The organism is Streptococcus sp. CF8_St5-11 (genome assembly GCF_024295625.1).
GTDB lineage: Bacteria > Bacillota > Bacilli > Lactobacillales > Streptococcaceae > Streptococcus.
Genome location: NZ_JANCOJ010000001.1, coordinates 749727 through 835267 on the forward strand (window position 1 = coordinate 749727; position 85541 = coordinate 835267).

68 protein-coding genes, 1 tRNA gene, 1 other RNA gene and 1 pseudogene (1 of these 71 only partly in view) are annotated in these 85541 nt (G+C 44.0%); 10 read left to right on the forward strand and 61 right to left on the reverse strand.

Annotated features, from left to right (window positions below):
• The 3 genes from NMM13_RS03345 to NMM13_RS03355 all read right to left on the reverse strand — a co-directional run.
• Positions 1-154 carry the start of an Ig-like domain-containing protein gene (locus tag NMM13_RS03345; protein WP_254734692.1) on the reverse strand. It extends 1880 nt beyond the left edge of the window, so 154 of the gene's 2034 nt are visible here — the first part of the coding sequence; it begins with the start codon at positions 152-154; the stop codon falls past the left edge of the window.
• Between the two features lie 163 nt (positions 155-317).
• Positions 318-2339 carry a DUF2079 domain-containing protein gene (locus tag NMM13_RS03350; RefSeq protein ID WP_254728600.1) on the reverse strand — a complete coding sequence of 674 codons (2022 nt, stop codon included), beginning with the start codon at positions 2337-2339 and terminating at the stop codon, positions 318-320.
• 114 nt (positions 2340-2453) lie between these two features.
• Complete coding sequence (locus NMM13_RS03355) at positions 2454-3143, reverse strand: gamma-glutamyl-gamma-aminobutyrate hydrolase family protein (RefSeq protein WP_003002057.1); 690 nt, start codon at positions 3141-3143, stop codon at positions 2454-2456.
• Positions 3144-3416: 273 nt separating this feature from the next.
• On the opposite strand from NMM13_RS03355, the gene NMM13_RS03360 reads away from it, so the two are divergent.
• Positions 3417-4433, forward strand: coding sequence for an NAD(P)H-dependent glycerol-3-phosphate dehydrogenase (locus tag NMM13_RS03360; RefSeq protein ID WP_254728604.1), 1017 nt, complete (start codon positions 3417-3419; stop codon positions 4431-4433).
• 45 nt (positions 4434-4478) lie between these two features.
• Complete coding sequence (galU, locus tag NMM13_RS03365) at positions 4479-5387, forward strand: UTP--glucose-1-phosphate uridylyltransferase GalU (protein WP_118396341.1); 909 nt, start codon at positions 4479-4481, stop codon at positions 5385-5387.
• A gap of 161 nt (positions 5388-5548) precedes the next feature.
• On the opposite strand, the gene NMM13_RS03370 is transcribed toward galU, so the two are convergent.
• From NMM13_RS03370 to NMM13_RS03445, 16 genes and pseudogenes are all read right to left on the reverse strand, one after another.
• Positions 5549-7585, reverse strand: coding sequence for a C69 family dipeptidase (locus NMM13_RS03370; RefSeq protein WP_254728606.1), 2037 nt, complete (start codon positions 7583-7585; stop codon positions 5549-5551).
• Positions 7586-8034: 449 nt separating this feature from the next.
• Complete coding sequence (locus NMM13_RS03375) at positions 8035-8712, reverse strand: rhomboid family intramembrane serine protease (RefSeq protein WP_195529719.1); 678 nt, start codon at positions 8710-8712, stop codon at positions 8035-8037.
• On the reverse strand, positions 8696-9235 hold the full coding sequence (locus NMM13_RS03380) for a 5-formyltetrahydrofolate cyclo-ligase (RefSeq protein ID WP_195529720.1): 540 nt from the start codon (positions 9233-9235) through the stop codon (positions 8696-8698). The genes NMM13_RS03375 and NMM13_RS03380 overlap by 17 nt, the downstream gene beginning before the upstream one ends.
• Positions 9236-9344: 109 nt before the next feature.
• On the reverse strand, positions 9345-10478 hold the full coding sequence (locus NMM13_RS03385; RefSeq protein WP_155124568.1) for an N-acetyldiaminopimelate deacetylase: 1134 nt from the start codon (positions 10476-10478) through the stop codon (positions 9345-9347).
• A 336-nt stretch (positions 10479-10814) separates the two neighbouring features.
• Positions 10815-11513 carry a 2,3,4,5-tetrahydropyridine-2,6-dicarboxylate N-acetyltransferase gene (dapD, locus tag NMM13_RS03390; RefSeq protein ID WP_003016885.1) on the reverse strand — a complete coding sequence of 233 codons (699 nt, stop codon included), beginning with the start codon at positions 11511-11513 and terminating at the stop codon, positions 10815-10817.
• Positions 11514-11578: 65 nt separating this feature from the next.
• Positions 11579-12493 carry a hypothetical protein gene (locus NMM13_RS03395; protein ID WP_254728608.1) on the reverse strand — a complete coding sequence of 305 codons (915 nt, stop codon included), beginning with the start codon at positions 12491-12493 and terminating at the stop codon, positions 11579-11581.
• 14 nt (positions 12494-12507) lie between these two features.
• Positions 12508-13185, reverse strand: a complete 678-nt coding sequence (locus NMM13_RS03400) for a hypothetical protein (protein ID WP_229101042.1) — start codon at positions 13183-13185, stop codon at positions 12508-12510.
• 17 nt (positions 13186-13202) lie between these two features.
• A complete protein-coding gene (locus NMM13_RS03405) occupies positions 13203-13910 on the reverse strand; it encodes a hypothetical protein (protein WP_049471945.1) in 708 nt (235 codons plus the stop codon).
• A 107-nt stretch (positions 13911-14017) separates the two neighbouring features.
• A complete protein-coding gene (locus tag NMM13_RS03410; protein WP_195529722.1) occupies positions 14018-15109 on the reverse strand; it encodes a hypothetical protein in 1092 nt (363 codons plus the stop codon).
• Positions 15110-15374: 265 nt separating this feature from the next.
• Entirely contained in the window at positions 15375-16724 is a 1350-nt protein-coding gene (locus tag NMM13_RS03415) for a glucose-6-phosphate isomerase (protein WP_195529723.1), read from the reverse strand.
• A 677-nt stretch (positions 16725-17401) separates the two neighbouring features.
• An RNA gene (gene ffs / locus NMM13_RS03420) (signal recognition particle sRNA small type) lies at positions 17402-17497 on the reverse strand.
• 38 nt (positions 17498-17535) lie between these two features.
• Positions 17536-18045: a tRNA adenosine(34) deaminase TadA gene (gene tadA / locus NMM13_RS03425; RefSeq protein WP_195529724.1), complete on the reverse strand. Its 510-nt coding sequence runs from the start codon at positions 18043-18045 to the stop codon at positions 17536-17538.
• Between the two features lie 302 nt (positions 18046-18347).
• Positions 18348-19924, reverse strand: a pseudogene (locus NMM13_RS03430) (ATP-binding cassette domain-containing protein).
• Between the two features lie 144 nt (positions 19925-20068).
• The gene (locus NMM13_RS03435) at positions 20069-20347 is read right to left on the reverse strand and encodes a hypothetical protein (protein ID WP_003009004.1); all 279 of its coding nucleotides are present in this window, start codon (positions 20345-20347) and stop codon (positions 20069-20071) included.
• Positions 20348-20465: 118 nt separating this feature from the next.
• Entirely contained in the window at positions 20466-21110 is a 645-nt protein-coding gene (locus NMM13_RS03440) for an HAD family hydrolase (RefSeq protein ID WP_003002091.1), read from the reverse strand.
• A 209-nt stretch (positions 21111-21319) separates the two neighbouring features.
• The gene (locus NMM13_RS03445) at positions 21320-22612 is read right to left on the reverse strand and encodes an adenylosuccinate synthase (RefSeq protein ID WP_021154044.1); all 1293 of its coding nucleotides are present in this window, start codon (positions 22610-22612) and stop codon (positions 21320-21322) included.
• A 319-nt stretch (positions 22613-22931) separates the two neighbouring features.
• Here NMM13_RS03445 and hslO point away from each other — a divergent pair, with 319 nt between their 5' ends.
• Both hslO and dusB read left to right on the forward strand, forming a co-directional pair.
• Positions 22932-23804 carry an Hsp33 family molecular chaperone HslO gene (gene hslO / locus NMM13_RS03450; protein WP_254728610.1) on the forward strand — a complete coding sequence of 291 codons (873 nt, stop codon included), beginning with the start codon at positions 22932-22934 and terminating at the stop codon, positions 23802-23804.
• Entirely contained in the window at positions 23791-24768 is a 978-nt protein-coding gene (dusB, locus tag NMM13_RS03455; RefSeq protein ID WP_003012894.1) for a tRNA dihydrouridine synthase DusB, read from the forward strand. Before hslO ends, dusB begins: the two co-directional genes overlap by 14 nt.
• A 192-nt stretch (positions 24769-24960) precedes the next feature.
• Here the strand turns inward: dusB and NMM13_RS03460 are convergent, their stop codons facing one another.
• The 12 genes from NMM13_RS03460 to NMM13_RS03515 form a co-directional block, all read right to left on the reverse strand.
• Positions 24961-25647, reverse strand: coding sequence for a YoaK family protein (locus tag NMM13_RS03460; RefSeq protein ID WP_195423757.1), 687 nt, complete (start codon positions 25645-25647; stop codon positions 24961-24963).
• A 129-nt stretch (positions 25648-25776) separates the two neighbouring features.
• The gene (locus NMM13_RS03465) at positions 25777-26553 is read right to left on the reverse strand and encodes an NUDIX hydrolase (RefSeq protein WP_254728613.1); all 777 of its coding nucleotides are present in this window, start codon (positions 26551-26553) and stop codon (positions 25777-25779) included.
• Positions 26554-27336 (reverse strand): nicotinamide riboside transporter PnuC, encoded by a 783-nt coding sequence (gene pnuC / locus NMM13_RS03470; protein ID WP_254728615.1) that lies wholly within the window; start codon positions 27334-27336, stop codon positions 26554-26556. It abuts the gene before it with no gap.
• Between the two features lie 10 nt (positions 27337-27346).
• Complete coding sequence (locus NMM13_RS03475; RefSeq protein ID WP_023919820.1) at positions 27347-28408, reverse strand: AAA family ATPase; 1062 nt, start codon at positions 28406-28408, stop codon at positions 27347-27349.
• 164 nt (positions 28409-28572) lie between these two features.
• Positions 28573-29298: a hypothetical protein gene (locus NMM13_RS03480; RefSeq protein ID WP_023919822.1), complete on the reverse strand. Its 726-nt coding sequence runs from the start codon at positions 29296-29298 to the stop codon at positions 28573-28575.
• Positions 29299-29617: 319 nt separating this feature from the next.
• On the reverse strand, positions 29618-30025 hold the full coding sequence (locus tag NMM13_RS03485) for a DUF4430 domain-containing protein (protein ID WP_254728617.1): 408 nt from the start codon (positions 30023-30025) through the stop codon (positions 29618-29620).
• Complete coding sequence (locus NMM13_RS03490) at positions 30003-30491, reverse strand: hypothetical protein (protein WP_003002175.1); 489 nt, start codon at positions 30489-30491, stop codon at positions 30003-30005. Before NMM13_RS03490 ends, NMM13_RS03485 begins: the two co-directional genes overlap by 23 nt.
• 9 nt (positions 30492-30500) lie before the next feature.
• On the reverse strand, positions 30501-32930 hold the full coding sequence (locus tag NMM13_RS03495) for an ATP-dependent Clp protease ATP-binding subunit (protein WP_254728619.1): 2430 nt from the start codon (positions 32928-32930) through the stop codon (positions 30501-30503).
• Entirely contained in the window at positions 32931-33395 is a 465-nt protein-coding gene (locus tag NMM13_RS03500; RefSeq protein WP_021154058.1) for a CtsR family transcriptional regulator, read from the reverse strand.
• 216 nt (positions 33396-33611) lie between these two features.
• Entirely contained in the window at positions 33612-37322 is a 3711-nt protein-coding gene (locus NMM13_RS03505; RefSeq protein ID WP_254728621.1) for an alpha-L-fucosidase, read from the reverse strand.
• A gap of 104 nt (positions 37323-37426) precedes the next feature.
• A complete protein-coding gene (locus tag NMM13_RS03510; protein WP_254728623.1) occupies positions 37427-44281 on the reverse strand; it encodes an Ig-like domain-containing protein in 6855 nt (2284 codons plus the stop codon).
• A gap of 242 nt (positions 44282-44523) precedes the next feature.
• Positions 44524-45045 (reverse strand): DNA starvation/stationary phase protection protein, encoded by a 522-nt coding sequence (locus NMM13_RS03515; RefSeq protein WP_254728625.1) that lies wholly within the window; start codon positions 45043-45045, stop codon positions 44524-44526.
• 168 nt (positions 45046-45213) lie between these two features.
• Between NMM13_RS03515 and NMM13_RS03520 the strand changes: the two genes are divergently transcribed.
• Complete coding sequence (locus tag NMM13_RS03520) at positions 45214-45684, forward strand: small multi-drug export protein (RefSeq protein WP_254728662.1); 471 nt, start codon at positions 45214-45216, stop codon at positions 45682-45684.
• A gap of 76 nt (positions 45685-45760) precedes the next feature.
• Here NMM13_RS03520 and tsf read toward each other — a convergent pair whose 3' ends face one another.
• Positions 45761-46801 (reverse strand): translation elongation factor Ts, encoded by a 1041-nt coding sequence (tsf, locus tag NMM13_RS03525; protein ID WP_003001949.1) that lies wholly within the window; start codon positions 46799-46801, stop codon positions 45761-45763.
• A gap of 82 nt (positions 46802-46883) precedes the next feature.
• Positions 46884-47666 carry a 30S ribosomal protein S2 gene (rpsB, locus tag NMM13_RS03530; protein ID WP_003002189.1) on the reverse strand — a complete coding sequence of 261 codons (783 nt, stop codon included), beginning with the start codon at positions 47664-47666 and terminating at the stop codon, positions 46884-46886.
• 264 nt (positions 47667-47930) lie between these two features.
• On the opposite strand from rpsB, the gene NMM13_RS03535 reads away from it, so the two are divergent.
• The 3 genes from NMM13_RS03535 to NMM13_RS03545 all read left to right on the forward strand — a co-directional run bounded on the left by NMM13_RS03535 (position 47931) and on the right by NMM13_RS03545 (position 48904).
• A tRNA-Cys gene (locus NMM13_RS03535) sits at positions 47931-48001 on the forward strand.
• Positions 48002-48144: 143 nt separating this feature from the next.
• Positions 48145-48291: a hypothetical protein gene (locus NMM13_RS03540; protein ID WP_254728627.1), complete on the forward strand. Its 147-nt coding sequence runs from the start codon at positions 48145-48147 to the stop codon at positions 48289-48291.
• A 61-nt stretch (positions 48292-48352) separates the two neighbouring features.
• On the forward strand, positions 48353-48904 hold the full coding sequence (locus NMM13_RS03545; protein ID WP_254728629.1) for a hypothetical protein: 552 nt from the start codon (positions 48353-48355) through the stop codon (positions 48902-48904).
• Between the two features lie 251 nt (positions 48905-49155).
• Here NMM13_RS03545 and nusG read toward each other — a convergent pair whose 3' ends face one another.
• The 3 genes from nusG to rpmG form a co-directional block, all read right to left on the reverse strand.
• Positions 49156-49692 (reverse strand): transcription termination/antitermination protein NusG, encoded by a 537-nt coding sequence (gene nusG / locus NMM13_RS03550; RefSeq protein ID WP_003002077.1) that lies wholly within the window; start codon positions 49690-49692, stop codon positions 49156-49158.
• Between the two features lie 187 nt (positions 49693-49879).
• The gene (secE, locus tag NMM13_RS03555) at positions 49880-50056 is read right to left on the reverse strand and encodes a preprotein translocase subunit SecE (RefSeq protein WP_003002261.1); all 177 of its coding nucleotides are present in this window, start codon (positions 50054-50056) and stop codon (positions 49880-49882) included.
• A 9-nt stretch (positions 50057-50065) separates the two neighbouring features.
• A complete protein-coding gene (gene rpmG, locus NMM13_RS03560; protein ID WP_003009043.1) occupies positions 50066-50218 on the reverse strand; it encodes a 50S ribosomal protein L33 in 153 nt (50 codons plus the stop codon).
• 144 nt (positions 50219-50362) lie between these two features.
• Between rpmG and NMM13_RS03565 the strand changes: the two genes are divergently transcribed.
• Positions 50363-51277, forward strand: a complete 915-nt coding sequence (locus tag NMM13_RS03565; protein WP_003009045.1) for a neutral zinc metallopeptidase — start codon at positions 50363-50365, stop codon at positions 51275-51277.
• Between the two features lie 493 nt (positions 51278-51770).
• On the opposite strand, the gene pbp2a is transcribed toward NMM13_RS03565, so the two are convergent.
• The gene (gene pbp2a, locus NMM13_RS03570; protein ID WP_023919836.1) at positions 51771-54005 is read right to left on the reverse strand and encodes a penicillin-binding protein PBP2A; all 2235 of its coding nucleotides are present in this window, start codon (positions 54003-54005) and stop codon (positions 51771-51773) included.
• 103 nt (positions 54006-54108) lie between these two features.
• On the opposite strand from pbp2a, the gene NMM13_RS03575 reads away from it, so the two are divergent.
• Positions 54109-54972 (forward strand): RluA family pseudouridine synthase, encoded by an 864-nt coding sequence (locus NMM13_RS03575; RefSeq protein ID WP_070665038.1) that lies wholly within the window; start codon positions 54109-54111, stop codon positions 54970-54972.
• Positions 54973-55419: 447 nt separating this feature from the next.
• On the opposite strand, the gene NMM13_RS03580 is transcribed toward NMM13_RS03575, so the two are convergent.
• The 24 genes from NMM13_RS03580 to cls all read right to left on the reverse strand — a co-directional run bounded on the left by NMM13_RS03580 (position 55420) and on the right by cls (position 85442).
• Positions 55420-57873, reverse strand: a complete 2454-nt coding sequence (locus NMM13_RS03580) for a GBS Bsp-like repeat-containing protein (protein WP_254728631.1) — start codon at positions 57871-57873, stop codon at positions 55420-55422.
• Between the two features lie 138 nt (positions 57874-58011).
• Complete coding sequence (locus NMM13_RS03585) at positions 58012-61485, reverse strand: GBS Bsp-like repeat-containing protein (RefSeq protein WP_254728634.1); 3474 nt, start codon at positions 61483-61485, stop codon at positions 58012-58014.
• A 145-nt stretch (positions 61486-61630) separates the two neighbouring features.
• On the reverse strand, positions 61631-62683 hold the full coding sequence (locus NMM13_RS03590) for a galactofuranosyltransferase (protein WP_254728637.1): 1053 nt from the start codon (positions 62681-62683) through the stop codon (positions 61631-61633).
• A 15-nt stretch (positions 62684-62698) separates the two neighbouring features.
• Positions 62699-63796 (reverse strand): UDP-galactopyranose mutase, encoded by a 1098-nt coding sequence (gene glf / locus NMM13_RS03595; RefSeq protein WP_254728639.1) that lies wholly within the window; start codon positions 63794-63796, stop codon positions 62699-62701.
• Between the two features lie 82 nt (positions 63797-63878).
• Positions 63879-65036, reverse strand: a complete 1158-nt coding sequence (locus NMM13_RS03600) for a polysaccharide polymerase (RefSeq protein WP_254728642.1) — start codon at positions 65034-65036, stop codon at positions 63879-63881.
• A 139-nt stretch (positions 65037-65175) separates the two neighbouring features.
• Positions 65176-66594, reverse strand: a complete 1419-nt coding sequence (locus tag NMM13_RS03605; RefSeq protein WP_254728644.1) for a flippase — start codon at positions 66592-66594, stop codon at positions 65176-65178.
• A 6-nt stretch (positions 66595-66600) separates the two neighbouring features.
• Positions 66601-67626 (reverse strand): zinc-binding dehydrogenase, encoded by a 1026-nt coding sequence (locus tag NMM13_RS03610; protein ID WP_049492589.1) that lies wholly within the window; start codon positions 67624-67626, stop codon positions 66601-66603.
• Position 67627: 1 nt separating this feature from the next.
• Positions 67628-68335, reverse strand: a complete 708-nt coding sequence (locus tag NMM13_RS03615; protein ID WP_070661582.1) for a 2-C-methyl-D-erythritol 4-phosphate cytidylyltransferase — start codon at positions 68333-68335, stop codon at positions 67628-67630.
• Between the two features lie 56 nt (positions 68336-68391).
• The gene (locus NMM13_RS03620) at positions 68392-69357 is read right to left on the reverse strand and encodes a glycosyltransferase family 2 protein (protein WP_254728646.1); all 966 of its coding nucleotides are present in this window, start codon (positions 69355-69357) and stop codon (positions 68392-68394) included.
• On the reverse strand, positions 69357-70451 hold the full coding sequence (gene wecB, locus NMM13_RS03625; protein WP_201037434.1) for a non-hydrolyzing UDP-N-acetylglucosamine 2-epimerase: 1095 nt from the start codon (positions 70449-70451) through the stop codon (positions 69357-69359). The genes NMM13_RS03620 and wecB overlap by 1 nt, the downstream gene beginning before the upstream one ends.
• Positions 70448-71533, reverse strand: a complete 1086-nt coding sequence (locus NMM13_RS03630) for a glycosyltransferase family 4 protein (RefSeq protein WP_254728648.1) — start codon at positions 71531-71533, stop codon at positions 70448-70450. The genes wecB and NMM13_RS03630 overlap by 4 nt, the downstream gene beginning before the upstream one ends.
• Positions 71508-72230: a WecB/TagA/CpsF family glycosyltransferase gene (locus NMM13_RS03635; protein ID WP_176745555.1), complete on the reverse strand. Its 723-nt coding sequence runs from the start codon at positions 72228-72230 to the stop codon at positions 71508-71510. Before NMM13_RS03635 ends, NMM13_RS03630 begins: the two co-directional genes overlap by 26 nt.
• A 20-nt stretch (positions 72231-72250) precedes the next feature.
• Positions 72251-73036: a LicD family protein gene (locus tag NMM13_RS03640; RefSeq protein WP_254728650.1), complete on the reverse strand. Its 786-nt coding sequence runs from the start codon at positions 73034-73036 to the stop codon at positions 72251-72253.
• Between the two features lie 3 nt (positions 73037-73039).
• Complete coding sequence (locus tag NMM13_RS03645; protein ID WP_254728652.1) at positions 73040-74416, reverse strand: sugar transferase; 1377 nt, start codon at positions 74414-74416, stop codon at positions 73040-73042.
• Between the two features lie 19 nt (positions 74417-74435).
• Positions 74436-75128, reverse strand: a complete 693-nt coding sequence (locus NMM13_RS03650; RefSeq protein WP_021154082.1) for a tyrosine-protein kinase — start codon at positions 75126-75128, stop codon at positions 74436-74438.
• 12 nt (positions 75129-75140) lie between these two features.
• Positions 75141-75836: a Wzz/FepE/Etk N-terminal domain-containing protein gene (locus NMM13_RS03655; RefSeq protein WP_023919869.1), complete on the reverse strand. Its 696-nt coding sequence runs from the start codon at positions 75834-75836 to the stop codon at positions 75141-75143.
• 44 nt (positions 75837-75880) lie between these two features.
• A complete protein-coding gene (gene cps4B, locus NMM13_RS03660; RefSeq protein ID WP_045760016.1) occupies positions 75881-76612 on the reverse strand; it encodes a capsular polysaccharide biosynthesis protein Cps4B in 732 nt (243 codons plus the stop codon).
• Positions 76609-78078: an LCP family protein gene (locus NMM13_RS03665; protein ID WP_254728654.1), complete on the reverse strand. Its 1470-nt coding sequence runs from the start codon at positions 78076-78078 to the stop codon at positions 76609-76611. The genes cps4B and NMM13_RS03665 overlap by 4 nt, the downstream gene beginning before the upstream one ends.
• Positions 78079-78265: 187 nt before the next feature.
• Complete coding sequence (gene nrdG, locus NMM13_RS03670) at positions 78266-78871, reverse strand: anaerobic ribonucleoside-triphosphate reductase activating protein (protein ID WP_254728656.1); 606 nt, start codon at positions 78869-78871, stop codon at positions 78266-78268.
• A 4-nt stretch (positions 78872-78875) separates the two neighbouring features.
• On the reverse strand, positions 78876-79376 hold the full coding sequence (locus NMM13_RS03675) for a GNAT family N-acetyltransferase (protein ID WP_254728658.1): 501 nt from the start codon (positions 79374-79376) through the stop codon (positions 78876-78878).
• Between the two features lie 38 nt (positions 79377-79414).
• Positions 79415-79555 carry a hypothetical protein gene (locus tag NMM13_RS03680; protein WP_003002079.1) on the reverse strand — a complete coding sequence of 47 codons (141 nt, stop codon included), beginning with the start codon at positions 79553-79555 and terminating at the stop codon, positions 79415-79417.
• 11 nt (positions 79556-79566) lie between these two features.
• Positions 79567-81777: an anaerobic ribonucleoside-triphosphate reductase gene (gene nrdD / locus NMM13_RS03685; protein WP_031574358.1), complete on the reverse strand. Its 2211-nt coding sequence runs from the start codon at positions 81775-81777 to the stop codon at positions 79567-79569.
• Positions 81778-81899: 122 nt separating this feature from the next.
• The gene (locus NMM13_RS03690) at positions 81900-83738 is read right to left on the reverse strand and encodes an MFS transporter (protein WP_254728660.1); all 1839 of its coding nucleotides are present in this window, start codon (positions 83736-83738) and stop codon (positions 81900-81902) included.
• 168 nt (positions 83739-83906) lie between these two features.
• On the reverse strand, positions 83907-85442 hold the full coding sequence (gene cls / locus NMM13_RS03695; RefSeq protein ID WP_023919883.1) for a cardiolipin synthase: 1536 nt from the start codon (positions 85440-85442) through the stop codon (positions 83907-83909).
• Positions 85443-85541: the final 99 nt, after the last annotated feature.

Here is an 85541-nt window from a genome sequence, read left to right on the forward strand (position 1 = left end):
TTGCTAATTCTTCACCTTTGCTATTTTGGATCTTGATCTCCGTGATGACATCGACTTTTTTAGACGTTTCCGCCTGTACAGTTTTAGAAAAAAGTGTCAATGACACAATCAATAGCGAACAAACTATTGACAAATAAACTGCTAACTTTTTCATTTTTTCTCCCTTTCTAGGCTGATTTTTTATAAATCAACGCATATAATATAGCAAAACATAGTGAGAAAGTCAAGATTATTGAACAAAAAATCCATCTTTTGTATATTTAAGGTCTATTTAGCTTGTGAATTTTTTTCTAAATAAACCTCCCTCTTTCAAACAGTTATTTTTCCAGAATCAGCACATCTTTTGTAGATAAGTTGCTCTCTTTATACCCTGATTCTTTATAGAGGTTTAGAGTGGCTGTTTCAGAATAGCCATTTTTTTCCTCTTGCATTTCCCTTGGAACTACCACTATGTCAATCTTAGAATCAAGCTTTTTGTCATTATGGTAGAAAATATCATACAATTTTTCATGGCTGCGAAGACTCGGCGTATAGCCACCTGCTGCTAAGACCGCTTTATCTTTAGGGACAGCCTGCAGGGTCTTTTCGAGCCCATCAAAATAGTCTTTGCGTGTTTGATAGTATTGGATTTCAAAACTCCAATTATGCGTGAAACTATATAGAATGGCGCTTGAAAAAATGATGGAAGAAGCTAGTAGAGCCACCAATACATTATCTGATGCCGACTGGTTCTTGCTTAATTGATCGATAGACAATAAAGCCATCAAAAATAGAAGCGTGACCGAACCATAGCTATACTGAAAACCAATATCATATTGGTAAGGCCAATCCATCAATAAATTAATGAGAAAAAGAGGCAACATCAGAAAATAGGTAGACCAACGTCGCTGAATCAGTGGTAAAAAGCTAAAAGGAAATAGGACCAAAAAGAGGTAACCAAGTCGTTTCGCTGTAAATAAACTTCCCAAAACATAAAGCGGATTTAGGACTACATTTTTCACAACCATCAGGAGGCCGTTTTCGCCACTTAATAATAGATTATTGTATCGAGAAACCATAGCTCCCTCGCCATATCTTGCTAAGAGGAACATGGCAAATGCAAAATAAAGTATCGGTAAGGCAAACAGGCTGAGATACAACCACTTTTTAAACTTGGCCTCGAAGATAAAACGATGTTGAAACGCAAAATAAAGTCCTAAGGACAGCACGTAGACAAAGGCATCCTCTTTCACAAAAAGGAGCAACAAGGTGAACAAGATAGTTCTTCCACGCCACTGAGAAATCAGGCTGTAGAACAACCAAAGTATCAATGGAGGCAAAAAACAATTTTCATGCAAATGGAATCCACCACTCGTTGTCATGACCGGAGTCACAAAAAAGAGGGCAAGCACGAGCGGCGTCATGACTTTTGGCAATTGTATTTTCTTTAGAATCAAACAAAGCGGGATAACTGCTGAAAATACAATCACTGTTTGAGCGATATCTAACGTTTCCACATAAGGAAATAGCATATAGAAGGGCAAGATCAAATAATAAATAGGAGAAATATGGACTCCAAAATGTGATAATGCCCTATCTCTTTCGAGGGTGGTAACTTGCGAAAAATCATGTCTCATTCTCTCAAACATCTGTGAAAAGATTCCAATATCAAAAGAAGAGACCGCATTGGCTTTAATCTTATAATAGGCAACAATCGATAGATAGAGCACATAGAAAATACCACCTATAATTGTCACCACTGTGAGTCTTCGAACCCAGGTTTCATTAACTTTAGCCAAAGAAATCTTGGAGAGAAGAAAACCGATCAGGACGGCAACGATAACGGCTACTAATACTGGCCAAATCAACGTAGGCAACTTCGATTCAGAAATCGTAAACGTAAAGATTCCCAGTTCCTTATCTTGAAGATTGGCACTGGTTTGTAGCAACAATTTCGGAAAAGACAAGACATCTACCGCTAAGAAGATATAAGCGATTTTTTCTTTTCCTAAATAAAAATATAGAAACAAGACCAGTGAGAGCAACACTAGGCCCAATGACATAAAGAGACTCGGACTTTTCAAAATAGAAATAAATAGGATACCTGCCGCGAACCAAAGATTCAATTTTTGTATGCAGATATACTTCTTGCTCTCCGTCAAAAACCAAAGAATAGGATAACTAATGAACAAAGCAAGGACCGTATGGGTCCATCCTACTTTACCAAGTTCTAGAAATAATTCCTTTGTTGAAAAACTCAATAGATTGACCATCATGGCCACAAAATAAGAACCTAGAAGCAACCATAAATAGTTAAGGTTCATTGTCTTAGCAAGGTTCATTGTCTTAGCAAGTTTCATTTCTATCAATACCTCCCAATTGTAGTTCCTATTCTAGCACAAAACCCTTACTATTTCTAGATAGTAATAACCATACCAAAAGAGAGGCTGATACCAATTCAACCTCTCTTTTTCTTATAATTCCTGTAATAAATAACGGAAGAGTTCTAAATTCCCTTTTTCTTCATTGACCAAATATTCTGGATGCCATTGCAAGCCCATAATCCGATGGCCGTCTACTGCTTCAATCGCTTCGATGGTGTGATCGCGCGGATCAAAGGCGGTCGCACGGAAATTTGGTGCAAGATCCTTGATACTTTGACGGTGAACGGAATTGATCCGACTGGCCTGACCAAAGAGTTGCTCCACCACACTACCTTTTTTAGTCTCGATAGAATGGGAAGTCCCAAATGGAAGACCTTGCCAATGCCCTTCAATCTCTTGATTGAGTGTTCCTCCAAAAGCTACATTGATCAACTGAACCCCGCGGCAGATTCCTAGAACCGGTTTGTTTTGGCGAACTGCTTCCTTCAGTAGGGCAAGCTCAAATTGATCGCGTTCGATATTGTAATCATCGCTTTCGATGGTTTTTTCTTCGCCATAGAGACTAGGATCGACATTTTGACCTCCACTTAGGATCAACTTGTCAATCGTTTCAACATAATCCTTAACTAAGGAAGGATCTCCCATCGGGATGACCATTGGAAGTCCACCTGCTTGACGGATCCCTTCCGCAAATTGACTAGACACGGAGGAATGAAGGTTTTTCCCTTCCGGGTCAACCGGACAGAGATTAGCGGATACTCCAACAATTGTTCTGCACATATTCATTCCTCCTTCATTTTAACTACTACTTATCTTACCACCCATTAGTGATAGTGTCTAATATGTATTTTTTAAAACCGTGATAGATTTTATTTATCACCCTCACCTTCCTCACAAAACAATTGATGATCATACAAGTTTTTTTACCTATATTATGTTAAAATAGAGAGGAAAATAGAATCGTCCTTCAAGGCACACATTAGGCCGTTTCGAAGGTGCAAGCGCTAGATTCCTAGCCTTGTTGAAAAAATAGACATAGAAATGGAAGATACAATGGAAAAACAAACCGTTGCAGTATTGGGTCCTGGTTCATGGGGAACAGCCCTTTCACAAGTCCTCAATGATAACGGCCATGAAGTCCGTCTCTGGGGAAATATCCAAGAACAAATCGATGAAATCAATACCGCTCATACCAATCAACGCTATTTTAAAGACATCGTTATTAGCGAAGAGATTACTGCTACGACCGATCTGAAAGCAGCTTTGGACGGTGTGGATGCTATCCTTTTTGTCGTTCCTACCAAGGTGACCCGCTTGGTCGCTAAACAAGTCGCTGAAACACTGGATCACCCTGTCACAGTCATGCACGCTTCTAAAGGGCTAGAACCTGGTACACACGATCGGATTTCTCAAATCCTTGAAGAAGAAATTCCTGCTTCTCTTCGCAGTGAAGTAGTGGTCGTTTCTGGACCGAGTCATGCAGAGGAGACCATCGTACGGGACATCACCCTTATTACAGCAGCCTCAAAAGATTTAGAAGCGGCACGCTATGTTCAGGAACTCTTTAGCAATTACTACTTCCGCCTCTATACCAATACAGATGTTATCGGAGTGGAAACTGCTGGAGCCTTGAAAAATATCATCGCGGTCGGAGCTGGGGCCCTGCACGGTCTTGGTTATGGTGACAATGCCAAAGCAGCCATCATCACGCGCGGTCTCGCTGAAATCACGCGACTTGGCGTTAAGCTCGGAGCTAGCCCATTGACTTATAGTGGTTTGTCTGGGGTCGGTGACTTGATCGTTACCGGAACTTCTGTCCACTCTCGCAACTGGCGAGCTGGGGATGCTCTCGGACGTGGCGAAAAATTGGAAGATATCGAAGCCAACATGGGCATGATCATTGAAGGGATCTCTACGACCAAAGTCGCCCACGAGCTGGCCCAAGAACTGGATGTCTACATGCCGATTACACAAGCCATTTACCAAGTCATTTATGAAGGGAAAGATATCCGCGAAGCCATCCACCACATGATGAGCAATGAATTTAAAGAAGAAAATGAGTGGAAATAAGTCAACCACCCTAACATCAATCCTACCTTTTAGAAAGGAAACTATATGACTAAAGTTAGAAAAGCAGTCATTCCTGCGGCTGGTTTGGGGACGCGCTTCCTCCCAGCTACCAAAGCTTTGGCAAAGGAAATGTTGCCAATCGTTGACAAACCGACGATCCAATTCATCGTAGAAGAGGCTCTGAAATCTGGGATCGAGGAAATCCTTGTCGTAACAGGGAAGGCCAAACGTTCGATCGAAGACCATTTCGATTCTAACTTCGAATTGGAATACAATCTCGAGCAAAAAGGCAAGACTGACTTACTCAAGTTGGTCAATGATACAACAGCGATCAATCTTCATTTCATCCGCCAAAGTCACCCTCGAGGTTTAGGGGACGCTGTTCTTCAGGCAAAAGCCTTTGTTGGAAACGAGCCTTTTGTCGTTATGTTGGGAGATGACCTGATGGACATCACTAATGATGATGCCTTGCCATTGACCAAACAATTGATGAACGACTACGATGAAACCCATGCGTCCACTATCGCTGTGATGGAAGTCCCTCACGAAGAGGTTTCTTCTTATGGTGTGATCGCACCTCAAGGAGAAGGTATTAACGGTCTTTATAGCGTTGAAACGTTTGTCGAAAAACCAAACCCAGAGGACGCTCCAAGTGATCTCGCTATTATCGGACGCTACCTCTTGACTCCTGAAATCTTTGATATTCTTGCAAATCAAGAACCAGGTGCTGGCAATGAAATTCAATTGACAGATGCAATCGATACCCTCAATAAGACCCAACGAGTCTTTGCCCGTGAATTTAAAGGCCAACGCTACGATGTGGGTGATAAATTCGGCTTCATGAAAACTTCGATCGACTATGCCTTGAAACACCCTCAAGTCAAAGATGATCTTAAACAATATATTATCGACCTTGGAAAAAAATTAGAAGCAACTGAACAAACTTCAGACTAATCATTCATAAATCAAAAGAATACAAAAGAGACTGGCCATATCATGTAAGAGCTTTACTGCCTTACAATGGTCAGTCTTTTTTTATAAAAAAGAGGCTGGATAAAAATCCGGCCTCTTTCGTTTCATTGGACTTGGTCCAATTTACTTTTTATTCTTATTGTTTAAGGATGAACATTGTAAGAATAATTTGTATTTGGGAAAGTTTCAACAGTTGCTTTCGCAAAAGATGAACCAAAACGATTGTTCTCATTGCCGCCATTACCAGCTGAAACTGCTTCGGATGGATCTTGAGCTTTTGCTTCTGGTTTCACAAATGTTTCAACTTTAGTAGAAACATAAGATTCTTTATCTTTTGTAGCTGCATAACCGAAGCGGTTATTTGGATTGCCTTCTTCATTGACTTTGGTTTGAATTGGCTGAGTTTTTTCTGGCTGTACTGGTTTTTCAGGTTGAACTGGTTTCTCAGGTTGAACCGGTTTTTCAGGTTCTACTGGTTTTTCAGGTTGAACCGGTTTTTCAGGTTCTACTGGTTTCTCAGGTTGAACTGGTTTTTCAGGTTCTACTGGTTTCTCAGGTTGAACCGGTTTTTCAGGTTGAACTGGTTTTTCAGGTTCTGGATCTTTGTAATCATCTGGCTTAGAGGCACGATATGGATCATCCTTACGACCTAGCTCAATCAAATGTGCATGCATATCTGCTTCATAAGATTTGAAGTGTTCAAATAGTTTTTTAGATAGCGCAAGAGCATTTGCTGTAACTTCGTCTTCTACTGCTTTAGCAGCTTCCGGATTATCTTTCAAAGCTTTATATTTCGCATCACTAGCTTCTTGTTCGATGATCAATTGTTTTTCAAGAGCTTTCCAGTGATCTTGGACTGATTTTCCAAAGACATCTTGGTTATTGATGGCCATCTGGTCAATGTGCCATACTGTCCAATACCATGAATTTGGATCATAAGTTGCTGTTTGAGGTTTGAAGGCTTCGTAAGTATCTTTTAGATTACCATAGAATGGAACATAAGGAGTGTTCCGAGATGGTCCCATACCAAGCCATAACGTACCACCAAATGATTTTGGAAGGTTTGGATTAATTTGGTAGACATGGGCATCGATAACGTTTTCGTTTCCTAAAGCATACTTGTATTGGTCTTTACGAACAGCATCATTGCTACCATTATCCCCTTGTTTCTTGACACCAATTTGATCGTCTGGAACAAACCGACCATTCAAATGTTCAAAACGGTTGCGTTGGAGAGCAAAGGCATCTTCCAAAGTAAATTTCTTGTTTGGATCTGTTGGTGAGCGGAAGAGTTCGTATTCATCATCTTCATAAGTCACTTTTGATTTTGGATCCAAAAGAGTGATTCCTGCGTAAGTACGTGAACGGTCTCCTTCAGCATATTTTTCTGGTCCATAAGATTTAGCGATATGGAAGTTACCATCTTTGTCTGTCTTGTAGTTACCAGATTCTTTGGCTACTTTTTCGACATCTTTCGAAGCGATCACATTTTCCTTGTCATTCAAATCCACATGACCAAGGTAGTAGGTATTTGCAAAGACTGCATATTTGTCTTCTGGGACTTTTACCGCTACATATTGGTGACCAGAAAGAATTTCCATATACCAAGTTTCTTTTTGGTCTGCAAAAACGACAACATTCCCTTCTGCTGATCCTTTTTCTTCAATGACTTTAGCTAGGAATTCAACCCCTTCACGAGCAGACTTAACGCGTGGTAAAACCACGTCCAACATAGCAGCTTCTGGAATTCCCTTTTCTGTCAATGGGTCAGTCTTCAAGACTTTTTTGTTTGGAATTGCTGTAACAGTTGAGGTCATAGAGACGCCGGCTTCGTTAAATCCGTGTTCACCAAAGGCACCGTTACTACCATCTCCACGAGCAGAGTCATAAGTCGCTGTGTATTTCATTTCACTGGCAGCATGTGGATAGGTAAAACCATTAGATTCGTCTTCCAGTTGATCCCCTTCCTTATAGTTCTTCGCATCAACAACTACAAAGTTTTTGTTGTGCTTTCCACCATTTGGATAGTAAGGGTAGTCTTCTGTCCGACCAAAGAGAGTGGTCCCATCCTTGGTCAATTGGCGACCAATGATAAAACCGCAACAGGCTTGAACAGCTTGAATCGGTAGGAGTAAGAGTGTCATCGCTACCAACGAGAGTTTTAACAACCATTTTTTCATGGCAAATCTCCTTTGTTTTTGCACTACTTTTGACAAAATAGCACTATTTTTGATTTTTATACCTCCAGTTTACACCTTTCTAAACCCTTTTGCAAGCGCTTTCTATTTTGCATTTTTATACCTTTTTACCCATGATTACCTTCTCTATGGACCTACCAATAGTGGGTTCACTCGGCTCCTGCAAGTATATTATGATAAATATATACAATTCTTTGCATTTCAAACAATTTTCTGTTAGTTTACGATTGCACTACATTTTTTAGGAAAAAAAGAGAGTGGGACAGAAATCGGTAATTCGTTAGAATTCGATTTCGTCGTCCCACCTCCGCACAGTTGAGTAGGGCTGTAAAAGCTGATGAAATCAGCGTAGTAGAGCCCACTCAACCACTGCGTCTTGCTCGACAATCCAAAAACAATTAAGAGGCTAGGACTTTTGTCCTAGCCTCTTCTTAAAATAGATTCAAGATTTTACCTAAGAAATAAAGCAAAAGCAAGAGATAAGATAGAGCTGCACTAATCTGATAGGTTCGGTTCATAAAGCGAGCTTCCCCTCTTACTGGAAAGACATAAGCCAACATGACCCCAGCTACTAAGCCACCGATGTGCCCCGCCATACTGATCCCTGGCATGAAGCTAAAGATCAAATTGACCACAATCAAGCTGGTATAGGACTGACTCAAATGGCGAATATAGGGACTTTGGACAATAAAGCGCAAAGCACCAATAGTCCCAAACAGTCCAAAGAGGGCTGTAGAAGCTCCTGCTGCAATCACATCTGGCGTAAAAATAGCTACAAAGACATTACCCATCATGCCTGATAAGAGATAAAGAGCTAAGAAAGCCTTCGATCCAAAGAGATCTTCTGCCAAACGTCCTAAGTAATAGAGGGTGATCATATTGAGCACAAAATGTTCTAGGCCGATATGAACAAATGTAGCTGTCACTACTCGCCATAACTGGCTAGGATCGACTTTCACAACCTCTCCAATAATACCACCGCTATAGTAAATAGCAGCACCTGTTTGGTAGTCGCCTCCAAATCGGATAAACATGGAAAGAAAGACTGCCGTTGTGACGAGCAACAAGAGGCTGGTCACAGGATAACGACGATCAAAGAGTAACTTCATAGACTAGCACCTCCTGAACTGCCTGATCAAAAGTATCTGGCTGGAAATCCCCTTGCTGGATGGAATAAATCGTACTAACCGTTTTTCCAGTAAAATCTTCCAAATAACGATCATAATAGCCACCACCATAGCCAATTCGGTAGCCTTTTGACTGGAAGACCACGCCTGGTACATGGATCAGATCAATCTCTGACTGATCCACAAGCTTTCCTTTTTCATTGGGCTCCAGCAAACCAAAGCGTGTCTTTTCCAAAATATTAGGATCGTATTCCACAAATTCCATTCGCCCTTGTGGATAGGTACGGGGAACACAGACGCGTTTTCCAAGTTGAAGAGCTGCTTGGATCAAGCCAGCTGTGGAAACTTCATGGCCAAAAGACAGATAGGTCGCAAGGGTCTTTGCCTCCTGAAAAGCTGGTAGCTCCAAGAGGCGCTGAGTCAGCTCTTCATCTGCTTGAGTTTTTACGGATTCTGGCAACTGTTTCATAGCTGCAATGGTTTCTTTTCGTAGTATTTTCTTCATTCCCTACTCCTTTTGTATAGCTTTAATTGTATCATTTTTTATGAAACATCCGAACAGTTTGCACACGAGAAAATAAAAATCCAACTCCAGACGGAGTTGAATCAATCCCTTATTGGTTAGCTTTCATTTTCAAAAATTTACCAATGTTTTCCACAGCAAAGGGAAGGGCAGCCTCATTTGGGCTCATCTTCGGATGGTGCAGGGCATAAGGGGTATCAATCCCCAGCCAGAACATGACACCAGGGACCTTGCTCAAGAGAAAGCCGAAGTCTTCTCCTGTCATCGCTGGCAGGATATCAATCAGGTTTACGTCTTCCTCAGCTGTGAAAAAGTCCATGAGCTCTTTGGCCAATTCTGGTTGGTTTTCCACAGGCAGGTAGCCTCCTTGCTTGAGTTCCAGGTCCAATTTCACATCAAAGGCTGTTGCAACTCCTTCTGCAATGGCTTTGACCCGTTTTTGAGTCAAAAGATTCATCTCCATGGTCAAGGTCCGAATGGTCCCATGAAGGAAGGCTGTCTCAGCAATCACATTATTGGTTGTTCCTGCATGCATGGAACCAAAGGTCACCACAGCCCCTTCAATCGGATCGACATTTCGACTCACGACCGATTGGACTTGGGTAATAAAGTAAGAGGCTGCTACAAGAGCGTCATTGGCCTCATGTGGAAAGGCGGCATGCCCTCCCTTTCCTGTAAAGGTGATCTTGACTTCACAGGTCCCTGCAAAAAGAGTACCCGTATTGGTCGCAATGTCCCCCACCTTCAAATCAGGGCGTACATGCAGACCATAAAATTCATCAGGGAGCCAGTCGCCAAAAGCATTGTCCTTATACATGAGCATTCCACCAGCCTCATTTTCTTCAGCTGGTTGGAATAAAAAGAGAAGGTTATTTTTGGGTTGTACTTGAACCAGTTGGTCCAAAAGCCCAAGAGCTGTCGTCATGTGCATATCATGACCACAAGCATGCATCCGTCCTTCGTGCTTGGAGGCAAAATCAAGGCCCGTTTGTTCCACAATCGGTAAGCCATCGATATCTGTCCGCCAGCCGATCGTTTTTTCAGGCGCAGATCCATGGAGATAAACCAGGATCCCGGTCCGCCAAGTCCGTTGCTCAACAAAGTCCTTGCCCGCTGTGATCTCTGCGATTCGCTCTAAGAGGTAGGCTTGGGTTTCAAATTCTTCCAACCCAATTTCAGGGATTTGGTGCAAATCCCGTCTGATTTTGATTAAATCCAATGTCATAGTTGTCTTCTTTCTATTAGAATAGAGGCCTTGCGGCCTCTTAGATTAAATACCAAATTTTCTTTCGAGACTTTCCTTAGGTGAGTACGGACGTCAGCGAACTTCTAAGAAGTTCCATGACTAATTTTTGAGCCTACAGTCTCAAAAATTCCGAACGCCTGAAGCTACTCAGCTGCAGGCGTTTTTATCACAGCGGAAAGTCTCCTTTTTACGCTCAATTGGCTCGTAAAACATGCAATTATTTCAATGTTGTTTCTAAGATTATTCGGTTATCACGCAGTAAAAAATAGTTCACTTAAATGATTAGAAGTCCGGTTTTTATCTATTTATTCCTTATTACAAATTACGCAAGGCGTCTTCCAACGCTGTTTTTTGTTGTGTTTTTTCATCGATTTCCTTGATGATGCGAGCTGGGACACCAGCTACAACCACATTTTCAGGGACATCTTGAGTAACGATAGCGCCAGCGGCAACGACTGAACCGTTCCCTACTTGAACCCCTTCAATCACAACTGCATTGGCACCGACCAAGACATTGTCACCAATCCGAACCGGCTCAGCAGAAGCTGGCTCAATGACACCCGCAAGAACGGCACCTGCACCGATGTGGCTGTTTTTACCAACTGTTGCACGGCCACCAAGGATAGCCCCCATATCAATCATAGTTCCTGCACCGATTTCAGCACCAATATTGATGACAGCACCCATCATCACGACAGCATTGTCTTCGATGGTCACTTGGTCACGGATAATAGCACCTGGTTCGATACGCGCATTTAGATAGCGCTTATCCAGCAGGGGAACAGCTGAATTCCGGCCATCTTGTTCCACCACATAATCCTTGTTCTCTGTCAAGTTGGCAAGAAGGGGCTCGATATCTTTCCAGTCACCGAACAACACATTGCCAAGTTTCGTAACAGAAGCAGGAACAGCTGTTGCCAATTCCCCTTCAAAGGTTACTTTCACATTTGTTTTCTTTTCTGCATTTCCAATAAAAGCGATAATTTCTTGAGCAGACATTTTTTGTGCAGTCATGAGATTCTCCATTCATTTCAATTAAAGGTATCCATATTATACCACAATCCCAAAGAGATGAACACCTAAGGCGACGTGCTTGTAGCCGAATCCTTCAGGCCTGTCATTTCACTAATGGTGCGATTGCTTCCAAAGTGAATCGTAACTAAATGCGCATCAGAAAGTTTGTAGTAAAAGATTAAGAAGGACTCTGAACTCATCATACTCGACCAAGAAACACGGTTAGGAATTCCTACGGTATTCACAAGATCTGAATAGCTGGTTCCTATTTTAATATTGGCAAAATCCTCTCTGTTCAAACTGCCATTTTTATTGGCTAATCGCTCACTGTTTAGGTTCTCAAAATCAAGAGAAGATAAACGGTCACCAACAATATTTGAAAGTAAAACTGTTACGGAAGAAGGAGAGCCTTCCGACTGATAATCCAATTGTGTCATAAAAGGACTGACACCACCTTCTTGGTAGGTTTCTTCCCCACCACTAGCCTTCCCCAGTACAGCTACCACATCCTGCGGAGACAGATAAGTTGAAGAGGTACGGCCTTGATCCTCCTCACTTAAACCAGGAATCAGGGAAATCGCCTTCTCATAGGTCACTTGAAACTGAAATTCACCTTCCGGTGCAATCAAGGTACTCGTACCACTCTTCAAAGTTTCCTTTCTGGTTCCATAAGACTGGCCAGGACTTCCGTATTCACTAGTAGTAGAAGAAGGAGCTTCCTTACTATGGATACCTCCTGAAGCTAGATAGGCAAATAATCCCAGCATGGCCAATAATCCAAAAAAGGCTGCCAGCGAAGACCCTCCACTATTAGAGGAAGGAGAGTAGGTTTTCGCCCTATCCGATTGGGAGTCTAGTACCGTTTGTCTTGGTTCTGAATGCCTGCCTCCCCCTATTGAAGCCAGATCAGCTTCTGAAATCAAGCGGCTCCCACCCTGGTGAGAGGAAGCTGCCTTGATGTCTGTCCGTTGATCGTCCAATGATGTCTCCTTTCTTATACCAACACTAATTTCTTGGCTTTTTTCTTGAATTCCATCACCACTTCTGGCTGCCCTGGTAGCTGGTAAGTCGCGCGATAGCCCATTCCGCCATCTGGCATTTCCCCCCAGACCAAGCGTTGAGGATTTCCTAGTTGCTTAATGAGCTGGGCGAATTCTGTACCTTTTTTCTCTTTTTCAGTAGTGATTTCTTTCTCACTGCTTGTCTTCTCTTTTGCGTCCAACAAATTCGTCGCATCCACTGTCGTCAAGCGATACCCCTGGTCTTTTTCCTGTTCAAACCACAAGGTTACACTTTTCTTGCCCTGATCGGTTTGCTTAGCTGCATAAGTCAAGACAAGAACGGTTTGTTCTCCTTGAGCTGTCTTTGTATACTTAACTTTTTGGGCTTTTCCCCATTCCGTCACAACTGTTTCCAAGCGGGTTCCTGGTTGCTGACTCTGCTTGAGACGAACTTTCAAATTCGCCACAGCTTCGATGGTCCATTTAAACTGCTTGATTTCTTGTTCCTTGCTGACCAAATTCTTGTAATCCTTTGGCTGGAAATAAGTCAGTGTTTGGTCCTCCTTGGTATCGGTTCCTTGCTCTTGCACCTGGATGCTTGCAATCGCAAGTAAAAATCCTAAAACAAAACACAAAAACGGCAGCAAGAGCTCTTTTCGATTCTTTTTCATACACTCGATCATCTGCTTCACCCCTTCTTCGTCAAACGATACTGACCACTATGGTCACGTTCAAAGGTTAAAGAGACCAGTCCATCTGTCACCTGATAAGACAGGGCTAGGACTTGCTTGTCCTTTTCAGAGGTCAAACTAAGAGAATTGGGAAGACCTGATTTTTTCAAGACATCTTCTACTGCTGTCCCCTTTTCCTTTTTTCCATCTAGTGTCTGATAGCCTGTAAAATCTGCCAGTTTTAAGTTCTTTTTGCTCTGATAGTGAGCCGACTTGGGCGCAAAGCCTTGAATCGAGCTCAAATAAAAGGTATCATCCTGCTTTTGAAATTCTATGGTATAAGGATGAATCCCCTGCACAGGAGTCCCATAGCCTAGCTGGACTTGCGTTCCAAAAGTCGTATCTTCTTGTGTAAAACTCGCTGCTTTTCCAATTTTTTTGACGAATGCAGATAAAGTCACCCAATTTTTTTGTGTCTTTCCTTCTCCCCTTGCAAGGTCCAATGACAACAAGTCTTCTAAAGCCGGCTCTTTGGAAGAAGACGCAACAAATTGCTGGCTGTCTTCTTGCATGCGAGACAAACTCAACAAGCGATCTTTGGGCAAGGTTTTCACTGGATGAATCATAAACACCAAGCAAACACCAACCATAAAAGCCAGCAAAGCACTTGCAGCTTTTTGGAGGATCCGCTTATGATGTTCTATCCACTCTTTCATTTCTTCCATCCTTCATGCTCTTTCTATTCAAACTCTTTCTATTGTATAGAAAATTAGCGTATTTGTCTCGTCTTATCCCAAAAAAGAGGCGCTTGCCTCTTTCTTGTCTGATCCTTTTAGTAGCTGTCTTTACTGCTCAAGAGAAAATCTCCATTTTCTTGGCGAATAAAGGTCAAATCCACGTAGTCCCCATTTTTCTTTTGGAAGTCCATGACCAATTCTATCTCGTCTGAATCATCAGATGAACTCACCGTCAGATTGACTGCATCACCGTATTTTTCTAAAAGCTCTTTGTAAGAGGTCCCTCCAGCACCGGTTTCACTATCTCCAACCTTGAACCCATCTGCAAAGTTATCCTCAACCGTAAGATTTTTCCCAAATTGATTAAATTCAAATTTGACAAGCTGGAATGCTTTCCCTTTCTTAGAGTATGTCGCTTTGACCTCTTTATTATAAGAGTTATCATCCCAAAATAATTTCAATTCTCCACTTTCAAATTGAACGGAGCTAGCTTTCCCATAAGCTTCAATCATTTCCTCAGGAGTCTCCCCAGCATCACTTCCTGTTAAAAACTGAAGTTGCTCGATATCAGACTGTTTCCAGCTAAAATCAACTTCCGAGTCTTCTGCGGTCAATTGATCCAAATCGATATTGGAAGACGAACCAGAATGGTCGCTTGACCAGGTAGAAGCATGTTTTTTTGAGGGACTAGTGCTCGGGCTGGCATGACCAATCAAATAGCCACTGACTCCTCCGATAAGAAGACCCACTAAAATCCCAAGGGCAAAACGAATCGCCTTCTTGTCTGCAGTATCCATCGGTTTTCTGACAGGGGGGATAGGTGCTTGTGAAATATTTGTTCCAGGAAGAGGGGCTATTTGCGGACTAACTGGTTGAGCTGCTATGTTTTGAGGAGCTTCAGGCGCAGGCTGGAATGGAGGAGTCGGTTGGGGAGGTGCAACTACATCCGGATGTTCTCCAACAGTTGCTTCATCCACCTTTGGAGGCTCCACTGTTTCTGAAACAGCTGGCTCGTCTGCCTCTTCTTTCATTGCTTTCGACTCCGTCACTGAAAGGCCACTAGCTTCTGGAGCCACCAAATCTTCGGCTTCTTCTTTTGGGACAAAAGCTGGCGCAGCCACATCAAATTGAGGCGCACCCTCTACGGGAGTATGTTTCATAAATTGTTCTTGATCTTTCTCGGACATTTCGAATTCTCCTTTTTATTCTTCTCTTCTACTATAACATAAAACCAAGCAAGGACCAACTCCTGTCTGTTTAGACTGAAAAAGATCGGACCTTTTAGAAACTTCTATTAAAATTTCTTTCGAAGGGTGACAATCGCAATCAGATTACCATATGATCGAGAAACATAACTAGATCGTGTTTTTATAATTAATTCCAGGGGACAAAAATATGAGTTTGTTTAGCAAATAAAAAAACGATCTTTTTCAAGATCGTTTTGTCTATTGATTAAAGACGAGCGTTGAGTTCTGCTCCAAGCTCTTCAAATCCTGGTTTACCAAGAAGGGCAAACATATTTTTCTTGTAGGCTTCAACACCTGGTTGGTCAAATGGGTTGATAGCATTCAAGTAACCTGAAAGGGCGATGGCCAATTCGAAGAAGTAGATAGTGTAACCAAGAGTGAAGGCATCTTGCTCAGGAAGAGTTACGTACATGTTTGGCACGTCACCATCTGTGTGGGCAAGAAGAACACCGTCAGTTGCTTTTTTATTAACGAAGTCAACGTCTTTTCCTTGAAGGTATCCAAGTCCGTCAAGGTCTTCTTCCAAAGTAGGGATGATCACGTTCTTACGTGGTTTGTCCACACGGACAACTGTTTCAAACATGATGCGAGTTCCTTCTTGGATAAATTGACCCAATGAGTGCAAGTCTGTTGAGAAGTTAGCTGAAGTTGGGTAAATACCTTTTTGGTCTTTCCCTTCTGACTCACCAGCCAATTGTTTCCACCATTCTGAGAAGTATTGAAGGGATGGCTCGTAGTTGACCAAGATTTCAGTAGCATAACCTTTACGGTAAAGGATGTTACGAACAGCTGCGTATTGGTAAGCTTCGTTTTCAGCAATCTTGTCTGAAGTGTAGTCTTTACGAGCTGCGTTCGCACCTTCCATAAGGGCTTTGATGTCTGCACCTGATGCAGCGATTGGAAGCAATCCAACTGCTGTCAATACTGAGAAGCGTCCACCGATATCATCTGGAACCACAAATGTTTCCCAACCGTTCGCATCTGCTTCAACCTTAACAGCACCTTTTTGGCGGTCAGTTGTTGCATAGATCCGTTTGTTAGCTTCTTCTTGACCATATTTCTTCACCAAGAGTTCTTTGAAGACACGGAAAGCGATCGCTGGTTCAGTTGTTGTACCTGATTTAGAAATCACGTTGACTGAGAAATCTTTATCTGAAACATACTCTACCAAGTCAGCAAGGTAAGTAGATGAGATGGAGTTTCCAGCATAAAGGATTTGTGGAGCTTTGCGTTCTTCTTTTGTTTGCAAGTTTGCAAAGTGGTGGTTCAAGAAGTCGATAGCTGCTTTGGCACCAAGGTAAGATCCACCGATACCGATCACGACCAAAACATCGCTGTCTGCTTTGATTTGTTCAGCAGCTTTCAAGATGCGGTCAAATTCCTCACGGTCATAATTTTCAGGAAGGTCCAACCAACCTAGGAAGTCACTACCAGCACCTGTTCCTTTACGGATCAATTCATCAGCTGCAGTCACTTGTGGTTGCATATATTCCACTTCATGTGGGGCAACAAATTTACCCAAAACTTTTGAGTAGTCAAATTTAATATGAGACATGTTATTCCTCCAATATTTCTTCTCCTCTATGATATCGCTTTACAGGGATTTAATCAAGGAAAACCATCCTATAAAACGTTTTCATTTGCTAATTTTTTTATTTTCACAAATCAAGCAACGACGCAATAGCAATCGTTTGCATATTTGTACTATTTTTGACTAGAAAATCAAAAAAAAGAGGCTTCTTCCGAAGCTCTATTTTCACGCTATTATTCTTTGAATCCGCTAATGAATTTCAAGATGACTCTAGTGAGTGATAGCCCTCACGTCGCTTCACTCCTCAGGATCAATATCTCTAGGTTCGGTTGCGCCTTACAGGCTAATTTCATGTTACGCTATAGCCCTCACGTCGCTTTGCTCCTCAGGATCAATATCTCTATGTTCGGTTGCGCCTTACAGGCTTACCTCACTAAGAGCATTCATAGGTTTACAGCTTTTTCCCTAACGGGAAAAACTGCATCCATTGCTCTAAGATTCGTCTGCGTCTTACTGGCTAATTTCATTTCACGCTATAGCCCTCACGTTGCTTCACTCCTCAGGATCAATATCTCTAAGTTCAGTTGCGACTTACAGGCTTGATTCGTTAAGAGCTTTTATCGGTTTACAGCTTTTTCCCTAACGGGAAAAACTGCATCCATTGCTCTAAGATTCATCTGCGTCCCTTGGACTTGATTCATCAAGAGCAATAGAAAAGAGCACACAGTTCACTTCGCTTAGGGCTGCTGGATTCCTCCCCTGACCCGCTTCACGCAGAACTGTTGCTCCGATAGGTATTATATCATAATTTGTTCGATTTGCAAAGGTCCGGTTTTTATTCTTGTGTTTCGGCCTTGGCTGCGAGTTTGGCTTGTTTTTTTCGTTCTCGACCTTGGCGGAAGAAGGTCTGCATGATGGCTGCACATTCTGCTTCCAAGATTCCTGTTTCTACTTCGACTCGGTGATTGAGGCGTTCATCTGCCAAAATGTCGTAGAGACTACCTGCTCCACCGAACTTCTGATTGGTCGCCCCGTAAATCACCTTGGGAATGCGAGCCAGACCGATGGCGCCACTGCACATGACACAGGGCTCAATCGTGACAAAAAGCGTCGTATCCAGCAGGCGCCAGCTATTTTCACGCTGATTGGCCTCCTCGATCGCCATGATTTCCGCATGCATGACCGCCCGCTGCAGCTCCTCACGCGCATTATGTCCACGCCCGATAATCTGACCATCCTTGACCAAGACACAGCCAATCGGTATTTCATCATTGGCGAGGGCAATCTCCGCCTCCTTCAGGGCTTCCCTCATAAACATCGCTTTTTCCTCTATCGTGTAGTCCATCTCTTCCTTCTTCCTTTTAGTTTCTTTGTTCATTATACCATAGGCAGCTTACGACTCACAAAAAAAGCCGCCGATTGGGCGACTCTTATGGGAGATTATTATGAAAAAGTTTAGGAGGTTTAAACAAAGTTAGGAGGTCTTTGTTTATGCTTCTAGTATAGCTGGCCTATCTTAAATAAAGCTTAAGTTCTCTGAGTATTGATGATTTTGGAAATATCACCACTTAGAATCTCAAAAATATCTGACAAATTGCTGGCTTACTACTATCCGCTTTGTCGCAGAACCAACTATTGTGGCATCGCTCATCCTTTACGTAACTCAAGGATTTGGTCATAGCGCTCTTCTTCATCAATATGATGGGCTATTTCTAGTACCGTGATCGGCAAAGAAAAGATTAGGTCTCTAACCAGACGACTATTTTTTCGTCCAAAGCTGATGTCACTTCGTCCGCTAATAAAATATCCTTCTCGCGTAAGAGAAAACGAGCCAACTCTAATCTGACACGCTGACCTCCTGAAATGTTTTCACCATTATTATGAATTTCTACATTCAAAATATCCTGAAATTCATCTATTAAGCCAACTCGGTCCAATACCTCCAATAATTCATGGTCCTGAAAAGGCTGACCAAAAGTTAGATTATAGCGGATAGTATCGTTAAACAGGAAGGGATGCTGGCTAATTAAACCGATATTCCCTTGGAAATGACTCGTTATTTGATTTCCATCATACTGAACGAAAATGTCACCCTCATCACATACTTCTTCTCCTAAAATCAAGCGAAAAAGAGTCGTCTTTCCAGACCCGCTCGGTCCTTTGATTAAGACCTTCTGACCTACTGAAATCGTCGCCGTCAAATCAGAAAAAAGCTGACGTTCAGCAAAACTTTTTGAAATATGATTTAAGCGCAACGATTCGAGATTTTCAACAAATTGATCCTTTGTCTCTTCGAAATCAGGTTCTTCCTCGATAATCTTAAACAGGCGGTTCGCAGTCGGCAAGGCACCTTGGAGATTGGCTGCACTGTACATCAGAGTTTGGATCGGTTCTACCAGCATCCCCGCAGCAACATACATAGAGATGAGGCTTGTAATAGAAATAGAATTTCCCTGTAAACTCAAATAAAAGCCTAAAGCAAGAGGAACAACCTGACTAAAAAAGACCATAAATCCATTAAAGAAAAAAATAATATTATGTGTGAAACAAAATCTTTGGATGGCTTTTTGATATTCTCCGTTTAAATCATTCACGCGCTCTTCATTCAGCCTCATGGCCTGATTAATCCGTAAGGTTTGGCTGCCTTGCATACTATCCGAGACAAGCCCATGTAATTTCGTTCTAAGCTTGGACCAGCTGTCTCCCGAATCTTGTAAACGACGATTCATGATGAACTGAGGAATAGGTCTCATAATCGTAAAAATGACAAAAATAAGTCCTAAGAGAAAATTTTGTGAAACAATATAAATGGCTGTAACAAGGGCGACAAATCCCCAACTCACCATAACATTTATATTTTCCAAATAATTATCGCCCACATATTCCATATCTTGAGTTAGCAGACTAACTTTTTCATCATTGGAAAATTTAGGATTCAATATGACTTTCTTAAATAAAAGGGCACGGACACTTTTGTTGATTTCTCTTCGGAATATATTGTGCGAATGGTTTGAAAACAGCATCAGACTATAAATAACAAGATAGACAGACAAACCAAATAAAACAAAATTGAGAATTTTTCCATAAGAAAGGCCGTCTTGATCTAACTTCAAGGCCTTCGTTAAAATCAGAGGTTGCGCCAACACCAAACCACTATTCACAATACGCCCTAAAAAAATAGGAAAAAGATACTTCTTATCAATGTACTTATAAATATTTCTCATAATTATCATCCATCAAAATAGAGGGCTAGCACAACCCTCTTCTCTAATTTATTTAAAATCGTGATTATTTACAATCACAATTATAGTTAAATACTCTAGGTTTAGCATTCATTTTGTCATCGAATTTGTTATTCACTTTAACCTTCACCGAAAATTACAATCTCCATGTGTCAAAATTGTTAGTTCCAATAATTCAGCATCTGTATCGCTTATTTTAGATAGATACTTTTCGACCTCATACTCACCCTCACTTAAATATTTATTTTTATCAAGATAAGCATGAAACTCTTTCCTAATCACATCATTGCTGTCGACTACTCTATTCAATTCATTCGTAAGAAAAAATGAATGATTGGTTTTAGTATTAAAATACAACGTACCATCATCAGTACTATATTTTAATATATATCGTGACAAATTCATATTATCACCTCTTAATCTGTGTGACTTAACCTACAGTAAGTGTACGCCGATAGAAATATTAAATCAAGCAATATTCAGCAGATTAGAAAAGTTCCAACTTTTAATATTTTGGAAAAGGTTATCCTATAAAAGCTGCAATTTCGCCAACTTCTTGAGCAATATAGGTGGCGCCGGCTTCTTCCAATTCTTCCCTGCTTCCAAAGCCATAAAGGACACCGATAGAATCAAGCTTTTGCGCTTGAGCGCCAAGCACATCGTGCTCCCTGTCTCCAATCATGATGGTATGCGCCAAATCTGTAATCCCATTTTGCTCCAAGGCATACTGGATAACATCGCTTTTTTTACTACGTTTTCTATCCATGGTCGCACCAGCGACAAAGTCAAAATAATCATACAAACCAAAGTGTTTGAGAATTTGAATGGAAAATTCTTCAGGCTTTGACGTAGCTACAATCAACTGTTTGCCAGCCTGCTTGAGAGAAGCCAGCAAGTCAGGAACGCCTAGATAGACCTCATTTTCATAAAGGCCTTTTTCGGAAAAATACTCATGATAGTAGTCAATGGCCTTTAAACATTCTTCCTTAGAAAATCCATAAAAGCGCTCAAAAGACTCCTGCAAGGGCGGACCGATGAAAACTCTCAATGCTTTCTTGTCTGGCACTTGAATCCCATATTTTCCTAAGGCATAGGCCACCGAGTTGGTAATCCCTAGTTCTGAATTGGTCAAGGTGCCGTCTAGGTCAAATAAAATCGTTTGATACATTTTTTCCTCTTTCTGCTTTCAAAAAGAGGCTGGGACAAAAGTCCTAGCCTCTCAATTGTCTTTGGATTGTCGAGCAAGACGCAGTGGTTGAGTGGGCTCTACTACGCTGATTTCATCAGCTTTTACAGCCCTACTCAACTGTGCGGAGGTGGGACGATGAAATCGAATTCTAACGAATGACCGATTTCTGTCTCACTCTCTTTTTTAAATTATTTACTTGACCAGACACTTTCAAGGATATTGGTTTGGTCACGATCTGGTCCGACTGAGAAGGTTGAAATGCGCACACCAACCAATTCACCGATCCGGCGGACATAGTTGCGGGCATTTTCTGGAAGCTCATCCAAGTGGCGCACACCGGTGATGTCTTCTGACCAACCTGGCAATTCTTCATAGATTGGTTTGCAACGTTTGAGTTGCTCCAAGCTGGCTGGATAGTGATCAATGCGTTCGCCATCTAAGTCGTAGGCCACACAGATTTTCACTGTATCCAAGCCTGATAGAACGTCGATCGAGTTCAAGCTTAGGTTAGTAATTCCTGAAACACGACGGCTATGGCGCATGACAACTGAGTCAAACCAACCGACACGACGTGGACGACCTGTTGTTGTCCCATACTCATGACCGACTTCACGGATCCGATCCCCCACTTCATCAAAAAGCTCCGTAGGGAATGGTCCATCACCAACACGGCTGGTATAGGCTTTACATACACCGACAACCTTGTCGATCTTGCTTGGGCCGACACCTGATCCGATGGTCACCCCACCTGCAACAGGGTTTGATGAAGTAACAAATGGATAAGTTCCTTGGTCGATATCCAGCATAACCCCTTGAGCTCCTTCGAAGAGCACGCGCTTGCCGTTATCCAAAGCATCGTTCAAGATGACAGAAGTATCGGTTACATATTGCTTGATTTGTTGACCATATTCATAGTATTCTTCGAAGATATCGTCAAATGAAAGAGGCTCTGCATCATAGAGTTTGGTAAATTGACGATTCTTTTCTTCCAAGTTGATGCGAAGGCGTTCTGCGAAGACGTCGCGGTCCAAAAGGTCCGCAATCCGGATTCCCACACGCGCAGCCTTGTCCATGTAGGCTGGTCCAATCCCTTTAATCGTCGTTCCGATCTTGTTGTCTCCCTTAGACTCTTCTTGGAGACGGTCCAATTCGATATGGTAAGGGAGGATGACATGGGCGCGGTCTGAAATGCGCAAACTGTCTGTTGTCACACCTTCTTCATGAAGATAAGCCAACTCTTTGACCAATGATTTAGGATTGATCACCACGCCGTTTCCGATGACAGAAATCTTTTCAGGGAAGAAGATACCTGAAGGAATCAAGTGCAACTTGAACTTTTTGCCATCGATCACGATAGTGTGACCGGCATTGTCCCCACCTTGGTAGCGAGCAATGACTTCTGCATTGGCTGATAGGAAGTCAGTAATCTTCCCTTTTCCTTCATCACCCCATTGGGTTCCTACTACAACTACTGATGTCATAATTCTTTTTCATATACCATAGATAGGATGCTATCTATGCCTTTCTTCAAACTAAGGGCAGGAGTCTCACCTGCAAGTTTGTCTTACACTCTATTATAAGCAATTTTTGATGTTTTTTCAAGATCCACTCGGCTATCGTTTATTTTTCTCCTTCCTTTTTAAACCAACTTCTCTATGAAACTCGTCTTTTACTTGGAAATTGCTTCTTTCTCGAAATAACGTTCGGAATTTTCTTTTCTTCTTGCCCTTCTTCTGAAACGACTGATTTTCGGAATTCTCCTTGTCCCCACTTTGCTTGATTTGTGCTAAAATAGTAGGTATGGACAAAATTATTAAAACTATCTCAGAAAGCGGCGCTTTTCGTGCCTATGTACTAGACAGTACAGAAACCGTACGAACAGCCCAAGAAAAACATCATACACAAGCTAGCTCCACGGTCGCACTTGGCCGTACCCTCATTGCCAGTCAAATCTTGGCGGCAAACGAGAAAGGGGATACTAAAATTACGGTCAAAGTCCTTGGGACTAGCTCACTCGGAGCCATCATCACCGTGGCAGACACCAAGGGAAATGTTAAAGGCTACGTACAAAATCCTGGAGTGGATATCAAGAAGACGGCAACTGGTGAAGTCCTGGTGGGACCATTTGTCGGAAACGGAGAATTCCTGGTCATCACTGACTATGGTACGGGCAATCCTTATAACTCCATGACCCCTCTTGTCACCGGTGAAATCGGAGAAGACCTGGCCTTTTATCTGACGGAAAGCCAACAAACACCTTCTGCAGTTGGACTCAATGTTCTGTTGGATAACGAAGACAAGGTCAAGGTGGCGGGTGGCTTCTTGCTTCAAGTCTTGCCAAATGCCAAGGAAGAAGAAATCGCGCGCTTTGAAAAACGCATCCAAGAAATGCCTGCTATCTCCACACTTTTGGAATCTGAAGACCACATTGAAGCTCTTCTTGCTGCTATCTATGGGGATGAACCTTTCAAACGTCTCTCTGAAGAAGAACTTCGCTTCCAGTGCGACTGCAGCCGTGAGCGTTTCTTGAACGCTTTAGCAAGTCTGCCAGCTAGTGATCTAAAAGAGATGAAAGATGAAGATCACGGTGCAGAGATTACCTGCCAATTCTGCCAAACACACTACCACTTTGACGAAAATGACTTGGAGGAACTCATTCGTGACAAATCTTAATACGCCATTTATGATCGGGGATGTCGAAATCCCTAACCGTACTGTCCTAGCTCCAATGGCCGGAGTGACCAACTCAGCTTTCCGGACCATTGCCAAAGAACTGGGGGCAGGGCTCGTTGTGATGGAAATGGTCTCTGACAAGGGAATCCAGTACAACAATGAAAAGACGCTTCACATGCTCCATATCGATGAAGGAGAAAATCCTGTATCGATCCAACTCTTTGGAAGTGACGAAGATAGCCTCGCACGCGCAGCTGAATTTATCCAAGAAAATACCAAGACCGATATCGTCGATATCAACATGGGTTGCCCGGTGAATAAAATTGTCAAAAACGAGGCTGGTGCCATGTGGCTCAAGGACCCAGACAAGATCTACTCCATCATCAATAAGGTTCAATCCGTCCTTGATATTCCCCTCACTGTTAAAATGCGGACGGGTTGGTCGGACCCTTCCCTAGCAGTTGAAAATGCCCTCGCTGCTGAAGCTGCGGGTGTCTCTGCCCTTGCCATGCACGGACGGACCCGAGAACAAATGTATACAGGTCACGCTGACCTTGAAACCCTTCACAAGGTTGCCCAAGCTCTGACCAAAATTCCATTTATCGCAAACGGAGATATCCGTACGGTTCAAGATGCCAAACAACGGATCGAAGAAGTCGGTGCCGATGCGGTCATGATTGGTCGCGCTGCTATGGGGAATCCTTATCTCTTCAACCAAATCAACCACTACTTTGAAACAGGAGAAATCCTGCCTGATTTGACTTTTGAAGACAAGATGAAGATTGCTTACGAACATTTGAAACGCTTGATCGATCTCAAAGGTGAGCACATTGCCGTTCGTGAATTCCGTGGTCTCGCCCCTCACTACCTCCGTGGTACCTCAGGTGCAGCCAAACTACGTGGCGCCATCTCGCAAGCTAGCACTCTGGCTGAGATTGAAGAACTCTTACAATTAAAAGCATAGAAACACAAAAAGCGAGAGTGGGACAGAAATCGGTAATTCGTTAGAATTCGATTTCGTCGTCCCACCTCCGCACAGTTGAGTAGGGCTGTAAAAGCTGATAAAATCAGCGTAGTAGAGCCCACTCAACCACTGCGTCTTGCTCGACAATCCAAAAACAATTGAGAGGCTAGGACTTTTGTCCCAGCCTCGTTTTTATAGATTATCTGTTTGCAGGCCGAGTTGTTTAACTCTGGCGGTGTAGTAGGTCATGATCAAAAAGAGGTTGGCTGTGATCAGCCAGATGGCCCATTGGTGAATGAAATGCATGAGGATGGCTACGCTAATAGCTCCCGCAATAAAGCTTCCAACGACAATCCCGTAATTCATGGCCTGACGCCGATACTCGTCCAAATCTCCCTTTCCTCGAGTGATTCGGTACAAGGCCGTCAGCATCTTGCGGTAATTGCCGGAAGTCATAAAGATCACGTAAGGGTGGTTTTCAATGAGGCTCCCTGTAAAGGTCAACATCATCATCCCTGTTCCAAAAGCAATAAAGGGAACTTCTACAGGTGGTATGACAGACACCAAGGGAATCAGGAGTGTCACCACAAACAAAGGAATCAACATCTTGGTTCGCCAAAAGGCTGTCTTGCGATATTCTTTGATATGGAGGGCAACCAGAAAGCCGATCGAGAAAAATAAAATCGATGAAAAACGCATGATGGTATTTTCGACACGGGGATCGTGCCAATCAGCGATGAGAAGCAGGAGGTTCCCCGTTTGGGTCGCGACCAAACTCCGGTAGTGCATGTGGCAAAAGACATCGAGGCCCCCTCCGATAAAACCAAGCAGAGCCCCCATCAGTCGTGTATTTTGTGGTAAAATTATTTTTTCTTCCATAGTCTTGTCTCTTTTGATCTCAATTATGTTTATTATACCACTTTGCATACAAGTGGAGCAGGAAAAATCAGAAAAAGCCCTTCCGTTACTATAAGTAAGGGAGGACTGGTAGAATGAACCCCGCTCGATCTACTGTTTTAGGCGATAGGTCTTGCGTGGTTTTTTCTTAGGTACCCGCTTGACACCCACTTCTTCCACGAATTCTCCGAATTTTACGAGGAAGTTATTGCTAACGATGGGACGTCCAGGATTGATCAGATTGACCAATTCGGTTGCTTCATAAACGGTGAAAGGCTCCTCTAACAGATAGAGGAAGGTTGGATTCCAGTCGAGACGTCCCTGAATCCGCTTGATCGATTCTTGAATGATTTGATAGTGGTCAAAGGCAAAATCAGAAGCAGCTAAGGGTTCTCCATCGAGCAAACACTGGGACTTTTTGAAATCGACATCGAGAAAAACGACTTCCTTGGCATCATCACCTGCATGGGCTAAGTCTACTGCTTCTGCTGGCAGATAGACCAGATGGGCGATGGTAATGACCCAGCCTCTGGGGTCCCGCCCAGGGGTGGAAACTGTCAGGAGCTGCTCCACCTTATTCACTGGAAGATCGAGTCCGACTTCTTCTTTGACTTCTCGGATACAGGCATGGGTCGCATCTTCATCCTTGTTTACAAAGCCCCCCACCAAGGCGAGGCGGTGTTGATAAGGGTGGGCCTTGCGGCGAATGGCTAAGAGCTTGAGCTGGCCTTCAACAAAACAGTAAGCCACCATGTCCGCTGTGACACTTGGAGTTTCATAAGTTGGCAGGTCTTGCTCCTTGTACCACTTGAGAAAGTCTGCTTCACTAGCGACCGTCTCAAAATACTCTTTCTCCGTCATTCCTGCTGGAATCAAGAGATTGGTCATTTAGGCCACCTCCTTCTTGAGGGCTTTGGTCCATTGGTACCAGCCCACTAAACTATTGAGCGTGTAAACCCAGTACATCCCTTGAATGTGAAGACTCTGATCCCACCAGAGATAGATACTAAAGACGTTGGTCGCAATCCAGAAGATCCATTGTTCCCGATAAAGACGGGTCATGAGAAGCTGGCCGACCCCATTGGTCGCATCGGTGATACTATCACGGAAAGGACGAGCACTATGGATGCTCTGATAAGCAAAGCCCATACCAATCCAGATCACGGCACTCAAGGCCAAGTAGCGCATCCACTCGATCAAGGTCAATTTCTTGGCTTCAAAATGAGATTCTTCGACCTTTCCTTGATCGTTGATCCGATTGGAAAGCCAGACATAGAGACCGATCGGTTGCATGATGAAGAAATAAAGTGTTGTCAGAACTTCCCCGTAGAAGTTTTTATTGAGGGCTAAAACAAGGTAGATAGCGGAATTCACTGCTCCAAAGAGGTAGTTACTAGCACGCCCTTCGGCAACCAGGATAACACAGACAATGCCTGTCCAAGAGGCAAACAGTCCCAGCCAATCATGCTGTCCTGTACGATTGGTCCATTCTAAGAAGAAGGGAACGCTGGAAAGAAGCAGGAGATAGATCCATTGAAAGGCTGTACGTCCCACAAAAAGGTCCTTCCACAGGAGTTTCATAATATTGACAAAGCCTTGCTTTCTCGCTTCTTGGTGAACATTTCTAAAGTCTTGGCTAAAAGTTGCGAATTTTTGAGATAGGTTTTTCATAAGCTGCTCCTTAGTCGGCTTGGTAAATGGCATCGATCACCTTCTTGGCTTCTTCGTAGTTGCCGAGGTAGTCTGATGCAAGGAAAGTGGTCGGAATGTTTCCTAGGTATTGCTGGCGCAATTGGTCTAGGTAATTTGAAAAGCTGGTGCGGATCTCTTCGTCAGCCATGGTCATGTCTCGGAAACCATCATTGACATAAGAGCCGATCGGCTGTACAAAGAGGATCAAATCCCATTTTTCTTTGGACAAAATACTGACAAAGAGGTTGTCAAAGGTATCGGTCATGCTGGTATCCTGGCCTTCGACTTCCATGTAGTAGTCGTAATAACCCTTGGTTACCAGGGAATTGGTATCGGCGATGACAAGGCCTCGATTGGCACTACTATCGATGAGCTTAGAGGTTTGATCATACTGTCCTAAGAGTAGGTAATAGTAATCTTTTGGCGTGAGCTCATCATCTCGAACATTGTTCTTGATCTGGTATTCACGGGCATACTCAAGACTAACAGGTGCATCGTAAAAGCGAGCCAAGTCCTTTGCAAGGGTCGTTTTCCCGTTGCTGGCGCTCCCCATGATCAAGACTTTTTTCGTGAACTGGCGACGGAAGGGCTGGGCGATGTATTTCCAGTATTTGCTTGGATTTTCCCGGATCATGGTAGCAGAGATCCCGAAGCGACGCTCTTCTAAGTGAACTTCAAACCCTCTAGCTTCCAACTCTTCCTTATAGGCTTTCTCCCCTACATAAAAGATCAACTCTTCTGTCTCTGTTTGATACTGGATGGTGTCTAGGGCTGTTTGTAACCAAGGTTCCCAACCCAAGGGATAACGAGGAAGTTCTGTCTCATCTAACTTATAGACTTGGGTCAACTCATCATTTGAGAAGGCTTCGCGAATATAACGGAAGCGTTTTTGTAAGGTCAATCCCACTTCTTCACCACGGTCCCCTTCATAACCAGATACAATGACACGAACGCGATCACACTGACGCTTGGCCCGCTGGATCAGGTCAATATGCCCTTGATGAAGAGGCGCAAAGGTTCCAAAAACCAGGGCAATTCTTTCTTTTTTCATATGAACTCCTTTTTATAATTTTTTATAAATAGATTTTCTTTATGTTTTTATTATAAACTATATTTTCCATCTGTCAATAGTTTTTTATAAAAAAATATATTTTTCTTCAAATCAACAAAAAAAGATCTGAAAAGAGAAGTTTCTCCTTTCAGATCTTTCGAATTTTATTCACGAGTAAGGGAGTGGCTGACACCATCTTTCAGAACCGTCACACTAGATACAGAGCCATCTTTTCCAACTACGATATCTAGAGTCGCTGCAGACCCATCGCCTGCTGAGAGATTAGCATGGTAATGACCATCATCCAAGGTATAGTTATAAGCACTGATACCATAGGCTACGGGTTGGCCCCCAGGAAGTTGGATGGTCACTTGACCACCTTGGCCAATAGTGACTCCAGTGTCGCGTTTGTCAGACCAATTCCCAGCTGCTGCAGAGAAATCCCCTGCTGCTACAGAATAGACTCCCTTGTATTGGGCATTCTCTGTAGCAGAAGCTTGCTTCTTAGCATGGGCATGGCCGTCTTCTAGACTTGGCAATTTTGCTTTCGCTGGTGTTGCTGGAGTGGCTACTTCTTTTGTTTCTTTTGTTACGGGTGCTGCTGGTGTCGCTTCTTTAGCTGGAGCAGGTGTTTGACTAGCTGCAGCTTGGTTATTTTTGCTACCAACAGTATGACTTTCTTCTGATTTGCTATCAGAGGATGAAGAGGCAATCGGATCTTTACTAGTGATCACTTTTTTCTTAGAAGAAGAACTTGTTTGTTTAACCTGACTGGTCTTTGAACTGCTTGCTTCTGAAGTTTTTTCTTCTTTATTCCCGCCACAGGCTCCTAGGAAAAGACTAGCTGTAAGAGCTAGAGCTGCTAGGGAAATGATTTTTTTGTTTTTCATAACAGAACCTCTATTTGTAACATTTGTAATATTTTGTAACACTATTGTAACACTGTTATATGAGGCTGTCAATAGTTTCTCAAATATTTTTCTAATTTGAAAGAAGTTTTAAATAAGCTCCTAAACTTTAGCAAAAAAGAGGCTGGAACAAAAGTCCTAGCCTCTCAATTATTTTTGGATTGTCGAGCAAGACGCAGTGGTTGAGTGGGCTCTACTACGCTGACTTCATCAGCTTTTACAGCCCTACTCAACTGTGCGGAGGTGGGACGACGAAATCGAATTCTAACGAATTACCGATTTCTGTCCCACTCTCTTCTCATTATTTATACACTTCTTGATAGAATTCGATCTTATCCCCTTTTTTAACGGTGGTTTCAGCAGCTCCTTTTGGAGCCATCTCGCCATTGATCTTGTACATCCAGTAAAGGCCTTTGGCTTTGTCTTGGCTGTAACCGTCAATTGAGGTGATCATGCCATTTTTTTCTTCAATCTTGTAGTTGGCTTTGAGCACTTTCATAAGGTTGCTCTCTTCTGCTACTTTCAAGGTTTTTGATTGCGCTTTTTGACCTTCTGGCGTCACGCTAATCGTAATCAAAATTTCGTTTTTCTTGGCAACTTCTGTGCTAGAAGCTGTTGTTTGATGGTTTGTGCTATGAGACGGAGCGCAACTCGCTAAAAGAAGAGCTGCAAGTAAGGTCATCAAGCTAGAAATGGTTTTTTTCAACATAAAATCTCCTAAAGATTTGATAGATAATGGGATAGAAAATGATCGTCGACAGAGCATGGGCAAGGTTAAAACTAAAACCATTGACCAAAGCATAGGTCCACCAAGGAATATGGTATATCAAGGCATAAACACTATCGATCAAGACCCCATAAGCAAAGGACAGTAGGCCCACAAAAAGGATCTGAAGGACAAAGGGCAACCACTTGTAACTGATGCGCCAAATGAGCATCAAACAGCCAAAGGCAACAATCTGAAAGAACACAATCAAGCTCATCCCCAGGAAAAAGGCGGAGACAAACATAGTGATCATCATCACAAGAAAAGCAAAGCTATACCCTTCAAATATCACCAAGAGAAAAAAGATAGCAGAAATAGGTTGGACATTTGGAAAAGGGGCAAAAGCCTGACGTAGAGCGACACAAAGGGCCGCCAAAAGCGAAATACGGGTTAATCGCTGAAGCGTCATGACGTCCTCCTAGACAATCTCGAACTTGATCGTTCCGGCTGTCGTTCCAACCTTGATGGTTTGCCCTTCTTGGGCTTGGCCTTTCAGCAATAGCTCTGCTAGTTGATCTTCCACTTCGGTCTGCAAAACGCGACGGAGTGGGCGAGCTCCCATTTCTGGATCGTAGCCTTTGGTTGCTAGCAACTTGAGCGCTGAAGGCTGGAATTTGAGGGTCATGCCTTGTTCTGCCAAGGTCGCAATGAGCGGTTTGACCATGACTTTCACCACCTGCTGCATGTCCTCGCTTGAGAGACTATGGAAGACTACCTTTTCATCAATCCGGTTGATAAACTCTGGACGATAGGTCTTCTTCAACTCTTCAAACATGCGTTTTTCCATATTGGCCTGGTCAAAGCGGATATCTTTGGCACCAAAACCAACTGTCTTATCATCCCGAAGAGCTGTTGCTCCCAGGTTTGAGGTCATGATGATAATGGTATTAGAGAAGTCGATCTTCCGGCCTTTGCTATCGGTTAAGACTCCGTCATCTAAGACTTGCAAAAGGACATTGAAAATGTCTGGGTGGGCTTTTTCCACCTCATCAAATAAGAGGACAGAATACGGTTTGTTGCGGACTTTCTCGGTCAACTCGCCCCCTTCTTCGTAGCCCACATAGCCTGGAGGGGCACCGTTGAGGCGGCTAGCGGCGAATTTTTCCATGTACTCACTCATATCAAAACGGATGAGGGCCGATTCATCATCAAATAAAACTTCCGCCAAGGCTTTGGCTAGCTCCGTTTTTCCGACACCGGTAGGTCCTAGGAACATGAAAGAACCGATCGGACGTTTATTGCTACGGATACCCGATTGATTGCGACGAATAGCCCGACTGATACTCGAAACGGCTTGATCTTGACCAATCACGCGCTTGTGCAATTCTGTTTCTAAGTTTAGGTACTTCTTGGCATCAGTTTGGGTCAGTTTTTGAGTTGGAATACCCGATAATTGGCTCAAGGTCACCAAGACATCTTGGTCAGTGACCTCTTTTTTGTAGACAATGGGAGCAACCTCTACTTGTAAGAGCTGGGCTGCTTTCTTCCACTTGCCATCCATCAAAGCCCGGTCCAAGGCGGTCAACTCTTCTTTTACGTGACCGTTGGAATCGCGGTTTTGTACGGTAGCTGCCGCTTCATCCAAGAGATCAATGGCTGAATCTGGTAATTGACGGCTGGTCAAATAGCGGTGGGAATATTTGACAGCTGTTTCGATCGCTTCATCGGTAATGGTCACATGATGGTGGTCCTGGTAGGTCTCTTTCAAGCCTTGGAGAATTTGGATGCTATCTGCAACACTCGGTTCTTCAATGGTGACTTTCGCAAAACGACGAGAGAGAGCCGCGTCTTTTTCGATATGCTTTTGGTACTCATCTTGAGTCGTAGCACCAACTGTGCGCAAGGTTCCTCGTGCCAGGGCTGGTTTTAGAATATTGGCTGCGTCTAAGGTCGAATCAATACCGGATCCTGAGCCCATAATGGTATGCAGTTCATCGATAAAGAGAATCACGTGACCGTCTTCTTCGATGTCCTGGATGATATTGTTCATCCGTTCTTCGAAGTCCCCACGGAAGCGCGTCCCTGCAACGACATTCATGAGATCCAATTCAAGAACACGCATTTGCGCGATTTCAGCTGGAACATTGCCACTAGCGACACGCTGAGCCAGACCTAATGCAAGAGCGGTTTTTCCGACCCCTGCTTCTCCCACCAATACAGGATTGTTCTTGGTCTTGCGGCTGAGGATTTGGATCATGCGTGAAATCTCTGCATCCCGGCCGATCACAGGCTCAAGCTGGCCTGCACGCGCCATTTCTGTCAAATCACGGGTATAATCTTCAAGACCTCCACTGGTGCTTGGGGGCATGCCCATCATATTTCCCATGGTTTGGCGGTTAGGGTTTTGGGCCCGGTAGAGGCTCCGGATGGCTTTGATATCATTCTTGTCCCAGCCTGCCTTGTCTTCTAAATTCTTGCGAAGGGAGGCAATAGGAACTCCCTTGTCTTGCTCTGTAAAGGCAAAGCCGGCAAACTCCATGACTTGGCTCGCCAAGGTCCCACGGTCTGCTAGAAGAGAGAGGAGCACATGCTCTGTTCCCAAGGTCTTGGCATGAAGGACCTGGGCAATCTCTCTTGCGTGCTTCATAATGGCTTCCATCCGATAAGAAAATGGGAAGATTTCATACCGATTGTCGCTTTGAAAAGCTTGGCCTGTAATATGCTCCGCCGCATCCTGAAACTCATCGATCTGCATAGGATAATCGTTAAGTACAGAACCTGCCACGCTATAGGGATTATTGGCCATAGCCGTCAGGAGATGCCAAGTATCTAAGGTATGTCCCTGATAGTGGCCTGCTAGTATTTGGGCCGCTTCTATACTTTCTAACAGTGCTGTTGAATAGTTCATCTAGTCGGTATTTCCTTTTCTATCTACTTGTTGAATGATTTTTTTCAGCATCGTTGCTCGTAGGATGAGAACATCTCGACCTAGGACCTCATCGGAGGTCGTCGCAAGCAAGAGCTGCGTTTCACGTCTTGTCAATAATTTTTCTTCATAGAGCATCTGGAGGATATCATTGAAGACCTGCTGGCTGATGGTTTCTCCAATATTGGCTGCCAAGTCTTGGAGCATCTGATGGTGATCTGAAAACTGGACCTTGCCAATGCGGATATAGCCACCCCCACCGCGTTTGCTCTCTACAATATAGCCTCGACTCTCGGTAAAACGGGTCTTAATGACATAGTTAATCTGACTGGGTACGACCTGAAAGACATCGGCTAACTCACTTCTTTTGAGCTCTGCCATGCCAGCTTGAGCCAGCAAGGCCTTAATATAAGCTTCGATGCTATCAGATGTGTTCTTATTTGCCATGATGCTCCTTTCTGGCTTGTTTTTTTCTAGATGGATGCTCTGCTCTTTGGCCCATAAAAAATGGCCTTGGAGTGTTCCTTCTCATCATTGACCTTATTTGACTATTATACAATTTTTACGGCTGTAAATAAAGCAAAGACTCTATGGAAATAGGAATCTCTTAAGAAGGCAAAAAAAAGAGGCTAGTGAGAACTAACCTCTTATGCGAAGAAGGAGCTACTCTTTGCGACGAGCGAATTTGGCGCCTCCGCCCAAGAAACCTAGACCAAGAAGGCCTAACCAAGCAAAGAAACCACCTTCTTTTGTACCGGTTTGAGGTAGTTTTCCTTCCGATTGTAGAGAAGGACTTTCAACCACTTCTTTTTCCGGATGGTCTGAAGTCAAAACAGAAACTGCTTCTGGGGTTTTCGGTTGCAAGAGAACAGGTCTTCCTTTTTCTTTTTTGTCTTCAGCTTGAGAAAGAGTCATAACTTCTGGTTGCACCTTACTTGGGGTGACAGGAGTGGTTGGAGTCGGCATATCAGCTATCAACGGACTTTTTTCCGCTTCCTTCGTTCCGACTTCTGTGATCTGGTCCTGGGCCTCCACTTCGACAAAGGCATCGACTTCTGTCCGAATTTCTTTGCCTTCTTCTTGTCGAATCTCGATCAATTTCAACCGGCGTCCGACCTTTCCTGCTTGAAGGATCCGGCTTTCGCCCTTGGCCAAGTCCTTGTTCTCACGTGTTTGACTCTCAAATGGAATCTCCTCCGCTTCGATGAGAAGTTCTGGCTTTTCAAGAATCAAATCCCGAATACCTTCTTCTGGCCGTGTCTGCGTCAGGGGTTCATAATTGTGAGCATCTTCTAAGATGGTTTCAAGGGCTTCGACTTGATTAGCTGCAGCAACCAAATCTGGCCGCTCTTGATCCAACAACTGAGTCAAGTCCGTCAATTGTCCTTGAACCGTCGGTTTGAGATCTGCTTTCAAGCGATCGAGAGAAGTAGCCTTGATCTTTTCTACTCCTTCTCTGATGATCTGTTGCAGCTCTTCTTGACTGAGCAACTGGCTATCTTTCCCTGATAGGATAAATTGATCTACCTGGATGGCTCTGGATGACTGAGGGTCATTGAGGGCTGGATCCAGATGCAAGCGTAGCTGGTGGTAGCCTTTTGCTAGGCCTTGCAGATTGACCAAACTCTGGTCGAGCTTGCGTTGATCTCCGTAGCCACTGAAATAATGATCGCCGTCGATCTCATAATCATGGCCACGCCCTTCTTCGAAGGCCATTTCTTTCCCATCCAAAGTGACGCTGTAGAGACCATGACTTGGATCAACCACTCCTCGGACCTCCACGCCTGTGCCCTTAAAGGTAATGGTCACTTCAATGTGTTTCTTGCCTTCCTCATCGGTCACTTGGTTAAAGCTGGACCAAGATTCTGTGCCATTTGAGAAGTCTTTGTTGTCTGTCTCATGATGCCAGCCTTGGCTATAGTGCAGTTTTGGATCTTGGTCATCCACTTCTTTGCGATTTTCTGGCAACTGGTCTTCATTCATCACTTGGACTGTCAGTTCTGGAATAAAGCCGACCAGGCTTCCTTGATCCGGATGCAACAATTTGACCTTAAAGTCATAGACATCGGTCGCTTTCCCTGCAAAATCAAGGGTTGGAACTTGGACTGTTTTTTCCGTCTCTCCATCTGCGAACTCAAGGGTGACGTTGGTATCTTTGTAGACCTTACCATGAACCCCTGTTCCCGGCTCTGTGATCAATTTCAGACTGGCACTTCCTTTAGAGCCACCTTTTCTCTTGACGACGACTTGCGCTGGGTCGCCTTTTTTAACAGCTAGGGTTGGCTGAGCAAACTCAAAGAGACCCTTTTCTTGGTTATTGAGGGCATAAATCCCTTCCGTTGCGATCGCATCTCCCTTGCTATTGACCAAGGTCAAGGTGTGAGATCCTGCTGCCAAATCCGATGTTTCATAGACCTTTTGGCTGCGTTTGCGGCTTGGACTTTGGGTATTGACGGTCGCTAGCTTTTGGCCATCGACATAGACATCCATTTCCCCATGACCAGGGTCGACAGTTGCGACGACATAGGCCTTGGTGCCTTCAAATTGATAGGTCACCGAAGCTCCCTTTTCTTTGGTCCACATAGAGGTGCCTCGAACGCCTTCTCCCTCTTCATTCCACTGGCCATTGGACCGCTCTGCTGTCCGGTCGGAATGATAAGTCAAACCAAGCGGATAGCCATCGGTTTCTTCAATGCTGGCTGGTGTCTTATAGACAGAGACACCGTTCAAGATTGGAGTGGCTTGGGCATCAGTGATGGACACCCGAATATAGCGACTATCAACTGGTTGCCCTTTGATTAATCGGCGGTATCCCACAGTTGAGCCAGCTCCATAAGGAACCCATTGCCCATTCACTGCCACATCAATGGTGAAGCCAGAAATCCGTTGGCCTTTCTCGATGGTTTCTTTGAGCTCTACCACATCAAAGTGTTGCTCTTTTCCAAGATCAAGGACAAAAGAGCCGGTTTTGGCATCATCTGCAGGTGCCCAACTGGTCTTTTCATCGCCATCTGTCAAATGGCTGGCCTTGTAGAGAGGATTGCGCCGTGTCGAGTCAGCTTCTACCAAAGCTCCTGCCGCATAGTTCACACTGTAGAGTTGGTCCAAGGTCTGGCGGAATTCTTTCAAACGGGCCACATCGGCCTCCGCAAATTTTCCGTCTTGATTGGGTGGAATATTAAGCAGAAGCGGGGTGCCACGGCCGACCGATTTGAAGTAAATGTCCATCAATTCGCGCAAGGACTTAGGCTCTTGGTTGTCATGGTAGAACCAGCCTGAGCGAATAGAAACATCGGCTTCTCCCACTGAGTATTGCTTCCCTTCCGGATCCCCGTGATTGAGGTAGCTATTAGATGGATTGTTGCGGATCTTATCTGGATTAACCTTTTGCCAAACCGGATCTCCGGCAATCCCCTTTTCATTTCCAATCCAACGAACATTGGTCGGCTCAGCTGAGAAGATAGCTATATCCCCTTGGGCCTTGCGAATGGCTTCAAACCACTTGTCAAAGGTATAGGTGACCTTTTGAGCCCCATCGCCACGCGCACCATCCATCCAGACTTCTACGAACTTGCCTTTGTTTCCATATTTAGGATCTTCAAGGATTTCTTTGAGCTGGTTGAGGTAGTATTCATTGTATTGGTCCTCTGTATCCATATGGTAGAGAGGGCTGTGAGCATCCCAAGGTGAGAGATAGACCCCCATGTCCATGTCATACTTGCTGGCAGAAGCAGAAACCTCGGCTAGAACATCGCCTTTTCCATCTTTCCAACCACTTTTGGCAATGGTATGGTCAGTGTATTTGGATGGGTACAAGAGGAAGCCATCGTGGTGCTTGACGACCATGATCGTCCGTTTAAAGCCTGCATCCTTCAGGGTTTTGATCCACTGATCGGTATCCAGATGCTCTGGATAGAAATAATAAGGATCTTCTTGCCCATCTCCCCACTCACGATCGTAGTAAGTATTCATCCCAAAGTGGATGAAAGCCGCTAGTTCTTCGCGGTGGTATTGCATCTGAGCCTTGCTTGGAAGTGGTCCGTAATCCGCAATCTCAGTCTCCTCATCTAGAGAAGTGGCTGGTTGAGTGGCTTCTGTCCCTTGGCTGGCTGTGCGATTTTCTTTCTCGCTAGTAACTGCTGAGGGCTGTTCTGATTCTTCTTGGTGCTCGTTCACAGTTTTCTCCTCCTTTCCTTGATCTCCTGCATCGCTCGTTTCAACCCGTTCTTCACGCGGTTCACTATTCTCAGCTTGTTCCTCTGCGTAACTGGTAGTAGCTCCTAAAAAACAAGTCGCTACGACTACCGAGCAGACGCCTACCGAGAGTTTACGAATGCCAAATCGATTTCTCTGATCAACTAATCTTTTTCCCATATTCCATTCCTTTATGTCACCAGGTAAAGAGGGTGGGGCTTCCCCATCCTCCTTCTTTTTACCTGTGAACTTTTCACCGTTTTTTGCTAGTTTCTCTAGCTGTTTTACTTGGCCTTATTGGCTCTTTTTTTCTGATCGTCCAGCACAGCACTGGCAAGGCCTGCCGCTAGGATTCCAGCAACGAGGCTTGCGACGCTTTCTTCCGTTCCTGTATTTGGTAATCTACCTTCGGAAACTGGAGCAGCTGAAACTGCTGGTGTTTGAGTTTCTTTCTCGACTTCCTTCCCTGCTGCATCTATCCCTTCCTGGCGCACCGCTTTGACCTCAAGAGATGCTTGAGGAGTTGCGATAGCTACTGGTCCTTCTGAAACATGAGGGCGCTCTAGGTTCGGAAGCGGTTGTGGTTCTGGTTGTGGTTCTGGTTGTGGTTGTGGCTCTGGTTGCGGTTGCGGCTCTGGTTGCGGTTGCGGCTGTGGCTCTGGTTGTGGAGTATCTGGAAGTACTTCTTTCGTGCCCACCTCTGTGATTTCTGCCACTGGATCTAGTTCTACAAAGGCATCTAGTTCCTTCCGGCTTTCCACACCATTTTCTTGAGAAACTTCCACCAAGCGCAATTTGCGGCCTTTTTGACCTTCTTGAACCACACGTTTCTCACCTTTTGGAAGATCCGCATTTGGACGTTCTAAGCGTTCAAAGTCCATCTCTTCTGGCTCAATCACCAACTCTGGCTTGGTATGAACCAGATTCTTAACTCCTTCTTCAGGAATGGCTGAGCCTGTAGGTGCTTTTGCGGAGAGAGAAAGTTGATATACTTTTTCGACCTTGCCATCTTCTGAGACAACCTTGACAAGAACAGGAGCATTGGCGCTTTTAGCATCCACGACCGTAACGGCTGTTCCATTCTTGCCTTGTGCGGAAACGATTGGACGGTCTCCCTCATACTCTAGATGATAATCTGTCACATCTGGTTTAAAACCTTCTAGGTCTTTACCATTCACTTGGATGGTGACATCAGTTGTTGCCCGAGCTTCTTCCGTTGGTGCATAGGCACTCAGTTCAATAATTCCAATCCCTTTTAGATTCTCATTTCGAACCATTCTTAAGCGGATCGCTTTGGTTCTTGTTTCATTGAAGCTAAGGTTGGAGATATAGCCCGGTTCAAAGTCATAATCCAAGCTATAAGGAATTTCTTCCCAGTTAGAGGCCTGGTTAAATGGATGATCTGGAAGATTCTTCAGATTGCCATAATCATCCGGAACATCAAAGTCTGGACCAATGTAGCGTTCAAGAACAGTTTTCGTTGGCAGACCTGTTTCCTGATCTGCAAAGAAGTCGACCGCTACTTTATTGACCAAACGCTCTGTTACTTGACCATTTTTCTTGAAGATAAGACCAGCAAATACTTCAGTTTGATCCGGTTCTCTCTTCCAGTTGGTCCAGCGATAGTACTCGTTGTAGCCACCATCATTGATGTAATCGATATAGTCGATTTGATTTGGATCGAGATCATTGGTTTCACTAGCAAATGCCCTGGTATCTTCTGCATTGTAGTCACGGTTCACAGAGAGGTTTTCTCCTGTCTTTTCTGATACCCGGACGGTCAGCTGAGCTGTCAGATCATAGCCAATGACTTTTCCTTCCAGCGTGAAGCTGCCTTCGTGAGAAAGCGCATCAGCTGGTAGAGGCTTCCAGTCCACCGTCAGTTCCTTGCGTTCATAGCCTGTATCCCCTTGGAAGTAGACACCTACGGTAGATGGTAGAACCAGATCTTGACCAATTTTCACAAAACGGCTACCTGCTTCCACTGCTACTGGGGCAGCTTGTTTCAGTTTTTCTGCATCACTTGTGAGATGGAGGCGATATTCTTGTAAGATGGTACCATCTTCCGCTTTATGGATGACACGGATTGGCTCCCCTTCATGGACACTTGGCACAACCGTTGCAAGACCGTGATGGCTGGCTGTCGCTTCCACTTGTGGATAAGCCCGATCACGCGCATCGATGTAGTAATCGGTCACACTTGGGTTGACACCTGGCAAGACATCGCCATTAACACGAATGGTCAACTGGCTCTTCTCTTCTGCCGCAACCTTATTGGCAAATATCTGAATCTCTGAAATAGAGCTTCCACGCTTGCCTTCTGGCGTCTTCATACGGATACGAACAGCATAGGTGTCGACTTTATCAAAACTGAAATGATTCATCTTACCAGCTGCTACCGGTTCTTCAACGGTTAGGTTGCTAACTTCTTTCCAGTTGGCTGGATTGTTAAATGGATGGTCTGTTTCGTCTTTGACACGATTTGGATTGCTTGGAACCGTTGGGATTTGTTCCCCTGTATAGTACTCAATCACATATTCACTTGGAGCCCCAACACCGTGGTCTTCGTGGAAACCAACATGGAGGTTATCCACTGCTCGCTTGGTCAAGATACCAGAATCCCCAAACAAGATCCCAACCGAATCTTCCGCATTGTTACGACCCCAGTTGGTCCAACGGTTAGCTGGAGCATCGGTAAAGGAGATGACCTTGTCATTGACCTTAGCAACTGGATCTGCATCGTTAGAGTCACTTGCAAAAGCGAGTGGCAAGACTGATCCTGTCCATTGCTCTGCTACGTTGGCCCCCTTGACTGTGTTTGCGGAAACACGAATATGAAGACGTGTTGGAAGATCCGTTCCTTCTACACGACCGGCTAGGACAACTTCTCCTTCTTTGGCCAAGAGTTGCGGATCGACCGCATCCCAGGCCACCTTAGCAGTATAGGTCTTACCATTAGAGTGATAGGTCCGCACGCTTTCTGGAAGGGCTGGTTTTTCTCCGACTGGAGTGGTAGTGCTGACTTCTTCTACAGCGATAATGCCTTCAACCGTCACTTGAGCTTGGGCTTCTTTTTCCACACCCTCTACATGACCGGTGACTGTAAAGCTATGGTAATCCTTGACTTGATCTGCGGTTACAGCATCCCAGGTCACGCGTTTTTCTTTAGGGAATCCCTTATCATACTCGACCAAGACGGTCTCTGGAAGAGCTGGCAAAATGTTTCGATCTGTACTAATCCGTACAGGACGCACCTTGACAACCGTCTTTTCTTCAGGATTTGGTGTGATGGTAAAGCTGACTTCTCCCGTTTGTCCTTGGAAGTTGGCTTCTAAATGAACCAATCCTGCTTCTCGCAATTCCAAACCTTTATTGGTTGCGACGGCTTTTCCTTGGCTACCAGCTCTTGTCTTCACATCGATTTGATCTGCTTTGAGACTTGCCTGGCTACCATCTTGGTAATGGGCAATGACTTCAAGTGGTACCGTTTGGTCTTCCTTGAGTTCCTGTCCTTCTGGCAGACGCAATTCTAGGCGCTGGATCTGCGGACTTTCTTCTTGGAATTGAACTACATAGGTCTGTACAGCTCCCGTATCCTTAGCAGTCACAAAAATTTGAGCCTTCAAACCATTTTCACGATTAGCTTGTAGGACCGTCACTTGAGCATTTTCTGCACTTGCTGTGACTTGACCTGGCTCTTGACCATAAGCGAGGGAACGGAAAATGGTATGGTTGCCACTACCAAATTTTGGAAGAGCTACTCCATCTAGCTGAACCGTTGGTTTCTTAGCCTTGGTTACATCTCCTCCTGCAACCACTAGTGTCGCTTGGACCGTTTCCCCATTGCCTAGGAGTCCTGTCGCCTTCAAGCGTGCTCCCGGTGTAGACAATTGATCTTCTTGACCAGCTTCCAAGGTCCATTGATCGACCTCATAGTGGGCAGTGGTCCCATCAGTGAAGACTAATTGCACAGCCTTATCCACTGTTGCTAGATCTGCTCCCTGTGGGATTTGTTTGATGACTGGAAGGACTTGTTCCACGCCGATCACATCGACCAGAGCTTCGACCGTGCGTCCTTGAACATGACCTGTCACACGGACTTGGCCAGCACGGCTATAGTCTGCCGCATCCCATTCAACAGCTTCTTCTTGGGCCTTGCCATCACTATAGACCACATTGACCTTACTTGGCAAGGTTGGTTTTTCTCCTAGATAAGCACTTTGTCGAACAGGTTCCACACCTAATACAGTGCGTTCTGCTTGGTCCTTCTTACCTGTAAAGAGGCTGACCTGGTCTGATTGCAAGCGATCTGAGTCTGCATACAGAGTAAAGGCACCTGCCTGCTCAGTTGATTTGACAATCACAACCCCTTTGCCGTTAAAGGCTTTGCGTTGCCATGAGCCATCTTCCTGCGCTTTGTAGCGTTCACGGCTGGCTTGTTCCCCATTATCGACACCGACAATTTGGCCTTGTCCATGCAAATGGAAATGTACCAAATTATTGGCAGTTGGTACGACACGACCTTCTTCATCGACGATTTCGTAGGTAATATAGGTCAAATCTTTGCCGTCCGCTGCAATCGCGTGTTCTTCTTTCAACAAACGGACACCCGCAGGCTTGCCGGCTGTTTCGACTTGATCTTTCGCAATCACTTCTCCCGCTTCGTTGCGCGCAATAGCTTCTACTTTACCTGGTACATAAGGGACCAACCACTCTAGATAGAGTTCATCCGGATTTGCCCCTTCTTGGTAGGTCCGGCCATCAGCTGTGGTCTTCTTGGTAAAGGTCTTGACTCCTTGTGATTCCCCATTGACAATCAATTCCACACTGTGGGCATTAGAGAAGGTCCGAACAGGAATCCGGCCTTCTTCGTCCATGACACGATTGGCTAATTCTGGATTGTCCCAGTTCCAATGTGGCAAGAGATGGACCATCGGATGTTTCTCTGCCGATACCCATTGACTTTGGTAAAGGTAAAAATCATTCTTTGGAAGGCCGGCAGTATCCACGATACCGAAATAAGAACTTTTCACAGGTGTGTCATTTTGGTTGTGCCATGGTGTTGGCTCACCGATATAATCAGTACCGGTCCAGATAAATTGTCCTGCATAACCGGCATGATCACGGTCAAAGGTCCAAGAGGCGGTTGCTGTCCGACCCCAACCAACCCGGTCATTGCCGTAGTCTGATTGTTCATAGTGGCGGTCTTCTTGGTTGCTGCCGACCCATTCTCTTTCAGGATGATAGTATGAGCCCCGTGTCCGCGTTGCAGAAGAGGTTTCCGAACCATAAATGAGCCAGTTTGGATGTTTGGCCCGTAAGCTTTCATAGTTGGCCTCTGAATAGTTAAATCCAACCGCATCGAGCTCTGCTGCTACCTTTTCATGGCCTCCTGAGCCATCACCAAAGCGGAATTTATCAGCTCCCATGGTGACATAACGGGTTGCATCCACGTCCTTGATGGTCTTGACCAACCGACGAACAGTTGCGACAGATTTGTCTGAACCATCTGCTTCACCGACTTCGTTACCGATTGACCACATGACAATGGCTGGATTGTTCTTGCCCCGCTCTACCATGGTTCGTAGATCGTAATCGGACCAAGTATCCCCCTTACGAGCTTCTGGGTGAGTGGCATCTTTTTCAAAGAAACGACCATAATCGTATTGTTTCTTACCACCATACCAGGTATCAAAGGCTTCTTCTTGGACCATCAAGCCCAACTCAGCAGCAATTTTTAAGGTTTGTTCACTGGCTGGGTTGTGGGTCGTCCGAATCGCATTGACCCCCATGTCTTTCATCTGTTTGAGACGACGGTATTCAGCCTTGTAATTTTCCTCAGCTCCAAGAGCCCCGTGGTCATGGTGAAGGGATACTCCGTGGAATTTCGTCGCCACCCCATTGAGGAAGAAGCCACCTTCTGGCGTCCAGTTGAGATAGCGATAACCAAAGCGTTCCTTTTGCACATCGACCAACTGCGAATCCCGATAAACCCGCGTATACAAGGTATAGAGAGCTGGATGATCCGTTTTCACATCCCAGAGGGTTGGTTTTTCAACATGGAGGGTTTGAGATAGATTGATCTCTTGACCTGCTAGAACAGCTTGTGCTTCACTGCGCGTTTTTTCGCTCACCACTTGGCCATTTTGATCGACAATTTCATATTCCGCATAAATACTATGAGCTTGATCATCTTGGTTGACAATGCGGCTCTTCACCACTGTATCTACTGCCCCATTTTTCTGTTTTTCCAACTGAGGGGTCGTAATCGTTGTCCCATACTGCGCTAAATGAACCTTGTCCGTTACACTCAGCTTAACATCTCGGTAAATCCCACTACCAGAATACCAACGGCTACTTGGTTGTTGATTGACCACATGAACGGCGATGGTATTCTCGCTTCCATCCGCATTCAAATAAGGAGTAATATCATAAGAAAAGGCATTGTAGCCATTTGGATAATGACCAACGAATTGTCCGTTTACATAGACTTTGGAATCCATATAAACCCCGCCAAATTCCAAGCGGACCTTCTTATCTAGATCCTTGTCGTCCAAACGGAAAGTCTTACGATACCAAGCATCCCCTCCGTTTAATTGTCCCCCTTCATTTTGAGCAGGAGAGTTGTGATCGAAATCAAAGAAAATAGACCAGTCATGAGGAAGATCTAATTTTTTCCAATCCTTGACATCCACTTGACGCCCTTCTGCACCAGGAGCCGCATTTAATTTAAAATACCAATCTTTATTAAAATCACGTTCTCGATCTTGCACAATATCCTCCGCTACACGATTTTGATCTGGAGCAGCTGTTGCTTCCGTTCCTGTAGCACGCTCAGATGAAGTAGAAACAGGCTGGCCTTCGCCTTGAGGCGCTGGCTTTTCCTCAGCTCTGGTAGGGGTGATGACAGCTGGAGCTTCTGAAACCCTTGCACCAGCTCCAGGAACTTCCGCTTCTGAATTTTCCGTCACAACACTTGGTGTCTCAATCGAAGTCGGTTCACTTTCGAGGGCTGGCTTTTCTTCCGCATGGACCCTTGAAAGACCCAAGGCAGAAAGCCCAATCACAACAGAACAAGCTCCAACTGAGAGCTTACGAATACTAAAAACAGGACGCTTTTCAAAAAAAGACTTTCCCATAAAAACCTCCTCTAAAGACTTTCCCATAAAAACCTCCTCTTAGGATTAACTATTGAATTTGTAAGCGCTTTCTTATATCTGCGAACGCTTACAGAAAATCACATATTAACTATACCAAAAAAATAGGAGGAATAGACCTCGATTTCGCTCCAACTATAGTTAGATTAAGAATTCCTTTAATTAGTGGAAATCTCCTACAAACCAAAAAAATAGAAGCCCACGGCTTCTATTTTTTTATGATCTTATAATCCTGGTTCTTGACCAAGTTCAGCAGCCACCATCCAAATGTTCTTTTCAAGTTCTGCTTTAGCCCCAACAAAGATATCGTTGGTTACATCGTCGCCTTCAGCATCGGTAACATCCAAAGCTTTTTGGTAAAGGCCATCAAGGTAATGGAAGATTTCAAGAACACGTGTCAAGCTTTCTTCTACATTTTTTGTAAATGTTCCACGGCGTTCTTCAATATTGCTGTGTTCCAAAAATTCAGTCATGCTAGAATATGGCGCACCACCAAGAGTGATCAAGCGTTCGCTCACTTCATCTAAGGTTGCATCCAAGCTGTCCATGTATTCGTCCATTTTTGGATGCCAAACCATAAAGCCACGTCCACGCATGTACCAGTGTACTTGGTGAAGGGCAATGTGAGCGACGTAGAGGTCTGCTACCACTTGGTTCAAGATGGCTTTTGTTTCTGGAAGACTTTCTTTATTAGAAGGTGCAAAAGTTGCTACATCAGTAGCTGCTTCATGTTTCATAGTTGTCATATCGTTTCTCCTTTTTATAATGATTCTAATTAACTATGTCTTTATTATATCCTTCCTCCATCAGAAAGTCAAGATAAAAGATTTAAAAAGATCATTCCAAAGTTGGAATAGTTGTCAATTGAAGGAAGATACGATAGAATGAAGAAGACTAATCGAAAGGCACAACCAATGAAATATATCCTTACCTTCCTGATCTCCATGGTTCCCCTCGTTGAATTGCGAGGAGCCATCCCTTTTGCCATTGCAAATGGTATTCCCTTATGGACAGCGCTCCTGATCGGAGTAATCGGAAATCTTCTCCCTGTCCCTCTGATCTTCTTCTTCGCCCGCCATATCCTCACCTGGGGGGCAAAAAAACCGATCATCGGAGGCTTTTTTAGCTGGTGTCTCAATAAGGGCCATAGAGGCGGACAAAAATTAGAAAAAGCCGCAGGAGACAAGGGAATCTTCTGGGCCTTATTGCTCTTTGTGGGAATCCCTCTTCCGGGAACTGGTGCCTGGACTGGTGCCCTTGCAGCTTCTATCCTTGACTGGGACTTCAAACGCAGTAGCCTCGCAGTCATGCTCGGAGTGATCCTAGCCGGCCTCATCATGGGGACCCTGTCCCTGCTTCTAGGAATCGATACCTTCGCACATTAAACAAAAGACTGAAGCAACGGCTTCAGTTTTTGCATACAAAAAAGAGGTTTCCTTCGAAACCTCTTTTTGTTTATTCTTAGTTGTTAAGAGCTGCTGCCATTGTAGCTGCAACTTCTGCTTCAAAGTCATTTGAAGCTTTTTCAATACCTTCACCAACTTCAAAACGAACGAATTCGATAACTGAAGCATTTACTGATTCAAGGTAAGCTTCAACTGTCTTGCTGTCATCCATGATGTAGACTTGTGCAAGAAGAGTGTAGGCTTGGTCAACTTTTGTGTTGTCCAAGAAGAAGCGATCCATTTTACCTGGGATGATTTTATCCCAGATTTTTTCTGGTTTACCTTCAGCTGCCAATTCAGCTTTGATATCTTCTTCAGCTTGAGCAACCACTTCGTCAGTCAATTGTGCTTTTGAACCGAATTTCAAGTGTGGAAGAGCTGGTTTACCAACCATTGCACGGCTTTCGTTATCTTGGTCGATGACGTGGTTCAATTGTGCCAATTCATCTTTCACGAATTGTTCATCCAATTCTTTGTATGAAAGAACAGTTGGTTTCATTGCAGCGATGTGCATTGAAATTTGTTTAGCAAGTGCTTCGTCTCCACCTTCGATCACAGAGATAACACCGATACGTCCACCGTTGTGTTGGTAAGCACCGAAGTGTTGTGCATCTGTTTTTTCAAGCAAAGCAAAACGACGGAATGAAATTTTTTCACCGATTGTAGCTGTTGCAGATACGTATGCAGCTTCAAGAGTTTCGCCTGAAGGCATTGTCAAAGCAAGAGCTTCTTCGTTGTTAGCTGGTTTACCTTCAGCGATGACTTTCGCTGTTGCGTTTACCAATTCAACGAATTGAGCGTTTTTCGCAACGAAGTCAGTTTCAGCGTTTACTTCAACTACTGCTGCAACGTTACCATTGACATAAACACCAGTCAAACCTTCAGCGGCAACACGGTCAGCTTTCTTAGCTGCTTTAGCCATACCTTTTTCGCGAAGCAATTCGATCGCTTTTTCGATATCACCTTCAACTTCAACCAATGCCTTTTTAGCGTCCATGACACCGGCACCAGATTTTTCACGCAATTCTTTTACAAGCTTAGCTGTAATTTCTGCCATTTTTGTTCTCCTATATTTTTTAATAAAATAAGAGGGTCGGGCTGAGCCCTGCCCTCTTAGGTTCGTTACTTATTGAATGAAATTAAGCGTTGTCGCCTTCTACAACTTCAACGATTTCTTCGATTGAATCAGCTTGACCTTCAGTAGCTGCCAATTCAGCTTCTACTGTAGCAACACTGTCTTCACCTTGACGTCCTTCGATAACAGCGTCAGCCATTTTCGCAGTGATCAATTTAACAGCGCGGATAGCGTCATCGTTCGCTGGGATGATAACATCGATATCATCTGGGTCAGTGTTTGTGTCGACCATCGCTACAACTGGGATACCCAATTTCTTAGCTTCTTTAACAGCGATTTGTTCTTTATGTGGATCCACAACGTACATTACGTCTGGGATACGAGGCATGTCTTCGATACCGCCCAAGAATTTTTCAAGACGAGCGCGTTGTTTGTTCAACAATGCAACTTCTTTCTTAGGAAGAACTTCAAAAGTTCCATCTTCTTCCATGCGTTTGATTTCTTTCAAACGAGCGATACGTTTTTGGATTGTTCCCCAGTTAGTAAGAGTTCCACCCAACCAACGGTGGTTGATGAAGTATTGACCTGCACGAACAGCTTCTTCTGCAACAGCATCAGCAGCTTGTTTTTTAGTACCTACGAACAAGATCACTGCATCGTTTGCAGCTGCATCACGCATGAAGTCGTATGCTTGGTCTGCATATTTTACAGTTTGTTGCAAGTCGATTACGTGGATTCCGTTACGTTCTGTGAAGATGTACTTAGCCATCTTAGGGTTCCAGCGACGAGTTTGGTGACCGAAGTGTACACCAGCCTCAAGAAGTTGTTTCATTGAAATTACTGCCATGAGTAGTTTCTCCTTTTTTGTTTTTTTCTCCTCTCTCAGACGTCAACTTGCAGCACGACCACAAGGGCAACGGTGCCACAATGGATCCGAGATGAGTATTTGCTGTCTTAGACAACTCTATAAGTATAGCAGAAATCACTAGAATTCGCAAGCTATTTGAGAGATTTTTTCAATCCCTCCGATGAAATGGTTTTCTAAAGTTGTTTGACGTAAAAAGTTTTTCTTGACCTATCTTTATTTTTAGGTTACAATATTATATGTTATGGCGGTATAGCCAAGTGGTAAGGCACGGCTCTGCAAAAGCTTGATCGTCGGTTCAAATCCGTCTACCGCCTTGATAATAAAATTTTTTATCATCTTTTATCTTTTAAAAATTCCCCTAGCAATAGGGGGTTTTTTGTTGCCATTTGCTCCTTTCCTTGATTATTGATATAATAAAACCTCGCCCGATCGGCGAAGCACATTAGAAATGGTATTTATGAAAAACATTCGTTTCTTTACGATCGGCCTTCTTTCACTAGTGACACTAGCAGCTTGCTCATCTGCCAATTCTGCGCAACCAGCAAAAACAGCTTCTAGCTCTAGAAAACCGATCAAACAATCCTCAACAAAAAAAATCATCTAGTAAATCGTCGAGCACTTCTTCAGACAGCAGTAGCTCAGATGATTTTTCAGGTCGCTTCAGTTTGGATCCAGATGATGGCGCATCTCTCCAATATGTGCCAGGAGCTGCATCCATTCCTGAGATCGAAAAGCTCAAGAACCTCCACCCTACCACCGGTTTTGTATTGAGAACCGAAGATGGACAAGAGGTTGGTGGGCCAAAAGAAAGAAGCAGTTACGATGACGTAGTTGCAGCCTTTGGTCAACCCATAAGTAGTACAGACAGTGCGAATCCTGGTGATGGAGTCAATGTTTGGGCAACAGACAATGGCGATATCATGGCTTTCTTCCGCAATAATGTGTTAACAGATATCACCTTCCGACTAAGAGGGGGCGATGCCAACCACCAGTCTACTGGCAGCATTTCCAAATCCGATACACCAAAAACGGCTCTCGAGCGTCTCGGAAAACCCTATGCCATTATGCGTTCTGAACGTTGGACCAGTTATGTCTATAAAGATAGTAACGGGGACGAATCTAACTTCTCTACACAAGGAGACCAGATCGTTAATGTTATGTCTGCTGCAGAAACCAAGCGCTTAAAAAGCATCACCGGTCTAGATAAAAATCAATAACGATCTATACAAAGAGGCTGGGACAAAAGTCCTAGCCTCTTAATTGTTTTTGGATTGCCGAGCAAGACGCAGTGGTTGAGTGCTCAAAGCACTGCTTTGAGGTGGCGGATAGAACTTGCGAAGCAAGTATCCTAAGTCTTTGTTCGCTTTTTAAGCTTCAAAGATGCCCTATGTTGACGGAAGCTACGTTTCCTTTATCTGCAACCTTCAACAGTCTCCCAGACTGTTGAAGCTGTCCCACTCTCTCTTTCTTACAATTCAGCAATTTGGTTCAAATTCACTTCTGCAACCGTATCGTTACCGAACATAGAAATGACCATTTTGACCTTGTTGTTATCAATTTCAGTGATCTTACCAGTATAGTCTGTGAAGGCACCGTCGATGATACGAACTGTATCGCCTACCTTGACATCCAAGTCAAACTCTTGAACGGTTTGACCCATAGAGAGCAAGATACTGCGGATTTCTTCTTCCAACAATGGAGTTGGTTTTGAACGGTTTCCGTGGGATCCAACGAAACCAGTAACGTTCGGGGTATTCCGGACAACAAACCAAGCTTCATCTGTCATGACCATTTCGACCAAGACATAACCTGGGAAGCGGTTTTCTTCGATTTCTTTTGTTTTACCGTTTTTCTCAACTTGTACGGTTTGAGTTGGAATCTCTACGCGCAAGATGTTTTCTAACATATTGTAAGTTTGCGCACGTTGCAAAAGATTCTCTTTTACTTTGTTTTCATATCCTGAGTAGGTTTGTAGTACAAACCAGCCTTTATCAAAACTGTCCATTTGGGCATCCTTTCTTTCTGTTTAGCCTGCTCGAGCTTTTGTGAACATACTAAAAAAAGCCTCTTGGCTTTCCTTTTCCTAGCTTCATTATACCACATTTTGCAGGAATGCAAAGAGGTTTGCTGATTTATTTTTAAGAAAAGACTACAAAAAGTGGGACCCAGAGGGTCCCACCTGGCTTCTTTTCTTAAAAGAAATTGATCATGTGCAATAGGCCACGTGCAATGACTTTGTCGAACAAATAAATCAATGCCACAAAGAAAGCGGTGTACTCAATCACTGAGATAAAGTTTTTCCATCTTTCCTTGCGATTTGGCCAAGTTGTATCTTTTAGTAAGACGAAAATATCTTTAATGAATTTCACAACTCTCTCCTATCGTGTTTCTTTATGGATGGTATACTTGCTGCAATGCTTGCAGAATTTATTGACTTCTAGACGTGTTGGTTTTGGCGTCCCACTCAACTTAATGGAGTAATTGCGTGACCCACAAACCGTACACGCTAGACTTGCTTTTTTTAATGCCATAACGCCTCCGTTCACCCCATTATAGCAAGTTTTCCACGTTTTGACAAGAACAGAAAATCTCCTGTCAAGAAAAAAGCAAATCTAAAGCGTTATCACTCTGGTTTTTGCCTCATTTTTGGTAAAATAAAACAAAAGGAGACGAATATGAAAAGTGATAACCTAAAAGAAAGTAGAAATATCGAAGACCGTCGAGGGCAAAGCTACTCCCAGTCTTCAGGCAATAGTAATCTTGGCGGAGGCATTTTACAGATCTTACTATCGCCGGGGAGCTTCAAAAGTAAGATCGTCCTCATCCTTCTTCTGGTTCTTCTAGGAGGTGGTGGCGCTAGCCTTGGGGGCCTCTTTGGAAATGGGACTTCTTCCCAACCTTACCAGTCCACCCAAGTCACGCGTACCAACAAGACCCATGTCGATGATGCAGATGCTGAGTTCGTCAGCAAGGTCCTTGGAACAACAGAAGATCATTGGCACAAGGTCTTTCAAGCTGAAGGACGCACTTACCATGAGCCCAAACTAGTCTTCTATACCGGACGGACACAGACAGGCTGTGGGGTTGGGCAAGCATCGGCTGGTCCTTTCTACTGTCCAACCGACAAAAAGATTTATTTGGATATGAGCTTCTACAAGGAATTGACAACCAAATACAAGGCTAGCGGGGACTTCGCTATGGCCTACGTCATCGCCCACGAAGTCGGCCACCACGTACAAAACGAGCTGGGAATCCTTGGCAAATACCATCGGATGCAACAAGGTCTTTCTGAAAAGGAACGAAATGCCATCAGCGTCCGCATTGAGCTACAAGCCGATTACCTAGCAGGTGTCTGGGCCCGCTCCATTCAAGACCGAAATCTTCTAGATATCGGCGATATCGAAGAAGCCATGAATGCAGCCCATGCCGTCGGGGACGACACTCTCCAAGAGCAAGCCTACGGCTACTCGGTGCCAGATAGCTTTACCCACGGAACTTCAGAGCAACGCATGCGCTGGTTCAAACGTGGCTACCAGTACGGGGATCTCCAACACGGCGATACCTTTAGCTTGTCAGATAGCGAACTCTAAACAAAGGTCTATTCAGAAATCCTTCTGAATGGATCTTTTTAGAATATAGACAAATTGCATTTTACATAAAACAATCTAAGTAACGTTGAAAAATTAAAATAATTAATACTATTAGGATCATTTCAACAGAAACTTTCCGCCGTGAGAAAAGTGCTATAAACACTAGTGTTTATAGCACTCGGGAGTTTTGGAAGTAAAACAGTTCGGGGAACTGTTTTAGCATGAGCCTAAAATTTGAAAAGCGAATGGGTTCAAAACGAATCGAACACGGGCTGCGGATCGTGTCAAAAAGATAAGTCTTCCTAGAATCTAAAGATTCTGCGTCAAACTTCCTATTTTGACTTTATCCGCGAACGCCCTTTGTATCTTAATTTAGTCATGGAACTTCTTCGAAGTTCGCTGACGTCCGTACTCACCTAAGGAAAGTTTCTAAGAAGACTTTGTCTTCAATCTGCAAAAAACGATTCAGAAATTCCTCTGAATCGTTTTTTGATTAGAAACCAAGCCAGCCTTTGAAGGTATCCCAAGCGTTTTTCGCTTTTCCTGGGATATCGGCCTCGTCGATTGCTTTTTTCGCATCATCGACCATATTCGACGCCTTTTCTTTGACATCCTCAAAGAAACCTTTGTCTTCTTTGCTATCTGTTTCTGTCGTTTCTTCTCCGACTGGTGCAATGCCGTTTTCAGCATAAGAGTTCTTCACCGAGTCAAACTGGGTACCGTCTGTATAAGGCAGGACACTGTTGGCAACATTGCGGAAGATCTCGGACGCCGTTCCAGCACTACTGTCCGTCAGGTAGTGATTTTCATCGGTCGTTGGGAAACCAAGCCATTGACTGATGACCACATCTGGCGTGTAGCCGATCACCCATTGGTCTCCAGAGAGGTCCTTGTTAAAGCTGGTCTCTGTCGTACCGGTTTTCCCTGCCATGGTATAGCCATAAGGCGCAGCGTTCACCCCTGTACCATTACTAAAGGTACCAAGCATCATATTGGTCATCTTATCTGTCGTTGACCCACTAAGCACTCGGGTTGATTTCTGGCTGTGGCTCTTGACCACTTGGCCACTTGCATTTTCGATCTTGGTAATGAGGTGAGCATCATTCATGACCCCGCCGTTAGCAAAGGTGCCATAGGCCTGGGCCATCTGCATCGGATTGGTTGTCACACCAGCTCCCAAGGCAACGGCAAGCGACTTGTCCACCTTGTCCATGTTGAGCCCGAATTTTTTCCCGTATTCAAAGACCGTATCGAGACCCAAATCATTAGCGGTCGCTACGGCTGGAAGGTTAAGGGACTCTGCCAAGGCCTGGTACATCGGTACCGTTGGGCTAGACTGGATTCCCGCATAGTTATTGACCTCATAGCTTCCATATTGGGTGGTACTATTGTCCAACTCCTTATTGGTCGACCAACCTTCAGCAACAGCTGGGCTATAGACGACTAAAGGTTTGATGGTTGATCCTGGACTACGAGCAGCCTGGGTAGCGTAGTTGTAGGTACGGAAACCTGGATTTTGATCGCTGCCGACACGCCCTACGAGAGCCCGAACCCCTCCGGTCTTAGGATCAAGCGCCACACTACCAGATTCCGCGCGCGTGCCGTCTTCTGCTACTGGGAAGAGGGCCGTATTGTCATAGATCACCTGCATGCTTGCTTGGTAATTTTGATCCAGCTCGGTGTAGATCCGGTAGCCATTTTTGACAATGTCTTCTTCGGTCAGGCCGTATTCATTGACCGCTTCATTGATGACCGCATCAAAATAGGATGGGTAGCGGTAATCCTCCGACTTGCCTTCATAGGCATCGACCAGCTGGCCATGGATATCGACAGCAGCCGACTGATCAGCCGTTTTCTGGTCAATATAGCCAGCCGCCACCATATTTTGGAGGACCGTATTGCGGCGATTGGTCGCATTCTCTACTGAATAGAGCGGGTTATAGATCTCAGGTCCCTTGAGCATACCGGCGAGTACCGCAGACTGATCCAGGCTTAATTGACTGGCTGAAACCCCAAAATACTTCTTGGAAGCATCCTCAATTCCCCAAACCCCATTTCCAAAATAGGCATTGTTGAGGTACATGGTGAGGATTTCTTTTTTGCTGTATTTCTTATTGATTTCAAGCGCCAGGAAGAATTCCTTGGCCTTACGCTCCACCGTCTGGTCCTGAGACAGGTAAGCATTCTTGGCTAGCTGCTGGGTGATGGTCGACCCACCACCTGAGCGACCCAGGGTCAAAATCGCTAAGAAGAAGCGACCATAGTTGATCCCGCTATTCTTGTAAAAGCTCCGGTCCTCTGTTGCGACCACGGCATTTTGCAGATTCTCACTAATGGCATCGAGTTCGACATAGGTTCCTTTTTGCCCGGTCAAACTTCCCGCCTGGTCCCCATTCTTATCATAGATAATGGTGGTCGCCTTCAGTGCATTCTGCAAATCTTTGACGTTGGTCGTCTTTGCGAGGTAGAAGAGATAGCCCCCTGTCAAGAGGCTAAAGCCTAGCCCAATGATCAGGAGAATCTTGGTCAAATGGAAGCGGCGCCAAAAACGACGGAAGGGATGCTGAGAGAGAGGCTTGCTTCTGTGCTTGCCTGAGCGACTATAGGTCGGCTCTACTGTCTCTTCCGGTAGTTCCGTGTCTGGCACTTCTTCTGCCACCGCTTTGGGCGGATGATCCTTTCTAAAAAAAGTGATCAGGTTTTCAAATAATTCTTTTATTCTATTCATACCTGTTATTGTAACACCTTATCCTTGTCCTAGCAAGAAAAGATAGCACATCCCCTTCTCCCATTTAGTTTTCTTTAAGCTTAGATTTTGCTACAATAGGGTCATGAACTATCAATTTACTATTCCACAATCCTTTCCCCAGATGACTGTGAAAGAGTTGCTTGAGGACTACTTCCTCATTCCCCGTAAGATCCGGCATTTTTTACGAACCAAGAAGCACGTCTTGGTCAATGGCGAGACCATCAACTGGCAGAGCCCCGTTCAAAAAGGAGACCAGATCCAGCTGATCTTTGACGCGGACGATTACCCTGAAAAAGAGCTCCTAGCCGGAGACCCGAGTCTGGTCGAAGAGCTCTATCAGGATGAGCATGTCATCATCGTCAATAAGCTTGAAGGTATGAAAACCCATGCCAATGAGCCGACAGAAATTGCTCTTCTCAACCATGTTTCCAGCTATGTTGGATCCACCTGCTACGTCGTGCACCGCCTAGATAAGGAAACCAGCGGAGCGATTTTATTTGCTAAAAATCCTTTTATCCTGCCCATTCTCAACCGCATTTTAGAAGATAAAAACATCCAACGCGAGTACTGGGCCTTGATCCAAGGCAGCTTAGCACAAAAAACCATCGTCTACAAGGATAAAATCGGACGCGATCGCCACGATCGGCGCAAGCGCCTGGTCGATCCACGCAAGGGACAGTACGCAGAAACTCAGGTGACGCAACTGAAAAAAATCGGGCGAAACAGCCTGATCAAATGCCAGCTCAAGACGGGGCGTACTCATCAGATCCGGGTGCATCTCTCCCATCATGGGCACCCGATTGTCGGGGACCCTCTCTATAACCCTGCACGCGGAGAGCGACTCATGCTCCATGCTCACCGCTTGACCTTCACCAATCCATTAACCCTTGAAACCATCCAAGTCGAGGCCCCTTCCAAGAGTTTCGAAGAAGGGTTGAAAAAATAAGAAAAGAACCGAAATAGTATTCTTAGAGACTTTCCTTAAGTGAGTACGGACGTCAGCGAACTTCAAAGAAGTTCCATGACTTAGTTTTGAGCCCAAGGTCTCAAAACTCCCGAGTGCTTGAAATTCTAATATTTCAAGCACTTTTCTCACTGCGTAAAGTCTCCAGTCATTATCGAATAATTCAAAAGATAAAAATCATTTAAAACAATTGACAGAATCTCTCATTTTATTTTAAAAACTTATCTGCATTCAAAAAAGAAGCCACAAAAAGAGGCTGGACAAAAACTGTTCAGCCTTTTTATATTTGATAGAAATAACTGTATGACGCAGTGGTTGATTGGCATCTTTGTTCGCTTTTCAAGCTCCAAAGATGACCTAATCAACTGTGCGGGGGTGGGAAGACGAACTCTTTTTAACTAGTCAGAGTTCTTTCCCACTCCCTTTTTATTATTGATAGCGAGGGGTTGCAAATCCACGGATATTGCCATGTCCGATTCGGTAGGTATTGCGACGGACTTGGTTGTTGGAGTTTCCTTCAATGGTATGAATGATCCCATTTGAGACGCTCTCGACAATTCCTATGTGATCCGCAAAGCCATTATTTTGTTGGCTATTTTGATCCCAGTTAAAGGTGATGATGTCCCCTGCTTTTGGTGTAGTGGTACCATCTTCATTCCAGATGCCCAAGCGTTTGAAGATCTGGATGTGACGTTCGACTCCACATTCACGGCCAATCAAACCGCTCAAACCTTCCCGCTGGAAGACCGTTGTGACAAAGATATCACACCAATCATCGGTCGTCTTCACTGCATAACCTACAGGAAGTGGTTTGACACTGTTGTAATCATTGACCAATTGATGGTGAGCTGCAGTTCCGCCACGAACACCAACTAAACTAGCTGCTGCCCGTAAGACACGGTCCCGTTGCCCATTCGTTACACGAGGACTAAAAGCAGTTTGATCTACTGTCGCACGAGGATGAAGGGCTGTTTGACCGAGGTTAAAGCCTTCAACGCCACCATCGACATAGTCCACATAGACGTGAGTCGTATAGTTGCCTGATTGGTACTGGTGATTGGCTGTAGAAACCTGCACTTCTGTGTGCATACCAGAAGGTGCTGTTGAATACCAGAAGAGATTTTCCTGATGAGCTTGAGACCACGCAGCGACACGGATGTTCTTAATCTGACGACCTTGAGGCGCTTGATCCACCGTTACTGTATAAGTTCCAGCACCAGAATTGACATTCTTGATAGAAGCTAGCGTCTTGGTCTTGGCATTTCGGAACTCCACTTCTGTAGTCGTTGTACCAGCACCCACACGAGAACCATCATTTTGAATGTAGTAAAGGTGAACATGGTACTTACCAGTAGAGTTCTTGTGATCGCTTGCTTTAACAGATACCTTGTAGTCTCCGTTCGCTTGACGAGTCGCTTCATACCAGCGGATATCGTCTTGGCCGTCCTTATCCGACCAAGTTGGAACTTGAACGGTCCGCACACCTTTAGGGCTGTAGACATCCTTAATGATGACGTCAAAGGTACCTGTATCCTTGTTGTTGTTTTGGATCAAGAGACTAGCAGTTGGACGTGATTGATTTTTGTAGTCAATAAAGGCTTTCTTGACAAACTTGTTTTGTCCGTTAGCATCCACATAGAAGACCTGCGCTTCGTACTTGCCATCAGCGTTTTCGTGGTCACTAGCTTTGGCTGTTACAGTATATGAACCGTCTGCCTGGCGAGTTGGCGTGTACCAGATGATATCTTTCATCCCATTGGCATGAGACCAGAATGGAATCTTCACTTCTTTATAACCATCGAAACCTTGAAGGTTCTTAGCTGTAATAGTGAAAGTCCCGTCTGACTCTGATTTTGTAATGGTCAGATCAGCAGATGGTTTAGGAGCTGTGTAATCGATAAAGGCTTTCTTGACAAACTTGTTTTGACCTTGGGCATCCACATAGAAAACTTGCGCTTCGTATTTGCCATCAGCGTTTTCGTGGTCACTAGCTTTGGCTGTTACGGTATAAGAACCGTCTGCCTGGCGAGTCGGAGTGTACCAGATGATATCTTTTATCCCATTGGCATGAGACCAGAACGGAATCTTCACTTCCTTGTAGCTGTCGAAGCCTTGGAGGTTCTTAGCTGTGATGGTGAAGGTACCGTCTGACTCTGATTTCGTAATGGTTAGATCAGCAGATGGTTTAGGAGCTGTATAGTCAATAAAGGCTTTCTTAACAAACTTGTTTTGGCCTTTAGCATCCACATAGAAAACTTGCGCTTCATATTTGCCATCAGCGTTTTCGTGGTCACTAGCTTTGGCTGTTACAGTATAAGAACCATCTGCTTGACGACTTGGAGTGTACCAGATGATGTCTTTCATCCCATTGGCATGAGACCAGAATGGAATCTTCACTTCTTCATAACCATCCAAGCCTTGAAGATTCTTAGCCGTAATGGTAAAGGTGCCGTCTGACTCTGATTTTGCAATAGTCAAATCTGCGGAAACCGGAGATTCCTGTTGAGGAACACTCTCATTTCTTGCTGCTACCACTCGTGCGCGTGCGCCATATGGTGCACGACTAGCTACCACAGCTGGTGCTGGTTGCTCTGATACAACCTTGTCGCTAGTGCCCTTGTCAGAAGACTGGTTATTGCTAAGAGTCGGTGTGACAGGTGCTGCCTCTGTTGCAACGGTATTTTCTGTCTGAATACCTTTCTCAACTCCCACTCCTTCATTCACGGTATTCTGTGCTTCTGATGAAGTTGTTGTTGCAACGATAGCTGATGTATTTTCTGGTGTTTGATCAGACGCATGTTGCTCATCGGCTTTGACTTGTTGTGTCGAAAAAGCCAACAAAACGGCTGTCCCAGCATAAAAAATAAGATCTTTCTTTTTCATGTATCTTCCTTACAATTTTTTATACGGTTGTACCCACATAGTAGTATTATAGCACAAACCGCCGGATCAAGAAACAATATCATGAGAAGAATCCTATTTTTAAAGAAAACAGAAGGCCAGATTGGCCTTCTGATTAGCTTATACAAAAATTGAGAAGAAAGGTGCTCCAAGCTTGTTATCCATCGGGTCCTTACTCTTAATAGAGTGAAGATAATTGATGGAGTACCAGCCGTTGTTGCCGCTATTATATGGATCGCGAACATAGGTTCTTCCATTGTCATAACCATGCAAGACCAATTCATGAGTATAAGGATCACTAGTAAATTGGCTATTACCTACTGCAGCAAGTACATGCTTGCCAGCCATGAGGGCTTCTGCAATGCCTCCAGCTCCATTAATCAATTGGCTCTTCAAGCCCCAGTTACGAGTGGCAGCTACAATCCCATCAGAATCTGTTCCTGCTTCACCTTTGTTGAATGAATCAGTATTGTTGTAGAGATAATCAGCTACTGTTGTGGGCAAAACAGTTCTACCTAGGATATCTGTAAAGGTCATAGCAAGAGAGGTTGGCACACAACCTGACTGATCGACATTGCTCACACCGTAATATTTCCCAGCCCAACGAGGATCCCGTTGAGAATAATAGGTTGTTTGTGGATTCACCTTTTGATTTCGTGGAGACAAGGATGTCTGACCCAGGTTAAAGCCTTCAACTCCCCCATCTTTGTAGTCTACATAGACGTGAGTGGTATAGTTGCCCGCTTCATTACCGTGATTATTGGCAGAGACAGTGATCTCTGTGTGCATACCTGTCGGCGTTGCGGAATACCAGTAAAGATTTTCTTGATGCGCTTTAGACCAAGCTGCGACACGAATATTCTTAATCTGACGTCCCTGAGGTGCTTGATCTACAGCTACTGTATAAGTCCCGTTCGTTGCATTAACATTCTTAATAGAAGCTTGCGTCTTGGTCATGGCATTTCTAACTTCTACGTCTGTTGTTGTGGTACCAATACCAATCCGAGATCCATCATTTTGAATGTAATAGAGGTGAACATGGTACTTACCAGTAGAGTTCTTGTGATCGCTCGCTTTGACCGATACCTTGTAGTCTCCATTTGATTGGCGAGTCGCTTCATACCAGCGAATATCGTCTTGGCCATCCTTATCAGACCAAGTAGGAACTTGCACAGTCTGCACCCCTTTAGGGCTGTAGACATCCTTGATGATGACGTCAAATGTTCCTGTATCCTTGTTGTTGTTTTGGATCAAGAGAGTGCCGGTTGGACGAGATTGATTTTTGTAATCAATAAAGGCTTTCTTAACAAACTTGTTTTGACCTTGAGCGTCCACATAGAAAACTTGCGCTTCGTATTTGCCATCAGCATTTTCGTGGTCACTGGCTTTGGCTGTTACAGTATAAGAACCGTCTGCCTGGCGAGTCGGAGTATACCAGATGATGTCTTTCATCCCATTCGCATGAGACCAGAATGGAATCTTCACTTCCTTGTAGCCATCGAAGCCTTGAAGGTTCTTAGCTGTGATGGTGAAGGTGCCGTCTTTTTCTGATTTTGTAATGGTCAGATCAGCAGATGGTTTAGAAGCTGTGTAATCGATAAAGGCTTTCTTGACAAACTTATTTTGGCCTTTGGCATCCACATAGAAGACCTGCGCTTCATATTTGCCATCAGCGTTTTCGTGGTCACTAGCCTTAGCCGTTACAGTATATGAACCGTCTGCCTGGCGAGTTGGAGTGTACCAGATGATATCCTTCATCCCATTGACATGAGACCAGAATGGAATCTTCACTTCCTTGTAGCCATCGAAGCCTTGAAGATTCTTAGCTGTGATGGTGAAGGTGCCATCTTTTTCTGATTTTGTAATGGTCAGATCAGCTGCGACAGCATTGGCCGGCTTTGTCGCCGTATAATCGATAAAGGCCTTTTTCACAAATTTGTTTTGACCTTGGGCGTCTACATAGAAGACCTGCGCTTCGTATTTGCCATCAGCATTTTCGTGGTTACTGGCTTTGGCTGTTACAGTATAAGAACCGTCTGCCTGGCGAGTCGGAGTATACCAGATGATGTCTTTCATCCCATTCGCATGAGACCAGAATGGAATCTTCACTTCCTTGTAGCCATCGAAGCCTTGAAGGTTCTTAGCTGTAATGGTGAAGGTACCGTCTTTTTCTGATTTTGCAATAGTCAAATCAGCTGACACTGGTGTCTGATTTTTCTTTCCAATGGCTACTGTCGTCGTTGTTCCGCCCACACCCGTCATTTGTCCATTATTCTGAACATAGTAAAGATGGACATTGTAAAGACCGGTTGAGTTTTTATGGTCCGCTGCTTTTACATTGATGGTATAGGTCCCATTGGCTTGACGGTTGGCTGTATACCAAACAAGGTCATCTTGACCACCTGTTTCTGACCAGATTGGGACAGAAACGGTTCGAACTCCATTTGGCGCCTTAACATTTGAGATGACAACGTCAAAGCGGCCCGTCATAGTATCGTTATTGACAATGTCAATCTTCCCACTTAAGCTGCCTTCTGTTGGATCCGCTGCAGGTTTTGCGTTCGCTGTGAAGCGACCAGTATAGTCCACACTGTGGTCAAAGAGGTGTTTTCCTGGAAGCAATTCCGCTTGAGAAGTGAACTGCCAGGCGCCGGCTTTCCCATTGTAACGCAAGCTTTTCGCATCGTTTACAGACAGTTTTGGAGAAGGGTATTGGGCAACCCAGAAATTCTGAAGCCCAAATTGAGCGGTGTTGACTGGACCTTTCTTGCGAAGATTGTTTTCATCCAACCAGCTAGCACTGGTGTAGAACATCAAGTTGGTGTAGCCATTTTTACGCATTTCGTCAGCCCAAGCTTGGGTGTTGCGGTTAATGTTTGGCTGCATCTTGGCATCCTCAAAGTCATTGACCATGAGGGTGTTCTTTGGAAGACTCAAGCGTTGCGCCTCTGCAATGTAGAATCGCGCTTCTGCACGCGCCGCTTCCTCAGAAGTATAGCGTGAGAAGTGGTAGGTCGATACTTGTAGACCCGCAGCTTGTGCATTACGAATTTGGTTCTCCGCATTTGGGTTCTTGTACCAAGTGTCTTCTGTCAATTTGACAACGACACCGCCCACGCCTTTATTAGCTAGGGTACGGTAGTCTCCAATACTAATGTCTCCGTTATGGCTACTCACATCAACGAATGATTTTGGCTGAACCGCCACATCTGTTGAACGACCAGCTGGAGCGTGAGCGCCTGTGTTAAAGAAGGTCGTGCTTCCTGAATCAGACGGAAGAGGAGTTTCTTCTTTCTCAGTAGTCGATGCTTCTGTAGCCTTCTCTACAGATGGGGTCCCACTTTCTGAAGCTGCGGCCTTGCTCACAGGTGTCACAGCTGGTTCGGTCACATTTGCTGGTGCTGCATAGTTGCTTGCGACAGGTGCTACTGACTTTTCAGCAACGGCTACTTCTGGCGCTTTTTCAGCTTGGACTTGGTTACCTTCAGTAGTAGTGGCTTCATTTGAAACCAGCTCATCTGCACTGACTCCCTGAGCAGATACAGCCATCAAGACTGCCGCTCCGGCATAAAAAATAAGATCTTTCTTTTTCATATAAACTTCCCTTTATACAAATTTTATACGTTAATCATTTTACCACACGGTTTCAGCGATGAAAAGTTTTATGAAGCAAATTTTTAAAATTAGTGATATTTTTTTGAAACACTAAAAAAAGAAGTCCGTCTGACTTCTTTTGATCTTATGCTAAAGGATTTAAGGCCGTCTTTAGGTAGTGACCCTCTCGGATTTCCTGACCGACACGCTTGGCATTGTCCACCAAGTCTTGGTAATCAGCATCTGAAAGATTGTCGATTGTCTCCTTCAAGTCATGAAGCGACTCTACTGCAATCCCACAGCCCTTCTCAAGCACAAAATGAGACAAGGCTGACTGTTTCCAAACCACAAGCGGGAAGCCTGAGGCCAAGTATAGTGACGCCTTGTGAGAGTTGTTGTAGCGAAGATACTCGCCAAAGACACCACTACAGGTTTCCGCACTATCCCCATCCCAGACCAGTCCAAAACCACCCTCAAGGGCTGCAGGAAGCTCATCAGGCAGGAAGGAACCAAAGTAGGTTTCATTTGCAAGCGCTCTACGCTCATCAAAGCCAACACCATAGAGGTTATAGGCTGGCGCTTCTGGAAGAGTATAAAGATAACCGGCTTTTTCCTGTGCCAAGTTACCAGCTACAATAATTGGCTGATTCTTCGTGAAACCTGTCTTCTCTTGGAAATTTGGAATCAAATAGTCGAAAATGCCAAGACTAACAATCTTATCTTCCGCAATCCCTTTATCCATCAAGACAGATTTCATAACCGGGTTGTGGGCGATGATCCCATCAGCTGCTTTGAGAAAACTTGCTTCTTGAAGGTACATCCGAATTCTGTGTTTTAAAGGTAGTGAAGTCATGTTGGCATGTCGAAGCACTTCTAGGTCATGAATCAAGAGATAGACTTTAATCCCTCTTTTTTGCGCTTTTTTGACCAAATGGGTGGAGAAAAAGCTATGGTGAAGCATTGGAAACTGGATCAACAACTCATCTCCTTGCTTTAGTTGATCCAAGGCTAGTCCAAAAGCCTTTGCCTTATGACGTTGAGCCGCAAGGGTACGCATTTGATACCAATTGTCGACGGACAAGACCAAGGGGTGATAGCCTTCTTCTTTCACAATACTTTCTACGTCATTGCGCGCTTTATTTCCCGCGTTCTTTGCGTTGACATCATGCAGGAATTCTTCTTTTAAGTAGTATTTCATAGATTATCGTTTCTCTTAATCAAACTCATTTGCCACGACTTCTAGAGCACGCTCAATGACCACGTGCATGTCGTAGTATTTATAATCTGCAAGACGTCCACAGAAGATAACCTTGTCATTTTTGGCTGCTTCTTCTTGGTACTTAGCAAACATGGCATTGTTCTTTTCATCATTGATTGGATAGTAGGGTTCATCTCCACGTTTCCAGTCAGCTGGGTATTCACGGGTAATCACCGTCTTCGGTTGAGTCCCATACTCGAAGTGCTTGTGCTCAATGATCCGAGTATAAGGAATTTCACGCTCGGTGTAGTTGACCACGGCATTTCCTTGATAGTTTTCCTCATCCAAGATCTCGTGTTCGAACCGAAGGCTGCGGTATTCCAACTCCCCATGATTGTAGTCAAAGTACTGGTCAATCATCCCTGTAAAGACCACTTTTTCCGCTGAGCTTTCCAGTTCTTCACGATTGGCAAAAAAATCAACCCCAAGTTCTACTTCTACATCGCCCAGCATGTTTTCAATGATGACGTTGTAGCCACCGATTGGAATCCCTTGGTAACGGTCGTTAAAGTAGTTATTATCAAAGGTCAAACGCACTGGGAGGCGCTTAATGATGAAAGGAGGAAGGTCCGTCGCAGAACGTCCCCATTGCTTCTCCGTATAGCCCTTGATCAACTTTTCATAGATATCTGGACCAATCAACTTGATCGCTTGTTCTTCCAAGTTTTTCGGCTCAACATCTTTCATGTCAGCTGTCTGCTCGGCAATCTTGTCCTTGACTTCTTGAGGAGTCTTGGTTCCCCACATGGCATAAAAGGTATTCATGTTGAAGGGAAGATTGTAGAGGCTACCCTTGTAATTAGCTACCGGTGAATTGATATAGTTGTTAAATTCAGCAAACTGGTTGACATAGTCCCAGACTTTTTTGTTGGACGTATGGAAAATGTGGGCACCATACTTGTGAACATTGATTCCTTCCACTTCTTCACAGTAGATATTGCCACCAATGTGGTCCCGTTTATCAATGACTTTTACTTTTTTACCACGCTTGGTCGCCTCATGTGCAAAAATTGCCCCCGACAAACCAGCACCAACAATCAGATAATCGTACATAGTAGACTCCATTATTTTTCTATTTTAAAACACATCTAACCTCTTAGCCGTTTCACTAGACTCATTGCTATAGATTAAACCTTCAAATCCCCTCAATTTCCTCACTATAAGAGAGGGAATTGACCGGCTTCTTTTTGACAACTTCTGTCGCAAAGAGCGTGAACATAAAGATGTTATAAGTCGGTACAAACCAAAACGCTTCAATCATACAATTAATCGCAATGAGGGACAAGATTGCAACAAATAAATAGTGCCCCTTCTTGAATTCATATTTTGAAACAATGACATAAATGGCGACTAATAAGGCAACCGGTACGATACCATATGTAAATAACATCTGAACATAGGACGAATCAACATAATTATAATTGAGGACAGACTCTGTACTTCCCCCGGATCCAATAAACTGAACCCCTCTTGTCCCAAACCAATTCAAAGGATATAAATTAAAAGCATTTTTACCCAAGGCTAAACGGCCGGTAATAAATTGATTAATTTGAACATAAAGTGGAGATGACCAGGAGAAGTGATAGGTTAAATAGATCATTCCGGTTGAAAAAAGGATGACCGAATAGGGCAACAAGTGATACAACTTCAGCTTCTTCTCCTTTGTGAAATAAAAGAAGAGAAACAGTAAGACAGCGACCAATAGTGAGACCGCATTCATACGAGCATCACAGAACTTCATAATAAATAAAGCTAAGAGAACGCCACTTAGAGATCGTAAGACAATATATCGGTCTTTTAACAAATAGGAGATCGCAACATAGAGGTAGAAACAATGGGCTGCGAAATCTGTTGGATAGATAAACCCAAATGAATTACGGATAACGGCACCCCGACTATATTGTAAGTTTGGAACTACCTTTAATAGTGACAATAGAAATACTGCAAGGACAATCGTACCTGCAACACCTACATAAGTTTTTAAAATGACTTTCCTATCCGCATTGACCAGCAAAACCATTAAGAGAGAATAAACTAAAAAATTTAATTTATCTGTCTTAAAATAAACCATGACCGCTACCAACAATAACATAGCAGACAAAATGAGATAATGATAGGGAATCGTAATTTTGTTGAAAAAACGAAGCAACAATAGCGCTACAACCACTATGAGCGAGCTCGCACCAACATGCAAAAAGCCTTTATTTAACATCGTAGTGGATATTGTATTAAAGAAGATCACAATCGAGACGACAAAACCAACCAGTAGATCGTCAAATTTCATTTTTATCATTAAATTACCTGATAAAGAATTTTTAAAGAAAAGCTCATTCTGTCTAGATTGGAATGCCTGCTTTGGGAACACCTGTGCTATAGCATTCTTTTCTAAAGATTTTGTTTACTTAAAAATTCATATCCTTCCTTTCTACTCTCTACTGTTTATTTAAAAATTGTTGTTTTAATTCTTTCACATCTACCACTCTCAGAGATAGGATAGCGATCAGATAAATGATCCCACCAAGCACCGCATACACGAGTACATTCAGAGTAGGGGTGAAATGTAGGAATGGTTTTACAAGGAGCAAGAGGCCATACATCACAGCAGATGCAAAAATAATTTTTGTCATAGACCCGATAATTGGAACTTCCTTGAGGTAATGACGGGTATAGTACAGTTGAATCAGCCATACCAAGGATTCTGTTAAGACGGATACAATGGCTGCACCGATAAAACCAAAATGAGGTAAGAAGAGCACATTCAACCCGACACTGACGATAGCAGGAATCGTGGTTGACAGCATAAATTCTTTGTTCTTATCATGCGGGATGAGAATTTGAATCCCCATGATATTGGTCCATCCGATGAAGAACATACGGAAGATCATGATAGCGATGGCATAGCGAGCATCTTGGAAATCCTTCCCTAAGAAGAATCGAACAAAGTCATCGTTGACAATCAGCATACCCGCGATGATTGGGAAGATGACCAAATTATAGATCAAAAAGGACATTTGGTGCATCTTATTGACAGCCTTGTGGTCTCCTGAAGCCAAGAGACTCGCCACGCGCGGAAGCATGACACTTCCTAAAGACGTCACAAGGGTCAGCAAAATATTAACCAATTTCAAGGCCTGGTCGTAAATCCCTACATCCTTTGTAGAGGCGAGAGCCCCCAGCATAGTCCGATCCAAGGTGACATAGAGGGAAATAGCAATCTGCGGTAAAAAGAGCAGAATGACCGGTTTTAAATGCACCCGTGCATAAGCCAAATCAAAATGGGCTTTCCCAATGAACTCCCGAGCAGGTAACCACATACTGAGCTGACCTAAGAGCTCAAAGATGGTGAGTAAGAATACATAGAGATACAAATCATTGGCAGATTTGACAAACAAGAAGATGGAGATGACTCCAACCAGTTTAACCGTGATATTTCGAACGGTAATCTTACGAAAATCCTCTAATCCCTGAAAGAGCCAGGAGATGTCGAGTCCCTTTGAAACCAAACTGAGCCCTAAGATATAGGCCACAGGGTTTTGCATAGAAGGAAGCGCCAAGCACAGCAAGACATAGAGTAGGATGGACACAAAGGTCGCTCCTAACTGGAGGGTATAAATCCCCCAGAAATTCTTTTGAATGTCTTTGCGGTGTCCTGAGATCTCCTTGGTCCCGTAGTTAGCCACTCCCAAGGTCGCCAACAGGATAAAATAGGTGACGATGGAGTTGAAATAGCCATAGGTCCCCAAGTCATTCGAGCTAAAGACCCGTGTCACATAAGGAGTGGTAATAATCGGCAAGATAATCACCAGTAACTGGTAGGAGAGATTATAGGCGTAATTTTTTAACACTTTCATGACTGTCTACAATCCCCACTTGAAGACCGTTTTAAACGGTGTGATCAAATCCGTCGCAAAAGCTCGATGAATATCTGGAATGGTTTGAACTTCTCCATCAACGTGGATAATGTTTTTCAAACGACTTTGAACCCGACGATTAGCCAGCATCTCTACAGCCCGCTCAAAATCCTCACGACCTGAGCGAGAAGACCCCACAAAAGTCAATCCCTTTTCAAGAACATCTCTTGTATTAACCGCGACCCGGTTATCACTAACCCCCATTAACATCACGGTTCCTTGGGGTTTGATATGATCAATAATATCATTGATGGCTGGTTCGCTTCCTTGACCACCAGTACACTCAAAGGCGTGGTCAAACCGTTGATCGTCTGTCAACTCGCTGGTCAAAATTGCTTGATGAATGAAATTAAACAATTGCAGTTTATCATTGTTGCGCCCAACTACAGTTATCTTCAAATCTGGATAAAGATAGTGCAAAGAAGTCGCAACCACATATGAAAGACTACCATCTCCTAAAATCAAAACGGACTCTCTTCGTTGGTGGGCAATGAGGTCAAAGCGATGAATGGCATGCATGGCAACACTACTAAATTCCGCCAGAGCTGTCACAGGACCCCGAACTTCCTCTGGGTAAGCCACTACACGATCCAGCGGTAAGGCAACGACTTCCTGCATAAAGCCATTAAAGCCACTAGACAAGAAGTGCGTCCCCTCCAAATAATTTTCAAAGAAGACACCCTCTGTTTGATGAGGAGGTTGATTGGGAACCATAGCCACAATCTGTCCTGGTTGATAGGTTCCCGTAGGATCCGCTACCACGATACCAGATGACTCATGTATCAGGGCCATGGGTAATTTCTTTTTAAGCACCTTAGGATCCCGTTTTCCTTGATAGTAACGTTGGTCCGCATGACAAATAGCCATGTAATAGGGGCGTATTAACACCTTGTCTTCACGGCTCATGTCTTCTTCTTGGTATTTGATGGTAATATTTTTCGGCTGGGTCAGCTGAAAGATTTGGTTCAACATATTAATTGTCCTCAATCATACCGCGTGCAATTTTCAAATCTGTAATCGTCGTAATTTTAATATTGGAATATTCCCCTTTTGCAAGGGCAACTTTTTTACCATTGATGACAAAGATCTTGCAGGCATCTGTCAAGACTTCTTTTTGCTGATCACTCAAATCATGGTACAAGGCAAGAAAGTCTTTCATTTTGAAGGTTTGAGGGGTTTGACCCTGATAGAGGTATTGACGTTCTGGGATATCCGTGATAAAGGTATTATCTAAGCTTTGAACAATGGTATCGGTCGCTTCGACCACTGTATCCACCACATCATGACTCTTAGCTAGTTCAATGTTTTCTTGGATAGTTTTGAGGCTGACAAAGGGACGAACGGAATCATGAGTGACGATAATATCCTCATCTGTTAAAGGTTGCACCTCATCGATAGCCAAGATGATGTTTTCGATGGTAGAGTTGCGGTCACTTCCTCCCTCTACAACCACGATCCGATCCTTATAAGAAGCCAAGTATTTGTCGACCAGGTCTTCCGTATAGGTCACCCAGTCCGGATGAATCCCCAATACAATCTTTTGAATCTCATGGACTAATAAGAACTTCTCAACGGTATGGATTAAAATAGGACGTCCCCCCAAATCCAAAAATTGTTTGGGCATATCCGTAATCCCCATCCGTGAGCCTGTCCCACCTGCTAAAATCCCTGCATAAATCATCCTAAACCTCCTGTGTTGTCTCATTTCCCTTCTCTAGAACATAGCTATTTAGCAATCTAGCCTAGTTTTGCTCTCACCTTTTGATACAAATGAGGAGAAAGGAGCAAAAGAAGGTATTTGAGTTTATTTTTTCTTGTAATATGTGAATTGATTAGAATATCTTTCCAATAGCGACGATACTCTTTGCGAATCTTATTGACTTGGTCATACATTTGAGAACCTAATAAGGCATGGACCACATGCAAGCCATTAAAGACATAGCGGGTATTGACCGCTTTTTTCATTTCCGGATCATCAGGATAGTCTCGCTCGACATAGGCTCTGTTCCATTCCATGGCCTTGTAGAAATTCAAGAGCCGATCGCTATAAGAAGAATTGACGATACTCCCTGGTCTTCGATAGTATTTATAAAGATTTAGATCGCTAACTGCAATTTCCTCACAACAAGCAATATGTTCATAAGCAACAGCCAAATCTTCATAAATCATTCCTTCTGGATAGGGATGTTGGAGTAAGATCTCTTTCTTGTAGAGTTTTCCTCCTGAATGGGTCCCAACGTGGTGACCATAGAACATTTCTATCAGAGCTGTATGGCGGTCTAATTTCCTAGCGCCCTTTTCATTTAGATCTCCTGAAAAATCTTTGTCCTCATAACTTCTGACTTCAATGACCGGGGTCGATACGAGGTCAACATTATACTGGTCTTTCAATCCCATTAAATATTCAACAGTTCTACGATCATAATAATCATCTGAATCAAGGAAGATAATCCAGTCAGTTGTCGCAACTTTCACTCCTGTATTTCGAGCATTAGACAATCCCCCATTTTGAAGATGGAGCACTCGAATACGGTCATCTTCCTGAGCATACTGGTCACAAATTTCTCCTGATCGATCCGTCGATCCATCATCGACTAGGATGATTTCAATATTTGAATAGGTCTGTTGTCTAAGACTACCGACACTATACTGTAAATACTCCTCGACATTATAGACCGGTATGACAATCGAAACCTTTTCCATTATGCTAATCCCTTCATGATAATTTCTACAATCTGTTGACAAGCCGTTCCATCCCCATAAGGATTACTTGCCTGGCTCATCTTCTCGTATTCATCTTGGTCTTCCAGAAGGAGCTTGAAGTTGCGATAGATGTTTTCTTCTTCTGTTCCGACCAATTTCAAAGTCCCTGCAGCCACACCTTCTGGACGCTCTGTCGTATCACGCATGACAAGGACGGGCTTCCCTAAAGAAGGCGCTTCTTCTTGGACGCCACCTGAGTCCGTCAAGATCATATAGCTTTGGTTCATGAAATTATGAAAATCAATCACTTCCAAAGGCTCAATGATTTTCATTCGCTCATTCTCTCCAAAAATCTTGCTAGCCAATTCTCTGACTTTTGGATTTTTGTGAATAGGATAGACCACCTTGACATCTTCAAACTCTTCTAAAATCCGGTTGACCGCACGGAACATGTGCTCCATAGGTTCTCCAAGATTCTCGCGACGGTGGGCCGTCAACATGATGAGCTTGCTTCCTTTTGCCCATTCCAATATAGGGTGGTCGTAGTCTTCTTGGACTGTAGTTTTTAAGGCATCAATAACGGTATTTCCTGTAACGAAAATATTGGTCCGTCCTTCTTTTTGAAGATTCTCTTTTGAAACCTGGGTTGGAGCAAAATTGTAATCTGCCACTATGGAAGTAGCTTGACGGTTAAACTCTTCAGGGTATGGGCTTTGGAGATTGTAAGTCCGAAGGCCTGCTTCCACATGCCCCACTTTGATGCCCATATAAAAGGCCGCCAAAGCTGTTGCAAAGGTGGTTGTGGTATCTCCATGGACGAGGACAATATCAGGTTTTTCTTGCTCCAAGACTGGTTGGATTTTTTCCAATATAGAGGTCGTGATGGTAAATAATGTTTGATTGGCCTTCATAATGCCTAGATTATAGTCTGGAACAACACGAAAAACGTCTAAGACTTGGTCCAGCATTTCCTTGTGCTGCCCTGTTACACAGACTACCGTTTCAATGGTATCGTGTTGTTTGAGTTCATTGACCAAAGGACACATTTTAATGGCTTCTGGGCGCGTCCCAAACACTAACATTACTTTTTTCATTTTGAACCCTTCCTCATCGATTGGTAAAAGTTGCGATAGTTGTTTAAAAAGATCGGATAGCTAAACTTGTTATCATAATCTCTCTTTGCTTGAGCAGCTAAAGAGGCTCTTTTCTCAGGATCCTCTGCCAATTTTTTAATTGCTTGAGCTAAGGCTTGCGGATCCTCAGCTGGGACGAGGATCCCATTGCCAGAATTCACCACTTCGTTCACACCTGGAATATCTGTTGCAATCATGGTTTTGCCGTTCATAAAGGCCTCGATTGCGACCAATCCAAATCCTTCAAAGACAGACGGAAGGACACAAAAGTCAAAGCTATTGATACACTCTACCACGTCGCTTCGGTAGCCCAAAAAATGAATTCTTTCTTCAAGAGCCAATTCTTTTGTTTGATTTATCAAATAATTTTTTAATTCTCCGTCACCGACAAGAAACAAGGATACACTTGGATTTGTCACAAGTGACATGGCTTGGATCAGGTAGGGTAAGCCTTTTTGTTCGGATAAGCGAGCGATACAGCCTATTTTGATACCGTCACATTTAGTAATTTCATTTACTGTATGCTCACTTTGTTTCATTTTCACTCCATTATAAATCACAATAGAGTTTTTTGACCCTACATCATTAAGGATATTTCCCTGGACAGCTTGACTGACAGCAACCGTTCGAGCCTTTCCTAGGGCGAATTTATAAAGTGGTAATTTATCCTTGAAAACATTATGGGCTGTATAGACATGGATCAATTTTGGATGGCGCATCTGCAGCAAACGAATATAGAAAGCAGCCATCCGGTGATGGGTGTGAACAATAGTGATCTCATTTTCTTTGATGATCTTGGAAAGACTAGCAAGAATCTTGAGGACAGTAGCTGGCTGTTTGCTATCGACATCTAGAATCCGATGGTGTTGAATCCCATTCTCTGCTAGTTTTTCTTCCCACAATCCACCAGTAGACGCAACATGAACCTGGTCAAATTCATCCTTGAGGTCTGTCGCCAACTGATAGACAATGCGCTCTGCCCCACCGATATCCATGGTCCGCGAAATGTGCAGAATATTATTTTTTTGCTTTCCGTTTTTCATGTACTACTCTCTTAATAAAAGTGGCATTTCCTACAAAATAGCGCTTAAAGAGGCGTTTTGGTTCATTGGCCACACGGAACAACCATTCCAGATTGGCCTTTTGCATCCACATAGGTGCCCGCTTGATATGTCCTGAAAGGACATCAAAGCTTCCTCCCACTCCCATAAAGACAGAGTTGACTCCATTGTCCATAAACTTCTGGATCAAGTACTCTTTTTTAGGAGAGGTAATGCCGACAAAGACAAAATCTGGATTCTTCTCACGAATATCTTCTTGAATAGCCTCTTCCTCTTCAGCAGAGAAATAGCCATTGCGATGCCCCACTACTCGGAGATTCGGATAATCCTTTTTAAAGATAGTTAACATATCTGTCAAGACTTCCTCTTTTGCCCCGAAGAAGTAGACAGAGTAGCCTTTTTCATTGGCCAAATGGAGCAATTCCTGCATCAAATCAATGCCTGCCACGCGCTCTGGTACAGAATAGCCCAAATAGCGCGCTGCGAGAACAACAGAAGCACCGTCTGCATTAATGATTTCAGATTCATTAACTATCTTCTTGATGGCTTCGTCTGTCGCACACTGATTGAGCTTATCTGCGTTGACCCCCATCAAATGGAGTGGTTTTTTATCTCGTACAAATTTTTCTGTAGCAGCAACGGTTTCAGCCATTGTTAAAGGGTCAATTCTGACCCCCATCATTGTAAAACTTTTCAAGCTTATTCTCCCCAAGTTGATTCAAAGTGACCTTTTTGCTCTGATTCTTCAGGCAACTTCATATAATCGCCATAAATTTTTGTCAGATAAGCATCCGGATCAGCATGACCACTGATTTTAATGGTTTCAAAATCAAGGAGTTGTGGCTCCCCAAATACCTCTTTGTAGGCCAATTCTCTCTCGCGATAGGATCCTAAGACATTTCCCACGAGATCACTTGTCTCAAAGTCATATTTTTTAATCGTATTTTGTAACTTTTGATTGATTTTTTCAGTATTTAGTAATTTGTCTAGGTGAAGGATCTTAGAAACCTTCACAATTGAATTTTCAAAGAAACCTCGGTCGCGATTGTGCAATCGATTGATGACAGATATTTTGGAAAGGGCACGGTAATACTTAATTTTATTAGTGTGCAAGAAATAGTGGAACCCATCTGATGGGTATCCATCTAAAGGAAACACATCGATAAAAGGACTACACACAACCCCACCAAATTCAATTTGAAGCGAGGTATCCATGATCGATGTATTGCCTAAATTATCATCATGGATTCTCAAGATGACATTGCTTGGTAATTCATTTTGGCAAATTTCCAGAAACTTTTCATAGTCTTTCCTAGGCATGCCTAAATCCATATCGTCATCCCAAGGGATAAAGCCCTTGTGACGAATAGCTCCCAACAAAGTGCCCCCTAAAGCATAGTATCGAAGATTGTGTTTTCTGCAAATTTCAATATACTTTTCTAGTAAGGATAATTCTCCTAATTGAATCTGTCTAACTTTACTCACAGGCTACTTCGCTCCTTCTTTTCTAAGTACAACCTTTACGGTCTTGAGCAAGATCTGAATGTCTCTCCAAATCGTCCAATCATCCATGTACGCAACGTCCAGTTTGACCACTTCGTCAAAATCCTTGATTTCACTGCGTCCGCTCACTTGCCAAAGGCCTGTAATGCCTGGCTTGAAGCTGAGTCGGCGTTTTTGGGCTGGCGTATATTCTTGGTATTCGTCAACTGTTGGGGGACGAGTCCCGACCAGACTCATATCACCGATCAGAACATTGTAAAATTGTGGCAATTCATCGAGACTGGTCTTACGGATAAAGCGTCCGATTGGCGTTACCCGCGGATCATTTTCCATCTTGAACATGCCACCTGTCATGGTATTTTGTGCCATGAGATCTTTTTTAATCTCTTCGGCGTCCACGCGCATGGAGCGGAATTTATAGAAGTTGAAATACCGTCCGTTCTTTCCAACCCGTTTTTGTACAAAGAAGGCAGGTCCGCCATCCTTACGAATCAGAGGGACTAAGACGATACTCACTAGGCCACAAATCAAGAGACCAAAGAGGGCTCCTGCAATGTCCAAGAGACGCTTAGCAAATACGTGGCTCGGCTTGTAGAAATTGGTTGAGAAAGTGACGACACTTAGTCCCCCGACTTCTCGAACCCGTTTATTGCCCAAGGAAGCGAAGTTAAAGGCATTAAGATTAACCGATACATCGATCCCCATACTCTCAAACTCCGAGACGAAATCACTAATATTGTAGTCCTCACTTGGCAGATTGATAAACACTTCATCTACCACTTCCTTGGTCACAAAGTTCATCATTTGATCCGGCTGCACCACCCGTACACCCGAATGGGTAAAATCCGTATCATCCATGACAGTGACACCGATCAATTCCCCATGATAAAGGCTAGGCGAATGCAGAATATCAAATACCTTTTCCATCCGACTGGTCGCTGTGATCAAGAAAATCTTTCGCGAACTTTTCCGTCGCGGTGAAACAGACTTCCGGTATCTCTTGAGCAAGAGATCCATGATGTAGACGGAAAACGTATTGAAAAGAAAGAAGTAGATCATCCCCCGACGAGAAATGGAAAAGACCCCATCGAGCATAAAAGAGGTAAAGGTGATCCCAACAGCGAAAAATACGTTGTATTTCAAGACCTGAAAGAGCTCATCTAGATAGCCTCTGCTATAAAAACGATAGGCAATATTGCTAATGTAAAAGGCTACAAAATGCAAGAGATAGAGAATGGCGATCGTCTGTGACGTGTATTCTGCATCCTTAAAAAGACTCACAATGTAAGCTGAAAATAGGACAGCTAAACTTTGAAAGAGAACAATATTTAGTTTTTCCAGTTCAATTCTTTCTTCTCCCATTTTCCCTCAATCCTATTCTTTACTTTTTCCCGTACTCTCCGTAAGATCCATACCCACCGTATGAACCATACTCAGCAGCTTTAATGTTAAATTTATTGAGCACTACTCCTAAGAAAGGTGTGCCTGTTTGTTCTAATTGGTCCTTGGCCTTTTGGACAGCCTTGCGTCCATTGGCACCAGATTCTGTGATCAAGACAGTTCCATCACAGCGTTGGGCGATAATGGCCGCATCGATCACGACCCCGATTGGAGGCGTATCGACAATGATGTAGTCAAAATGCTCACGCAAGGCATCCATCATCACAGTGAAGTTCTTGCTTTGCAAGAGACCTGTTGGGTTTGGCGCGACCTGTCCAGACTCGATGATATCCAAGTTTGGAAAATCAGTCGCATACAAGATTTGGTCCAATTGGCTACGACCAGATAAGAAGTCAGTCAAGCCTTGGATCTTATCCCGACTACGGAAAATCCCTGTCATGACAGAGTTCCGGATATCACAGTCGACCAAGAGGGTCTTGTAACCCGCACGCGCAAAGGCAACGGCCAAGTTGGTTGAAGTGGTTGATTTCCCTTCATTTTCTTGAACAGATGAGATAGCGATGACTTTTAAGTCCACCCCACTCAATTGGATATTCGTCGCAAGGGCATTGAAGTATTCTTCTGCCTTCCGAATTTCTTGTAATTTATTTTTTGAAATTTCTAACGTATTCATGCGATCCCCAGTCTACAGTTTCTTAATATCTGGCACAATACCAAGTAAGGTTAAGCCCATCAACTCTTCGATATCTTCTGGTCTCTTGACACGATCGTCCAAGACTTCTACTACAACCATGAGAACCACCATGAGGCCTGCTCCAGCAATGAAGCCAAGAAGGACATTGCGTCGGATATTTGGTGAAGAAGGTGATTGAGGCACTTCTGCTTCATCCAAGGTCGTAACATCTGACACCTTGGTCACAGCAATGATCTTTTCAGCTGCTACATTCCGAAGGCCGTTGGCAATACGAGCTGCTTCTTTTGGATTTCCGTCCTTAGCCGTGATCGAAAGGATACGAGTATCTGTTGGAACGGATACACTGATCTTTTTCGACAACTCAGCAGGTGTCATATCGAGTTTCAATTCTTCGATGGCTTGGCTCAAGACATTTTGAGAAAGAATGATTTCACGGTAGTCCTTAACCAAGTAAGAACCAGCCTGCAAATCAGAGTTTGTCAAGGCATTGTTATCTTGGTTTTGACGACTGACCACGTAGATCCGGCTAGTACTTTGGTATTCTTTCTTGGCTAAAAAGGCACTGTAGCCAAATGCTGCAATGGCAAAGACAAGAGCGACCAAAACGATCGAAAACTTGCGTTTCCATAGGGTCTTCAGCATAGCGAAAACATCAATTTCCACTGCTTGATTTTCTTGATTGTTCATTTCCTAATTACTCCTTCATGTGGATCTCTCCACCTGTTTTCTGGTTAGATTAATTCATCCGCTAACAAGAGTTCTTGATTGCTGACAAAGAGAGCTTGTGCTCGTTGTTCTCCGTATTCTTCCTTGATCAAGCGATAGGCTTCTGCCATATAAGGCGGTCGTTTATCCACATTGTGCATATCACTGGCCACAAAGTGCACCAAGTCTTTTTCTAAGAAGTACCGAGCTCGTTTTTTGAGTTGTTTTTGTTCATCCCCAAAGAGGCGAGGCTTGAGAACACTGGAACTATTGATCTGCATGTAGCAGCCCATGTCAATCATCTCTTGCACGCGCTCCTCATTTTTCTCCAAGCACTTGTAGCGCTCGATATGGGCCACCACTGGTGTCACACCTAGATGGAGCAAACGGTCCAAGGCCGTATGAATCTCCTTGTAAGGTGTTCCCATGCTGAATTCAATCAGCGCAAAGCGCGTCTCAGCTAAACGTGGAATGATCTTTTCTTCCAGTTTTTTCAAGACATCATTCGTAAAGTAGATCTCTGCCCCGTAATGAATCGTTAAATCTGGCGCGACCTCTGCCGCAATTTTTTTCACTTCTTGAAAATTTTCAGAAATCTTTTCTTCGGGAGTTTCAAACATCCCCTTGCGACGATGAGAAGTGGAGATAATAGTCCGCACCCCTTGGCGATAGCTTTCTTCCAATAAGGCACGCGTATCTTCTCTTGTCTTTGGTCCATCATCCACATCAAAGACGATGTGCGAGTGGATATCAATCATTTTTCTTTTCCTTCCATTACTTTTTGAATGGTTTCCTTAGCCTTGGTCAAGCTCGCTTGATCCAACTCCATGACATAGAGGTTGGATCCAGGCATAGCATAAGACGGCAAGTCATTTCGTCCTTGACCGGTAATCGCTTGAGAAGTCACCTCATAAGAACCACCTGTTTCTAACTGGGTATTGATCAAGTTCATCATAGTCGGCAACTGCATATTGGTTTGGACAGAATCTTGGAGGTTTCCGATAATCTCATTGTAGTTGCTTAAGACCTTGGTAGAGGTCAACTTTTTGATAATGGCCGCAATGACTTTTTCTTGGTTTTTCCCACGGTCATTGTCGCCACCTTGAAGAGAGTAGCGTTCTCGGACAAAACCGAGGGCTTGCTCTGAATTCAAATGAACCTTTCCAACTGGGAAATGGAACTTGCCATGAAGGCTCGTGAATTCTTGGTCATTTTCCACATCGATTCCCCCTAGAAGGTCAATCAACTTGAGGAAGGAGGTGAAATTGAGACGAACATAATAGTTGAGCTTGATATCATAGAGATTCTCAAGAGTATGGATCGAAGCATCCACTCCGTAGATCCCTGCATGGGTCAACTTATCGTTCTGGTTGTTACCACCATCTGCAATCGGTACATAGGCATCCCGTGGAGTCGTTGTCAATAGGACTTGCTTGGTCTTCCGATTAACCGTCATGATGATATTGACATCTGATCGAGAAACCGAGGTTACTGGGCCATAGGTATCGATCCCGCTGACATAGATGTTAAAGACATCCGCATTGGCAGACACCTTGCTCGTCGCTGCTACTTCTTTTCGAATCTTGTAGGAATAGATTTTCTTCAACTTCTTCGCATAGTCGGCATCTTCAGCAGCGATAGTATCTTCAAAGGTACTGTTGAGCACCATGGCAGAAGCATTCCCTTCTTGCAGGCTCTTATAGGCATCTAGATAAGTCTGTGCATCGACTACAGAAATTTCCTGACCCTTGGTCTTTTTGATATTGTCCAAGAGGGCCGTGAGATTGGCTTCATTATTGTTGCCCTTTGGTGCCACCACTTCCTTGATTTCTTTGATGTCTTTGATGTCACTGTCTTTCTTGACATAGACAGCCATCTCAAACTCTGTATAGTTAGAATGGCCATTGACATTGCTCGTCAGATTTAGCAGCTGTTGACTAGCAAACAAAACTCCCGAACTAGCCAATAAGCCGACAAGAAGCAAGACCAAAGTTGTCTTTTTGGCCTGATTTTTGATCACAAACCAAGCTGATAAGAGCAAGAGAAGAGCTAGTAGTGCAATCACGAGAACATTGACATAGCGAAAAGCCAAGATGTTATTGGCCAACATAGTATAGGTCGCCCAACTTGCAGTCATAAGCAAAAAAATAAGCAATACGGAATTAATGATTCGCAATTGCCCCCACTTATGTTCTGAACGACGACTCCGTCTCCTTTGTGACATAAATACCTCCAATTAGTCCTAATCATGTTTATTGTAACATATTTTTAGCAAAAAATGCATTAATTATCACTTTTTTGTCCATTATGGACATTTGGAAAGTAAGCGTTTTCAAAAACAAGCAAAACCCCTTGTATACTTATGCAGAGAATCCAAAAAAACCGGGTGAAACACCCGGTTTTTGAAGATCCTACAAAAGATCATCCCGCTTGACTTGCTCAAAACTTTCCTTGCCATCATTGAGCTTGTCCCAGATGACAACCTTTCCTTCTTTCAATGATTTTTGAACATCAATAATCCGCTGGTTGGAAGAACCACGAAATTGCAACATGAGGTTGCGCTTGCTTTTATCATACCGTCCATCGACCAGGATATCAATCAGCGACAATAGCTCCAGTTTATCAGGCGTTTCTAACATCATTTCTTCCCAAGTGTAGCCGGTCCAAGACCAAATATCTTTTTCCGGCAATTCTTTCCGAATACGTTTTACAAGGGGTAAAAGAATACCGGTATTAAGAAATGGCTCTCCCCCAAGCAGGGTCAGGCCTTGGACATAGGGTTGGGCCAGATCTTCCATGATCTGCTCTTCCAATTCTTTGGTATAAGGAATGCCTGCATTGAAAGACCAGGTCGCTACATTGTAACAGCCCTCACAGTGAAACATGCAACCGGCCACGTAAAGGGAGTTGCGCACTCCTTCTCCATCTACAAAGTTAAAGGCCTTATAGTCAATGATTCGCCCTTTACTCAGCTCCTCACTTTTCCATTCACCTGGTTTAGGTGTATTCCATGTCATCCTTCTACTCCACTTCTATCCAATAACGCTCCGTTCCATTTCGAACATCTTCAAATTGACCGCCATTAGCTAAGATAACCGCTCGGCTGGCCGGATTTTCCGTGCTACAAGTCACCAGAGCACGATGGATGTTCTTTTCTTTAGCAACTTGCAGACCTTGACGGAGAGCTTCCTTGGCATACCCCTTGCCTCTTTCAGAGGGACGGATGGAATAGCCAATATGGCCTCCTTCTTCCAATAAGAAGTCATTGAGACGCAATCGAAGGTTGAGGAATCCAACTGCTTTACCATCTTTTGCAAAAGCAACTAACTGAATATCAGGCACCCACCCTTCAGGCAAATTAATCCCCATTTCATGATTCTGATTACTTTCCAACCACTCTTCATAAACAAAATTCTCAGCATCCCAAAAGCCGCCGTCGTGGGCCGACTGGCTCTGTTCAAACTCTGCCATCATCTCTAAAACTGTTTCTTTATCTGCTAATCTTGGTCTGCGTAGTTCCATATTCCCCTCCCCGCTATAAGAAAAGCGAGAGCGAACTCTCACTTTTTCTTATTCTTATTTAAAAATTGTTCTCTCAGGCTGGCTACTCGGTCTTTTTTATTGATTCCACCCTTTGAATGCTTCTCGTGGAATCGTTGAACCTGAGCCTTGCCCTTATCATCTAATTGGTATTTTCCCATAATATCCTTTTCTAATCTGTCACTTGGTGACCAGCTGATTTGATAGTGGATCCATTCATGTGTTTGACCCGTGCAGCGATTTCCTTATGACGGCCATTGACCATCGGACGAGCTTGCGGGTTTCCGAGATAACCACAGGTCCGTTTGACCACATCAACCGTCTTAGGATCGCTATTGCCACAGTTTGGACAAGCAAATCCGCGCTCAGTCGGCGTGAAATCTCCTTCAAAATCACACTTGTAACAACGGTCAATCGGCGTATTGGTTCCGAGATAACCAACCCGGTCATAAGCATAATCCCAAACTGCTTCAAGGGCTTTTGGATTTTGTTGGAGCACAGGGTATTCACAATAGTGGATAAAGCCACCAGACGCCCCAGCTTCAGGATAAACTTTTTCAAAATCCAACTTTTCAAATGGCGTTGGGTTCTTACGAACATCGTAGTGGAAACTATTGGTGTAGTATTCCTTGTCTGTGATATCCGGAACCTTACCAAATTTCTCCGTATCTAGGCGACAGAAGCGGTCTGTCAAGCTTTCTGACGGTGTCGAATAGATGGAGAAGTGGTAATCATACTGGTCAGACCATTCTTCCACGCGCGCTTTCATATCCTTGATGATATCGATCGTGAATTGTTTGGCTTCTGGATTGTGTTCCCAATTTGGACCATAAAAGACGGTTGCGACTTCATAGAGTCCGATATAGCCAAGAGAAACGGTCGCTCTGCGATGACGGAAGAGCTGATCTACCTGGTCATACTTGCCCAAGCGTTTCCCGAAAGCGCCATATTGGTAGAGAATCGGTGCATTGGCTGGTGTCGCTTCTTTGGTGCGTTCCACCCGGTAAACCAAGGCATCTTCAGCGATGTTCATCCGTTCATTAAAGATTTGCCAGAATTTCTCCTTGTCTCCGCCAGATTCCAAGGCAATTCGAGGTAAATTGACCGTCACGACTCCAAGATTCATCCGGCCAGAATTAACTTCCACACCATTCTCGTCCTTCCAACCTTGAAGGAAAGAGCGACATCCCATGGGCACCTTGAAGGAGCCTGTCAATTCTACAATCTTGTCATAAGAGAGGACATCTGGATACATGCGTTTCGTAGCACATTCCAAGGCCAATTGCTTAATATCATAGTTAGGCGTTCCAGGCTCTAAGTTGAGTCCCCGCTTGAGGGTAAAGATTAATTTTGGAAAAATGGCTGTCCGATGTTCCGATCCAAGACCCTTAATCCGAATTTCCAGAATCGCCTTTTGGATTTCCCGTTCGAAGCGATTGGTTCCAAGGCCAAAACCAAGCGAAGTGAAAGGAGTTTGCCCGTTTGAAGTAAAGAGGGTATTGATCTCATATTCTAGCGATTGCATGGCATCATAAATATCTTTTTGAGTCTTGCTCCAAGCATAGTCCTCTTGCTTTTCAGGAAGTACCCACTCTTTGGCATCTGCCAAGTGTTTTTGGTAGTTCTTTTCTGCATAAGGGGCCAGGACCTCATCGATCCGGTCAGCTGAACAGCCCCCGTACTGACTAGAAGCTACATTGGCAATAATCTGCGAGATTTGTGCCGTTGCAGTTTGGATAGACTTAGGACTTTCGACTTCTGCATTCCCGATTTTGAAGCCATTTCTGAGCATGCCTTCAAAATCGATCAAACAGCAGTTGGTCATCGGTGTATAAGGGCTATAGTCCAAATCATGGTAGTGGATGTCCCCTTTTTGGTGAGCATTGGCTACGTGTTTGGGCAACATTTTAAGACCAATAGACTTACCAACGATCCCTGCCGTCAAGTCCCGTTGCGTATTAAAGACATCACTGTCCTTATTGGCGTTTTCATTGACGACGGCTTGGTCCTTATTGAGGAGTTTGCCAATTGTAAAGTTGATATCCGTCGCTTTTGAGCGCTCAAAATCCCGCTGAGTCCGATAAGTAATGTAGCTCTCAGCAATCGCATATTCATTGGCTTGAAGCAATTCATGTTCGACAACATTTTGGATCTCATAGATCTTCACGCCATTTGGAAAACGTTCCAAGATCTCTGCGATCACACGATCGACAATGGCTTCTAGTTTGGCTTCCATCACTGGAGTGAGAGAAGTCACTTCTTCTGTCGCCTTCAACAAGGCTTTATAAATTTTTTCAACATCGAATTGAACACGACGGCCATCTCGTTTTTCAACAAAAATATCCGGGGCCATTCTCAGTTTTTCTTCTCTCAAGGTGATCATACCAAACATGCCTCTCTTCATTTATTTACATACAAGTTGTATTATACCACTCCAAAAATAAAAATCAATATCTTGTGGAAAATTTTATAAAAAACTTTCTAAAGCACAAGATATTGATTTTCTTAAGAGCGTTGATAGAGTTTGAAATGACGGTATTTCTTCTCAACGAGACGATAATTTTCTTTGAGCAAGTCCTTCATTTTGGAGGTCAATTCTACCTGATTGTTGACCACAATATACTTGGGTTCAGACCGATCGATTTGTTGGGTTACATTTGTTCGGTTTTCATTAATCCCCAGATAAGAAGTCGGGGTCAATAAGGCAGAAGCTGCCAAACGATCGCTTTCTTGATAGAGAATAGCTGTCGTATCCCAAGCATAGATGGTATCTTTGTCCTTGCTATGGTTATGAATGTAGCTAGCAATAGCGCTCCGTTCACTGGATTGACCAGACTGAAGCACCAGATCTTGAACCACTGGATTCGCCAACAGATAGATAAGGGCTACTAGCGGTAAGAAAACTTGGCTCGTAAAGTAAGCGGCCCAAACTTCCTTGTTTTTCTTCTTCCGACCACGGCGTTCGATCCCATCGTTTTCTTCCCCATCTCGTGAGAACCAGATCGCAAACAAAGGAAGAACAAATGGCAACATCGGTAACAATTGGTAAGCTCCTTGTTCCGGAAGACCAATCGACACGATAAGGACTACCAAGCTACCTGCCCATCCTATAAAGCGGAAGATCCGGCGAGCACTGCTATTTTGCTTCGTAAAGGACATCAAAAAGGCAGAGACTAGGCCAAAGGCCAGCGCCAACAGTCCGTAATAAATGGCGTTACTGAAGGTCTGTCCATTAGTAAAATTCAAGGCATTAAAGACATAGGTTACTTGGTTAATGGCATAGCCAAAAGTCTGATTCAAAACGGTGATATAGCCAATTGGATAAAAGACGAGTGAAAAACCAAGGAGAGCTGCTAGCAGTTGATAAAAGCCACGCGCCCATCTCTTCTGCTTGATGTTAAAGGCTGTTAATCCAAGGAAGGCCAACAAATAAAACAAGGCACTGGTCATCGGATCAATCAAGAAAGCCACAGCTGCAATCGCACCATAAAGGATAAAGCCTTCATCCTTACGATGCCCAATCAAATAAGCCAAAATGAAATTCATGCTGGCAAATAGGATTGGAAGACTAAAGAGAGTCACATAAGTTCCTCCAAAACCAAGGCCTAGCACCAAGAAATAAAAGAGTAACTGGACATTCTTCGCTGTATCTTTATCAGACACCAGCAAGCGCACAACCCGATAGAGATAGGTACCCGCAAAGAAGAGGGCAATCGCTTGGAGGATCATCAAGATCCAATGTCCACCAGCTAAACTTCCCAACCAGTTGATTGCATAATAGAGCAGACCATTGGTTCCGTAAAAATCACCAAACGGTACTTGCCCCTTGGTCATTGCCCAGCCAGCATACAAGTTTTGCGATTGTTGATTGGTTGCAAAACGGGTTAAAAATGGCACCCCGACATGCAGCAAACTAATCAAGAGACTCAACACAAAAGGAATCGCTAGGGGGACTGGACGCTTAGCTTGACGACGGATCGGCTCAACTGCCACATCTGCTTCTAGCTCTTCCGTATTCTCTTCTACCTTCGATGCTTCCGCTTTTGTCGCTTCAACTCCCGCCTTACGCGAACGACGACTCATCCGACTGAGCGGTTGCTCAGCTTCTTGTTCCAATTCTTGTGTAGGTTCTGCTATTGCTTCTGGCTTGGCATCACTAATTTCCTCTGATGCCTCCATTGCAACCGGCTCCTCCAAGACTTCTGCCTGCTGGCTATGAGTCGGCTCTTCTTCACGAAAGACTGATTTATCTAGCACCTCGCGAATTTCACGTGTATCCTGAAAACTGTCTCCCACGTGAAGCCCTAACTTTTTCGAAGTCATTTCTTGCTCTTTTTCGCTCATTCTTTTTCCTTTTCTTCGCTATTCCTCTGCTCTTTCCTTTTAGAAAAAAGCCCATTATCTTCTCTAGTATACCAAATTCTGCTGACCCTGTCAGCCTCTTATCACATAGTCCTATGGAAAAAGAGTCAGGCATCTCGATTCCTGACTCTGATTTTCGTTTTTATACATTTACAACATCGGTGCGAACAATTGCATAATTTCCTTGATTAAGCTTTGGTGCCATGTAAAGCGGAAGGTATCTTCAGTGATTTCTTGGGATACTTCAAAGATGTGGTCAAAATCCTCCCGAATCTTTTTCAAGGCAGGCGTCCGATACATCCAGACCGCATTTTCATAGTGATGGACCAGGCTGCGGTAGTCAAAGTTAATCGACCCTACAACCGCCATTTCATCATCGGCAAGAACTTGCTTGCTATGGACAAAACCAGGCGTGTACTCATAGATTTTCACACCAGCATCCATCAGATCCAAGTAAGCCCCACGCGTAACAATTTGGATCAATTTTTTATCCGGAATATGCGGGGTCACGATGCGAACATCCACCCCACGAAGGGCCGCATTGCGGATATCTTCTGTCAAATCATAATCGATGATCAAGTAAGGAGTCGTGATATAGACGTAATCCGTCGCTTGGTTGATCATATTTTGATAAACCGTCTTTCCGACCTGCGACTTGTAAATTGGCTTTGGTCCACTCCCATAGGGAATGTAGAGCCCTTCTCCTTCGACCGCCTTATTTTCAATATGGTAGCGGTCAAAATCCTCGATTTCCCCACGGTTGATGTACCAGTTCATGAGGAAGAGTCGCGTTAAGGCCTTAACAGCTCGTCCATCCAAACGGATGGCACTGTCCTTCCAGTGACCAAACCGCTCAATGTGGTTGATGTACTCGTCTGCCAAATTGACACCACCCGTATAGCCGATCTGACCATCAATGACCAAGATCTTACGGTGGTCTCGGTTGTTATAAGCTACTGTCAAACGGGGGATCACCTTGTTAAATTTATGGGCATCAATTCCCATCTTTCGCAATCGTTTGGTATAGTTCCCAGCCAAAGTCGCCATACAGCCGATATCGTCATAAAGGAGTTTGACTTCGACCCCCTCTTTCACTTTCTGCTCTAAAATCTCTAGGATACTGTTCCACATCAAGCCCTCATCAATGATGTAAAACTCGATGAAGATAAATTTTTTCGCCGCTCTCAGATCCTCTAGTAGTTGCTCATACATCTCCTCCCCTAGAGGGTAAAAGGTTGATGCCGTCCCATTGTAGAGATCCGCATTGTGATCCATGGATAAAATCGACTTGACCAAGCCATAAACCGCCTTGCTTTCTTGCTTGAGCTCCTTACGCAACTGATGACTATTGTCCTCTCGAAACTTCATGGACTCCATATTTTTCAGCTGGATCATTTCCTTTTTGGACAAACGTCGCTCTCCAAACATGAGGTATAAAAGCGATCCAAAGACAGGAATGACGGCAATCAAGAGCCAGGTCACCTTATTTTCAGGCGGGGTATTTCGATTAACAATAGCCAAGATTGTCGACACATATAAGAGCCCAATGACCGCAACAGATAGCCAATGCGGGAACCATCTATTAAGCCAGAAGAAGGCCGCAAAGGATGCCCAAAGTTCAAAGCCCATAAACAAAATACTAAATCCATATTTGGACATTAATAGACGTAATTTTCGAAAGGTCACAGCATCCTCCTTTTTTCTTTCTACTAGTATACCAATTCTTTTTACCCGATGCAACGACCAACCAAGCCCCTTCTAGACAAACAAAAAGAGAGTGGGACA

Excerpts from the sequence above, each read along its gene's own strand:
- tsf (WP_003001949.1), bottom strand. The coding sequence starts at position 46,801 with ATGGCAGAAATTACAGCTAAGCTTGTAAAAGAATTGCGTGAAAAATCT.
- NMM13_RS03675 (WP_254728658.1), bottom strand. The coding sequence starts at position 79,376 with ATGGAACTACGCAGACCAAGATTAGCAGATAAAGAAACAGTTTTAGAG.
- NMM13_RS03515 (WP_254728625.1), bottom strand. The coding sequence starts at position 45,045 with ATGACAACTATGAAACATGAAGCAGCTACTGATGTAGCAACTTTTGCA.
- NMM13_RS03385 (WP_155124568.1), bottom strand. The coding sequence starts at position 10,478 with ATGACATTGGATTTAATCAAAATCAGACGGGATTTGCACCAAATCCCT.
- NMM13_RS03585 (WP_254728634.1), bottom strand. The coding sequence starts at position 61,485 with ATGAAAAAGAAAGATCTTATTTTTTATGCCGGAGCGGCAGTCTTGATG.
- NMM13_RS03590 (WP_254728637.1), bottom strand. The coding sequence starts at position 62,683 with ATGAAATACTACTTAAAAGAAGAATTCCTGCATGATGTCAACGCAAAG.
- NMM13_RS03415 (WP_195529723.1), bottom strand. The coding sequence starts at position 16,724 with ATGTCTCATATTAAATTTGACTACTCAAAAGTTTTGGGTAAATTTGTT.
- glf (WP_254728639.1), bottom strand. The coding sequence starts at position 63,796 with ATGTACGATTATCTGATTGTTGGTGCTGGTTTGTCGGGGGCAATTTTT.
- galU (WP_118396341.1), top strand. The coding sequence starts at position 4,479 with ATGACTAAAGTTAGAAAAGCAGTCATTCCTGCGGCTGGTTTGGGGACG.
- cps4B (WP_045760016.1), bottom strand. The coding sequence starts at position 76,612 with ATGATTGATATCCACTCGCACATCGTCTTTGATGTGGATGATGGACCA.
- NMM13_RS03370 (WP_254728606.1), bottom strand. The coding sequence starts at position 7,585 with ATGAAAAAATGGTTGTTAAAACTCTCGTTGGTAGCGATGACACTCTTA.
- NMM13_RS03605 (WP_254728644.1), bottom strand. The coding sequence starts at position 66,594 with ATGAAAGTGTTAAAAAATTACGCCTATAATCTCTCCTACCAGTTACTG.
- NMM13_RS03440 (WP_003002091.1), bottom strand. The coding sequence starts at position 21,110 with ATGTATCAAACGATTTTATTTGACCTAGACGGCACCTTGACCAATTCA.
- NMM13_RS03645 (WP_254728652.1), bottom strand. The coding sequence starts at position 74,416 with ATGGGAGAAGAAAGAATTGAACTGGAAAAACTAAATATTGTTCTCTTT.
- NMM13_RS03460 (WP_195423757.1), bottom strand. The coding sequence starts at position 25,647 with ATGGAAGAAAAAATAATTTTACCACAAAATACACGACTGATGGGGGCT.
- wecB (WP_201037434.1), bottom strand. The coding sequence starts at position 70,451 with ATGAAAAAAGTAATGTTAGTGTTTGGGACGCGCCCAGAAGCCATTAAA.
- NMM13_RS03655 (WP_023919869.1), bottom strand. The coding sequence starts at position 75,836 with ATGAACAATCAAGAAAATCAAGCAGTGGAAATTGATGTTTTCGCTATG.
- NMM13_RS03375 (WP_195529719.1), bottom strand. The coding sequence starts at position 8,712 with ATGAAGTTACTCTTTGATCGTCGTTATCCTGTGACCAGCCTCTTGTTG.
- NMM13_RS03495 (WP_254728619.1), bottom strand. The coding sequence starts at position 32,930 with ATGAACTATTCAACAGCACTGTTAGAAAGTATAGAAGCGGCCCAAATA.
- dapD (WP_003016885.1), bottom strand. The coding sequence starts at position 11,513 with ATGACTGCACAAAAAATGTCTGCTCAAGAAATTATCGCTTTTATTGGA.
- NMM13_RS03435 (WP_003009004.1), bottom strand. The coding sequence starts at position 20,347 with ATGAATTTGTCACGATATATATTAAAATATAGTACTGATGATGGTACG.
- NMM13_RS03410 (WP_195529722.1), bottom strand. The coding sequence starts at position 15,109 with ATGTCCGAGAAAGATCAAGAACAATTTATGAAACATACTCCCGTAGAG.
- nusG (WP_003002077.1), bottom strand. The coding sequence starts at position 49,692 with ATGGACAGTTTTGATAAAGGCTGGTTTGTACTACAAACCTACTCAGGA.
- rpsB (WP_003002189.1), bottom strand. The coding sequence starts at position 47,666 with ATGGCAGTAATTTCAATGAAACAACTTCTTGAGGCTGGTGTACACTTC.
- NMM13_RS03350 (WP_254728600.1), bottom strand. The coding sequence starts at position 2,339 with ATGAAACTTGCTAAGACAATGAACCTTGCTAAGACAATGAACCTTAAC.
- pnuC (WP_254728615.1), bottom strand. The coding sequence starts at position 27,336 with ATGAAAAACCTATCTCAAAAATTCGCAACTTTTAGCCAAGACTTTAGA.
- NMM13_RS03490 (WP_003002175.1), bottom strand. The coding sequence starts at position 30,491 with ATGACGCTTCAGCGATTAACCCGTATTTCGCTTTTGGCGGCCCTTTGT.
- tadA (WP_195529724.1), bottom strand. The coding sequence starts at position 18,045 with ATGGACTACACGATAGAGGAAAAAGCGATGTTTATGAGGGAAGCCCTG.
- NMM13_RS03360 (WP_254728604.1), top strand. The coding sequence starts at position 3,417 with ATGGAAAAACAAACCGTTGCAGTATTGGGTCCTGGTTCATGGGGAACA.
- NMM13_RS03680 (WP_003002079.1), bottom strand. The coding sequence starts at position 79,555 with ATGGGAAAATACCAATTAGATGATAAGGGCAAGGCTCAGGTTCAACGA.
- NMM13_RS03485 (WP_254728617.1), bottom strand. The coding sequence starts at position 30,025 with ATGTTGAAAAAAACCATTTCTAGCTTGATGACCTTACTTGCAGCTCTT.
- NMM13_RS03475 (WP_023919820.1), bottom strand. The coding sequence starts at position 28,408 with ATGAAAAAAGAAAGAATTGCCCTGGTTTTTGGAACCTTTGCGCCTCTT.
- NMM13_RS03380 (WP_195529720.1), bottom strand. The coding sequence starts at position 9,235 with ATGAAGAAAATACTACGAAAAGAAACCATTGCAGCTATGAAACAGTTG.
- NMM13_RS03510 (WP_254728623.1), bottom strand. The coding sequence starts at position 44,281 with ATGGGAAAGTCTTTTTTTGAAAAGCGTCCTGTTTTTAGTATTCGTAAG.
- NMM13_RS03480 (WP_023919822.1), bottom strand. The coding sequence starts at position 29,298 with ATGAAAAACAAAAAAATCATTTCCCTAGCAGCTCTAGCTCTTACAGCT.
- NMM13_RS03635 (WP_176745555.1), bottom strand. The coding sequence starts at position 72,230 with ATGGGGGTCAGAATTGACCCTTTAACAATGGCTGAAACCGTTGCTGCT.
- pbp2a (WP_023919836.1), bottom strand. The coding sequence starts at position 54,005 with ATGAATAGAATAAAAGAATTATTTGAAAACCTGATCACTTTTTTTAGA.
- NMM13_RS03540 (WP_254728627.1), top strand. The coding sequence starts at position 48,145 with ATGAAAAACATTCGTTTCTTTACGATCGGCCTTCTTTCACTAGTGACA.
- rpmG (WP_003009043.1), bottom strand. The coding sequence starts at position 50,218 with ATGGCATTAAAAAAAGCAAGTCTAGCGTGTACGGTTTGTGGGTCACGC.
- NMM13_RS03465 (WP_254728613.1), bottom strand. The coding sequence starts at position 26,553 with ATGACCAATCTCTTGATTCCAGCAGGAATGACGGAGAAAGAGTATTTT.
- NMM13_RS03445 (WP_021154044.1), bottom strand. The coding sequence starts at position 22,612 with ATGACATCAGTAGTTGTAGTAGGAACCCAATGGGGTGATGAAGGAAAA.
- NMM13_RS03620 (WP_254728646.1), bottom strand. The coding sequence starts at position 69,357 with ATGGAAAAGGTTTCGATTGTCATACCGGTCTATAATGTCGAGGAGTAT.
- NMM13_RS03520 (WP_254728662.1), top strand. The coding sequence starts at position 45,214 with ATGAAATATATCCTTACCTTCCTGATCTCCATGGTTCCCCTCGTTGAA.
- NMM13_RS03405 (WP_049471945.1), bottom strand. The coding sequence starts at position 13,910 with ATGGAAGAAATGAAAGAGTGGATAGAACATCATAAGCGGATCCTCCAA.
- NMM13_RS03665 (WP_254728654.1), bottom strand. The coding sequence starts at position 78,078 with ATGTCACAAAGGAGACGGAGTCGTCGTTCAGAACATAAGTGGGGGCAA.
- NMM13_RS03650 (WP_021154082.1), bottom strand. The coding sequence starts at position 75,128 with ATGAATACGTTAGAAATTTCAAAAAATAAATTACAAGAAATTCGGAAG.
- nrdG (WP_254728656.1), bottom strand. The coding sequence starts at position 78,871 with ATGACATGGAATACACCTAAACCAGGTGAATGGAAAAGTGAGGAGCTG.
- NMM13_RS03600 (WP_254728642.1), bottom strand. The coding sequence starts at position 65,036 with ATGATAAAAATGAAATTTGACGATCTACTGGTTGGTTTTGTCGTCTCG.
- NMM13_RS03355 (WP_003002057.1), bottom strand. The coding sequence starts at position 3,143 with ATGTGCAGAACAATTGTTGGAGTATCCGCTAATCTCTGTCCGGTTGAC.
- NMM13_RS03400 (WP_229101042.1), bottom strand. The coding sequence starts at position 13,185 with ATGAAAAAGAATCGAAAAGAGCTCTTGCTGCCGTTTTTGTGTTTTGTT.
- NMM13_RS03575 (WP_070665038.1), top strand. The coding sequence starts at position 54,109 with ATGAACTATCAATTTACTATTCCACAATCCTTTCCCCAGATGACTGTG.
- NMM13_RS03505 (WP_254728621.1), bottom strand. The coding sequence starts at position 37,322 with ATGGGAAAAAGATTAGTTGATCAGAGAAATCGATTTGGCATTCGTAAA.
- nrdD (WP_031574358.1), bottom strand. The coding sequence starts at position 81,777 with ATGATCACCTTGAGAGAAGAAAAACTGAGAATGGCCCCGGATATTTTT.
- NMM13_RS03690 (WP_254728660.1), bottom strand. The coding sequence starts at position 83,738 with ATGAGCGAAAAAGAGCAAGAAATGACTTCGAAAAAGTTAGGGCTTCAC.
- NMM13_RS03630 (WP_254728648.1), bottom strand. The coding sequence starts at position 71,533 with ATGAAAAACGGAAAGCAAAAAAATAATATTCTGCACATTTCGCGGACC.
- NMM13_RS03500 (WP_021154058.1), bottom strand. The coding sequence starts at position 33,395 with ATGGCAAATAAGAACACATCTGATAGCATCGAAGCTTATATTAAGGCC.
- NMM13_RS03610 (WP_049492589.1), bottom strand. The coding sequence starts at position 67,626 with ATGTTGAACCAAATCTTTCAGCTGACCCAGCCGAAAAATATTACCATC.
- NMM13_RS03580 (WP_254728631.1), bottom strand. The coding sequence starts at position 57,873 with ATGAAAAAGAAAGATCTTATTTTTTATGCTGGGACAGCCGTTTTGTTG.
- hslO (WP_254728610.1), top strand. The coding sequence starts at position 22,932 with ATGGACAAAATTATTAAAACTATCTCAGAAAGCGGCGCTTTTCGTGCC.
- NMM13_RS03615 (WP_070661582.1), bottom strand. The coding sequence starts at position 68,335 with ATGATTTATGCAGGGATTTTAGCAGGTGGGACAGGCTCACGGATGGGG.
- NMM13_RS03565 (WP_003009045.1), top strand. The coding sequence starts at position 50,363 with ATGAAAAGTGATAACCTAAAAGAAAGTAGAAATATCGAAGACCGTCGA.